The following is a 115,343-nucleotide window of genomic DNA, read 5'->3' as shown; positions in this document are numbered from 1 at the left end:
AAACCCGTAGCTCCTAAGGGCGAATCGCTACTTAAGCGGTATTCGCTGAATCCTGATTTAGGCACCAATGTTTCATAAATCGGGTGAATGGTTTCCAATAAGGTATCGGAAATATTACCCCAACGGTCCGTAATGTACACCCCGAAATTGTGCGCGGTTGTATCAAATCCGCGGACGCTGAAATTGACATACTCGAGCTGGGTATAATATTGCTCTACGGGCGTCATGATACCTTCTGTTGGGTTATCAGTAATCACGATCACACCGATGGCTTGCTTGTATTGGTTGTGCACGGTGATGTTTACACCACCGAAATCGCGCTCCATGGCCACGGTGGTATAAGCATCCAGGTAAGCCGGTTTCCCGGGGTTTACCGTAACGGTAACCGGTTCAGAACGGACTTCCGCCCTAGAAACCGCGTAGAGCGTCACTTCGTACGGTTGCTCCTTTTCGAAACCATCTACCCGGATAGTATCAGCATAATAAGACGCCTTCGTTTGACGGGTTACGCGATCATTGATCTTATATTCGGCTAATATGTATAGTAAATTCTCGGCGGCGGGTAAATCGTACGAAATTAAAGCGCCACCTGCATAATTATTGACTTCCACTTTCGTTACCGGGCCGGGTTGTGCCTTGTCGGATGAAACGATATCGTTGAATGAATCTTTCTCCCCGCAGGACATTTGCACAACGCTTAGCGCGGCAACAAGCAGGATGCCTAGTGGCGATAAAATATATTTGAATGATGATTTCATGATCAGATGCATTTACGGTTACCAATAAGGATTTTGAACAAGGTTCGGATTAATGATCAACGCGTCATTCTTAATTGGCCACAGGTAATCTTTCAAACCAAATACCGGGATTGCCAATGTCCTGGCGCGGTAATAACCGCTAGGATCCGTTTCCTGGATGCTCCAGCCCTGGATCGGGTTGCTCAATACCTGTTGCATCGATTTCCACCTTCTCAAATCCCAACCGATTCCGCCTTCAAAACATAACTCTAACCTTCTTTCCCTATGTATTACTTCGCGCATACCTTCCTTCGAGTTGATCTTCCCGGGGTTGCTGGCATACTGGTTATAAGCATTTGCTAAACCGGGTATCCCGGCTCTTTCGCGAACGAGATCTACATATTTCATCACTTCCGCCGTGGGGCCGCCGACTTCATTTAATGCTTCTGCATATAGTAAATACAAGCCAGCCAAGCGGATGATCGGCAACCTGAAATTTTCCCCTGTTACTTCCGTACCGAAAACGGATAAATAATTCACGAGCTTGGAAGGCCAATAACCGGTTACGTTAACACGGATGTTATCCTTTGGGCCGGCAATGGAATTACTGCCCCTAGCTTGTACGTATAACATAGCTTCCGGGTTGGTAACGCCGTTACCGAAGAAATTACTTCCATCGAATGAAAGGTCGGCATAAAAACGGGGTTCCCTTCCCAAGTGCATTTTTACAGTTTGATAACCCGCATGCAGCAAGTATTTTTCAGACTCCGGCACCTCTGTCAATTCATAACGGTTGCGGAAATCATAAGTCTTGTCCTCATTCATCGGTAAGCCGTGATCTGTATAAAATAGTTCAGCCATAGATAAAGGCACGGCAAAGTTTCCGGGCGCTCCCCCCATGTTTTGAACCATCTCGCTTGTTAACCGGGGCATCGACATATGTTGATAACCGAAAGTGGGGTTTAAGGCCCAGATGATTTCACTGTTCAACTCCCATTTTTCGGTAATGGTTGTTCTCAAATCCATCACTTGTTTCAATGCCGTAGGCAGGCTCGGCAAGTTTCCCGGTGCAATAAATTTATAGAGATGTAAGCCTAAAGCATCGCAAGCCCTGATGGCAGAATCACAAGCTGCCAAGGCATCATTCCATTTCGTTTCATCATAATTAGCCGGGAATAAAATTTTACCGTCTTTTCCAGTGATACCTGAATAATCCGGGTTGCCGTTGAACAATGGACTTGCCCTCGTTACCAGTACTTCGGCTTTTACAGCCAAGGCAATAGTCTTGGTAATGCGACCTAATTCCTGCGTAGGATTTTGAATCTTGGCAGGCAAGGCAGGGATCGCTTCATCCAGTAAGGAAACGATATAATCAAAGCTTTCGTCCATGCTGGAGCGGTGTACCCGCACTTCTTCCGTCGTGGCATTAATCGGCAAGTTTTCCTTAATCAAAGGAATAGGGCCATACATTCTCAATAAATAAAAATGATAATAAGCCTTGAGAAACTTCGTTTCTGCAATCCAACGATTTTTTTCTGCCGGTGTAAGATCTGCGGGCTTATCAATATTTTCCAACAAGATATTACACCTGCGGATCGCTTTAAATAAGGGCTGCCCCAGGTTCTCCCCATCCCAATAATTCAATGCCGGCTGATCCGTAGTTTGTGTTCCGCGGATAAGATGGAAGCCGACTTCATTACCACGACCACCTAGTGTTGCCTCGGTAAGTGTATTAGGAAAGTAAATCTCTCCCGATGTCGTGAATGCCGGGTTGGCAACCACATCCGCCATATTCTGCAAGGTAGAGTAGCAAGTGAACAGGTAGTTTTCCGTTTCATTCCTGTTCCTGAACGCATAATCCAGTGTTGCGACGTTATCCGGCGTTACATCCAGGTAATCCTTACATGCTGCTGCTTGGCAGACCAAGTAAAGAGCGACTATATATTTTAATAATTTCATGCGTAGTGTTTTACAAGTTCACGTTTAGCCCGATGTTGAATACTTTCTGCAATGGATAATTGAATCCATTGGATGCTAACTCGGGATCCCAGTCCTTGAACTTGCTGAATGTTAGCAAGTTCAAACCGTTGAAATAAATCCTACAGTTCGTTAAATGCATCGTCGTTAACCAACGTTTGGGCAAAGTATAGCCAAACTCCAGCGACTTCAACCGAACGAATGATCCATCGCGCATCCACCAGGAGCTCGTTTGCAAATTGTTCGTGATATCCGTTGTCGAAATACCCAGCCTTGGATACTTCGCGTATAAATCCTGGTTCTCTTCCGACCAATAACTATCTGCGAATGCTTGCAATACCTGCCTGTTGTTTAAGAAAGGACTCACTTGTGAAGGATCGATAAAGAAAGATGTACGGCCTACGCCCTGGAAGAAAACAGAGAGATCAAAGCCTTTATATCCCATCGAAACACCGGCGCCATATACGATTTCAGGCGTAGAAGGCAAGCCCAAGAAAACCTGGTCGGCTTCGGATATTTTCCCATCGCCATTCATGTCGCGATATTTAATATCACCACCTTTGGGCGGGTTCGTTCCGGCTGAAAATACTTGTGTGGGCGAAGATGCAGCTTCCTTATCATCCACAAATAAGCGCTCCGCGATATACCCCCACCTAACGCCGATTTTTTCACCGGATAATAAACGCCATGGCTCTTTGTATGCCGGTTGTTCATAAAAACCGTAACGGTTTTGAGAGAAAGTGAAGTTGGCCCTTCCAGACATCCAGAAACCTCCTTTGAAAGTTTTACTATAGTCGGCTGATAAATCGATCCCTTTCGAATCAGCGGTACCGAGATTTGCACTGATGGCGGACTCCAGACCCATCGTTGAAGGAATAGAAGAGCGGCCCATCAGGATATTGTAGCGATGTTGTTTGTATACTTCCGCGATGACGTTCAGACTCTTGAACAACTTCATTTCCACGCCGATATTGGTTTGACGGGATGTTTCCCAGGTAACATCCTCGTTGGGATAATTAGTAATGCTTACACCGGGGCGGTTTACCGCATTATTTTGGCCGAAATATGCAGGGTTGCCGCCATCTAAGTTCACATTTGATAAGTAGAAGAAACGCTGGGAACCGATAGCATCATTACCCACCAAACCATGACTGGCGCGTAGTTTCAAACGATTAATAACTTCGCTCGACCAGAACTTCTCACGCGAAACGATCCAGGAACCGCCGATAGTAGGGAAGAAACCGAACCTGTTTTTCGCGGCAAACCTTTCAGAGCCATTATAGCCGAAGTTAAATTCCAAGAAGTAGCGGCCGTCATAGGAGTAAGTGGCCCTGCCAGACAAACCGATATTCCGGTACGGTAAAGAATATTGCAAACTGGATTCTCCCGTGGCAGGATCAATGGCATTCGCATATAAAGTTTGCTGGCGTGTACCGATCAAGGCCCCGCTGACATTATGCTTTCCAAAGTTGTTATTATAATCTAATACGCCCTGGAAGTACACGTAAGTATTGATGTCTTTATAGCCATCTTCAAAACTCAGGTATTCCGAAGCTTGGCCCGGTTGATCATTGATCCATCTTAATGTATAAGTATTCGAAATACGATCGTAAGTGTCTACCGTATAATAAAACGGATCATACTTCCGGGTTAAATCGAAATAAGAATAGCGGTTGGTGCTGAATATCCCGCGGAAGTTCAAGCCCGGCAAAACGAAATCCAATTTTTGATTTAACTCCAATTGAGCCGACATCCTGGAGCGGGAAAACTCTTTATATCCGCGCATCATATCGGCATAAGGATTGGAAAAGCCTATATTATTGTTTTCCGTGCCCAATGTACTGTTCCCAAACATGATATGAGTATTATATGGCGAAGCTTCCGTGAACGGAAAATACGCCGGGAACAGTACCGGGCTCGTATGAAGGGCTTTCTGGTATAAGTCTGAAGAAAAAGAACCATCGTCCGTGATCGGGCCGTTGTATTCATCGAAAGTTCCTGACAATCTCAGGATCGCTTCTGTAGTCGGCGTAATGTTGATATTAACATTCGAACGTAACTGGTAATTCTGAAGTTTAACGTTGTTGTTGAAATTATTGACCGGGCTTACTTTCAATATTCCATTGTCCACATTGTAAGAACCACCTATATAATAACGCGCCACTTTACCACCGCCACTGACGCTGGTATTCATCCTTTGATTATTGGTATGTTTTTTAAACAAAGCATCCAACCAATCTACTGCCGGGTACACATAAGGATTGCTACCGGGCGCATTAGCTAATGTTTGTTCGCGGTTATATATATCATTCTGAGTAAATAAGGGAACGCCCAATGGATCGCGCGTGGTAATTGCTTCATTATACATTTTCATGTAAGTAACGGGATCGGCAATTGCCAGGTTCTGAGTGGGAGACGAGATAGAATTCTCCAGGCGAACATTGACCGCCGCCTTCCCTTCAACACCTTCTTTAGTGGTAATTAAAATTACCCCGTTAGCGCCGCGTGCACCGTATAAAGCCGTAGCGCTGGCATCTTTCAGGATTGAGAAAGTGGCGATATCATCAACTTGCAAGCGGGCCAAATCCGTGGCTGTCAATTCTACGTTGTCAACTAATATTAGCGGGTCTTGCTTATACCCGAATGTTGTTACGCCCCTGATAAAGAAAGAGGAGTTGTCTAAACCCGGTTGACCGCTTCTTTGATAAGCAACGATACCGGCCACCTGCCCGGCTAACGCATTTGTAAGGTTACTGGAAGGAATTTTCAATTGCCCGGGACTAACCGAGGTAACCGAGCCTACTACAGCCTCTTTCCTTTCCTTCTTCCCGAAAGCCGTGATAACAACTTCCGACAACTGGCCTTCGTTTGAATGCAGGATAATGACAGGCGCAAGATTGGAAGCCGTAGCAATAAACAACTGATCTTGGAAACCTATGGAGGTAACGATGATTTTAGCCCCTGCTGGAGCTGATAAAACGAACTTACCTTCGGGATCTGTTGCGGTACCTACGCTACGATTCTCCGCAAGGTAAACACTGGCTCCGGGAATACCGATGCCGGTAGAATCTTTCACTACACCCGTGATTTTCAGGTTGGCATTAGCTTCTTGTGCGAACGATTTTGGTAAATAGACGAGCATCATCAATAGCCATATACTCACACGCAGGCATACTTTACCCACACGACCACCCGTCCACTGATTAGTGGGATGTTCCATTGCAATTTTTTGGTTGTTTTTCAGAAATGATACCTAGACGCGCGAATGGTATAAACTATATGCTTTCAAAAATAGCTTGTAGGCCAAGCCCCTACAATGGCATATGCTTTGATTTTGATAGACAATGCTATGATCTTCCAAAACCCTTTACCATAAAGGTTTTCAATTTTTTTTAAGAACTTTTTATATAATAACTTAACCACAAATAATACTATTTTAACAAAACACAAAACATTTTGCTATATCGATTGTGCAACCCGTGTATCAATTTTAGCAAAAAAGTCTTAAAAGTCTTTCCGATAAAGTGATTGGAAGGACTAAATAAACGTAATCATAACATTTTTTCAGGTGTAAATTCTACAATAATTTGGGAATAAACGATAGTGAAAATTATGTAAGAAAGTTGGTCAAAATTCGGAGAATTATCCATTAGCGGGAGCAAATAGGTGTACCATCCCCGTATAATATCTTGACAATGATTTAGCGCACTGATACCCTATTTCAGCAGCCATTCATACTTTCGATAAAGTATTGGTTAACCTAATATCCAAAATCAAAACTTATGAAAAAACTAAAGATTGTATTCTTAGTATTAGCAATTGGCGGCAGCATCAGTGCTTCGCTAGCCACTTCATCCAAGGCGCCTTGCAGCAGTTTACCGCAATATTATTTAGCTAGTGATGGTAATTATTACCCTGCGGGTGTAGAAGGTTACGATTTCGTATGCGAATGGGATCATTTCTCTAACTGCACGTACTACTACGATGAAGCTAATCAAATCTTCAGACCTTGCAAAGCGGGCAAAATCCTCTGGTTGCGTTAATACGGGGAAGCCTAATGTACATGTAATCAAAATGGGTAGGAACTTATACCTACCCATTTAATTGCTATATCAATAAGATGCAACATATAATAACTTTAGGATGATGAGTGATTCGGTGGATGTGGATGCGTGAGGTTCTTCAATAATTTCTTAACCTCTTTTAACCTGAAGCCGATCAGGCAATAAGTGATACCGGTTAATAGGAAAGCGACTCCAGTGATCATAATTGCTGTAGCAGCGCCTGCCGCGGGATAAAATAGAATAATAATACCGAGCAAAAGTGTCAATACCCCGCCCGTGATCGTCCACCCGGCGCCACTGAGTTTTATTGCCTTGGCATCGGTACCTAAGCTAATTAACGAGCCCCCGGCAAAAACCATGTAAAACCCAATAACAAAAGGTAATACCACGGCAGATACAGCGGGATTCCAAGTAAGAACGCCGCCAATAATCGTATCGATAATACCGGATGCTAAAGTCCAGCCCCAACCGGTCATCTCGTTGCTATTACTTATGGCAAAAAATATTTTGAATAATCCTCCAAACAGGATCGCAATACCGAAGAAGATGGCTAAAGCAAGATAGCTGCTAACAGGATAAGCAAAAGTGAAAATACCGGTAAGAATGAACAGTATACCAGTTAACACCAACAACCACCAGTTTTTGACCTCCTGCTTGATGGTTTGAAGTAAAGTTCCCATAGATTGTATACTTTAAAATAAATTTTCAGTAAAAATACATCAAAGATTAACAACAGGGAAAACGACTGTAAATAAAGGTTTTACAATCGTTTTTTTATTTTTTGGTAATGAGGTAAAAAGCAGGAAAAAGCGAAGTTTGGCAAAAGTAAGGTTACTAAAACGTTACTTTTAAACATCGAAAACAATCGATTTAAAAATCTGTTTTTCAGTTATTTGCGTAGTTTTTCATATTATTCCGTAGCTCACATAAGTTTAATTTTATCATTAAGAATTGTGAGTATGGAAACGACAAAAAAATCAACATTTAAGGTATTGTTTTACCTTAAAAAGAACGCCCCAAAGAAAAACGGAAAATTTACGGTTATGTGCAGGATTACCGTAAACGGCAAACAGTCTGCATTCAGTACAAAACTGGATATTTCCGCAACAAATTGGGATCTGAAGTACGGCAGGGTTTTAGGTAAAAGCCGAGAAGCCCAAGAAACAAATAGCAAGCTTGATAAAATCCGTTCAGGTATTGAGGAATGCTATTCCAAAATTCTGAAAAATGAGGGAGCTGTAAACAGTTCTAAACTAAAAAATGCCTTTCTCGGTATGGAAAGTGGAGAGCTGACCTTTTTCAAGTTCTATGAACAGTTCCTTTCCGATTATGAGAAAAAAGTCAATAGCGGACTTCGGGTAAATGGAACACGAAGTAAGTATAAAACACTGTTAATGCACCTGCGAAATTTTGCACTAACAAAATACGGTTATTCTGACTTATCATTCAACGACCTCACTCCTGATTTTGTACAGGACTTTGATTACTACCTACGTGATGACCAAAGTTTGACACACAACACCATTTGGCTGTATATGATTGGATTTACTACGCTTTGCCGATTGGCAATGAGCAGAAAGCATCTTGCTTTTAATCCGTTCAGCGAGTACAAGAATACCAAAAAGGACAAAGACAGAGGTTATCTGTTGCGGAACGAATTGGAACAGCTTGTAACATTCAACTGTGAGAAGAAGAAAGACGAGTTGGTTAAAGACCTGTTTGTTTTCAGTTGCTTTACAGGGCTTTCCTATTCGGATATAAAAGGACTGAGAAACAGTAATCTTCAGGAGTTTTTCGATGGTAATCAATGGATTATTGTACGCAGGAAAAAAACAGCAACGTCGTCAAACGTGATGCTGTTGGATATTCCCAAGATGATTATCGAAAAATATGCAGGATTGTCAAAGGATGGCAGGGTTTTTACTGTACCCTCAAATACCGTCTGCAATGACAGCCTAAAAAGAATATCTGGACTTATTGACTGTCTTAAAGAAAAGAAAGTAACCTTTCATTTGGCACGTCATACTTTCGCTACATTGTTTTTGAGTGAAGGTGTTCCGCTAGAAAGTTTGAGCAAAATGTTAGGACATAAAAACATTGCTACTACGCAGATTTACGCCAAGATACTCAACGAGAAAGTTGGTAAGGATATGCAAAAGGTATCGCATAAATTTAAGGGATTAGAACACTCTTTTGTTTCACAACTTTGAAATTCATAAATCAATTAAGAAAAGCCAATGTTTACAGATTGGCTTTTTTTGTATTTTAGTGGTATAGAAAATAAACACTATAAAAAATGAATTATATAGACAGAATTTTTCCAACTAACAAAGGGCTGACAACTTATCTTGATGAATTGATTGCTAAGAATTATCAAATTCCAACATTCCAAAGAGATGTTGTATGGGAACAAGAGAATGTAAAGAAATTATGGGACAGTATTTATAAATTTTATCCGTTGGGTAGTATTTTGATTTGGAAGACGGACTTAAAATTACAAAATCATAGACAAATTGGTGGACACCACATCACAGATACCAATTTTAGCCGAACAGAGTATCAATATATTCTGGACGGGCAACAACGAACAACTTCCCTTCTGACTTCTCTATATGGTGGCAGTATAGAAGGACGATTAGGATTTAACCCTCTTCTGTATGTTGATCTTACTATTCCTATTGAGGGGGATACAGATGATGAAAGCTATCGAAATCGTTTCTTATTCTGGAGTGAAATTGATGACAGAAATGGCGAAATCAGACCTAATATTGGAAAGAAAAAAAGATTTGATGAAGGTTTAATCGTCAAATTAATTGACATAAAAAATAACTTTACAACAGTTCAAACAAATGTATTTAATAGTACAGCCGTAAATCAGGATTTTAACCATCATATTTTAGCCGAATTGTCAAAAATCAAAGGTGTTCTTGACAACTATAGAATTTCATTTATTGAAGTTAAAGGTATTCAAGTTTCTGAAGTCTGTCAAATTTTCGAGCGAATAAATCAAGCTGGCAAACCTCTCAACATATTTGATATTGTTGTTGCAAAGACTTTTAAACCTGCAACACAACAAACAGCAACCGCACTAGCAGATAATGGATTTTATCTTCGTGATTTAATTGACGATTTCAGAAACCATAACAATAGTGAGTTCTTAAAAATTAGTGATCTTGATTATTTACAAATTTTGTCGGTAATAATAAATCATAATGTTCCTAATAGTGGTGTAAGAAACATTACCGACAGATACCTAAATGAAATCAAAACCGAACATATTTTAGCAGTATGGAGCGAAACAAAAAAAGCAATGCTTAAAACTTTTGACTTTTTTGAAAACCACCTACATATTAAAACACCTTATTTAATACCATTTCGTTATTTCTACTTTACAGTTACAGCATATTTTTATAAAAACAGTTCACCAGACTATGGTTTACTCAAAAAATATTTTTGGTTTAACAGTTTCCATAATGATGATTTGTTGAGCAATACAACACAACTAGCTCAACATATTGATTTTCTGAACAAAAGTAAAAACAATGAGATAGTATTATTTGATAGGTTCTTGATAGATAAACACAGACTTCGTTCAGCTACTTATAGTTCAAAAGGTAGAATGAGTAGAGCTGTTTTAGCATTATATGCCAGTGTCCAGCCAAAAGATTGGAAACATTGCGATAGAGAAGTATTAGTTCAAAATTTTTTCTTTACATCGGACAAACCAAATCTTCATCATATTTTTCCGACAAATTCAGAATATGTACTGAATAACCAATATAGAAACAAAATTACAAGCGATAGTTTGATGAATATTGCTTACTTAACACAAATAACGAACCTTGATATTACAAATAGAAACCCACTTGAATATATGCAGGATTATGACAAGCCAGAGTTTGAAGCGATTATGCCTTCTCATTTGCTATCAAGTGAAATTTTAGATTGGGCAAGAAATGGAACTTTACCCGATAATGCAATTGATTTGTTTATAGAGAGTAGAGTAAATAATATATTGTCAGACTTAAAAAATAAACTCAATGGTGTGACATTTGATGAAATGGATACTATGGAAATAAAAGAAGAAGCTATGACAATTGGACAGTAATAAAATAGATCAATAATGCCGAGACAAAAATTATGGAATGGTATTGACATAACTTAGCCCACTATTTTAAATCAGTGGGCTATTTCTTTAGTTGAGTGATACGATTACAGTTTCAGGTAATCGCCTACCGCTGATAGTTATCTTCCAATACTTTTACAATATCACTTTCACGAAACAAGATTTTCCGTTCGAGCTTGATAAAAGGTATCAGTCCGTCATCTCTGTACTGTTGCAACGTCCGTTTGCTGATATGCAACATCTTGCAAACCTGTTCGCCTGACAGATAAATTTCCCCTTTTAAGAGTGGATGAAAATATTCCCTGATATACAGCAGTTCATTTTTGATGCCTACCACAGCTTCGAGCAAAGCAAGCATATCCTCGTTTGAATTTCCAATCTGTTTCATTTCTTTTGCTTTTTTAACGGTCGCTCTCCCTGCATAAATAATTCCACTTCGGATAATCTGAAATATGTTTTCCGATTGATTTGCGTTGCCCCAAGAATGCCCTTTGCCCTGTACGTCTGCAAAGTTCTTTTGCTAATGTTCAGTAGTTGACAGGCTTCCTGTTGGTCGAGCCATTTTGTTGCCTGTTGCAATGCTTTGTAGGGTGCGGTCATTTCCGCAATTAGATTGGAAACTTTCTTTACTTCCCTATGCAATGCTTTTAAAATCTTAATGTCTAAAACTGTTATTTCCATATCTGCATCATTTAAACCTCGAAAATAAACGCTATTTACATAGGTCATTCCAATGTTGCCGTCAGAGGTAGCATTTGGCGTTCAGATGTCAAATACTCGACTATAATCCCAACTTTGGATTGTTGTTTTTAAGCGTGTGCCTTTGCATTTTTTCCTACGCAAAAAAACTACGCAAAAAATACAAGTGGGTCGGGCTTTCTGTTTCAATCTTTTGTTCCGCTACGCTACAAAAAAAGGATTTCCACTGCAATCCCTCACGCAAAGCGTGACGGTATAAAAAACAATGTCTTTGAAATTATAACAGGAGGAGATTTGTGTAAATTTGTATGATTAATTGAGATAAACTGTTTAACCGAATAGCTAGAATGTCCAGACCGACAAATAAAGAAGAACTGATAAAATTAAGTCGAGACAACTTCAATAAGTTATTTGACTTGATTAATAATATGGCTGATGAAAACATAGAGTTTCCAAAAGGCACAATGAATAGGAACATCCGAGATATTTTGTCCCACATACACCATTGGCATTTAATGATGGTAAATTGGTATAATGTCGGAATGAAAGGCGAAAAACCAGAAATGCCTGCCAAAGGTTATACTTGGAAAGATACTCCTGAACTGAACAAAAAAATTTGGGAAGACTACCAAAGAGTTACTTTAAAAGAAGCTAAACACTTGCTTAACAAATCTTATATTGATGTTCAGAATATCATTGAAAAGCATACCAATGAAGAATTATTTGAGAAGAAAAGATACAAATGGACAGGCACAACTTCACTTGGATCATATCTTATTTCTGCAACATCAAGTCATTATGATTGGGCAATAAAAATTATTAAGAAATCTCTAAAACAATAATCCCTCAAAAAAAGAACAAAAAGGTAGCAAAGGTAAGGCGGACACCGACCGCACCGACCGACCAAAAGCTTACGGCATAATGACAGGGCAAATAAGGTGGCTTCGCCGAGTTGCTCAGTTGCCCTGCCACCCTTCGGGACTTATTCCGTTTCCTTTTGGTTTTCCGCTTGTCCGCCTTGATTAAATGGCTTTCTTTTTTTTCTGTTTTTTTGTTTTGAAAACAATTTTAAAAGGAGTTACGCATCCTGACCAAAGGATAGTTATCAAAACAACGGTTTATGCTTATCGTTATAGATTTCCTTAATTAATTCCCCGAACTCCTGAAAGTGGTATTCGATAATGTTGTCCAGATACGCATAAATCGTCAACTTATCGATCCCCATAATACTTGTAAGCCTGTTAAAAGTTTCGTGGTGTTCCTTCCGTACATACACTGATTTCCCTCTGCTTGCCGTTGTCGTAGGAATTTTGAAGAATTGTCCGCAGTAGTCATCTTTGTTGAGTTTTTTTGGTTTGGAACTGCCTTTTTTAGAATTGTTGACTGATGGCTTTGAATGTTCCATCTCAATTTGAACAGGTTCTTCTCCTGCCATTACACGCATAATAGCTTCCTCATCCACATTGGGTTTGGCGAAGTCTTTCTGATGTGTTACTCCTTGTTGTTCCATCAAAGGTTGTTTCTTTTCATCAGTTAGGAAATTTTCAATAGAAAAATCCTCTTTTTCGGGTTGCTGTTTTTTGTTTTCTTCGTATATCATATCTCTCAATTTTAATATTAAATCTATTTAGCTGTTTGACTAGCTAAGCATTCATCTGTATATACTGTTGTATCTATGTAACTACATATCTACCTACACACATGTATACCTTTAATTAGCTAGTTTATTAACTCAAAAATCTGTAATTGGTCTGCATTCAATCACGCAGATTTGCTGTCGGGATTTATGCTGATTGGCTACATAATTAAGGTTATAACCAATCAGCCAACTAACCAGTTACAAAGGAAATAAAGGCAATTCCAACCCCCATAAAGGTGGTAGTATTTGGCGTTTATTGGCTTTGTTTGGCGTGATTGTAAGTTGTTGTTATTCAAATAGTCTTATCGAACTTTGTAACGAAAGCGATTAGCTTTTTCAGCTAACTCCAATCCGTTTGCAAAACGGATTTTTCTGAACTCCTGTTCAGAGCAAGTTATCTCTTGAGGTCCTCGAAATAAATTTCCGTACCTCAAGAGCACTTGCCCTTGCAGGGGGGCTGGAAACGGCTCCAAAGTCGCTCGCTCGTTTGTTTAAAAACTAAAATGGATTATTATGGAAGAGAAAAACAGAAAACAGATTAGGAAAACAGGACGAAAACCAAAGATTGACCCTGCGGTTCATCGATATTCCATCAATTTGAATGCGGAGGATAATGCCAAATTTCTTGCCCTCTTTGACCAGTCAAGAATGAAAGCAATTGCTCATTTTATTACAGCCTGTATCTTTCAAAAGACGGTAAAGACCGTGAAAATGGATATGGATGCAATAGAATATCACGAAAAGTTGACGCGATTTTTTAGTCAGTTCCGAGCAATCGGAACGAATTACAATCAGATTGTGAAGATATTGTACCGCAATTTTTCGGAGAAAAAAGCAGGAACATACCTTTTTAGATTGGAAAAGGAAACCATAGAATTGGTACAAGTTACTAAAGAAGTTATCCGTTTGACACAAGAATTTGAAGAAAAACATCTGAAAAAAGAGTAAAGTTATGATTGCAAAAATTGGAAAGGGAAGCAATATGTATGGAGCGATTTTGTACAATCAACAGAAAGTAGATAAAGAAAACGGAGCGGTTCTGTTCTTGAACAAGATACCTGACACAGTTGACGGCAAGTATTCCGTAGCCTATTTTAACAAATGCTTTGAGCCGTATTTATCAGCAAATATCAAAACTGAAAAGACAGTACGGCATATATCGCTGAACCCCGATCCTGCGGATAAAGTCAGCGATGAACAGTTTATGGAAATAGCACTGGAGTATATGGAGCGTATGGGTTACGGCAGTCAACCTTATATTGTTTTCAAGCATACGGACATTGACCGAATGCATATTCATATCGTTTCGACCTGCGTAGGTATTGACGGAAAGAAAATCCCCGATGATTACGACCATCCACGCTCAATGGCAATCTGTAGGGATTTAGAACAGAAATATAATCTACAAAAGGCGACCAAGCAGGAGCAAAAGCAGGGCAATAAAGTTTTCAAACCTATGGATTACCACAAAGGCGATATCAAAAGTCAGATTGCTTCGGTAGTACGGCATCTGCCAAAGTATTACAGCCTTTCAACTATGGGAAGCTACAATGCTTTGCTATCACTTTTCAACATTACAGTAGAAGAAGTAAAAGGCGAACGGAACGGACAACCTGTAAACGGATTGGTCTATTTAGCTTTGGATGAAAACGGCAACAAGGCAAGCAATCCTTTCAAAGCATCACTTTTCGGAAAAGATGCAGGAATAACACAGCTTCAAAAACATTTTGAGCAGTCCAAAGAGAAATTGAAAACCAGTTCTGTGAGATCTGTTCTGAAAAACACGGTTGAACTTGGCATTCATACGACAAGTAACGAAACGGATTTTAAAAAGCAATTGACTGAACAAGGAATTAATACGATTATAAGACGTAATAACGAAGGACGAATTTACGGTATAACCTTTATCGACCATGAAAGCCGTAGCGTTTGGAACGGCTCACAATTAGACAGAAACTTGTCGGCAAACGTATTCAATGATTGGTGGAACAATGGAAACAAACCCAGATTGAAAATACAGGACAATCCTATTACCAAAACAAATGAATTGGATAATCTACCAACAAAAGACCTCTTTGAGTTTCTCTCACAGGAACATTCGTCTAATTTTGATTTAAGTGTGTTCAGCCTGCTACCCGATGCACAAGGAGACGATTACGAGGAAGAACAGTTTGCTAATCGGATAAAGAAACGTAAGGGATTTAGAAAATAAAACCTTTATGAATTTATAATCATAAAGGTTTTATTTGAATTTAAAATTTGTTTGTTTTATTTATCCCATTTCTGCATTTCCTTTATCTTGACGGTATCGACAATTTTCGCATAAACTTGCGTTGTTCTGATACTGGTATGTCCTAACAATTTACTAACTACCTCTATCGGAATTCCAAGCGAAATAGATACGGTAGCAAAAGTATGTCTAGCAACATGACAAGTAAGTTTTTTATTTAGTTTCAATTCTATGCCTATTTTTTTTAATACTCTATTAGTTACTTTATTACAATATATTCTAAATACACAATTGTTATTAAAAGGCGTAACGGGAATAAACATCTTTGCCTTCTTGCTAAGAGGAATATTTACTAAATATCCTGTTTTATGCATTCGGAGGTGTATAGAATTATCAACTATTGAGTCCGCTGAGAAGGTTTTTAAATCAGAATACCGAAGTCCTGTATAACAAGCAAATAAAAAATACCCAAGAATATCTCTTTCTATTGATTGGGTAAAATTATCTTTTGAATAATAATCAGTAAGTTTATTTAACTCTTCAATTGAGAGAAAATCTCTTTTTCCATCAACTTTTTTTATCGAAGTATATTGAAACGGGTTTGTCTTTATATAACCAAATCGCATAGAAATATTGACAAAAGTTCGAAGGACTCTCAAACTTTTACTTGCTGTATTTTCATTATTACTTAAAGTATTTAGCATATATTGTCTGTAATCATTTATAAATCTTTCGTTGATATCTGAAAAGAGGATTTCTTTCCTGAATTTAAGCATCTTGGAAATCTGAGATTTATATCCGAACCAAGTTTCTATCTTGAATTTTGTTTTATTTTCTTCTAAATAACCAAGAATATAATCTGTAAAACTTTGTTCTACTGAATAATGATTTAAGGCAAGTAAGCGGTCTTTGAACTGTACTAATGAAAGAGGGTATTCTTCGTTTAAAAAATTATCGACCAATAACTTGATGGATTTTTTATCTATTGCATCTAGTATCATGTTGTATCTTTCATGATGTTTATTTTGAGATTTTACTCGTTGATTTCTCAATGACCAATCACGCAAAGGAATGGCTACCGGTGTGGCGGTTTCAATTTTTTTTCCTTTTAAAAATGCTCTCAAATAAATTGGATATAATCCCTGTTTGTTCTTTTCTTTTTTTATTACAAAGCGATAGCTTATTTGTATGCTCATAGTTCCTGAAGTATTTGTGAAGTGAATTTATTCATAATCTGCAAAGTCACAGATTTAAAGCAGTAAAAACCAGCAACTATATTCTGAATTTGGAGAGATAGGAAAACCTATGCCTTTATTATCGAATAAAGGAAAGAGTTTTCAGGGGAGTATTGTATTGGGAAAGGGATTTATATTAACATCAGAAGAAGCTTTAGCTTTGATTAATAAAGATCCTCGAAACAAAGAGGTATTGTTTCCTTACTTGAATGGAGATGATCTTAATAACAACCCTACTCAAGAGCCGTCTCGATGGGTGATTAACTTTTTCGATTGGTCGGAAGAGAAGGCTCGGAGCTACCCAGACTGCTTTGATATAGTTGAACGTTTAGTTAGACCTGAACGTCTTATTCAGAAAGATAAAGGAGGTAAAGAAAAATGGTGGCAGTTTTTAAGACCTAGAAAAGAACTCTACGCTACTATATCTGAGTTAGACCAGGTAATGGTATTAAACCGTCATGCCAAATATTTACTAATTTCTATTTGCAAAAATAATATAGTCTTTTCTGAGGCAACTGTTGTATTTGCTCTTAGTACATTTTCAGAATTAGCAATATTAAACTCTTCTTTCCATGATGTCTGGGCTTGGAAAAATAGTTCAACAATGGGAGTTTCTACATTACGGTATTCTGGAACGAACGCTTTTGAGACATTCCCCTTTCCGACAGTTACGTCGGAAGAGTTAAATGGTCTGGGAAACGAACTTCATATAGCTCGTTTGAGAATAATGAAGCATTATCAATTAGGTTTAACAGATTTACAAAATATATTCCATGATATTCAACTTAACAATAAAGCTAAAATATATGATGATATAATTCAACTGAGAGAGCTATACAAGCTTATTGATTCCGAAATCATTAAATTATATAAATGGAATGATATAGATTTAAAGCATAGTTTTTATGAACTAGATCATCTTCCTGAAAAAGATCGCATAAGATTTACAATACAACCAACTGCCAAAAAAGAAATTCTAAAGCGGTTGTTATTATTAAATCTTGAGCAATCTAAATCTGATACTTTGGATAAAAATATTGTTAAAAAGAGATCTAAATCAGCTCCAAAAGTTTCAAATATTAATTTATTTCCCGAAGATTAAAATAACTTCGGGAAATTGTCTTCTTTCTTTTTATTACCTGTTTTTTTATGTTTAGCCTTAATGTTTTTTGAATCTTCAGATACTTCCTTTTTGTAACTTTGATGATTGAGTATCAATAAACGTTTTAATATTTCCTTACGTGCATCTGGATGAACAGAAAAACGTATTCTATCATTTTCTGGCAGATATTCAAGCTCATAAAAATTGTGATTTAAATCTATGTCGCTCCATTTATATGATTTTATAATTGTTTTATCCAGTTCTATAGCAATTCTCCTAAATTTACTAAAATCACTAACTATTTCTTTAGTTTCAATATGAATTTGCACTCTTATCAAATGTTTATTTAGTAGGATTAGATGTTTATCTCTTACATCTATTTCCTCTTGTATTCCGCTAGAGTGATATATATTATAAAATCGAGTCAAGCCAATTTTATATTTGGACATGAGTAATTTTCTAAGATTGTAATAATTCTTTCCTAAATCTTCAACTTCATTTCTAATATCTGGTGAAATTTCTTCTGGAAAAGGAAAAGTTTCAAAGACCTGTGTTGGTGCATAACTTAAATCAGATTTCATTGTACTGGAGTATTTCCACGCCCAATATATATGAAGATTTGATTGTAAAAATGCAAACATCATGAAAGAATTACTAGCGAATACATTTAATTTGGCGTCCAGAACTTTATTTGGTTTGGTAAAAGCAAATGCAGTTGTTTTAGATACTTGTGCAATCACAATTACCTGGTCTAACTCAGATATGGCATTATATAGAGCAGGTCTTTTCTCACCGTATATCCACCACTTTTGAGGTAATGGTTTTCTTAATGCATATGTACCAACAAGCTCATTGCCTTCATTGTCTTTTTTCCATCGCTGTCTTTCGGGTTTAACCAACTTTTCAATAATCTCGTAACAGTCAGGATAAGTTTTCGCTTTTTCTTCATCCCAGTCAAAGAAATTAATAACCCATCTTGATGGTTTTTGTTCAGGGTCATTGTTTAGGTCATCACCGTTTAAATATGGGAAAATTACATCTTTATTTCGCGGATCTTTTTTTATTAGTTTTTCGGCTTGTTCAGTAGATAAAACAAACCCTTTCCCTAACACAATACTTCCCTGAAAACTCTTTCCTTTATTCGATAATAAAGGCATAGGTTTTCCTATCACTTCGGAATCATCCAAATAAGATGTAATTCTATCTACCGATTTATTGTCTAAAATAAACCTATTTTTCCATTCACCTTTATGGATCGTAATCAAAGAAACCTCAACGGCAGCTTGCCCTGGCCACTTCATCGAACGAATGGCATGATTAATAACTCCATTACTTGAACAGATAACATCTAAACCTCCTTCACGAGCAGATCCTTGAGCAATGGTGTTGGTAGAAATCAACGACTGAAATCCTTTTATTTTAATTACATCAAAAATCCTTCTGAAAAAATAAGTTACTAAATCTACTGCTCCTATCGGTCTATAAGTATATTTTAGATATTCAAGAAAATTTGTTCCGTAATTTCCGCTTAACTTTTGCCCCCCTAAAAATGGAGGATTACCTAAAATACAATCAAAGCCTCCTTTCTGGAAAACTTCCGGAAACTCCAGAAACCAATGGAAGAATTTTTTGTTTTCCGCAATTGCCATACTTGCACCACGGTCTAAGATCTGAGTGCCAGAATTCAGATAAGTCTTGTATTTGCTATGTGTAGTTAGCTTTTCTTTGTTTTCTGTTGTTTTGGGAATGAAGAACTGTGCTACTTGTAAGTCTGCTAGTTGTTTGAGTCTGAACCATTTTTTTCCATTAGTTAAATCGTAATAAACTTTAGCTTTCTTTTCAATCTGCTCAGAAGTTTTCTCTGGCATTTGGTTAAACTGATCTATTGACTTTTGAACATCTACAAAATCTCCATCTACTGCATTCAGATCAAAAAGCTCACTCATTTGCAGTTTACGCTCATCATCATTACGTTTCTTAAAAGCAGAAGCTATTGTTTTTTCATCGCCAGACAAGAACTTAAAAGCTTCACTGGCAATACCATTTTGTAGTTCTTCATAATTTGCTAATCCTACAATGGCATTACCGTTTTTAATATGGTGATCTAAAAAATTTAAAGGTTCACCCGGATCATGCGCTTCCAACCACAAAGCTACTTTACATAGTTCTACAGCTAAGGGATTTAAATCGACTCCGTAAATGCAGTTTTTAATTACATCTCGAATTGCTATACGTAAAACAGATGGTGTAGGCTGATCTTCATTACTTCTTATTCTTGCGAGTTCAAATCCAATTCTTCGGGCAGCGGAAAGTAAAATATGCCCACTTCCACAAGCCACATCACATACCGTAATACTCAACAATGCTTTTTCGGGATCGGTTTCTTTTAATTTGTCAGTAATCACATGATCCAAAGAATGGATAATCAACGGCTTAACCAACTCTTCAGGAGTATAGTGTGAACCTGATGAAGCCCGGTCATCTCCCTGTTTAAATCTAAATTCGGCATTTTCTACTACTGGCTCAAATTCTAATAATCCTTCATACACCGAACCAAATTCTTCTACATCTAAATCGGCATAATTGACCCGAATGGTTTGTTTATTTTCATTTTCAAATGTGACTAAAGACTTAAATACATTCAATACATCTTTATTATTCAATGCCGTGGATTCGATGCTTTCAATAGCATTTCTATTAAAAATACCAGAGCTTAGTGCATCAATTCCCAATTCTTTACCATAATGTCTATCTTCAAAAAGTCTGAATGTTGTCATTAATGATTGCCAGAGATCTGTTTTTTTCGGATCAATATAAACGGCTTTATTGACTAGAAAAGTGAGGCGCTGAATGCTATAATACTGGTAGTAGATATCTTTGAGTTTCTTTTCCTCTTCGGTCAAATTATCTCTGTATATCAGATTACGCTCTTCAATGACTAATAGAAATAATATGCGATAAACAGATCTTAGGATATGTAAATAGTAATCTTTTGCGGAAAGTGTTCCTTCTTCAAAAGCAGTTCTTAATTCAGCATTTTCCTGTTGAAAAAGTAAGCCATTTGCTAACGTTAGGATTGAATGCTCAACAGCCAAACTTAATCGCTCACGAATACGTGATCCCGAAGCTAAAGCCTCGTTGTGATAATATTCAAGAACAGCATCTTTTCCATCTTCCTTTTTATCGTTGATACGCGAAGCGTGTAATAAACGGTAGAAAATGGCAAATTCGGCATAGTGACCTTCTTCCATCATTTGCTCAAGATTGAACTCCAGATAGCTTAGTCTTGAAAGTCGTGTAGCATCACGCAATACACGAAAATGATTACCATTGGTAACAAAGCCATAAATGTATTCTGTAGAATTAATGTATTCCTGCACCAATGAATGAGGAGACAGTCTGGGTCCACTCTCTGCCTTTTTATCCATTGATTGCTCACTTCCCACAATGTGTATGGGAAAACCATCTTTATTGGAAGCTCTATGAGAGATTGCATAAGATTTTCCATTAACAATTTCAGCATTGGAAAGCGCAACCTGATAGCCCAAAAGATTGAGAAGCGGGACAATCCAATATTTACGGGTTTCAGAAATTCCTTTATCAATTTCTGAAAACGAGCTTCGTTTTTGTTTAAAGATTTGCCAATGTGTGTTGAATAAGCTCCAAGCGTTGCTTACCTCATCACGAACTTGTTCACTAGGCTTTAATCCAAAGTCTTGCGGTTTTTGGAAACTAATATCATCCTGACGAATTTTTTCAAGAATTTCGCTGGTAAAAATGTTTCCCTGTATATTAATTGTTGTTAATTTCATGGTTTAAAAAAGATCTTTAGGTTTTGGCAATAAAATGTAAACCCCCATTACATCTGGTGGAAGCACAGGAGTTGACTTTTCATAACTACGCCCCCCAATTAACGTTTTAAATCGTCCGTGAGCCTCTACCAATTTATCAGCACGCTCTGTTGCAATTTCTATAAAAGCATCTTTTTTATTGTCAAAAGAATTTAGTTCTATTTTCAGAAGTTGCTGTTGTTGCTCAATTGACATATTGCTCAAAGGGATAGCTTTGTTCAAGAGTTCCTGTGATTGTTCAAAATTAATAGGGTGTAAGCCAGTCTCACTTTCCGTATATCCCCACAGATACATTTCTTCTGCCACGGATTCATTTCGGGAACGTACTTCTTTTACTACATTTCTAACCCTGAACATTACTAATGTTGTTTTGCTTTGAACGCTTTCGGTCTGTATCACACTGGTTCTTGCCAAACCGTAGGAATTACCTTTTTCTTCAAACGCATTACTTACTATGTAGTGACAAAGCTGCTCCACAAAGCGATGATTTCTTCCAATATATTGATAGCTTTTAGGTGTAGGTGAAATGAAAGCAATTTTAGTTTCTGTTTTTCCTTTTAGTTGTTCTGTTTTTGAAAGCAACGCAACTTGTAAATGTTTAGGAAGATTCGTTGTCTGGATTTTATACCCTTCAAAATCAGGTGTGACTGAGGCTCCTAATGATTGTAAAGCAAATACAGTAAAACTCTCCACGACTTTCGGATCACCAATAGCTTCATCTACTTCTTGCAGATCTTTTTTAATTGTTTCTGCATCTACGGATTCCTGAGCGAAAATAGAACGTAAGTTTTCTCCTTTTTTACGCGCCATTTCCAACTCGTTATCAATTCTTATTTTATCTTCGGCAAAAAGTGTCAGTTGTTCGGTTTCTGATGCAGTTTTCAAAATCTTTTGCGTAAGTTCTGCCATCAACGATTTATTATTTTCACCTATAGGAATCGTAACTCCAATACTTTTTTGAATTTCACGTACCTTACGAATTAGCACCTCCAGAATAAACTTATCCATAGGATTATTTTCTCCATAAAGCATATATGTTTTAATATCCTTTGAAGCTTGCCCAAAACGGTCAACTCTACCTTCTCGTTGTTCTATTCTGTTTGGATTCCAAGGAAGATCATAATGCAACACTGCATTAAAGTGATCCTGTAAATTGATTCCTTCACTTAAACAATCTGTAGCTACAAGAACTCTTTTTTCCTGTTCTCCCATTCTTTCAATTTCTTCTTTACGCTGTTCATCCGCGAGTTCAGAAGTAATAGCCTGTACCAATACGTTTATAGGAAGAGCTTCTTTTAGTTTCTCTTCCACATATTTTGCTGTAGCAATATAATGACAGAAAATGATCGGCTGAAAGCCTTCTTTTATCCATTTCCGAATCAGATCAATGGTATGTTTTATCTTAAGATCCGTTTCTTCATGTTCATTTAGAAACTCTGCTCGTTTTAATAATTTGGTAAGTCCCTCCAATTCTGCTGTTTTATAATCAACAGCATTCAACAGATCAGATCTTGAAAAATCTACTCCAAAATCATTTTCTTCAAACAATGTATCTTCCACAGCATCTGGAGCAATTTCGGTCATTTCTTTTTCCACAGTCAATTTTGCCTGACGTTTTTCCAACATTTCTTTAGCCATAGCAGGACTTGACATAGCACCTTTAATTAAGGCAATTGCTGCCCAGGAACGCAAAAGTCTTGTATTTTCATTATCTGTCTCAACATCAGAAATTCCTCGTGCAAATGCCACTAATTCATTGTAAAAGGCTTTAGTTTCTTCTGACAATATAAAACCGACCTCTTTAGAATCTCTTTCCGGAAACAACGTGTCTTCATTTAACCATCTACGGATATTTTCACGCTTACGTTGGATAAAATACTGTGCAATTTTTCGTCTGTCAGCCTGTTCAAGTTTCTCAAAATTCAATCGTTCGAAAGCTGGGTTTAATAAGCCTAAAAGAGAAAGAAACTCTTCATCCTTACCACTATGCGGTGTTGCAGTAAGCAATATCAAATGTCGAGTTTTATTTAAAGCAATATCGTGAATGAGGTTATATCGTTGTTGTTGATTTTTTGAAGATGCTCCTTTAGGCAAAGTACAGGTATGTGCTTCATCAACCACAACTAATTCTGGGCAATCATTCAAAAAGATACCTCTACGTTTATCTGTTTTTATATAATCAACCGAAATTACCTGATATGGGATATGATAAAAAACAGAGCGATCATCAGGTACCATACGATCCAAACGAGATGCTGTACTAGAACGGATAATCTCCACATCAATATCTAATTTGTCTTTTAATTCCTGCTGCCATTGTTCGCACAAATGAGGTGGACAAATCACTGCAAATCTTTTGATCTCGCCTCTTTCAATCAGCTCTTTGATAATGAGTAAAGCTTCTATGGTTTTTCCAATACCAACATCGTCAGCGATCAACAGTCTCGTAATATCCTGCTTTAGTGCCATTACTAATGGAACAACCTGATACGATCTTGGTCTAAAGGATAGTTTTCCCATACTTCTAAATGGACCTGCGGCATTTCTTAAAGAAAGGCGGGAGGCATTATACAGAAGTTTCGCTGTTTCAAAGTTTCCGATCTGATTTGGTGTAGGTTCTTTGAAGGTGGCTTTTTCTACAGCTTCGACATCTTTTGCTAAAGGCATAAAAATACCGGTAGTTTCCTCATCGGAACCACCAAGTGGTTTTACCAAAATAACCTGATCTTCATTAGATGGGAGTACCATCCAATCTCGATTTCTATATCGTACTAAGTTTCCCGGAGTATATTTATTGTTCATTATTTATCCCTACTTTTTTATTGACCTGTGAATTACTGACAGGTTATCTTATTTTTCTAAAAATGTCTTTTCGTCTTGTCATTAATTCTTCCAAAGTTTCCTTGTAATGCCAACGTATTACATCATAAGCTCCTTCTTTTAATATCTGATCAATCATTTGATCGCGTTTTTTAACTTCTTCCAAGTCGTGTACGGAACCATCACAGAAGATTAATGTAAAGCCAGAACTGTTTTTATAAACAAAATCTGCATTAATGTAATAACTATCTAGATTTAATTGTGCCCGATCAGGAAGTGCATATCCATTTTCATACAGGTGTTTTATCAGCTTCAATTCTGTACCACTGTTTTTATCATACGCATCTAACAAATAACGATATTGTTCATCTCGATCATTTTCATTCCCTTGAACAATTTCAATATTACAGTCCATCAAATATTCTAAAACTTCTTTAATTATGTATCGATTTAGTTGTTTGTGATAAATCTGGTTATAATAACTTAGCAAGTCTTGATAAGTAGCGTGAGGCAATTCTTTACCCTGTTCCGTTTCTTCTCTGGTTTCTGAGTCAAAATGAAGAATCTCATAACTCATTTTAAACCATTCCTTCATTTTCACAGGATCAGAAATCAATTGTGAAAGAATACCAAGAGAGCCTTCGGATGCTTCATGAATAAGAATATTAGGTTTTTCTTTATCTCCCATAACGCTTACCGCCATTTCACTTTCTTCTACAAGAAATAATTTTTCTATGCCTCTTTTTAAAGCATAACTTAGTGAAATAACCTGCTCAGGTGATGTGCCGATATTGCCCAAAGGTTGAATATACAATACATCAGCTGTATCCTTGGTATAGAGCATTATTTCTCTACTATTCTGTTGTAACTCATCGTTATCTTTCAGGCTTCTTTCCTGCACCCAAACACCATTTCTTTGGTCAATCTTGAAACCATCATTTGGTGATCTTCTTGCTTTTTTATTGACTTTTACCAGATTAGCAGTTTTACTAAAATATAATTGGAGTAATTTTTCGCCTCCTTTTTTTAAAACAACTGATTCTGCGTTTTCAATTCCATGAGGAAAATTAAAATAAGATGAAACTTCATAACCAGATCGGCTTCTTTCCTCTTCAATACAGGAGATTTTTTGTAAAGGAATACCTTCGCATTCGGAAAATTCTACGACGTTCGAAAACAGCTCAATAGTATCTCCTTTCAATTGACTTTTACTAATAGGATCAATGTTCGCTATCTTGATTTCATCATTAAAATAGGCATATCCTGTTTTGTTAGATACAAGAATTTTTTCTGTAGCATTTTCGAGATCCGGAACCATCATTCGGTTGATCCTGAATTTACTTCCTGAATGATAAACCGTATTGGCCGGTCCAAATTCAGATAAAGCTAAAGCGCGAGGTCTTGAAAGAACTTCTACATCATCGCGATAACTTTTACCCAATACAGCCCGAACTGGAAGACGTGTAAAATTATAGCCCGGTAAAAATCCTTCAGCTGCAAGATACCGGAATGCATAAAACTCAGAATTGCTAGAACTCTGTTGTTCTTCATTTTTCAGCAAAGCTATTTGCTTTCTCGCAAATCGTTCTTGTTTAGCAGCCTCTTTTCTTTCCGTACTATCCGCTTTGTAAGTATGATTATCCAAAATTGCCTGAGCTTTATTTCTAAGCGTACAAGCATTTTGAAACATCCTGATCCAACGTTTAAATGATGAAGCAAAATGGTTTGGAAATTTCTCGATCTTGTCTAGTATCCATAATTGAGTAAACCAATTGGTTTTATTAAGCTCAGGTAATAAAGAATAAGCTATTTTTTCAAATTCGATTAATAAGTCATCTTTTGAGATAGAAACTAGATGTTCTATTCTTTTTAATATATCATTTTTTATAAAGACATTTTTTTCATCGGATAAATCTAAAACATCCGCCACCGAAGTTTTTAATTCACTAATCTCCAATTTCATCAATAAAAAGGCATTCAGATGAGTGATAATAAGTTCTTCATTTATTAAGTCAATCCTAGGTGGCTGTACAACTCCTGCAACCATCTCTGCGGAATTCTTAAAATAATTCACATCATGAGGAGACATCGTAGAGCAGTAAGTAAAAACTAAAGCTGTTTGTCCCCCTCTTCCTGCACGTCCACTTCTTTGGGCATAATTCGCTGCATTTGGAGGCACGTTTCGCATGTGTACAATATTTAAATTAGCGATGTCAATACCTAATTCCATTGTCGGCGAACAATACAAAGTAGAGATATCTCCTTTTCTAAATTGGTCCTCTCTTTCAATTCTTTGTGATGTGTTAATTTGTCCTGTGTGCTCTTTTGCTATCAGTTCTTTTTTGAATTTGTTAAAATCTGTCTTATACAAATTTTGGAAATAGAGATTGGGAGTTAATTCAGGTAATTCTGCTTGAAAATTCAAACGTGTATGATCCAATTTTAATGTTTCTCCATCTCCTTTTATCCATAATAATTGATCTGCTCTCAATTTATAATACTGTAGATCTGGATTTCTTTTATCTTGATCAACTGTAAGAAAATTGGTATTGACAAGAATGTTTAGTAATTCTTGCATAAATATCTGATATTCTTCTCTATTCAACTTCTCAGAACCAGAGCTGTTTTCAATAAAAAAACGATTGATATATTTACCCAAATTAGAACGAAGTCCCATCGAAACGATATACTTTCCTTTTGGTCTCGGTGAAGGTATTGTAATTACCATCTCGGTAGGCTTATCCAACTTTTCATTATAATCAAGAGACCACACAGAATCAGGATGCAATCTGTCTCTCATTAATTCTTCAATATTGGCTATATCTTTAAAGAATTTATGGTCAAGCGCAAAATTAGTTCTGAAATAATCCAAAATATTTTTTAAAAACTCCTTTCGATTTTCTTTTGATATATTTCTTAAAAGCTCAAGTTTATCAAAGCGATCATCTAATTCAGAAAGTTTGTTCAGGTTTTTATAATCTATATCTAAAAGTGCTACCTGCTCTAGGTTAGGCAATGTATATCGCCAGCCCCTTTTCAAATCTTGAAATATTCTATACTTCAGATAATCCTTAAGAGCTTCAATATTTCTTTCATCAGGAAAATCTTCATCTCGCGATGGATATAACGCGTAGTCTTTTTCTTTTAATTTCAGGCTTTGATATAAAGATTCTGCTATTTCGTGTATTTCAAGTGGCTTCTCACTTTCTTTTAAAGCTTTATAGAGGGCTGACCTCAAGCGAACGGTGGTATAAAAATCATTAAAGTGTCCTGACTGTAAAGATGCGTCTTGTCTATTATCAGTAAAACTTAATAGTTTTTGATCCTGTAGTTTTTCTCCCTGTACAGCTAAACTGTTAATCACAGCATAAGAAATTACAGAAGTTGCAGTACTTCTACCTTCTGAACCTAATCTAGAAAGCTTGGTAAAATCATTCGTCTTACTGTCTTCATAAATAATTTGTGCTGTTGGGTCAATTCTCAATTTCGAAGGAATGAAATAACCTTTAATAGGGAACTTTGGGTCAAAAGAAAACTGCCCGTCACTATTAAAATATATTTCATGTGGCATTAACATTTGATAATAGGGAAGCAATGCATTTCCTTGCTTGTTCAACCATTCGGCTGGCACTAAATCACGAAAATCTGTATTCCAGAAATCTTCTCCTTCGTCTAATATGATATATCCAAACTTAAAATCCTCTATGTCTGGGTTTTTCTGATTGACTTCTGCTTTCTTCTTATTTACAAATTCTTTATTCGGGATAACCGGTAAAAGTTGGCTTTCGTAGGTGTCTAATTCAACACAAAGAAATTCATAACCGGAATATCGAGAAAAAAGCAACGGGTAAAGTTTTCTTTCTTTTCCTTCAATTTTAATGAAAGGCTCGTCAGATGAAGTTATATATCGTGTATTTCTTGGTTCTAGTGTTACTGATATCGATCCTGTTTGGGAGATAAACTGATGAAAACGAAAAGGAAGAAAGGATTTACGAGTTCCTTTCAATCTGTTGTTTTCATTGATACTTTCTGCCCACTTTAAAAGATCAGAAAGTGTACTTCGTATTTCATCTTTCGACAAAAAAGTTTCATCATGTATTTTCTCAGCAATCTGGTCGATACTTAAAGGCTTTCCTCTTTCTAATATATCGTGATTAGACTTTAACGCAATATTCATCTCCAGCCAATTAGCCAGATCATTACTAATAAAATCTTCTTCTGTTCCTTTAGAATTAATACCTACTCGTATAGCATTCGCTAATTGAAAAGGATTTACCTGTTTGGCGACAGTACAAGGCTCAAGGTATTCGTTAACAACATATTCAGACGGAAATTCTTTGCCAAATATCTGTGTTGCAACCTCTGCTACTTTTTTCTTTTTTTCTTCGGGAGAACCTTGAGAAGTCATAGTTGCTGAAGTACCAATAAAAATTAGATCATTTTCCGAAAGAGCCTGAATTCTTCGATTTAATAAACTTACATCAGCTCCTTGCCTTCCTCTATAGGTGTGGAGCTCGTCATAAATTATATATTTGAGATTTTTAAGCATTGAATCCCTTAACCATTTTTCAGACTGTCTGGTCATTATTAGCTCCAGCATCATATAATTGGTTAAAAGAATATCTGGTTGGTCATTCTTTATTTCTTCTCTGATGTTTCCAGACTCTTGTCCAGTATATTGGGCGAATGTGATAGGGAAACCATCACCATAGGTATCAGCATATTTTTTAATCTCTTCGTATTGAGAGTTGATTAAGGCATTCATCGGATAAACCAATATGGCTTTAACTCCCTTTTTCTTTTCCGTTCCTCTCTTAAAAAGATCATTAAAAACAGTAGCCAAAAAAGTTAGAGATTTACCCGACCCTGTACCTGAAGTTACCACGAATCCTTTATCTTGAACACCTATCTGAATTGCCTCAACCTGATGTTTATATAGCCGATATGAACCTAAAGCTTTCGAAAGACTTGGATGTATTGTGTTTTCCTGAATTAGTTCATCTAAAGATTTTCCTTTTTCAAAAGAAGGATTAAACTGTATAAGTGGTTCAGGTAGAATATCATTAACTAGCGTTGAATTATTAACGTACTCTGATATTTTTTGATCTTTGATATTAATAAAAGATTGTAAATATGATTTGTAATCAGATATTACATTTTCGTGAGTTTTAAAGGCATCCATTATTTATAGTGTTGTAGTAAATATAATAAATTGTATTACACGTAGAGGGTTATATATCCGTAATTTTATCTTCTTTAATAGGATATAAAACTGTCTTCAATTTATCCAGAGCTTTTGTATGCTTTACAATATCCATATTTTTTAGATTCATTAGTTTCCATTGAACTGAAGGTAAATTAGAAACTTCATCTATGTTTTCTAATCCCAATAAATCCCAATTGGGATTTCTGTCTTTAAAGGATAGTAGAAATTTTCTTTCTTTATCTGTTATATTTTGATGGATAATATCGATAAGATGCTCTCTTGTTTGCTCTAATTCTTCAATTGGTATATTTACTTCTGCCATATCTGCAAATTCAGAAACATAGATATCCCTTATATCCTTTCTGTGTGGGGCTAATAGTTCTGACATAGGTCGTTGGTGACTTATGAGAAATATTAAAAATGTTTTACGAAGATCCTCAGTAAAACCTTCATTCTCTAAAAGAAACTTCACATCAAACAAATCTCTAGGATGCTGTCTATCCAAAGCTGCACAAATTTTTCCAGCATATAAATCAGGTAACGAAGCAACTTGGATTTCAGCATAACCAAATTCTTTTTCTACTACTTCACATACCTCCATGCGCTCTTCTGGAAATACAGTCCCTCTGATTACAGGAGATAATTCCACTTTTATACGAATATCTCCTAACTGAAGAATCAGACGTAGTGCATCGCTTTGTTCGTGAGTATTTTGAATACGTATCTCTGGAATTGTTTTCTTTATTAAGGTACTCAAACGCGTTAATGCTGCACGAATATTAATCAAGGCCTCTTCACGTCCTTCAGAAGGAAGATATAGCAAGTCAATATCCACCGACAACCGTGGTAATTCTCTAAAAAATAAATTGATGGCTGTTCCTCCTTTTAGAGCGAAACACTTTTCACTATCTAGTAGTGGTAATACTCGTACTAAAAGTTGTACCTGTTTATAGTAAATACTGTCTTTCTTCATTTTTTAATTTTCGAAATTTTTAGGAACGGTTATCAAATAATCTTTGTCTAGTTCACCTCCTTTTTCAATTACTCTTTTACCAGAACCTATATCTATTTTTTCTAGATTAAGTTTAGTAAACCATACATAATTATGACGCTTAGCAAACCATAGAAATAAACGTTTAACCTTGATATTCGAGCACATTTCCAACAATGGTTGTAGCGCTCTTGGGGACAATGTAGTCATACCTTGTATAAGTTGATCTGCGTGTTCAAAAGATATGGCATGGGGAACCATATCCAACATTTCTAAACAGGCTCTTTCAGGCGTGGACATTTTTAATACACCTATATTATCTTTCCATGGAATAGAGGTGGTATATTTTTCAGATAATGATTTATCCATTTTAGCAAATAAACTTGTTCGGGTATGTTTTACAAAAAGATCGTTTTTTACAATTTCTTTTGTCCAAAGAGGAAGTCTATCATTACCATATAAATGTACCGTAACTTTTTTTGAATTAGGAAGATAGTGTGAAAAACCTCTCAATTCTAACGCAAACAGACCGCCTATAATGAAATCAGTTTGTAAAATGTGCTGTAAAGCGTATACAATACTTTGCCAATTTGGTGTAATTATACCACGAGTATATAAGCCTTTCCACAATAGCTTTAGTTGTTCGCTTTTTACTAAATTATCGATAGCATGATTACTAAGACCTGTCTCTTGTTTTAACCATTTTCTGGAAACAATTATTCCTTCTGGCACAAGCTCTTCTAGTAATTTTCTTCTATTCGGATTAGACGCCATGTTTACATATCTTAATTATAACGGCATTTATCACCGTCATAGCAAATATATATAAACTTTTAGGTTTATGCAAAGTAAAAAAGACGGCATTTAACGCCGTCTTTTTTAAAATAAGCAAACATCATTTGGTTTTATAAAAGCTGAATGAATTTCTCACTCATTTTTATTATATTTGCTATGAGCTAACGGAAACACGTTGAAAAGCAAAGCAATAAGCACCGTTACCAAATCGTTACCTGACTTTTTTGATAATCTTTATAAAAGCTTAGTATTCAACCGATACAGCTTTTTCCTGAAAACTTTAAAATAAAATATTGAAGGATAACGACAACCCCGCTAATTCGCGTTTTGCACAGCGTTCAGCATATTTTTAACATACGTGTCGAGCAGCATTTTATCTGCCGGATCTAATTTTTCCTTAGCAACTTTTTTATCATAATCTTCCTTCAGTTCCTTCAATTTGTCCACGTATTCCCCTGCTTTTTTACCGCTATTGGCATTTACCAATTTGGATAAAAGACCATGAAACTCTTCCGCTAAATTTTTAGCAGTTTTCGTTTTAAAATCCGGCATCGGGATAGCAGCCATCGCGTTATTAATATTCATTTGAATGGTTGCAACAGCAGCCGCGGCAGCATTTTCAGTACTAGCCTTGGCATGTTCGGCAGCAGACTCCGCAGCCTGGGCGGCCTCGTTCGCCTTTTTCTCTGCTTGCTTTTCATCATGCTTCTGTGGATTTTCGCATGCCAAAAACATAACAGCTCCAAACATCACTGAAATAACGGCCCTTTTCATAATTACTAGCCTCATATCATACAATATTTTAGTAAACAAGTAGATAAAATAATTATCACAATCGATAAACAAATCTGTATTTGCTTATTTAATTGTCAGAATAACCGTATGATATAACACTTTCTAAATGAATTTGTTTACCCTCCTCCCAATTAAGCCTTGTAAGCCAAAATGAAATCATGTAAAAAAAAATCCGTGAAATCCTGAAATCCTGAAAAAATCCGTGAACAATATTAGTGAACCTTTGCTCCCTTCCTGAACTGTAATGGCGTTTGCCCCACAGATTTATTAAATAACCGGGTAAAATATGCGGGATCTTCATAACCAAGCTCGGCGGCAATTTCCTTAACATCCAAGTCCGTGAAATAGAGCATCCTCCTGGCCTCCAGCATCGTTTCATATTGAATCCAGTAACTCACCGTAAAGCCGGTTACTTGTTTCACTGACTCATTGAGATGTGGCAAAGAATAATGTAAGCGTTGCGCATAAGCTGAAGGCGATTTCTCCGTCCTGAAATACCTGGTTACCAGGGCTCTAAACTGCCGCGTAATCCATGAAGCCCGGGATAAATTTTCCGGCCCGGCAGATGCCACCGCCGCATAAGAAGACGTAAATAATGAAACGAAGGCGGCCGCTAATGAATGGATAACCGTTGCTTGGAAAAGGTAGGATTCCTGTTGACTATGATGATATAAAATGCGGGCAATTTCAATCAATTCTTGCAAAACAGCGCCGCTCACTTGCCGGGGTTGCGGCTCGATGATATTTTCCTCCAAGGACTTTTTCACCATCTCTCCCATCATCAAAGCATCCATGGCAACGAACCAACCCCGCAGCGGCACCCCGCACTTATAAGCGTGTACTTGTCCCGGCTGGATAACCATAATAGAAGATGGTCTTAAAGGAAATACTTGGAAATCGATCATAAGTTCCACATCCCCCTCTTCCAGTATCATGAAGATATAATGATCATCACGGTGTATGCCGAGCTTCCTCGTATCTTCCGAAGTCATCAAAGCATCGATATACCTAATTTCGATGCCTTCCGGCGCCCTGTCCTGTAATTTATGAATGGGGATATAAGGCTGCTGACTCATGATATTCCGATTGCAATTTGATCTTGTAAAATTAGAACATTCTGCACGGACAAAATGGTATAAATAAGATTAATATGGTACGAGCCTATTCCTGTATTAATTGTAATAAATGATCTTCATCCAAGATGGTAAATTGTTTCCCCTTTAATTCAATCGCTTGCTCGATCACGAGTTCATTCATCATCCTGAATACCGTTTCATAGGTAGCGCCGATATAGGCTGCAATATCTTGCTTGCTCAATGGAAGCGACATAAACCCGGTTGCATCGATACCGAATTTTTCTTTCAAGTTCAACAGCGCGTAAGCCAGGCGCCCTTTAACGGGCATATGGGCGATATTGCGCATATGCTTTTCCGACTCTTGCAGCTCCCTGGCGTAAAACATCATTAATTCGAATAAAAAAGCCTGGTTTACCTTCAGGCTTGCTAAAAAGAATTCGATATCAAAATAGCAAACCGTGACTGGCTCTAGCGCTGTTGCAGATATAGGGTATACCATCGTTTTTCCTACACCGCGGTGCCCCACGATATCCCCTTCCCGCGCAAAACGCACGATCAATTCCTTGTCGCCCCATTTTTTATGGACTTTCATTTTCCCTTTATAGATAAAATAGATCCCGTTTACGGGTTCATTTTCTTGGAAAAGCAATTCGCCTTTCTTAAGGGAGAAGTTTTGCTTGCTTGCCCGGAGCGCCGGTTGCCATTCCCTTAAACATAACCTGCAAAGAGTGCATGTTGCTTGATCGCAGGTCTTTTTTTCCTTCTTCATTCCAGATGATTAGATTGAGTAACCGCCAAAAAGTTTGCTAAACCCCGGTATTGCAGCCGGACAACTTCACCGATAATGATAACAGCGGGATTAGTAAGCCTTTCTATACAAGACTTTTTAACGATGTTTGACACTTTCCCCATCACTTTCTTAGCCGCGGGAGTTGTACCTTGTTGTATAATTGCAACCGGGCATTCACTTTTGCCGAGTTGTATAAATATCTCCATGATCTTTTCAAGGTGAGCCATCCCCATCAATATAATAACCGTGGCACTGGATTGTGCCGCCAGCTTGATATCCGCGGAAATGTCCTTGCTTAGCGTCGTCCCCGTGGTAATCCAAAGACTTTCAGCCGTACCCCTGCACGTCAGCGGGATCGATTCAGTAGCAGGTACTGCGAGGGCGCTTGAAATACCTGGAATTAACTGCCAGGGAATACCGGCGTCCTGGGCCGTTAATATTTCCTCGTTCGCCCTTCCGAATATAAAGGGGTCACCACCCTTTAACCTAACAACATGGCCGCGTGTAAATGCCATTTGCACGATCATCCCGTTGATCTCTTGCTGTGTATAAGAATGCCCGCCGGGTCTCTTACCCACCGGGATCCGTTCTACGCCCGCCGGCACATATTCCAAAATCTCCTCCCCCACCAGGGCATCATATAGAACTACGTCTGCCTCCCGCAATACACACACCGCTTTCATGGTGATCAATCCCGGATCACCGGGGCCTGCTCCCACTAAAGATAAATAGGGCTTCGACATATTCAAATGTATTATTTAAAATTTTATATGATATATTTCAATAGAATTATTATAAAAATATAATTTTTATGGTTAATTTCATGATACAAATCATACACAAATCAATTTTTATAGTAAAAACGCAGGGATTATATTATATATAATATTTTATAATGTTTATATAAATTCATGTTACTATGAAGATTGTCATCGTAGGTAACGGCATGGTTGGCTTCAAGTGTTGCGAGAAGCTCCGATCCAAATTGCCAAATCCAAATACCCAAATCACCGTTTTCGGGGAAGAACCCCGCCCCGCATATGACAGGGTTCACCTAACCGATTATTTTACCCACCATGCGCCGGAAGAATTGGAATTAGCTCCCTCTTCCTGGTATGCGGATCATCATATCGAGTTAAAAACAGCCGACCCTATCGTTAAAATCGACCGGGAAAACAAGAGGGTCTATTCATCCAAAGGCTTCGAAGAAGAATATGATGCCTTGATTTTGGCCACGGGCTCCTCCCCCCTGGTACCTAACATGCCCGGAACAAACCTGCCCGGTGTATTCGTTTACCGCACTATCGAGGACCTGGAGGCAATCAAGGCTTATGCACCCAAAGCGCGTAACGCGGCTGTTTTAGGCGGTGGACTCCTAGGGCTTGAGGCCGCCAAAGCCCTGGTGGATCTCGGGATCGGGGAAACCCATATCGTGGAATATGCCAGCAGGTTAATGCCGAAGCAGATTGACCATGCAGGTCATGAAGTATTGCAAAGGCAGTTGGAAAACATGGGTCTCAAGGTACATACCAATAGGAACACATTTAATATTTACGGCCATTCCAAGATTGAAGGAATGCAGTTTTCGGATGGGGCAAGACTAGAAATTGACATGCTAATTATCTCTGCCGGGATTCGCCCCAGGGATCAGCTGGCTAAAGATGCCGGCTTGGAGACAGGAAGCAGGGGCGGCATCACCGTAAACGATTTACTGCAAACTTCGGATCCTTCAATATACGCCATCGGTGAATGTGCTATTCACCGCGGCATGGTATACGGCCTGGTGGCGCCCGGATACGAAATGGCCGAAGTTGCGGCAGCCACGATAGCGGGAGAGCCGAACCACTTCCCCGGTTATGATCTTAGCACAAAGCTTAAATTGATCGGTATTGACGTGGCGAGCTTCGGGGATCCTTTCCCCCCATCTACCGAATATCGCGCCATTGTTTTTGAAGACAGGCTCAAAGGGATTTACAAGAAAATCAATATCAGCAACGATGGACAATTCCTCATCGGTGGTATATTGGTTGGCGATGCAAAAGAGTACAACATGCTTTTGCAAACCACCAAAAACAAGCTTAAACTGCCCGCTAACCCCGAAGACATACTCCTGGGAAACCGCGGAAACGGCCCACAACACGGCCTTGAACAACTACCTCCCGATGCGGTTATCTGTAGTTGCGAAAATGTGAGTAAAGGGGATATTGTCGCGGCAGTTTCCAACGGTCACGAGAATTTTAATGCCGTTAAAAAATGTACAAAGGCTGGTTCTTGTTGCGGTGGTTGCAGCCCCATGGTTAAAGATATTATCACCCATACCATGCAGCAACAGGGCAAATATACCAGGAAGATGATCTGCGAACATTTTGAATATTCCAGGCAGGAACTGTACGACCTAATAAAAATCAAGGAATTAAAGTCATTCGAAGACGTATTAGATCAAGTTGGCAAAGGCGATGGCTGCGAGGTATGTAAACCTACCGTAGCCTCGATCATGGCAAGCCTATGGAATGAAATGATCCTGGAAAAAGGAAATGATACCGCGCAGGACTCAAACGATCGTTTTCTTGCCAACATTCAAAAAGGCGGTACTTATTCCGTTGTACCAAGAATACCTGGTGGTGAGATTACCCCTAAAAAATTAATGGTCATCGCCAGGGTAGCTGACAAGTACGGGTTATATACTAAGATCACCGGCGGGCAAAGGATCGATATGTTCGGCGCACATTTAAATGATCTGCCAAACATATGGGAAGAATTAATAGCCGCAGGTTTTGAAAGCGGCCATGCTTACGGGAAAGCCTTGCGTACCGTGAAAAGTTGCGTAGGTAGCACATGGTGCCGTTTCGGTTTACACGATAGCGTTTCCTTCGCGATCCGGGTAGAAGAACGTTACCGCGGCCTTCGCGCACCTCATAAAATTAAATCTGCCGTTTCAGGTTGTACCCGTGAATGCGCCGAGGCGCAATCGAAGGATTTCGGCATCATTGCCACCGATAAAGGATGGAACCTTTACGTTTGCGGGAATGGCGGCGCCAAACCGCAACATGCACAACTGCTTGCCGCTGACCTGGATAGCGAAACCTGTATCCGCTTTATCGACCGCTTCCTCATGTTCTATATCAAAACCGCCGATCCGCTCACCCGCACCGCTACCTGGCTGAACAAATTGGATGGAGGCATCAGTTACTTGAGAAACGTTGTTGTAAATGACAGCTTAGGTATTGCGGGGGAGTTAGAAGCTGCCATGCAGCAACTCGTAGATCAATATAAATGTGAATGGAAAGAAGTGGTCAATACTCCCGCTTTACGGAAACGTTTCTCACATTTCGTAAATGCCCCTACTGAAAAAGACCCAACAGTACAATTCAGCGGACTAAGAGATCAGAAGAGAGCCGCGGAATGGACTGCCGCTAAACCTTAAATTAATTGACATGAATACAATCACCTCAACAACTATCAACTGGCTTTATGCCTGCAATACGGAAGATGTTCCTTTAAACGGCGGCGTTTGTGTAAAGTTTGATCATCTACAAATAGCCCTCTTCCATTTTTCCAGGAGAAATGAATGGTATGCCACGCAAAACCTTTGCCCGCATAAACAACAAATGGCATTAAGCCGGGGAATGATCGGTTCGCATAGCGGGGAACCTAAAGTGGCCTGCCCTTTTCACAAAAAAACATTTTCCTTGAAGGATGGCCGCTGTTTATCTGATGAAGATGAGTGTCAAATCGGCGTCTACCCGGTAAAAGTAGCATCGGGACGCGTGTATATCGGCTTCGAAATCACAGCAAGTTCAAAATGACGCAACCCGGTAGCGGGGAGGCTTACCGGGCTGCTTGACTTTAACATGTTTTCACAATTAAAATCGACCAAAATTACATGAAAAAATTCATCTTGGCGTGCCTATTACCCTGTATATTGGGTACCAGCGCTTACGGCCAGCTCAGCTTGGGCGCACAGCTCCGGCCGAGGGCCGAATTCCGCAACGGGCAAGGAAGCCCGCAAAGCAAAGATGCAGATCCTGCTTTCTTTATTTCCCAGAGAACCCGTCTTTGGGCTATGTACGCTAATAAAACATTGCAATTCAAGATCAACCTCCAGGATGCCCGGGTTTGGGGACAGGATGTTTCCAGCATCAATAGAACAACTACCGCTAATAATAACGGCTTGCTCTTGCATGAAGCCTGGGCGGCGGTCAATTTGCTAGATACCGCCTCCATCCAACATTTAAGTTTGAAAATAGGCCGGCAGGAATTGCAATATGATGATAGCCGTTTGCTGGGAAATCTTGACTGGCTTCAACAATCCAGGAGGCATGATGCGATAGTGTTGAAATACTCCGGCTTAAAATGGCAAATTGATCTCGGTGCAGCATATAATCAAAATAAGGAAAATTCGAGCGGGACTATTTACAATGCCCAACCGCCGGGAAATTACGGGGGCAATACTAATGGCGGCACACAATATAAATCAATGGAGTACCTGCATATACAGCGTTCATTGCAAGCCGGCCGCCTTTCCTTCTTACTCTTGGCTGACCAATTTTCTCCATTCGATATCGACTCGGTAAATAAAGAACCTGTTAAAGTGTGGAAAACAGGCAGCTATGCAAGGTATACCGGCGGCATATATTACCAACAAACTTCCGGATCTTGGCATTGGCAAACCGCGGCCTATTACCAGTTCGGGAAAAGTCCCGCCGGGCAAAACCTGGATGCTTTCCTATGGAACATTGCAGCGGGGTACCAACTTGATAAAAATTTAGACCTCGGTACCGGGGCGGATTATTCATCTGCCGACTTTGACCCACTGTACGGCACCACGCATAAATTCTATGGGGCGATGGATTATTATTACGCAGCTAGTAGCGAGGGTAACCATGGTGTCCAAGATTACCATATAGACGTACATTGGCAACCCCTGAAGGGATGGAAACTGAACAGTCAACTACATCAATTCTTTGCAGCGGAAAATATCGACGGCTATCAAAAGAATTATGGCACCGAGCTGGATATCAACGCTGCAAAGTCATTGTATAAATTTATCACCTTGGAACTAGGATATAGCCATTATTGGAGTACGCGCAACCTCGTTTCTCCGGCGGTTAAAAACATACCGAATGCTTCGCTTAACAGCAATTGGGCATATCTATCCATTAATATCAACCCCTCATTCATCATCAAATCAATCTAAAATAAATATCATGGATTATAAAAAACCCTTCGAAATTGTTTCAGGCATGGTACAAGCCAGCTTGGATAAAGCGGCGCTCAACACCAAGGATTTATTGGTAAGAGGTATGCTATCCGGAGCTTTATTGGGCTTCGGAACAACATTGGCCATAGCGGCCACCGTTCAGACCAAATTACCGATCATCGGCGCCATTATATTTCCGGCAGGATTCATTATCATTGTACTATTAGGCTTGGAGCTGGTTACTGGAAATTTTGCGAGCATGCCCATGGGAAATTTCGCCGGGGTGATTTCCTGGCAACAAACATTCCGCAACTGGATACTTGTATTTACCGGGAATTTATTGGGCAGCTTATTGTATGCTGCACTATTCTGGATTTCCATTACCAAGATGGGAACAGAAGATGGCGGCGCGATTGCAGCAGCCATCCGCAAAATTGCCGTTGCGAAGACCACCGGTTACGCGGCTATTGGATCCGCAGGCATGGTAACCGTTTTCACGAAAGCCATTTTATGCAACTGGATGGTCACCTTAGGCGTAGTTATGGGCATGTGCTCCAACAGTACGCAGGGTAAAATATTGGCGGCATGGTTGCCGATCTTTATTTTCTTCGCACAAGGCTTCGAACACGCCGTGGTCAATATGTTCGTGATACCTGAAGGTATTTTTCTAGGGGCGGAAGTAACATATAAAGATTGGTGGGTATACAATCAAATTCCAGTTACTTTTGGAAATATCGCGGGAGGTCTTATCTTTACAGGATTAGCTTTGTATATTACATACGGTTCAAAACCGTCCAAAAAAGTTAAAGAAATCATTCCTCATCATACCCGCGAAGCGGAAGAAGTGAATTAAAGAAATTAAATTTCACAACTGGTTATGAAAACGAGGGATTGATCGTTTCAACGATATTTCCTACCACGATACAAAAACGAAGGCTGTCTTAGCATATGTTGAGATAGCCTTCTTTATTTTTATTTTCACCGTACTGAAGTACCGCGGCAGTGAATTGATGTAACTTGGCCGCGCACCAGGTAAGAATAATACTACTTTCGGGAGTTGTTTGTAATGTACCCATATAAAAAATTATCCCGGCAGCTATAGCGAATAGCTGCCATTTTTATGCCCTGTATTTCACTGAAAGCCAATTGCAGTTATGGGCCTTATATTTATCCAAACGTACAACAAGCGATCTAAATCACGTGAAAGCAAATTATTTCATCATCCTTAAAATTCCCATTTATGAAGCAATCTCTCTATTTGAGCCTAATTGCCGTCATTTGTATCGGCATTTTCAGCTTTGCTAACCCTACAAAGTCTAAACACGCCCCACTACAGAAAGAAGGTAATACCGTTAGGGTTGATGTTACCCAAGACGGGATTCAACAACTCGTACAAAACGGGTACGCATTAATCAAAGAAACCGGTCCTGCCATGTATATGACTATTCCCATTGGCGATACCGGCCCGGTTGATCCTGATCCCGGGGAGCCCATTATTTGCGATGGCATGACTTTATCACAATTGTGGGCGGATATTGATGCCCAATGGAATGCTTGGAGAACTTCCCCGGCAGGAATAGCGGCACAACAGCATGCTAACAAAACTTGTCAACCCGTTGGAATTTGCATTTCCAACTGCGGGCTGGCCGTGGCTTTTGTACTGGAACCAAGTCCCAGGTGGTGTGCAACATTCGAACTAGCGGAATACCTTGAGCGGAATCGTTTTTTTGAAGGGACCCTGTTGCCGTAGATCAGATTTCCAAAATCTCTTAATACAAAAAGGTGTGGCCTATATTGATTGCCACACCTTTTTTATTTCGCAACGAATATTTGCTTTAATTGGGAAACCATATCTCCCCCGTTATTCAATGTTATAGAATTGATTTTGTCGGCAATTTTCTCCACGTATTCCATCTCCTTTAACTTGAGCAACATGGCATTTTCTTCCATCAATTTAGCTGTATTCAGCAAACTGCGGGTACTGGCAGTTTCTTCGCGCCGCATAATGATATTGGCTTGCGCTTTTTTCTCAGCTACCAGCACTTGGTTCATAATATCCTTTACATCCCCGGGTAATATGATATCGCGGATCCCCCCGTTGATGACAGCAATGCCCATTTCCGCACATCTCCCGTTGATTTGGGACAGGATTTCTATCGTGATTTGCTCCCGCTTATCCAATAACTCGTCCAGGCTTAATACTGCTATTGCTTCCCGAACTGCCAATTGAAGGATCGAGTATAATTGTTTATCATACTCTTTACTACTTGCTGCTTTTACGATGTCAAATATTTTGTATGTAAATACCAGGTTCAAGCGGATATTAGCCTTATCCTTAGTCAATATCTCTTGACCATTCATATCCATTTGTATTGCGCGGGTATCGCATTTATATACAACCAGGTTTTTATCATTTTTCCAATAAGTATAAGTCCCTGGTTCTAATATAGCCTCAAATTGACCATCTACATAGAGTATGCCTTTCTCGTAAACATTCACGGCATATACCCGAACGAACGGAGTTAATACAGGGTTATCGACTATCAAGCGCAACATTTCAACGGATGGAATCAATTGCTCAACCTTTACCAATTGCTTCTTGTATGAAAAATTATTTTTCCAGTAAGCGTATACCCCCACCGGGAAAGCTGCTTTTAATAAGGCGTTTTCATAAATCAACAACAATTCATCTTTGCCAACTTCTATAACTTCCAACACTTGCCTGATATTTGCATCTCTCAATAACACATCCATGGATAAGGGACCGTTAATTGCTGTTTTTTCATCAAGGATAGTTGCTATGTTATATTTATAAAACTGAACATTGCTGGAATTTCTCCAGAAATAATACAAACCGGCATCCAATAAACGGTCAAATTGACCATCTACAAACATCAGCACTTTCTCATCAACGCGGACATTGTAAGAAAGCAAATATGGCTTCATCAATTCGCTATCCAATATCACCCTTTCCCCTACTTCCGTCACATCCATTTTACTTACATCGACAGTGATGAACGAATAATCTAAAAGCACGTTCCAGAAAGCATACTTACCGGGGCTCAATACCCGTCTCAATAAGCCATCAATAAATAACAATACTAGTTGATTCAATTTTACATCTATCACATATAATTCTTGTTTCAATTCATCAAACTCCAATAATTTATTCAACGGTATAGTTGGTTTAAATTCTTCCACCAGTGAAAATTTCTGGATATCATCATTTCCAGACCATAAACTATAAGATCCCGGGCGAACCATACATTTCACAGAACCTTTTTTTAACCAAATTCCTCTTTCTAATTCATTAATAATTACTTTTTTCATGACATTTATTTATAAGGGTTAATTCAACTTATAAAACAAGCACTGTCGCACATTTAATTTCACGGGACAAATACGTATTCGAACTTTCTCTTACACTTTCACAACTTGCTATATCCCGACACGTTCTTCTCACTTCCCATAGGAAGAATGCTAGTATGCACGAGTCCATCCGGATGTGTATATATCTCTAAGCAATCTTAAATATTGCCATTGTACCTAGGTACGGCAACCCGTTTGAGAGTGCTTGCTTTAGCACCGCCCGTTTTCATGTTCCGGCAGCATGGAACAGTAACTGTATTTACAAAGCCAATACAGGGGCTGAATTAAACGAACCATAATCGTTTGTCATAATCCAAATGACGATACACAAACAAGTTGTGCCGGGATTCGAACCCTAGAGATTATTGTTCTACCATTGAAGCTTCAAGCCTTGCGGCTTGGATGGAATCGAACCATCAACACATAATCGGTTTTTGCCACCTGCTCTACCAAGAGACTTTTCAGCCTTGCAGGAATCGAACCATGCCGCCGGGTAACAGGATAAAAAGCCTGGATCTATAAAGACAGTATATTGAAAACCAATGGTTCACAATACTGTGCGGCATCTGAAACCGGAACACCAAAGTCTTTACACTCCATATTCTCTTTATTTCTTATACATCATTTGCAAAGTATCATTATCTTACCGTTGCATTTGATAACACAAAATTGAAAACCCAGTACGCAGTTTTTTTGCGCAGCTCAAAAATTTTTACTTTTTTTGTTGAAATAATATTCAAATCTCTAGGATGCCTGTAAATAAAAATGCCCTTATACGCTATAAAACCATAGATGCCTGCCTACGAAACCGCATGAGGAGATGGACTTTAGAAGATCTAATCAATGCCGTATCCGATGCCTTATATGAATATGAAGGTATCGACAAGGGAATCAGCAAACGATCCATACAAGCGGATATCCAGTTCATGAGAAGTGATAAACTGGGATATAATGCGCCGATCGTTATCGTTAATAAAAAATATTATACTTACGATGATCCTGAATATAGCATCGTTAACATACCTTTAAACGACCAGGATTTAAAGAAGATGAGTGAAGCGGTGGAACTGCTGAAGCAATTCAGGGGCTTCAATCACTTTTATGAACTACACGAGATCGTTCAGAAGCTGGAAGATCATGTTTATACTGCTAAAACGCAGGCCAACCCGATCATCGATTTTGAAAAGAACGAGCGCTTGCGGGGATTGGAATACCTGGAAACTTTATATCAAGCCGTCGCGCAAAAGAAAGTATTGTCATTAACCTACCAGTCTTTCAGGGCCAGGGAAGCGGAAACGTTCGACTTTCATGCCTGGTGGTTGAAAGAATTTAAAAACCGCTGGTTCGTTGTAGGGGTAAGGAAAGCAGGTGGTATGATCCTTAACCTGGCATTAGACCGCTTGCAAAATGTGAGCTTTTCAGAAAATATGCCATACCTGGAGCCGACTACCAATTTCAACGATTATTATAAAAACGTGGTGGGGGTAACGGTATCTCCAACAATCCGCCCCAGCAAAGTACAATTATGGATCAGCGCCCAACATGCGCCTTATATAGAAACAAAACCGTTACATCCTTCGCAGGTAATCCTGGAACAGGATGAAAACGGCATGGTGATACAATTGGAAGTGCAGATCAATTACGAATTGGAAAAAGAGATACTCGGTTTTGGAGAAGGTATGAGGGTATTGCAACCAGGCATGTTACAAAGGAAGATCAGCGAGCGGTTGAAACTTGGATACTCGAATTACGAAAGGGAAATAAACAACGTTTAAACGTTATAAAACCCGGCAAGAAGTGCTATCCTGCCGGGTTTAAGTATTTTCATTTTATATGCCTGCCGGTCGTTGACCCAACTCCTTGATAAACCTAAAATGGGAACGCACAGCTTCGAACATAGTTGGCATACTGTTATATTTTACTCCAAATTCTTCACATTTCATCCGCACGATCTTACTCAACTCCGGATAATGTACATGGCTAATACGGGGGAACAAGTGATGTTCTACCTGGTAATTTAAGCCGCCTGCCCACCATGAAATAATGGCGTTACCCGGTGCAAAGTTAGAAGTTGTATTCACTTGGTGAATAGCCCATTCATTTTCTATTACTTTATCATCTTCGTGTACGAACTCAAAAGAGGTTTCTTCAACAACATGCGCCAACTGGAAAACTATAGCCAAGGTAAAGCCCATCACCAGGTGCATTGCTACGAAACCGATCAACCAAGGTTTCCATCCCAATAACAATACCGGGAGCCCGACATAAAATACCAGGTACATTACCTTGCTAAACCAGAAAACCAGGTGATCCGAAAATTGCATTTTCTGCAACTGGGTGGTATGAACACGTTTCTTTAAATATTTCTCAAAATCAAAAAAGAAGACCCAGGCAAAAGAAGAAATCGCGTATAAAAATATAATATATAAGTGCTGATACCTATGCATCGGGTTCCATTTTTGCGTACTGCAATGACGGATAAAAGGCGATTTGGCAATGTCGTCATCTACCCCGTCTACATTAGTATAGGTATGGTGAACTATATTATGTTTCTGTTTCCAAATAAATGAATTTCCGCCCAAGGTATTTAAAGTCAAACCCAAGGTTTGATTGACCCAATTCTTGGAAGAGTAACTTCCATGGCATGCATCATGCATTACATTGAAGCCGATAGCCGCCAGGGTGAACCCCAGTATGCCGCACATCGAAATCCCTAATATTACCGGTATATCCTGCCAAAATAATAATGAAATGTATATTCCCAGCGCAGTTAAAATAAGGATGATCGTTTTACTATGCAAACGCCGATCACCGGATTGACGAATATTTTTATTGCTAAAATATAGGTCTACTTCCTTCTTTAACGATTTAAAAAACGTGGCATTCTTATTATTAAATGAAACTTTTGGCATTCGTTGTAGTTATGATTTGTTTGGTGAATACTAGCCTAAAAAGGAAATGCTATTCTGTTTGCTGGAGGGAATAATACTTCTCGGAAATTGGCAATCCGTTAAAGATACAACCTATCCCACAACTCCTGGCAATAATATGCTAAATCTTCTAAAAAATTTAACAATTCCTCCCGGGCACCGGAATGTAAAAAATCCCACCCTTTTATTTTTATATATAAAACAGGCGGGATTTCATTATAAATTGCTTGCCGATTTAATATTTAGCGGCCTGGCCTGCCTTCGGGACCGCATTTAAAATAAACTCACGAATATCTTGGTTGCCCTGTGCAAGATCCGGTTTACGTAAATACATCATATGTCCGCTTCTATATCCTTTCCAAGACATCCGGTCTTTCAATTTCCCCGCGGGATCCATCTGCCAAAGATTGTATTTAGCATTAAAATAATCGCAAGCGCCATCAAAATAACCGGATTGAACCAGCAAGTGCAGGTACGGGTTTGATGACATCGCCTGGCGGAGGTTTTCCCCTGTTCTATCCCCACTCCTATCCCAAGGATAAACGCTTCCGAACATATTATACTTTAAATCCGTGATATATTTCAACTCGTTACGTAAATACATATTTATGGCCGGGGTAAAGGAATGCAACCAGGAAGTAAGCTCTGCGTTATAGTCCGGTCGAACACCGCCATCTTGCTTATCAATACCGAGGTAGCGGGAATCTAACCTGCCTATTGTATAGCCCTTGTCCCTTAACAACTCCTTCCAAAATAAATTTGTTGATATATCCATATTATATTGCTCAATTACCTCCGGTTTCAAACCTGAAAAGTGGGCAAATTTCTGGATAATGGCCGTTTTTTCCGTTGCGGTTAATGAGCTTCCCTTAGCGATGGCAGGCAACAGCTGGTTCATCGTAAATTGCTCTACTTCGGGAAGCATCTGTTCCAGTTGTTTTTGCTGCAAGTCGTTGGCCAGGGCTTTATGATACCATGCCGTTGCAGAGAAATAAGGCAGTCTCAACGCGGCTTCCACCGGGCCACTTCTCTCGATACCCAAATCCGTAGGGGATACTAAGATCACGCCGTTGAAATACATCCACTGGGAATTTTGCAATTCCAAGGCTAAGCCCGAAACCCTCGTGGTGCCGTAGCTTTCCCCGATTAAAAACTTCGGTGAGGCCCAGCGATCGTTACGTGTTACGAAAGTATTGATCCACTCCGCCAGGTAACGGATATCGGCCTGGACACCGAAGAAAGTACTTCCCTTAGTATCTTTATCAAGTATGCGGGAATAGCCTGTATTTACGGGATCCACGTACACGATATCCGCTACGTCCAGAATAGAATTGGGATTTTCTTCGTAACCGTATGGCATGATGGGATAACCTTCATCATCGATCCTTAAAACCCTCGGGCCCGTGTAAGCCAAGTGCATCCAAACCGAGGCAGAGCCGGGGCCACCGTTAAAAGAAATTACCAGCGGCCTGTTAGAGCGATCTTTAATATCGGAACGTTCATAATACGTATAAAATAATCCCGCTATCACTTTCCCTTCGTCATTCCATACCGGTAAAGTTCCGGCAGTGGCCTTGTAAGGAATTTTTTGTCCCTTGATGGTAACCGTATTTTCCGTAACTACTGAAGATTCGGCATCGAGTGTTCTGCCATGGGTATTTTCTTTGTTGTCGTTCCCCGGTTTAGCTTTTGGTTGTGCGAGCATAGGCATGCTTACCAAGCAAAATAAGGCAAGCGATAAACAATATTTCTTCATGTCAATTTGCTTATTTTTAAATGTTGCTCAATTATGTGAATAAAGATTTGGTTGATACTTTCGCTAATTTGTATGAAATTAAGCTTTGATCCAAGAAAAATGGGTTAATCGGTAAAATTTCCATACCTAATTTGGCTAATTCACTCTCCAAAAGCTATCGTACCCCCTTTTTATATCAATCCCCCATCCTTCGATCCAGGTTTCCCTGCTCCCCAAGCAAAATTAATTTGTAAAGAATCCTTATTTTTATAATTACATCAAGATAAAAGTATTGCTTTTGCAAGATGATAAAGTTGATAGGCTAAAACTTGAACGCTGAATTTTCATCAAGGGACACTAAAATATATATTTTCCTTATTATTAATGCTGCTTCTAAATTCCACGCGGCTTTTAGGAATTTATTATCCCATCAATTTTCATTCGATTATAATACAAGTTGACATTTATGCTGGAAGCATACCGGGACAGATTTAGATGGTTTGGGTTCATTATCCTTAGCTTGATTAGCATGATGAGCTTTGCACAGGTGAAAGTACCCACCCAGCAATACGCATTTCCTTTCAAGCATATCGATGTTAGCAATGGTTTGGCTAACAACCACGTTTCCGCGATCATGCAGGATCGTAAAGGTTTTATTTGGATCGCGAGTACTGCTTTACAGCGCTATGACGGTACTAATTTCTTAACCGTGGCCGATTTTAATAGGTTACCCGGTTCGCTATTCTACGAGGATATTTATTTATTCGAAGATCGAGACGGCAAAATCTTTATCGGGACGCCGATCAATATTCAAGTATATGATCCGCTGAAAGGCCGTACGAAGGTCATCCCGCTGAAGATGGACGCCAGCAATATCCCCGTAGCCCTCGGTTGCAGAACTTTTATCCAGGACCATACCGGGACTATTTTCGCGGTGAGCGATTACGGCTTGCTTGAATATGACTCCAGTTCGAATGCCTTCTTTAAATCGAAAATATTACCTACCGAGCTCCAGCCTTCGATTCAGGCCGCGCTTATGGAAGATAATTTGGGACAGGTATGGATGAGCTCCAAGGATGAGATGCTGATTTTATCAAGAGATCGGAAGCAAATCTTCAATGCCGAGCATAACCCGCATCATAACCCGGTGCTGGATATTAAAACGAGTTTCAAACAATGTTACCAGGATGCTAAAGGCTTCATTTGGCTAGCAGGAAGAGATAATCATTTATATAAATACGACCCGGTAAAAAATCAACTCGAATCCTTTAGGTTCGATAATCCCGACTTGCATCCATTACCTGGAGGTTACCGTGGCGAACGGACATTTGATATTACCTCGGATACTAAGAGCAATGTTTGGATAGCCACGAAACAAGCCGGCATATGGAGATATAATTCCCAAACGGGCATCTTCGACGTGAATATCATGGCTCATAATCATGATGATCTCGGTTTACATTACAATTATGAAAGCAATTGTTTCTTAAGCGATCGGGATGGGCATTTGTGGGTCGGAACAGATGCAGGCGTTAATATTGTTAGCCTCCATAACCAGTCCTTGTACCGCCTCGATCACCGTACCCGTTTCAAAAACACCGGGGCCAGGTTGCCAAGGTCCGAAGTAACGGGATTATTCCAATCCAGCACCGGCGATATATTCATCGGTTATTGGGGCCAAGGTTTCAGCCGGCTGGATTCACAACTTCAATTACAACAGAATTATATATACGATCGTCAAAACAAACCTGGGAGTATCCCCGAGGAGCACGGTCTCGTTTGGAGCTTTGCAGAATTACCCAATAAAACGGTACTTATTGGTCAAGAGAATGGCTGGATCAGTCAATTTGATCCCGTAACAAGAAAAATGCGGCACAGTCAACCACCGCAATTCGCGGAACAAACGGTATTGAAACTTTACCCGGAGAACGATAGCTGTGTGTGGGTAGGTCTGTATAAAATCGGCCTTGCCAAGTGGAACCCGCAAAGCGGTGAAGTGCAAAATTATCCAAGCATCCTTAAAAATTTTGGAAAAAGCGTAACCGTGATGGACATTACCCGGGAAAATGATAGTATGCTTTGGATTAGTACCAATACGTCAGGGGTGATATTATTTGATATCAATAAAGGGCTCGTCAAACAGAACATTACTTTTTGGCAACCGAATCATCACTTTATCAATAATGTCAGCGCCCTGCATCGGTTCAACGACACCAGCTTACTCGTCGGTACCGATCACGGCTTATTTCTCTATAATGCGCCCAAGCAATCATATAAACCGGTTAATATCCAGGAAACACCCTTCGATGAATGGGTTTTAAGCATGGAAGGCTGCAAGGAGGGTAACCATGTATGGCTCACTACCCCGAACGGTTTTTATAAATACGGCCTGCAAGAAGATAAGCTGACTACCTTCGTTCAGAATGATGATATCATCGACAATAGAAGAAAGATACGCAGATCAATTGCGCGGATGCAAAACGATAATTTGTTGGTTGGCGCTTCCGATCACATCATCGTACTAAATCCCGGTAAACTTGATGTAGCCCCATCCCCCCCTGACGTGACGATTGTTTCGCTCAGTTCCTCGGGTGAACAGATCGATATAGATGCGGCCATCGCTTCTAATACTGCCGTTCACCTTGAGCCTAAGCAAAACTTTATAGATATCACCTTCAAAAGTTTACAATATCACCATGAGCCGGTAAGATATTATTACATGCTAGAAGGTATCGATAAAAATTGGGTCAATGCTGGCGGGATATTGGTGGCCAAATATACCAACCTGCCGCCGGGAAGCTACGCATTTAAAGTGCGTAGTGTAAACACGGGAGGTACGGTATCGGCACACACTACCACCTTGTTATTGAACGTGGAACCTAATTATTGGCAAACCTGGTGGTTCAAATTGATGGGCATCCTATTACTGGTAATTTTGGTATATGCTTATTTCAGATTAAGGTTATACCTGGTAAAAAGGAGGGAAAGGGAAAGAGCAGCATTCCAAAAACAAATCGATCAACTGGAGATGAAAGCGCTACGCTCGCAAATGAGCCCGCACTTTATTTTCAACTCCCTCAATTCTATCCAGAAATTCATGCTTCAAAATGAGTCCGAGCAGGCAGTAGATTACCTGGGGCGATTTGCCAGGCTGATCAGGAGTGTATTGGATCATACGCAAAGCAATACTATCACGATTGCCAAGGAAGCATCCATGCTGGAAAATTACCTGGCTTTAGAACAATTGAGGTTGGCCAATCAATTCGAATATGACATTTACATAGATCCTGTTATTGATAAAGACTTCACCGAAATTCCAACCATGATCTTGCAACCCTTTGTTGAAAATGCCGTATGGCATGGTTTATATCATAAGCCCGGGGGACAATTAAAAGTACACTTCTTAAGGGAAGGAAACGCGATACATTGCATCGTGGAAGATAATGGCATCGGGAGGATGGCCGCCAGGTCGATGAAGCGAAATAATGGTCATTCGCACCTATCGAAGGGCTTACAAATTACCAGGGATCGTTTATCAATTTATAACAGCCGTTATAACCTGAATGCATCTTTCGACATTGAAGATTTGGTAGATGCGGATGGAAATGCAACGGGAACGCGGGTAAACATTTGGTTCCCGTTGATAACAGATTAGTTTATTCCAAGCCGATTTCATAATGGCGGCTTGGGATTTCGATATCTTTAAAGCCTTTCTTTAACAACCAGGAACGGAACCCAATCTGCACTTCATATTCGCCATGAACCAAGAACAGGCGTTTCACAAGTTGCGGATCTTGGCACGCTAACCATTGGCTCAAATCTTCGTAATCGCCATGTGCACTCATGGAACGTATTACCCCAACATCTGCCTTTACCGGGAACTTGGTACCAAATATTGACACTTCCTCTGCTCCGCGCATCAACCTACCGCCTAAAGATTCCGGCTCGCAATAACCTACGATCAAGATCGTGTTCCTACTATTTTCAATATTATTCGCGATGTGGTGCTTCACCCTTCCCGCTTCTGCCATCCCGCTGGCCGAAATGATTACACAAGGTTCTTTCCTAAAATTAAGTTGTTTCGATTCGTCCACAGAACGGATATAATGCAATCCGGGGAAGCCAAAAGGGTCGCTATCCGTTTCTAAAATCTTGGAAACAGTCCTATTAAAACATTCGGGATGCGCCTTCGTGACCATCGTGGCTTCCATCGATAAAGGGCTATCAACAAAAATGTCAATCTTGGGCAAGGTACCTTTCCCTTGGGCCACATTCAGGGCGTATAATATCTCCTGCGTACGGCCTACGCTAAATGCAGGGATAATAAGTTTACCTTTTTTCTCGATGCAGGTTTTATGTATGTAATCCAGGATCTGGTTATCTATGGGCATGATATCTTCATGCAAAGTGGTGCCGTATGTGGATTCCATCAAGATATAATCAGCTTGTGGAAATACGTCGGGCGATTTTAGTATCTGATCACGGTAGCGCCCAACATCGCCGCTGAAAGAAACCTGGGTCGTTTTTCCATTCTCTGTAACCCTCACATGTACGCATGCCGCACCGATAATATGACCTGCTTCAGTAAACATCACTTCGATATCCTCATCGATTTTCACCCAGGTATTCATCTCGGTGGGTGTTAGTTGATCGATACAGGCTTTTGCATCTTCAATTTTGTAGAGGGGTTCAACCAGGGGTTTGCCTTCCCGCGAATGCCGCTTATTCACATATTTCACATCATCTTCCTGTATCTCGGCGGAGTCTAGCAGTAATATTTCTGCAAGGTCCCTAGTCGCGGCGGTACAGAAAATCTTTCCTTTATAACCTAACTTGCTCAACCTTGGGATTAAGCCGGTATGATCGATATGTGCATGGGACAAACACATATAAGTAACTTCCGAAGGTTCGAAACCGAAGTCGAGGTTAAGACTATCCGTTTCCCTTCCCATACCTTGATACATGCCGCAATCCAATAGAACCTTTTTCCCGTTCTTCAAGGTGATCAAGTGTTTGGAACCCGTAACGGTGCGTGCAGCGCCGTGAAATGCAATCTTCATAACAATCGTTTTTGTATCAGTTCATAATTAGCTAGTCTAGCTCTTCATTTTAGCTTTAAAAGACCAGGTGATGCGGCATTGCGCCACCAATTCGGCATTTTCACTTTGTCCTATCGTCATTACTTCAACTTGCTGGGCTTCACCGGTGGCAATTGCCTTTGCTATCGCTGTGCGGATCGAGTCACCTTCATTGCAAGTAAACGTAGTGAGGCTAGTGGCTTTCTTTAAAAAATCAACTTCGAGCCGTGTCACCAGCATCGAAACGGGATTTATTGCAGCCCTTGAGTACATCATAGCTAGAGCGCCGGTGCTCAACTCGGCCGCCATCGATAAGCAAGCAAAATAGGTAGATCGGAAGGGGTTTTGCGTTAACCATTTGTAAGGTACCGCCGCGGCGCAGGCATGGTTATCCAGATAAATGAGCCTTAAACCAGCCCACCAAGCTGCCGGTAGTTTCATGAATAAGAAGAGTTTGAATTGGAAACGCTTCTTATTCAAGCGTTGAAATTGCAGCAATTTCAAGCTATCAAAATAATTATTACCGGCAGGTTGGGGTGCAGCACTCATGTAATATTATTTTTCATAATTCGCCGGATGCAAGGCACCCGGGGACCAGTTACGGTAAAAATTAGCCAGTTTTTTAATATCGTACCAATCTACATCGTTCCCCGATTCCAGTAGGCCCGAATCTTGCGTGTGCAAGCGGTTTCCTTTACTATCCAGCACCACCAATACCGGGAACCCGAAACGTTGCGGGTACCCTAATTTAGCCAAAATCGGTAAGTTCTCATTTTCTTTGCTATAATTCAGATGGTAAACAACATAATTATTATCTACTAATTGCTTCAATTCCGGTCGATCTTCTACATATTTGTATAGCCTGCGGCACCAGATACACCAATTACCGCCTACTTGGATTAAAACATGCTTTTTTTCTACAGCCGCCTTTTTAATGGCTGCTTTCAAATCGGCTTCCGCGTTGGCATTAGGATTATAAATGCTATCAATTGAACTTGGATGCTTCTGCGCTTGTACCTTGCATAAAGGAATCGCTAAAAGCGCTACCAACAGCATAACATATGGTTTCATGTGAATGTTTAATTTATTGTTATATTGATTAATATAATTGCTTTACAAAGTCGTACATAGCTGACTGTGCATTGACAAGTTCCGTGCCATCGCTTTTCGGTACCGGGATATTCTCCAGGTTGTTGCCGAGTAGAACGGCATTGGTATTATCAGACAACTGTAGGTCGAGCATATGCTTAATTTGCCGTTTATATTCTTTCCCGTAAATTGGGAAGCATACTTCGATCCTGTTATACAAATTACGGTTCATCCAATCTGCAGAGCCTAGATACAACTCTTCATCACCGTTGTTGTACCACCAGAAAACGCGGCCATGTTCTAAATAGCGGTCCACGATCCTGTGTATTGTTATATTTTCATGGTACCCCGGCAGTATACAGCAGATACTTCTCACGATCAACGAAACGCTTACCCCGGCTTCAGCAGCTTCATACAACTTGTCTATCATCCCCTGTTCTTGCAGGTTATTCAGTTTAATGATCATCTTGCCGGGTTTCCCGCTTTTAACATGTTGTATTTCCCGGTCAATCAATGCTTCGAAGCTGCTTACCAAGTTAAATTGCGCTACCAGCAACTCCCGGAAAGGAATAAACTGGTAGATCCCCGGTTGCTCACCTGTTAGAAGGTAAATAAATAGCAACTCCAGTTCGCTCGTTAAACCTCTATTCGTTGTTAGCAGTACATGGTCCGTATAAAATCTCGCGGTCGATTCATTCAAATTACCTGTTGCCAACAAGGCGTAATAATCATTATGAAAAAGATGCTTCCTTTTTATCAACGCGATCTTTGCATGAACTTTCAGCCCGGGAATGCTGTATATGATTTTTACTCCCGCCGCTTTCATTTTCTTGGCCCAGCGGATGTTATTCGCTTCATCAAACCGGGCTTTCAACTCTACCAATACCGTAACCTGCTTACCATTCTTTGCAGCGCTGATTAAGGATTGCACGATCTGGGAACCATGCGCCACCCTATATAATGTTACATAAATTTCATTGACAGAAGGATCCGTCGCAGCTTCATTGAAGAACCTTAATACGGGATCGTAACTGTGGTACGGCGGGTGGATCAGGATATCTTGTTCCAAAAGTGTATCTAGTAACCGTGGTGATGCTTGCACCGCTGGAACTTGAACAGCAGGCCATTTTTCATAAACCGCCTGCGGTCGATCCGGGGGAAAGGGTAAGTCCGCCAAATCTTTTAAGTTGTGGTAGTGCCCTCCCTTTACCATTTCCAAAGGAACTACCTGGCAATAATTGGCTAGTACCTTCAGCAAATGTCCCGGCATTTCTGCATCGTATAAAAAGCGGGTTGGCAAACCTATTTCACGCTCCACGATCAAAGATTCCACCTGCATGATCAAATCACCGGGAAACTCCTCGATATCGATTTCTGCGTTCCTGGTTAGCTTAATGCTATAGCAAGCTGCCACTTCGAAACCCGGGAATAGATGACCGATATGGTGACGAACAATATCATCTAACCAAATTATATGCGTGACACCACTGCTGTACAAACATTGAAACCTTGGCAATTCCAAGGTTGGGATATTCACGATCGCGTACTTGGCGATATCTTGCCCGTCATTGTTAATGAGTTTAACAGCAAAATAAATTTGGTTGTTTTCCAGGAATATGTTGGCAGAATTTGCGGCCTCTAGCCACATGGGTTTTAAAAAACCCAGCACATGATTATAGAAATATGCAGATACATATTCATAATGTTCCGGCAATACCGGCTCATCATAATACAGGTGAATATTATTCTCTAATAGCGCCGGAAGTAAGTCCTGCCTCAAGGTATTACCGAATAGTTGCTGTTGCTGTGCAATGGTATCCTGGATTTTCCCAAGCAAAGTTTTGGCTGCCGTTTCAGCCTGGTCTTCTATCGTAACGACTGCTAACAATGCCGAAATTCGAACCCTGTAAAATTCGTCCAGGTTAGATGAAAAGATCGATAAAAAACGAATCCTATCAAACAAGGGAACATCCTTTCTCGTGGCCATCTTCAGCACGAGGGCATTAAATGATAGCCAACTGAGATCCCTATCATAATATCGATCCGGTGACGGTGGCATCCTGAAATCACCACCTTCCTGGTAAAAATGATTCATACTAACTACTTAACAGGGAAAAATAAGATAGCAATCACGAAAGCGATTACTGCCACGATAATTCCAAACATAAATATGTTATAGGAGATACGGAGCAATTTATATTTTTTCCCCAGCACAACTCCCAAGTTATAAACATCCATCGTGAGATTACTATATAGATAATCGGAATTATTCATAATCATTTCCATCCCTTCTTCATATTCTTCATAATTCATCTGGTGGAAATTCCCGAAGAATAAAAGGTTAGCGCTTTTGTTTTGAATATCCTGCTTGGTAAAACGGCCAGAGGTAATGTTGGGCCGTGTTGCCAATACGGCAAAGATGATCGTCGTTACACATGAAGATAAGAATAGGATAGTCGGGATGATGAGGTTCGGGTTATCTTCCAATCGCCTGAACAATACCGAAAGCAACAATGACACGATCAGGGAGTTTACAGTAATCATGATATTGGCTTTACTATCGGCCATGGCGCTTAACCGCAGGTGATTGGTGCTGGTGGTTCTAAACATCGTTTCGACACCACGTTCCGGTTTTCTCGCTTTTTTACTTCTTTCAACGTCTTTATCGGTGATGTTGAGCAAATATTCATCTTTTGCTTTCTTATCTTTCTTTTTATCCTTATGTAATACTTGTTTCGCAACTTTTTCTTCTGCTTCTTTCTTGCCCAGTTTATTTTTCAATTTCTGTAAATTTTCTTCCTTTTGCTGGCGGAATAATGTTTGAGCGTATGCCGTATGGTAATGTTGTTGTTCTAGGAAAGATATCGAGCTTTGCATCCAATCCAGCCCGCTGATCTTCTTATCTTTCAACAGTTCCATTTCTTGCCTAAGTAGGCGGTTACGCTCTTTAAATTCCTTGGAACCGAAATGGGAAAGATCCGCATCGCAAACAATTTGTTCCAATAAATTGTTGGGAGATTGTGGGATTTTAGTTGCCAGGATACAGCCTGCTACCTGCCCTGCAATAGCTTCGGGATAATGGTGCGACAGCATGAACTCCTTGGCAGCCCTGGCCCCGGTGTCTTCATGTCCATGAGCTTCGCCTAAAGCGTAACCGATGTCATGAAACCAGGCAGCAACCAGTACGATGGTCAGCTCATCTCCGCCCAACCGGTAATAGGCTGCAATCTTGGTGGCAGCATCAACGACTTGTTGAGTATGAACCAGGTTATGATATACGAGTGCATCATTCTCGTGTTGTTGAAAAGTTTGCGTTACATAAGCTTGCGCAGCCGCGATGATGGAGGTCATTTCCATAAAATCCAGTTAAATGTGCATCAACTAAAACAGCAATTTACCCAATTTTTACTGTAATTTTATTGAATAAATACGCTTACAAGATGGGAAGATTTGTTTATTGCTTCATTCTGTTGCTTTTTTCGTGCCAGGCGTATAGCGATCGAAATAATCGTCAATATTCCTCGCCCTTAGGGTACAACCTTAATAAACCAACGAAATATACCATCCGGGAAAATATGCAAGAAATCTCCGGGTTAGTATATTACAATGGTAAGTTTATAGCGCAGAATGATGAAGAAGGAAGGTTATATGAAATTAGTTTACATACCGACAAGCCCTACCCTTCATGGAAATTCGCTAAAAGCGGGGATTATGAAGAAGTTGTACATACCGACATGGACTGGTATGTATTGAAAAGTAACGGTACGCTTTACCGCGTTTTCGATATGTTTACAGATTCCACCTCTTCGCAGCAATTTAAGCTGAAGCTAAAAGGTGGTAAAGAGTTTGAAGCTGCTTTCTTTGACAAAAGAAAACAGTCGATCGTCATTATCTGTAAAGATTGTGCTTACGATGATGATAAAGGCGTTACTTCCGCTTTTTCCTTTGATCTGAATACTCTGGAGTTTAACGAGAAGCCTGTTTTCCAAGTTTCATTAGACGAGATATCCAAGATCGGGAAAGAATCGACGAAGCGCTTCAGGCCATCTGCCGCGGCAGTTCACCCAACGGAGAATAGGATTTACGTGCTTTCCTCGATTAACCGGATGCTTGTAATTATAGACTTTGACGGCAAGGTAAAAGAAGTACATCACCTGGACCACAAAATCTTCAGGCAACCGGAAGGTATCACTTTTGCTCCTAACGGTGATATGTACATCTCCAATGAAGCGAATGATCAAAGCATGGCAAACATTTTAAAATTCACTTATCATCCTGCCCGATAAGCCCTTGATATGAAAAGATGCTTACAAATCCTATTGCTATTACCAGCATTCCTGGTAATGGGCAAGTTCGTCAATGCACAGGAAAGACCGAAAGTATTACAACGCATCATCCTGGTTGGAGATGCCGGGGAGGTACATAATGGCGTCAACCCGGTAATCGATGCTGTAAAAAGAACATTTGACATGAATGATACCGCTAACACGGTATTGTTTTTAGGCGACAATGTATACCCAAGGGGCATTCCCAGTACCCTTGATAAATCGTATCCAAAAGCCAAGGAAATCATCGATTACCAAGTATCGCTTTTGAAAGATGCCAAGGCTAAAGGAATATTTATTCCCGGTAACCATGATTGGCAGAAATCCAAACCGGACGGTTGGAAACAAATTCGTCGCCAACAGCAATATATTGATTCATTACACTTACCGAATGTGGATTTCCAACCGAAAGACGGCTGTCCCGGCCCGGTGCCTTACATGATCGGCAACGATATCTTGTTAATTATAGTAGATACTGAATGGTGGCTATTCCCATATGAAAAGCCCAGCGGGATCAACTCTTCTTGCGATTGCAAAACCGGTGAAGATTTATTAACCGAGATCGGTGATATCAAGGCACGTTATCCGCATAAATTATTAATATTTGCCGCGCATCACCCCTTCAGGAGCTACGGCATTCATGGCGGCTATTATACGGTTAAGCAACATATTTTCCCGTTTACCGACCTGGCGCCCTATCTCTATATTCCCTTACCTGTCCTGGGTTCAGTATACCCGATTACACGGGGCGTATTCGGCACGAAAGAGGATCTACCCAATCCTTTATATCAAAAAATGGTAAAAGGAGTTGAAAAAGAGTTGCGAAGTGATTTGCCGACCTTGTATGTTTCAGGGCATGACCATTCATTACAATTGATTCATGATGATGGTAACTATTACGTGGTAAGTGGCAGCGGCTCCAAACTGGATCGCGTTAAGAAGGGCAAAAAATCTGAATTTGCAACAACACAGCTCGGCTTCACCGCCTTGGAGCAATTGGAAGATGGGACGTTCCGGGTAAGATACTTCGCTGCCAACGGCGATAGCTTACTGTTCGCCAAAGATCTTTACCAGCTGCCGGACGAGATTCCAGTTCATTCCTCCTTGGAAAATTATACTGTTGTAAAAGGGAATGTAAACTTAGCTGCTGATACGCAATATTATCCTGTTAAGAATTTCTATAGATTCTTGTTGGGAGAAAATTACCGCGAAACCTGGGCAACGCCCATCAGCGTGCCGGTGTTCAACCTCAATGAAACATTAGGCGGCATGCAGGTATTGAAAAGAGGTGGCGGTAAGCAAACAAGATCATTGCGCTTAGCAGATAAAAACGGGGTAGAATACGTGCTAAGATCGATGAAAAAATATCCATCCGCAGCGATCCCTGAAGAATTAAGGGAAACGATCGCCAAAGATGTTGTCCAAGACCAAATATCTGCCGCCCAGCCTTATGCGCCAACGGTTGTTGCTTCCCTTGCCGAAGCGGCCGGGGTACCGCATACCAACCCGAAGTTTGTTTACTTACCCAGGGATACGGCGCTCGGCATATACCGCGATGATTTCGGGGATGGCATGTACCTTTTTGAAGAAAGGGAACCAATGGGTGACGGCAAAACTTATAACACGCTAAAAACGGTTGAAGCGATCCAAGGCGATAATGACAACCTGGTTAATCAAGTAGCCGTATTGAAAGCCCGCCTTTTTGATATGTATATCGGCGACTGGGATCGCCATGATGATCAATGGCGTTGGTATAAAGAAAAAGAGAAAATTAAGAAGAAAGAAAAAGTTGATATTTATTACCCCGTACCCCGCGACCGCGACCAAGCTTTCTTCGTCAATGAAGGTATGTTACCTAGGCTCGCTTCCAGGAAATGGTTAATGCCAAAGTTCCAGGGATTCCGGCGATATTTTAAAGACATCAACGGTTTTAATTTCAATGCCCGCTATTTTGATAGAACATTCCTGAATGGCTTAAGTAAAAAACAATGGGAGGAGCAATCCAAAATATTGGTTAATAACATGACGGATGAAGTTATCCACCAGGCCATGTTACAATTCCCCGCGCCTATACAAGCGATCGATACACCCAACATTGCGGAGAAATTACGGAGCCGCAGACCTTTGCTTGAAGAAGCCGCGATGAAGTATTACCGTTTTCTTGCCAAAAGCGTCGATGTTGTGGGAACTAACAAGGACGAAAATTTTGATATCGAACGTTTGCCGGGTGGTAAATTATCCGTGATTGTCCGGAAGATCAGTAAGAAGGATAATGTGCAGCAAAAAATCTATTCCCGCGTTTTTGATCCAAAGGATACAAAGGAAGTGATCGTATACGGTTTGGGGGGGGAAGATGTTTTCAATATTCATGGAGAGAACCATTGCCCAATAAAAGTGAGAATCATCGGCGGTAAAGAAAAAGATACTTATATCGATAATAGCCAAAATGCTTACAGCAAACGTGTACTCGTCTACGATCTAAAACCCAGCATCGACAGTTTTGCATTGCGAAACAAAGCAAAACTCAGGCTGTCTAAAAGTGAAGATAATATCGATTATAACCGGATGGCTTTCCAATACGATAAGCTTATGCCGCTTGTAACCGCGGGATACAACCTCGATGATGGCGTTTCCCTTGGCCTGGGTTTGCAATATACCAACCACGGGTTCAGGAAAGACCCCTTTAAATCGAAACATACTTTCATTGCTTCGCATGCCCTGGCAACGAAAGCTTATAACTTTAAATATGATGGTATATTTATCCATTTGCTAGGCAAAAACGATTTGTTGATCAATGCAAATGCCAGGGCGCCGCATAATACAATTAACTTCTTCGGCTTCGGCAACGAAACTGTATATGACCAACATATCTCGGATCCAGCAATCAGATATTACCGCGCAAGATACAATTACTATTCCTTCCATGCCTTGATGCGGCGCAATATTGGGAAACATCTAAGTCTTTCCCTTGGTCCTATCTTTGAAAATTATGCCTTAGACAAGGATGAGAATGATGATCGTTACATCTCCCATTTTTCAGAAAATGGACTGGATAGCATGAGCATTTATAAGAATAAATTTTATACCGGCGGTCGCCTAGTCGCTGAAATTGATACGCGTGATAATGATTTATATGCCACCAGGGGGTTTCATTGGGTCACATCTCTACAAGGCAATATAGGGTTAAATGATTTCAGTAAAAACTTAACCCAGTTACGCTCTGATATGAGTATTTACATGAGTGTAAGCGATCCGGCTAAGCTCGTGTTTATAGCAAGGTTTGGCGCAGGAAAAAACTGGGGCACTACGGAATATTTTCAAGCGATGTCTTTGGGCGGCAATACTTATCTGAGAGGCTATAGGAATTATAGGTTCGCGGGTGAAAGTATGCTATACAATAACCTGGAATTGAGATTTAAATTATTCGATTTTACAACATATGTTTTGCCGGGATCGGTTGGCCTGATCGCGTTCAACGATGTTGGCCGTGTTTGGTATGATGATGATAATTCGAAGAAATGGCATAACGGCTTCGGTGGCGGCGTTTACGTAACACCGATTAATTTATTAGTGATATCAGCCGTGGTTGGACATTCCAGTGAGTCAACATTGCCATATGTGAAGGTGGGATTCCGCTTCTAATCGATCACGGATGGCGTGGATTTCACGGAGGAATGGATTGGAATGGATTTAGACGGATTAGGTTGTGGTTTGATGTGGTTTGTTGTGCTCTATGGGAGTGATTGTTTAGTTGATAGTTGATAGTTTATCATTGTTGTCCGACTAAAATTGCATTAAATTTACTTGAATTCCTTAACCGGTCAAGGACATAAGCGAATGATGAGCTATTCAGCCCCGCCAACAAAACCGCAGAACTTCGCACTGTTGATATCGAACTATAGCTGGGCGATACAGTAGTAAAAAAGCTGGATCAAGCGATCAAATTGGCGGCCGTGATGGTCAATTTGTGCCCTTTTTTGGTACTTTTTTTTGACAAGCAAAAAAGTACAAGAAACGAGCAGATAAACATTGAATCGAACTATTGAGGGATCAAATTGCTCCCCAGTTAATATTTAGTCGGACAATAATGATACTTTATTATAAAAAAATGTTGTTACCACAAGTAACAACATTTTTCTTTAGTAGCATTATCGCATCAATTATTTAATTATTTCAATTATCTAAATTTACTTTTACTCTTAATGCACGTAAGCCGCTGATGCCTTGAAGTTCTTCAAGGTCAAGGAATTCGATCCCATGTTCTAATACTCCCTTGTCTTGTAAGAAGGTGATGTATTTTATATATTCATCCGCTTCTTTGGCAAAAGAATATACCAATGCTATTGTACCGGGCTGTGTTAAACGTTCTTCAGAATCCTTGATATGTACTTTATCAATCCGTTTTTTCATGATTTCATAACGGATGTTATACGCCCCTTCAACATCAAAGCGCCGCTCATCTTTCCGGAAACTGATATCGATCGGTGTACTGTGGACAAGTATCAACTGTGTCGTATATAATGGAACTGATAATCTAGGTATCAGATCGTTAGTCATTTTCGCGATCTTAGCCATCGAGGTAAGTTGCCATAAACCCAGGTTTCTCAGGTAAATTGCATCGTATTTTTTATCCGGCGCGATCGATTGACCGATATAAATATTATATTCTACACCATCGGTACGGTATTTTTCAAAATAGCACGGATAGGATTTTTGGATGATATCCCGCTCCTTTTCCAAATATTGATTTATGACATGGTTAATTTGTTGCAGGCTCTCTTCATACGATTTTCGGTGCTTGAAGATATGGCTTGTATTGGGATCAATCGCTTTAAAATAATCTTCCAATATGGGTCTTAATGATTCATAACCATCATTAAGATGCCTGAAAGTAGGCGCAATTTCATTATCAAGAAAATCATTAATCTTCGCTTCATCTTCCGCCACTATAGAATCAGCCAAGTTAGACATTAGCATTTCATTCTTATAAGCTAATTCTTCTAACAAAGGCAGGTAAGCTCCCTTGTCATCAAGAATTTTCTTCAAAGTTTTTTCCACCAGGGTTAACTGTTCCTTCAAGTCCTCCTTCAAAGCCAAACCCCTTTCTACCGAGGAATTCCTTACATCAACAGCTCCATATAAAGGGAAAACATCCGCGAATTGAATCTGTTCAATATCAACTTCTTCCTTGTTATTCTCATGCAAGTATCTCCAGGCAGCTTCCACGAATTTCCATTCCACGGCAGGTTGCAGGGCTGTAAATTTGTTCTTGATAACTTCCGAAATTCTCCCGGAACCAATTTCCATGCTCCTTCTCAACAATATCGCGCAAAGTGAATATACAGGTTGAATCTTGGAAAGAATGCTATAATCTAATGAGCCTTCGTATATATTAGCAAACTCCAGCATGCCCAGCAGCTCATTTTCGTGCATCACGGGCACCAGCATATAACTTTTCACGCCCTTGAACGGTAAATACTTCAGGAAACTATACATCATGATCGATTCCGCATTCACGTTTGAAATCACGAGCGGCTCCTGGTGCTGCAATAAATAATTGAGCGTTTGCTGGTACAATTGCATGTCCGCCTTCGTATTATTGAGCATAATACTGTTGTCGGCAAAATTATTTTCCAGTACATATTTCCCGTTCACTTTCAGGAAAGGCATCAGGTTGATGCTGATACCCGGAACTTCGGTCAAAATCTTCAGATCTTCCCTTAACTTGGTATAACTCTCGCTTTCATTCTCGCTATTCGTATTCAACACCAAGTTTTTCACATGGGCAACCACTTCATCCTTGGTCACATCCTGGATCGTCCAGATAACGAAGCCTTCCAATGAGAACATGCTCAATGGCAGCACTTCCTGTAGGAATTCCAGGTTTCGCTTGGTCAATGGTTTCGCGCAGATAGACTTACAATCCAGCTTCGGTAAAGTACCGTTCTTTAGCTTGACATCCACGAACCTGCCATCAATGTTTATCTTGATATATTTTTTCAGCCCCGTTTCGGGATTGGTGATGTTGTGGATTAGTTCATTGCTATAATTGACCGGGAAGTTGTACATACGATCCATGATCAGGGAATAAATCCATACCAGCTTGTCCTTCTTAACCTTCTCCATGGAAATTCCTTCGGGGATGGCATTCAATTCTCCATCTTTAGCAAACAGGCGTTTAAACATGTCTGAATAATAGAAAATAGAAAACTGGTACGGGATACCGATCCCGTAAATGCTTGACTTCTCGTCTATGGTAACCGGGAAAAGAGTGGCTATTAATAGGTCTAAATATTCCTGGTAGTCTTGCAATTCATTGATATCTGTTACATCCCCTATTAGCTTAGGGCTATTCTCAAATTTGCGAATGATATATTGATATAATGAAGCACGGCTATCATGCGTATTAGCAGCTTTTTCTTTCAGGTACCGGATAAATGGTGTGAAGGAGACTTGACTATCTATCAATTTCTCCTCTTCAAATACATTCGGATGTGCTGTTAACATTTTCATATAAATAATCGAATCATCATTTCATTACCCAACATATTAGTTGAATAATGGTTTACTGGTTACTAGGTGTAGCACATTGCAGGATTAAAAGAATATAGAGTACGTGAGGATATTATGCAAAGGTATGGGAATTTACAATATCATAAATTCAATTTGTTAAATTAATGTTATACTTCATGTATAAATATTTGTCATAAAATAAAATAGCCCTTCAGCTTTGACTGAAGGGCTATTGCGGTATGTAAAAATTAAATTATAATGACAGTTCTACCTGGTTTTTCAGTAGATCATCGAGGGTATCACGTTTACGGATCAGGGTTGCCTTGCCGTCTTTCACCAATACTTCTGCCGGTTTAAGGCGGGAATTAAAATTCGATGACATCTCGAAGCCGTACGCCCCCGCGTTGTAAAACACTAGGTAATCGCCTTCACGTACTTCGTTGATTTTGCGGTCCCAACCGAAAGTATCCGTTTCGCAAATATTACCCACTACGGTGTAAATACGTTCGGTACCTTTCGTGTTCGATATGTTTTTGATCAGGTGGAAAGCATCGTAGAACATCGGGCGGATCAGGTGGTTAAACCCTGAATTTACACCGACGAATACTGTGGCAGTAGTTTGCTTGATCACATTCGCCTTCACGATAAAATAACCGGATTGACTTACCAGGAATTTTCCCGGTTCGAACCATAGTTGCAAAGGTTTCTTGAGCTTTTTATTAAAGTTGTTAAAAGCATCCGTCAACTTTTTCCCTAATAATTCAATATCTGTCTCGGGATCACCGGGTTGATAAGCTACCTTAAAGCCACTCCCAAGGTCAATAGATTCCAAGTCGGGGAAATGTTCCGTCAGTTCCAACATGATTTCCACGCCTCTCAGGAACACATCCACGTCCTTGATTTCGGAACCAGTGTGCATATGCAGACCGGTTACTTTAAGCTTCGTAGATTTTACGATCCGCTCGATATGGCGTAGTTGATGGATCGATATACCGAATTTACTATCGATATGCCCGGTAGAAATTTTATAGTTTCCCCCCGCCATGATGTGCGGGTTGATACGGATATTAATCGGGTAAGAACTGCCGAACCTGTTGCCGAATTGCTCTAGGATAGAGATATTATCAATATTGATATTCACCCCCAATTCCTTGGCAGCAATGATTTCCTGGAGATCTACGCAATTAGGCGTGAAGATGATCTTCTTCGGTTCAAAGCCAGCCTTAAGGCCCAATTGCACTTCCTGGATGGAAACCGTATCCAAGCCACATCCCAACGAACGCATATACTTCAGGATATTGATATTCGTAAGGGCCTTACATGCGTAAAAAAAGTGAGTATCCGCCTTACTGAAAGCCTGTTTCAGCTTCTCGTACTGCGTTTTAATCTTTTCGGCATGGTACACGTACACCGGTGTTCCAAATTCTTCTGCCACTTTCACTAGGAAATCGGCAGGTAAAACGTCACTTTGTTTCGTAGGCATGTAATGAAAATTGAGATGGCAAAAATAATTAAATAGATATAAAGATTATAGCATCATTTTCAGCAACGATTTTAGAAGTTGATATCATCCTCATCGTGCATAAAATTATCCAGGTCGCGGCGCTCCTTCTTGGTGGGCCTACCGATTTTACTTTGCCGTTTGCCGGTATGGAAAACGGAGGCTACCCTTTGGTTGAATAACTTATCTTCTTCCGGGGTAATGTCAAGGTAATACTTGATCGCTTCACTGTATTGCACCCTGTTGGCCAATAAGCCGGTTACTTCTATCAACCATTTACGGGCTTCGGCCCTGATTTCATAACGGTCGCCTAATACAACGGTTCGAGCGGCTTTCACGGCATTTCCATTCCATCTAACTTTACCTTGATCACAAGCTGTAGCAGCTTGGCTCCGGGTTTTAAAAACCCTGATAGCCCATAAATATTTATCGATTCTAATTTTTTCGTTTGCCATATAAAGGGATTTGCCTTTGTCGGAAATAGTAAAAACGCCTGCCCCGTTTATCGGAGCAGGCGTTTAGCAGTTTCTTTATAAGAACCGTTATTTACCTTGAATTACTTTGTTACGGGTTTCTTGGTTTTGCTAACGGTATTTTTAGCTGTTGTTTTTGCTCCAGTTTTTTTGGCCGGTGTGGCGGTAGTCTTCTTGACAGGTGCGGGAAACTTAGACTTATCGGCGGTGATCGCCTTATCATCTAAAGTCATTTGCAAGGATTCCTTCAAGATTTCTTCCTTCTCGGCTTGGAACATCTTCATTTTATCTTTCGGGATGCGCAGTTCATAATTATTCTCCGCGCTGGCCATCACCTTATCAAAACCCGGATTCATGCGATCGAGGTCTGTTAAAGGCATTTCCAATTTCTTGGCGATAGCTTCCAAACGATATTTACCGCTCACGCTAAACAGCACGGTATTGTAAAGATCTTCATCGGTCATTTCAGATCTAACAATGTTAGGCGCCGCGTTGGTAGGTAAGACATTTTGATCATCATCGCTGGCATCAAGTCCGAAGAAAGAGTTGAAACGATCCAAGATGTAGCCTGTTGCGATGAATTTATACACGTGATTTTTTGATTCCTGCGGCAAGAAGTATTGAATACCCCAGAAATCGGAGCGGCCGCTCCTGCGTTGTGCACGTTGCACACCACCTGGACCGCAGTTATAAGCAGCAACCACGAGTAACCAATCGTTGAATTGATCATACAATTCGTTGAGGTACTTGGCAGCGGCTATGGTAGATTTATAGAAATCTTTCCTTTCGTCTACCCTTCTTCCCACGTTCAGGCCGAAGATCCTGGCCGTGCTGGACATAAATTGCCAAGCGCCGACAGCACCTACCCTGGAGATAGCGTTGGTATTAAAACCGGATTCTATCACCGCGAGGTATTTCATCTCTTCGGGAATTCCGTGTTCTTTAAATATTTTTTCCACCGTTTGGAAATACGGTTCACTTTTGGCGATCATTACCTGTAAATGGCGGCTGTTCTTCGTTGCGAAGTCATTTATGTAGCCATTAATATAATGATTATTAAGTTGTTCGTAAACCTTTGGTGTAGCCATTTTGGAAGGCAGGCTTTGCGCACCTCTTCTAACGGCCATTGCTGTAGGAGAAGTACGAACTGAAGTATCTTCCGGAAGTTTCCCCTTTTTGAGTAAGATGGTTGTATCCCTCGGGTCAACCTTCACGGTAGAGACCTTCTCTTTATAGAACCCTGTGTGGCCGTTCGCCACCGCACGTTCCATACCCATCACTGTCGGTACAAGGAGCAGTAAAAAGAATTTCGTCATACACATTTTTATTTTAACCTATGCTTACTTGTTGCAATTGCAACAAGTTATGAGCTATCTGTAGCAAATTCGCTTCATCAAACTTTTTAGATATTACTTGTAATCCATAAGGCATTCCGTTTGAATGCCGTTGCAAAGGTACGGAAATTGCCGGAACCCCGGTCAAGTTAGCCAATACGGTGTAAATATCGGCCAGGTACATCGCGATCGGATCGTCCAACTTCTCCCCAATTTTAAAGGCAGGTGTAGGTGATGTTGGAATTAAAATCGCATCGTATTCTTCGAGGATTTCGTCCAATTTTTCAGCTACCAAGCGCCTAACTTTTTGGGCTTTCGAATAATAAGCATCGTAATAACCGGAGCTCAATACGAAAGTTCCTAACAAGATACGCTTTTTTACTTCCTTCCCGAATGCTTCCGATCTGTTTTTCTTATAAAATTCGTTTAAATCTAGGCCTTTTAATGGTGTTTGATAACCATATTTGATTCCGTCGTACCTGGAGAGATTAGAGGATGCTTCCGCCGTTGTTAAAACATAATAGGCGGGTACAATATAATCTAAGTATTCAAAAGGCACACCGCTTACGGTATGTCCTGATGTTTCAAGTTTGTCAAAGAAAGCTTCGAAACCGGCTTTCATCTCGGTATCCAACCCATCATGATGCAAAGCTTCTGATAAAAACGCGAATTTTCGCGCTTTATTGTTGTCGAACACCTGGTCAACGTATTTCGGCACCGGCTTCTGCGAAGCGGTGCTGTCGAATTCATCGGGACCGGCGATTACTTGCAATACGGTCGCTACATCAGCAATAACCTTGCCAAAGATACCAATTTGGTCAAATGAAGATGCGTACGCGATTAAACCGTGGCGGGAAATGCGGCCATAAGTAGGCTTCAGTCCCACGATCCCGCAAAAATCTGCCGGTTGCCTAACGGAGCCGCCGGTATCGCTACCGAGGCTAATATGGCAAAGCCCTGCTTGAACAGCCACGGCCGACCCGCCGGAAGAACCACCGGGAACACGTGTATTATCCAAAGCATTGAGAACTTTTCCGAAAGCAGAATTTTCGTTGGTCGAGCCCATGGCGAACTCGTCGCAGTTGAGATTGCCGATGATAATGGCATCGGCTTGCAGTAGTCGATCTACCGCGGTAGCGGAGAAAAGAGAGGTAAAACCTTCAAGAATGCGAGATGCAGCGCTAACCTTGTGATCTTTATAACAGATTACATCCTTGATACCTACCACAACACCTGCCAGCGGGCCTAGACGCTCTCCATGTTGGATTTTTCGATCCAACTCCTTGGCACGGTCTAAAGCTTCATTGGCATATACTTCTAAGAATGCATTCAAATGCCGGGTACGCTCAATTTTGTCTAGAAATTGGCGGACAGTACTTTCACAGGATACTTCACCGGCATATAACGCTTCATGAAATTGCGTTATAGTGCTGTATTCAGTCAAACCCAAACCAGTTTAAAAATCTTACAATGAGAGATTTCTCACATCACCTCGCATCCTCGTAGTAATTTGTAGAGGATACGTAAAAACTAGGTAATTAGTTGCTTACGCTTTTTTCTCAGGGGCCGGATTTTCTTTCATGCCCTCTTCGATTTCTTGGCGAACGTTGTTCTTGGCATCGTTAAATTCGCGGATACCTTTACCAAGGCCACGCATTAACTCGGGAATTTTCCTACCACCAAACAACAACAGCACAACCAAAGCAATCAAAAGCAATTCTGTCATACCTAATTCTTGGAACAATAAAAAAGGTGATTTTACAATAATAGCAGTCATTTTCTCAGTATTTAAATGTTCAGCAAACAAAGATAGCCATTAATTCGGGTATTTATCTTCCGCTTGTAATTCTTCTGATACTTTTAATCCCAATTTAATCCCTAGCTTTTTGGCAAGATAATCTCCGAAACTGATATTTCAAAGCGGCGCTATATATAATCTATTGGAAACGTGTGAATACAAGAAAAACGGGAACCTACAACGGCTCCCGTTCTCACTAATTTTCCCTGTATATATACTAAACCCTTTTTTCTTTAATACGAGCGGCTTTACCTTGACGTTGACGCAGGTAATACAATTTAGCCCTTCTCACTTTACCTACTTTATTCAGCGTAACAGAGTCGATGTTTGGTGAAAAGAAAGGGAAAGTCCTTTCAACACCAATACCGTCAGAAATTTTCCTTACAGTGAAGGTAGCAGTAAAACCAACTCCCTGAATCTTAACTACATCGCCTTTGAAAGACTGGATACGTTCCTTGTTTCCTTCTACGATTTTATAGTTAACGGTAACGTTGTCACCTGCTTTAAATTTAGGATACTCTTTTGTAGCTGTCAATTGCTCGTGAACAAATGAAATTGCGTTCATCTTTCTATTATTTAAGGACGGCAAAGGTAGGAAAGAAAATCCTAAATCCAAGCATATTTTTCATCTAATTTGATAAAAATAATTGCCCCCCGGTTAAAAATCTGGTTTATAATATGTCCGGACGACGTTCCTTCGTCCGTTTTAATGCCTGCTCGTACCGCCATTCTTCAATCTTACGGTGATCCCCGCTCAATAGCACGCCTGGCACTTTCCAGCCCCTGAATTCCTCGGGGCGTGTATATACCGGTGGCGCCAGTAAATTATCCTGGAAAGAGTCGAACAAGGCAGAAGTTTCATCATTTAAAACGCCGGGTATCAATCTTCCGATAGCATCTACCAAAACCGCCGCTGCCAATTCTCCCCCGGAAAGCACGTAATCACCGATCGAGATCTCCATGGTCACGAATTGCTCCCGGATACGCTCGTCGATTCCCTTGTAATGCCCGCAAATCATCAATAAATTCCCTTTCAAAGACAAGTTATTGGCAATTTTTTGATCCAAGGTATGGCCATCGGGTGTTAAGTAGATAATTTCATCATAAGTAACCTCTTTTTGCAGGCTTTCGATGGCGTTTACCAAGGGTTCTACCATCATCACCATACCGGCGCCGCCACCAAACTGGTAATCGTCCACCTGCCCGTGTTTATAGGTAGAATAATCCCTAAGATGGTGCACCTTTACTTCGAGCAGGCCCTTATCTTGCGCCCGCTTCAGGATAGAATGCGAAAAGGGACTTTCCAACAAACCCGGCATCACGCTTATGATATCTATTCTCATCTCCTTCTTAAATTATAGGTAAAGATCGATCAGGCCTTCGGGCAGCTTCAGCTGAACCAACTTCTGCTTTTTCTTGACTTCCACCAAGGTTTGTTCATTGATAGGAATCAGCACCTCTTTGCCCCCTATTACCACCTTTGCTAATACTTGGTGCGGTAATTCGATCACCTCTTCTACCGTTCCCAGTTCGCCCTTGGCCTCATCTACCGCGAGGAATCCGAGCAAGGAAAGCGGTGCATCCCCGGCAGCATGCTGTTTAAAATCTTCTTCCGACAGGAAAACCCCTTTTTGCAGGAACTTCATGGCATGTTCGCGGGAATCGATCCCTTCAAGCTTCACGTAAGTTTGGCTATGATCTTTGGCCTTGGCTTTTGTTAAGAAATAAGGGATAAAGCTATCCCTGCGATCTTCAATGAAAAGCGCTTCAACACCTTTCAAGGAAGTTCTTTTCCCGAGGCTGTGCTGGAGGATAAGTTCCCCTTGCACGCCGTAGGCAGCCACTAATTTTCCGATACTAAAGTAATTGTTCATGTCGATGGAAGAGATTGGCAGGCAGTTGCCAAAAAGCAAAAAGGGAAGTTTGCGAGCAAATTTCCCTTTTTGAAGTATGTTTCAGCATGCTACTACGCTTCTTCACCTTCAGAAGGAGCTGGAGCAGCAGGAGCATCTTCTACTTTCTTAACAACTGGCGCTGGTGCAGCAGTAGCTAACCTAGCTTTCCTGCTAGCTTCACGGCGAGAAGAAACTTTCTGCTCGTGATCAGCTTGCCATTGTTCAAATTTCTTGTAAGCAGTAGGCTCGTCAAACAAACCTAATTGCACACCTCTCAACAAGTGTTTGAGGTATAATACACCTTTGAAAGAAAGGATTCTCCTAACGGTATCAGTAGGTTGTGCACCTTTCTGCAACCAACGCAAAGCTTTTTCTGTATCTATATTGATAGAAGCAGGAACTGTTAACGGGTTGTAAGTACCGATTTTTTGGATGAATTTACCATCTCTCGGTGCGCGCGCATCAGCTACCACGATAAAATAAAATGGCCTTTTCTTTGCGCCATGTCTTTGTAAACGGATTTTTACTGGCATAAATAAGTCGAATTATTTGTTGCGAGTTAAAAAATAATTTTTAATTGGGGCAGCAAATGTAAGCCACAATTTCTAATTTTCAAAATCTTTCTCGCAAAAGTTTTAAAATATATAAAAAATTTCCCCTAGCGACCGAAACCTTTCAGTCCTTTTGCACCGCCCGGGAGTTTATTCATTGTTTTCATCATCTGGCGCATCTGTTCAAATTGTTTCATGAACTGGTTCACCTCCTGAATATCTTTACCGCTTCCTTTCGCGATACGTTTGCGCCTGCTGCCATCGATCAGGTCGGGATTCCCCCTTTCTTCCGGTGTCATCGAGTTGATGATGGCCTCGATTCCTTTAAAAGCATCATCGCTAATATCTAAATCTTTGACCGCTTTGCCAACTCCCGGGATCATTCCTAACAAATCTTTAAGACTTCCCATCTTCTTGATCTGCTGCAATTGCTCTTTGAAATCATCGAAATCGAACTGGTTTTGGCGGATCTTCTTCTCCAGCTTCTTGGCCTGCGCTTCGTTGAACTGTTCTTGGGCTTTTTCCACGAGGGTGGTGATATCACCCATCCCCAAGATTCTTTGGGCCATCCTTTCCGGGTAAAACACATCGAGGGTATCGAGTTTTTCTCCCATGCTCACGAACTTGATCGGCTTATTCACCGTGTACTTGATCGTGAGGGCAGCACCACCGCGGGTATCACCATCCAACTTGGTCAGTACCACACCGGAAAAGTCAAGGCGATCATTAAAGGTTTTCGCCGTATTTACCGCATCCTGTCCGGTCATAGAATCTACGACGAACAAGATTTCTTGCGGGTTAATCGCTGCCTTAATATTAGCGACTTCAGTCATCATCGTCTCATCTACGGCCAAGCGGCCGGCAGTATCCACGATGATCACGTTATTCCCGTTCTGCTTTGCATGCTTCAGCGCATTTTGAGCAATTTCCACGGCGTTCTTGTTCTCCGGCTCACTATATACTTCCACACCGATTTGTTCACCCAGCACTTTCAACTGGTCAATCGCCGCGGGGCGGTATATATCCCCTGCTACTAACAACGGTTTTCTGGCCTTTTTTGTTTTCAGGAAATTGGCCAGCTTACCGGAGAAAGTTGTTTTACCGGAACCTTGCAGCCCCGCAACGAGGATGATGGTAGGATTCGCTTTGAGATCCACTTCCACCTCGGTATTACCCATTAACTCGGCAAGTTCATCCTTCACGATTTTGACCATTAACTGGCCGGGGGAAATGGCAGTAATAACCTTTTCACCCAAAGCTTTATCTTTTACCCTATCGGTAAATTCCTTGGCAATTTTATAGTTTACATCCGCATCCACGAGAGCCCGGCGGATCTCCTTCACGGTAGTGGCCACGTTAATTTCCGAGATGCGTCCTTCCCCCTTGAGCTGTTTAAACGCACCTTCGAGCCGTTCCGATAAAGATTCAAACATGGCGAATTCTAATTTTTTTGATCTGTTGAATATGTATTAATCCAAATAAAAATGGTGAATATTGGTAATATTCACCATTTAAGGTTGGCAAAAATAGGTTTTATTTTAAAATTTCTTTCATGCAATATTACGGAACGCCGATATTAACTGCCCAGGTAGTTCCTGAGGAGCTTGCTACGGGAGGTCGTGCGCAATTTCGTGATGGCTTTATCCTTGATCTGGCGCACCCTTTCACGGGTTAAGCCAAATTTTTCACCGATATCTTCCAGGGACATCGGGTGTTCCACGGCGATACCAAAATAGAGGATGATTACATCTTTTTGGCGATCGGTGAGGGTGGATAAAGATCTTTCGATCTCGCGGCGGAGGGAATCATGGTGATCCAACTCTTCATCGGCACTGGAAGCATTGGGATTTTCCAAAACATCCAGCAGGGAATTATCTTCACCATCGATAAAAGGGGCGTCCATGGAAACGTGCCTAGCGGCGACACCGAGGGTAGCTTCTACTTCGTCGGTATTGATTTCCAGGATGGTAGCCAACTCATCGGGGGAAGGTTCCCTTTCATATTCCTGTTCCAGTTGGGAGTAAGCCTTGCTAATCTTGTTAGATAAGCCCACCTTGTTGAGAGGCAGCCTCACGATACGGGATTGCTCGGCTAAAGCTTGTAATATAGATTGGCGAATCCACCACACGGCGTAAGAAATAAATTTAAACCCGCGGGTTTCATCGAAACGTTGTGCAGCTTTGATCAAGCCAAGGTTTCCTTCGTTGATCAGGTCACTTAGAGACAAGCCTTGGTTTTGGTATTGTTTGGCAACAGATACGACAAAACGAAGATTTGCTTTGGTCAATTTCTCCAGGGCCCGCTGATCGCCTTGCTTGATGCGGATGGCCAGGTTAACTTCCTCCTCGGGGGTAATCAAATCTACTTTACCTATTTCCTGGAGGTATTTTTCCAACGACTGAGATTCCCTGTTGGTTATAGATTTGGTGATTTTAAGTTGGCGCATTGACATAGCATCAGAACAGTTACAGGTAATAAAATGTTAATTAGAAGAATGCGTAACAAAAATAACTTTTTTTAGAAACCACCCAAAAAAAAATAATTTATTTTAAAACCTTTTCAAACAAAATCGATTGAGGGATTAAATATTGATTTTCAATCCTTACTAAAATGAAGCCTGTGGCCAATCTAAAAATCTCCTAAAAAAATATTTTTATTTGAATGCCCAGCATAAGCCTCTCTGCAACGCATGAAATGTAAATATAACGCTTATTTCAACGCGAAAATAAATAAACAATATTTATTATATGTTAACAAGAAGCGTAATATTTCAACATATTACCGGAATCATCAAAAAAAATCTAAAATTTATTTTGCTAGAATAAATATTTTTCTATAATTGCACCTTGATGGTTTTGATTTTTTAATAATTTGAGCGATGTCAAAGAAAGTGCAATATGAGATAGAATATCCAGTAAGATGCTCTCCAGGTATTTTATATGAATTTCTGAGTACCCCAGCAGGCCTCCAAGAGTGGTTTGCCGATAAAGTTGATTTAAAGGATAATGTATTCTCCTTTTCCTGGAATGGATCTGTGGAAGAAGCTGAAGTGTTAGAACAAGAAGAAGACGAGTTTATCCGTTTGCATTGGCTACATGCCCCGAAAGAGGAATATTTCGAATTTCGAATCCAAATCTCGGAAGTAACCAATGAAACGATTCTCGTGGTAAAAGACTTCGCAGATAAAAGGGAAGTCAAAGACCAGAGTCAATTGTGGGACTATCAAATCAAAGATTTATTCCACCGGATCGGGAACTGATTCAATTATCCTTTGAGAATCATCTAACCTAGTTAATAATGCCGCGTAAGCATGAACAGTAAAGTCTAACATCTTTCCCCAATCCCCTAATCCGTAAGGTTGGGCTAATTTGATAAACCTTGATGCCATGATCAACTCTCCCCAAGCTTCCGCGGGCACCTCGCTTATCTTTCGATAGTTAGATGATTCAAAATGATGATGCCAGGGGCTTTCATGAATACATATATAAAATCCCTCATCGGCCAAGAATTGCTGCATATTTAACAATCCAGGGGTAAACCTATCTTTTATCTCACCTGCCAGGAGCAGCGTGATGGAAAAATATTGCCCCCACCAGAACATGGTGCGGAAGGCAAAGATTGCTTCGCCCTTGAACAGGCGCGGGTAGTCAAGTATTACATACGGCAGGGCCAGGTACCGCTCCCCCCTGGAAATTTTCGCACCGTATTGTAGGCATTTTCCCGGGAACGGGAAATCTTTCGTGATTGCTTGCCCTTCCATGGCCCGTTGTATCTCCCCCATCAGGCCGATAGCTTTTTCCACGATACTGTTTTTCCTGTAAATAATAGATGCGTCCGTCACCAATTCCCATTCGTTGCTATTTAACTCGAAAGCCCTTGCCATATTTTAAATTTTAATGCAAAATAATTGATATATTTTAGCCCTTTGCCCGGGGCATCCATATACTTATTGATAATTTTTAACGCTATTTTCAATGTTTGTTGGTATAAGCATTGCTTTATTCGTTATAAATTTGCTTCTCCTGGATCTTCCGCGAAGTGGGTTCAGCCTTTTAACATTTTATCGCGAACAATTGTGAAGAAACTCGACAAACTTATTATAAAAACCTTTCTAGGCCCATTCGTAGCCACATTTTTTGTGACTTTATTCGTGTTGATCATGCAGTTCCTCTGGAAATATATTGATGACCTGGTGGGGAAAGGGTTGGAAACTTCCGTGATTATTCAGCTGCTGGTTTACACGAGCGCGAGCCTGGTGCCCTTGGCCTTGCCTTTGGCCGTATTGCTTTCCTCGATCATGACCTTCGGTAACCTAGGCGAAAGTTTTGAATTGGTAGCGATCAAATCTGCCGGGATTTCATTGTTACGCTTCATCGCCCCGCTGCTGGTTTCTTGTAGCATCTTGGCCGTTCTCGCTTTCGGGTTTAGTAACTACATCATACCCATTGCGAACCTCAAAGCCAAATCATTACTATATAACATTACCAAATCCAAACCGGCCTTTAATATTAAACAAGGCGAGTTCTACAACGATATTCCCGGTTATACGATCAAGGTAGGGAAAAAAGATGCGGATAACAAAACGATCCACGATGTAATGATTTATGATCGCCAAGATAAAACCAGCCGCAACGGTGATAAAATGATCTTGGCCCAAAAAGGTGAAATGACCTTGTCGCCCAATAAAAAATACCTGTACTTCACCCTGGAAAACGGTTGGCGGTTCGAAGAACGGCAAACTTACGGGGAGAAAACAGGTGAACTAATCCGCTTGAAGTTTAAAAAATATGTCAAAGTATTTGACCTGAGCGCCCTATTGTTTAATCCTATCGACGAGGAACGTTTTTCTACTAATTCTTCAATGCTGAATATCAAGCAATTGGATGTAGTCATTGACTCCGTAGATAGGGATAAGAGCAAGCTCAAGAAGAATGTAAACGCGTATGTTACTTCCCGTTACGGCTTCCAGCGGTGGAAGGATACCGGTTGGTTGCAATCTGCGCCACCCTTGAAAACAGCAACTTATTTCGAGAGTATTCCCGCGGACAAACAGCTGGTAGTCTTAGATCGAACCCAACAACAATTAGCCGACGTGCTGATGAACCTTAAATATACCGCTGAAGATTATAACCTGAAGAAAAAGACGATCATTCTATCCAAGGTGGAATGGCAACGTAAGTTCACGTTATCCTTTGCATGTATCGTGATGTTCCTGGTAGGGGCACCCTTGGGTTCCATCATCCGGAAAGGTGGCCTGGGGATGCCATTGGTATTGGCCGTGATTTTTTTCGTGATCTTCAACGTATTCTTCATGGTGGGCGAAAAGATGGCCCGGGGGGAAGTGTTACAAACCTGGTCGGGTATGTGGCTGTCCAATGCCATATTGATCCCGATAGCGATATTCTTGGTATATAAGGCATTAAACGATTCCCAGTTGTTCAACAAGGAATTTTATTTCAGGTTTTTCCAGAAGGTCAAGAAACTGGTGTTGCGGCAATGATTCGCCAACGCCAGCCATGGATCGGTCACGAACGCCAGCCGTAGATCGGTCACGAACGCCAGATGTAGGTCGGTCACGAACGCCAGCCATGGACCGGTCACGAACGCCAGCCGTAGATCGGTCACGAACGCCAGCCATGGACCGGTCACGAACGCCAGATGTAGGTCGGTCACGAACGCCAGCCGTAGATCGGTCGCGATCGCCATCCGTAGGTCGGTCACGAACGCCAGCCATGGGTCGCGACCCATGGCTGCCAGACGCGACAATCGAACGTTGTTTCAATTATTTTGCTGCGGCAAACCGTTTTCCAACCTCGTCCCAATTAATCACGTTCCAGAACGCATTAATATAATCGGGGCGTTTGTTTTGGTATTTCAGATAATAAGCATGTTCCCAAACATCTAATCCCATAATGGGTGTAGCGGTTTTATCCACTAATTTCGCCATCAGCGTATTATCTTGGTTGGCCGACTTGGTCACCTCCAGTTTTCCTTGCTTATTTTTCACCAGCCAAGCCCAGCCCGAACCGAACACAGTTTTGGCTGCCGTGTTAAACTCATTTTTGAAAGCATCAAAAGAACCGAAAGAAGCGTTGATAGCAGCTTTCAAATCAGGGGAAGGGTCGGATTTTTTAGGGCTGAGAATTGTCCAAAACAAGCTATGATTAAAGTGGCCGCCCGCATTATTGCGTATAGCCGCATCTTTATCTGTCACTTTGGCCAATATCTCTTCTAAACTTAATTTTTCGAATGCCGTGCCTTTAACAGCTTTGTTAAGATTATTAACATAACCAGCATGGTGCTTGTCATGGTGGATTTCCATGGTCATCTTATCGATGTTAGGTTCTAATGCATCGTAGGCAAAAGGCAATGCCGGCAACGTGAAAGGGGCTTTCTGGGCAGCAAATGGTGCGCGATCATTGGCAAATATCCCACCGGGGATCGCCATGGCGGCTATGCCTGCCATTCCGGCAACTTTCAAGAACTCTCTTTTATGCATAATATTTAATATTGAAAGGTGAAATGAATCTAGGGAAGTGCCACAAATATTACACCAAGATAGTGCAGGGGATTATTTCATATGATAATTACACTAAATATAATTTAATTTTGAGCAAAATTTAGTGATTTCATACGAAAGTAATAGAATTAATAGATTAATTTGAAATTAATTGCTATTTTACTTTGGTAATTAAGCATTATTAAAATAGTACTTAATCAGTTGAAAAGATGGAACTATTTATCCCGCGTTGCATACCTAAGCAATTGCATTTCTATCCATGTAATTTGAATAAATGCAACTATCTTTGTCATATACCCCAACCTACATATGGGAGGGACTTCGACAACTTTGCAATAAAAAACATCATCCACCGCCCACAGTGATGGTTTGCGAACATTTTAAAGATTAGTGCCAACAACAAAAAATTGAACCTATCTCGATGATTTCGAAAAGCCCTAGCCAAGTAAGTTCTTAGCAGTTCACCATTGCATTTTGTACCGCCCCGGCATTCAAGATTATTACCGGTTCAAAGATTTTATGAGCAGGAATGATTTGTCTATCATAAAATATATCAGTTAATTTATTGCATCATAACCAAGCCGAACAGCACATGATTTTTAAAGAACGAGTTCAACAAGAGAAACAACAGCCACAGGAATTTAAACCCGTATTTTTTAGGATACAGGATCCAGAGCAAAAAGCGGCGTTATTGCAATTGGTTAATGACCATCCTCATATAAAAATATATGACGAAATAGATTCCCAGCTAAGGGAGTTGATGAAAATCACCCATCCTACGCGCCCCTTATCAGATCAAGAAACAAGGGAGGCCATCCAAAAACACCTTGGCAGTACCTCCCGGGAAGAATACGGGGTTTGGGTTTATTTCCCCTGGTTGCATAAAGTAGTTCATATAGTAGATGAGGATGAATATATCCACCTCCGGACTTCCCGTAATATGCATAAGATTACCGCCGAAGAACGGGATATTCTAAAAACAAAAAAAATTGGCGTCATCGGCCTCTCCGTCGGACAAAGCATTGCCCTTACACTCGTTATGGAAAGGTTATGCGGTGAAATTCGATTATCCGATTTCGATGCATTAGAGTTAACCAACATGAACCGCATCCGCGCAGGGGTGCACAACCTAGGTTTACCAAAGGTTATCATCGCCGCGAGGGAAATAGCGGAAATTGACCCTTTCATAAAAGTTACTTGCTACCCCGGTGGAGCTACCGAAGAAAATTTAGATGATTTTTTCAGCAAAGACGGCCAAATTGATATATTAGTAGAAGAATGTGATGGAATTGATATTAAAATAATCAGCAGAATTAAGGCAAAAGCACTCGGGATTCCGGTCGTGATGGAAATGAATGACAGGGGTATGCTGGATATCGAAAGGTATGATTTAACCCCCGACTACCCGATGATGCATGGGCTTATACCCGATATTGAACCCGAGAAATTACGCCACTTATCGAATGAAGAGAAGGTACCAATCTTGGGGCCTATGGTTGACATGCATAATATGAGCCCGCGCATGAAATATTCCCTGGGCGAGATTGGCAAAACTATTACAACCTGGCCGCAACTAGCTTCGTCGGTGGTGTTGGGAGGAGCCATGGTAGCGGATACATGCAGACGCATATTACTTGGTCAATTACAATCTTCCGGTAGGTACTATGTAGATTTCGAAAAACTAATCAATTAACTCGGCCTTACACCACAAAATTCAAGAGCAACCATGAGTGTCACAATAAATGTAAGGGCTTTTGTTGCGCCGGATGATCCAGAAGCATGCATGCGGTTTTATGAAGGACACAGCAAACTGCTCGAAATTTATTACGGTATTGCTAAAATAACCTCGGGAAATGTGGATTGGATTCAACACCGCAATACCATTGTTGTGATCGTTGAAGATGAAACTGGAACCAAAACTTACGGTGGAGCCAGGGTGCAAATGGCAGACGGTGTGTTGCCTTTACCTATCGAAACAGCCATAGGGAAATACGATCCCAAAATTTATGAGTACGTTAGGAAAGGTAGTGCTGAAATTTGCGGCATGTGGAACTCCAAAGAGGTAGCAGGTATGGGCATCGGGAGCCTTATCCTTTGCAGGGTAAGCGTTGCGCTGATGTCACAATTGCCGATCGACAGGGTGCATGTATTATGCGCTCCTATTACTACCCGGATGGGGCGCAGGGTTGGTGCGGTGATCGATACTTCGCTGGGAAACGACGGTACCTTCTATTATCCAAAAGATGATTTCATAGCGACCGCGATGGTAATTCCAGATGTAGATACCGTGAATAATGCCGACCCCAACGAAAGAAACCTGATCCAAGAACTCCGTAAGGATCCTGTTCAAACCAGGACAGAAAGTGGCCCAAAAGGTTCTTATGATGTGAATTATAATTTAAAAATCGATAATTTTAACTATTACGGTTACGATGTTCAACCATAAATCTTGAGAAATTTCGCATAAGTATCATGTTTATACGCTCACTGATCCTTTCCGGCTTTATATTATTGATGACCCTGGGAGCTTCTGCATCTGGCCCAATCATATACCGTGACGGATCAAACCTGATGAAGATTGGAGAGTTTTTACAATTATACGTGGATAAAGAAGGTAAAATGACCATCCACGATATTGAAAATGCTAAATTCTCCCCCTCCACCCAACAAGTGCCTAACCTGGGCATATCACCTTATACCTCCTGGGCAAAATTTACGATCAATAACTTATCAAATAATACCAAGCTTCTCATCGAGGTAGAATATCCTACCATCGATGAAATCACCTTATATCAAAAAGATAGCCTAGGCAGGTATATCACGACCCGTTTAGGTGAATATAAATCCTTTTACCATAGGCCTTATAATCACCAAAACTATATCTTCCCGGTAATGATCGCTCCGGGAAGTTCGCAAGATTTTTTCCTGAAGATTAAAGCCGGCGAGCAGGCGCAATTACCCATCTTCCTCGGTACGGAAACGCAGGTAAATGCCAAGAATGACCAAAGAAATTTCATTTTCGGTATCTATGCAGGGATCATTATCGTGATGGTCTTGTATAATTTCTTTATTGCCATCACGACCAGGGACAGGACATACCTAATTTATGTTTCCTATATTATTTTCGTTGGCCTTACGCAAGCTTCCCAAAATGGGTACACGTTCCGCTTCCTATATCCCAACAATACTTGGTTGGCATTACATGATACGGTCATTATCCCCATTATGAACGGGATTACAGCTGCCCTATTTATACAATCCTTTTTACATACGAAGGAGAGGTACAGAACGGGGCACCGTATTCTCAATATCGTTATCATTGCATATGCATTATGCTTTATACCGACCTTGTTGGATAATTATTTCGTTGCACAAATTTGGGTGCAGCTAGTTGCCATGAGCGGTTCACTGTTAGCCATCTTCGTAAGTTACAAGATCAGTCGCACGGGTTATACCCCCGCATTGTACTTCCTGGTTGCCTGGGGAATATTCCTTTCGAGCGTTTGTATCTTCGTATTAAGGAATTTCAACGTCTTGCCTTATAACGATTTTACTTATTACGCGCTACAAATAGGTTCTGCAGCCGAGGTTACCTTGCTATCATTTGCCCTGGCTAATAAAATTAATATTTACCGTAAAGAAAAAGAGGAATCGCAAGCCACTGCGCTGATGGTATCACAAGAAAATGAACGCCTCGTTCGCGAACAAAATGCCGTGTTGGAAGCCAAGGTGCAAGAACGTACAGAGGAATTACAAAATAGTAACAAGGAATTAAATAAAACCTTGGTAAGCCTTAAAGAAGCACAAACACAACTCGTAGAATCCGAAAAGATGGCTTCACTCGGTCAATTGACTGCCGGCATAGCCCACGAAATCAACAACCCGATTAACTTCGTAACCTCCAATATCAAACCGCTCAAGCTGGACTTTGCCGATTTAAAATCACTGCTGCATAAATACGATAACCTCAATCCGAGTCAAGGTTTGCAGGAACAGTTAACCGAAATCAATGCCTTCAAGAAGGAAATTGATATCGATTACGTTCATGAAGAAATCGATACGCTCATCAGGGGAATCGAAGACGGCGCCTCCCGTACGGCAGAAATCGTCAAAGGGCTCCGCACTTTTAGCCGCTTGGATGAAAGCGACCTGAAGTCTGTCGATCTCCATGAAGGGATCAACTCAACCTTGGTACTCTTAAGGAATAATATCCCCGGGAATGTTGAAATCATCCGGAACTACGGCGATTTACCGAAAGTGGAATGTTATGCCGGTAAGATGAACCAAGTATTCCTCAATATTATCAACAACGCGGTAAATGCCATCAAGAGCAAACCCGAACAAGGCAACCACGAATCGGTAACGATCACGACGCAACAGGTGGATGATCAGACCGTAAGGATTGGTATCAAGGATACCGGGACCGGTATGACGGAAAAAGTGAAGGAAAAGATATTCGAACCGTTTTTTACAACCAAGGATGTGGGTGAAGGAACCGGGTTGGGGTTGTCCATAGTATTCAGTATTATTGAAAAACACCATGGTAGGATACTCGTAGAATCTGCCCCGGGGGAAGGAGCCGAATTTATTATATATTTACCGATAAATATCACGAATCATACGTCCCAATAATTAACCATTCATGAAAAATACTCGAATCCGGATACTGTATATCGATGATGAAATTCATAATTTAAACGCCTTCAAGGCCAGCTTCCGTAGAAATTATGAGATCTACACGGCCCTTTCTGCCCAGGAAGCCAAGCAAGTTTTGAAAGGCGTAGATGTGCATATTATTATAGCGGATCAGAAGATGCCGGTTACAACCGGGGTCGAATTTTTTTATGATATCAAGGATATTCTACCGGATCCTATCCGTATCCTTTTAACAGGTTATACGGATGTGGAAGATATAATCGATGCAATTAATAAAGGCCACATATATTCGTATATCAAGAAACCTTGGGATGAACATGAACTGCACCGTTCCATCAATAATGCGTACGAGATTTACTCGGCCAGGAAGCAATTGAAAGAAAAGGTACTGGAACTTGAAAAGACCAATGACGAGTTAAACCGCTTTATTTATTCGACATCTCACGATTTAAGATCGCCGTTGATGTCGGTTCTTGGCATCATCAACCTCTCCCGTTTGGATCAAACAGTAACTGATCCCATGGGTTACATGGACATGATTGAAAGTTGTGTTGTCAAATTGGATGGATTTATCCAGAAAATTATCGAATATTACAGGAATTCCCGTTTAGACCTAGAATATGAAAAAATCGACTTCAACAACCTGTTCAATGATTGTGTAGATACGTTTAAACATCAAAATACAGCGATAGAATTCAAAGTAAATGTTGAACAACCTTTCGATTTTAAGGGTGACACATTCAGAATTTCCGTAATTTTGAACAACTTGATATCCAACGCCGTAAAGTATCAAAAACCGGGAGCTACTAACCCGCAGGTAAATTTAAGTGCGAAAGTAGAGCCCCACAAGGCCACGATAAAGATCGTGGATAATGGCATTGGAATATTAAGCGAGCATTTAAATAATATATTTAAGATGTTTTTCCGATCGAAAAACAATAATAAACCGGGCAGCGGTATCGGCTTGTATATCGTGAAAGAGGCCCTGACTAAAATTAATGGAACGATAAGTGTAGACTCACAATACGGGGAAGGCACACAATTTGAAATCACCATCCCGAATAGAAATGAATTCGATACCTGATTTACGAGTTGTACTCATTGATGACAACGAGATTGATTTATTATTGCATGAGCGACTGATTGCTTTGCAGCAGATCAGCAGAACCGTTTTGTCATTCAATAGCGCCAACAAGGCATTAGAATATCTTTCGAGCAATGTTACACTGCCGCAAATCCCCCCTACGGTAATACTTTTAGATATACAGATGCCGGAAATGGATGGGTTCGACTTTTTAAAATCATTCGATTCTTATCCCACCAAAATCAAATCGCAATGTTATATCATCATGGTTTCCTCGTCATTAGATTTTGGAGATATTAACAAAACGAACGCGAACCCATTAGTCATACGACTACTAAAAAAACCGTTACAACCCAAGGAGTTAAAGGAGGTTATCGAAGGAATTTTCAAAGAATAGGATTTTTTTTAGAAAATATTTAAAAATGGGGTACATAGGGTGCCCCATTTTTTTGTTATGCCATTGTTAACCGCAAGAAAATCCATGGTTGTAAGTCGCGGAATTACTACATTGCATAAGTAGACTTTTGACTTTGCACTGTTGACTATTGAATGCATGAGTAAAGGTTTTATCCAGATTTTGGACATTTGTTACCCACCCCTTTGAAGGCCCGCCGAATTAAATTGAAAAGCCACGGGAAGCGATACGACTTAAGGTGCGCCTATCAAGAGCATGGTAACCTAATTTTATTTTTAAAATGCAAAACATCTATTCATTAGATCAACAGAATAATTTATTATCCCGATCTTATCCCAATATAAGGGTGATTGTAATTGATGATAGTGTGCTGGATGTATTATTGCATAAGAAGATCGTGGCGCATCACCTCCCGGGTTCTAAGGTTTTAGGCTTCCATGAGGCCTCTAAGGCATTGGAGTTTATCATGCAAAATCATGATGACAACTATCAAAACTTGATATTATTGGATATACAAATGCCGGTTATGGATGGGTACGAGTTCCTTGCCAGGTTGCATACTTGTGAACCGAAAGTCAAAGATGCCTGCAAAATCGTGATGATCTCTTCAGCGCATTCAGAATATTCCCATATCAAGCATCCGAGCACAGCGCTAATCCAGCATAAATTGCCGAAGCCATTATTACCGGCAAACTTCAAAGATGCGGTAAAGAGCATTTACAGCTTCAGCATTTAGTAACCTGGCTGTCAAATTTTTCAATTTATCTTACCTTGACCCAAAATACCAACAAATAGGTATTTTATATACCCATTTCTCATTATACTTTTGCGGGAGCTATAATGGCTTCATGTTCATAAACTAGCCTCATAGCGGAATAACTAGATTCTTATCATCACATAGATATCTAGCCCCAGAGCAAATTAGCGCCATCCTTCAAAGGGAAGGCGCTTTTTGTTTGTACAATTTTTATCTTGCAGCTAAGATCGAGAATTAATTATGACCATTTTCTTAGTTTGCATACTCCTAGCTATTACATTAATATATGCTGTATCAAGGAACGCTTCTTTTGGCCAAAAGCCAACAGGTGCGCGCTTAAAACGCATTACTTCATCTATAAACTTCAAAAACGGAAGTTTCCAAAACCCGGTACCAACGCAGGTCATGATGCCGGGCAATACGTTCAAGATATTGGCGAAACTTTTCAACAGCGATCCGAAAAGAAAGCCGCCCGGCCCCATTCCAGTGCATAAAAATACCGATTGGGGCATCCAGCCCGGCCTTACTTACATCACCTGGCTGGGGCATTCCTCTTACCTTTTACAAGTTGATGGGTTGAATATCCTCGTTGACCCCGTGTTTTCTACGCGGGTTTCCCCTTTTAACTGGATCGGCTCAAAACGTTTCCCAGCCACAGAAAACTGGGCCCTGGACGATTTTCCCCGGATTGACATCGTCTTAATCAGCCACGATCATTATGATCACCTGGACCACCAATTCATTAAGCAACTTCAATATCAGCATACCCAATTCTATACTTTCCTCGGCGTAGGAGCCCATTTGGAAAGCTGGGGCATTCCAGCGACGCAAATACATGAACTGGATCTATGGGAAAGTGTGGATATAGCACATGGCTTCCGTTTAGACACCTGCCCTTCCCGGCACTTTTCAGGGCGCTCCTTCTCCAGGAATAATACTCTTTGGGGCTCTTTTATCCTTCAAACGCAACACAAAAAACTCTTTATAGGCGGCGATTCCGGTTACAGTCCTATTTTTAAAGAAATGGGTGATAAATACGGTTCCTTCGATATCGCAATTTTAGAATGTGGACAGTACAGTCCATATTGGCCCGATATCCACATGCTGCCGCATGAAACCGTACAAGCATGTAAAGATCTACATGCCAATTTGCTACTACCTGTACATTGGGGAAAATATGCCTTAGGTCTACATACCTGGGATGAACCGGCAGAGCTAGTGTTAGCAGCAGCAGCCGAAAAAGATATACACCTGGTTATGCCGATGCAAGGCCAACGGTTTACCGTTGAAAATCCGCCCTTGGTCCATACCTGGTGGCGCGAGATATAAGCCTAAAATATCCATGAACGAACTTTTTAGGTTTGCAATTGTTTGATTTATAATACTCAACTCGTTTTTACAAGCATTTCTAAAATGCAGGGTTAATCGATTTCCATCCATTAACCCAATTTTTATTCTAAAAATATTATCTTTATATCTAATCTGAATAAACCTGCATTATTATTATCATTTACACCTATGCGTTATTTATTATTATTCCTAACCCGTCCATTTGTATTTAAGGGGAGAAGTACTAGAACCGAGTTTAACCTGGGTATCGTGAGCATCTTTTTAATCTATACATTAGAATTGCTGATCCTGTTTAACTTTCCTATTCCCCATGCAATGAATATCATATATATCAGTAGCTTCTATTACATGGTAACATTGTTATCAGCAGCTGTAAGAAGATCTCATGATGTAGGACAAACCGGATGGATGGTATTAATTCCTTACTACGGGTTTTACTTGATGTTCGCGGAAAGCAAACCCGGTACCAACAAATGGGGGCCTAATCCATTCAACGAAGAAGCTGTCCCTCTAGATTTTGACCTTTGGAATACTCCAAAAACTTGATATGCTCACTATATAAATTAGAATTAACACCGGATCCCTATGAAATACTTCTTTGAAATGTTTCAAAGATTTGCGCAATTTACCGGCAGATCAACAAGGAAACAATTCTGGATCGCCAATTTTTATTATACGGTGATCCTAATTTTACTTTTAGCTATCAGCCATATCATCGGTGATACAAGTTTAAGCCTATGTTATCTATTTTCAATCATTGGCTTAATACCTACTACCGCGCTGGCCGTTAGGAGAATGCACGATGCAGGGTATAGCGGCTGGTATGTACTGACGTTTTTCGTCTTGATCGGGCTTATATTTGCCGCGATGCCTAGTAAAACGGAGACAAACAGCTGGGGCCCCATGCCCGGAGAAAGTATCCACTTCGACTTTGAAAAAAGTAACTTCGCGTGATTTTGTGCTAATATCAATAAGCGAATACTCCCGTTATCAATCCAGGCATGAATCAATAACGGGAGCGTTCCATATGAATTAATTTATCCTATTCCCTTAATATCTTGGCTGGATTCATCCACGCGGCTCTTAAAGTATGATATCCCACGGTGATGCTCGCAATAACAACGATGAAAAATATTGAATAGAAATAAGTAGCAGCATTGATATCAACATGGTATTCAAAACCTGCCAGCCAATTACTCATCATATACCAGGCAATTGGCGCTGCAACGAGGAAAGCAATCAATATTAAACGGCTAAATTCCTTTCCGAAAATCCAAATTACCTGGGGAATACTGCTTCCCAATACTTTACGAATCCCGATTTCCTTTCTCTTCTGTGAAACCATGAATGCAACCAATCCGTACAGACCTAGACACCCGATGAAGATGGCTATGATCGTGAAAATACGGACCAGGTTTAACATCATCTGTTCCGATTCGTAAAACTGGGCAATTTGCGCATCCAAAAAATCGTACTTATACATTTGCTCGGGATACAATTTTATCCATGCTTCTTCAATAGCTGCCATAGTAGGTACCATGCTTTTGGCTTCCAATTTAATTGCTACCCGGCGGTAATTCCCGGAATACGTTGTTAATACCAATGGTTGTATCTCGGAATGGAAGCTCCGGTCATGAAAGTCTTTCAATACACCGACGATCGTGGCCGGGTATTCAAAATCTGCCACATTTAACAGGTGACCGATAGCATCCGCCGGTGAAGACAGTTGCAGCTTCTTTACTACTTGTTCATTAACGAGAACTTCCCTTACCGTATCGCTGGCAAACAAGTTCCTACCCGCTAATAATTCTAGCCCGAAAGTCTTTAAATATTGTTCATCCCCTGCTTTGAAATCAACGCTGAAGGGTTCTTCCTCTGCTTTTTTATCAAACCTGATCGATGTGTTCCAAGCCGTTTGCGAGGCAGGTGCCGTGTAACACAAACTGTAACTCTTCACACCCGGCATCTGGCTTAATTGTTGTTTGAAAGTTGTAACGCGGTCGTTTTGCGCACCAGCACCCATAGGCACTATTACAATGGCATCCTTATGAAAACCAAGGTCGCCATTCCGGCTATAGTTCATTTGCCTCGTTACGATGATCATACCGATGATGAGAACAATGGATATACTATATTGAACGATAATTAATAAACGCCGCAAACTAAAACTCCCGGCCTGCGCGAATAGCCTACCCTTCAAAGCCCTAACAGGATTGAACCCGGATAATATCAAGGCAGGGTAACTACCTGCAATAAACGTGATCAAAATTCCCATTACAGGAATAAACACCCATAATTGCCAATAATTCAATGCAGCGTACGGTATATCGATATCTAACCATCTATTTACAGAAGGTAAAACGGCATATGCTACCAGGATAGATAAAAAAATCGCGATAAATGTTATTAAAGCCGTTTCCATGATAAACTGCCAAAACAGTTGCGATCTGAAGCTTCCTAAAGCCTTCCGTATGCCAACTTCCTTAGAACGACTAACGGCTTGTGCCGTAGCCAGGTTAATAAAGTTTACACAAGCTGCAATTACGAGGAAAAGTGCCACGAAAGAAATGATCCAAATATTTTTCATATCCATCGTACCGCCGTACCTGGTATCGGAATGAACCGTTGAAAGCGGTTGCAATTTGTAATAGTGTTGGTTATGGGAATCCTTCCTATATTTCCTAGCGTAAGCAGTCAACAAATCCTCAACCCTCTTAGTATCAACACCTGGTTTCAATAACATGTAAGCTTGTAATGCGCTCGAAATACCTCCCCATGCATCATCTTGATTGAACCACTCATTATACTTATCCAGGGTCGCATAAGAAAAATATATATCGCAATTAAAATCTGAATTCTTCGGAAGATCCTTCAATACGCCGGTAACTTTACAATCAATAGAATTATCCAGGTTGATAATTTTCCCTAAAGGGTCGGCTGACCCGAAATATTTCCGCGCCAAACGCTGCGTAATGATAACGGTATTGGGCTGCGATAGCGCCGTCCCGGGGTTTCCCATGAGCATGGGGAAGTTGAATATCTTGAAAAAGCCTTCTTCTACGAACGCTATACCATTTGATTCCACGAACTTCTTCTTAGCATCCCCTTCCGTTACATTGACCAATACATCGTTAAAAGTTGCGATCCTGCTACAATAATCGGCCAAGTCGTAATCTGTTCTAAAACTTTTTGCCAAGGCAGGCGGTACACTGTATACGCGGGAAATATCATCTCGATGTTGCTCGGTAACTAACCTATAGATCCGGTCCTTATCATGATGAAAATCGTCGAAGCTCAAGTTAAATTTTACGATAGCAAATATTAATATACCACATGTTAGCCCCAGGGCCAAGCCCGCAATATTCAATACGCCGTAAAGCTTGTTATTAACAAGATTCCGATAGGCAATGAGGAAATAGTTCCGGAACATAGAATAGTATTTGAATTTAAGCGAAATATATTTCAAATATCATCCGCCCCAATTGCAATGCCAATTTAACCAGGCTTATTTACCAGTGATTATTAAATTAACATAATAAATAATATGTTCAATATTGTACACTTGTAAGTCGTTTATGAACATGATAATTATGCTGGGAAATTTCCCTTTATTTAAAATTTATGATTCGAAAGCAGGCAAGTTAATTGATGTGCTAATTAAATTTTTGACACCCAATAAATTTAAACCAATTCTTTTACAGCTTCTAGGTAATTCTTTTTCAAAGATTTTTCAATTCGACCAGCATAAAATTCAACTTGGTTACCGATTGAGAACAACAAATTAATCTCATCAGCCATCACATTGTTCCCATCAAAATATTGAAAGGTTCCCCGCAAGAATTTTTCGAACTCCCCGGCAAAACCCGCTGAATAAAAATATGCAGTCCAATTATTTTTTTCAAAATCTAATAGGATTGATTTCAATTTATTCTCTTTCACCTTTAGCTCGTTAAATAAAATTTTGAGCCGGATCAAGGTATGTTCTTCACCATAAATAGTATTGATCGTATTGAACAAGCTATCTAATACCTCCTTTAACTGCTCTAAATGAGCTTCCAACCTTATAATTTCCTGGTAACGTACAACCAACTCCGCCTCCATATCTTCGGAACGCACCCTGGCTAGCTGGAGATGTAATGCATATCCTTTAAGATCTAATTCTTCTAACCACTTGGTATCCTCTTGCACTGCCACTTCCAGTACCTTGATAATTTTCTCGACATCCTTCGAACGGTAACGAACCCCATCGAAAGTAAAATGCTTTACTTTGACCTGCTCGCCTTGGATCATCTTTAATAAATACAATTCTCTTTCATTTTGAAAATGCCGCCTGATTCTTGCAATTACTTTTTCGTTATAAATATCTTCAAATCGCTGTTCACCCTGCGGCAATTCTCCCGGTTCAATCTTAACAAAGCTCCTGCCTTCATAATAATCCCTGAAAATCCCGGGGAATCGAATTGCTCCCATAAAGGTCTTTACCTCGTCCATTAAAATCCCCGTATCCCTCCATTCCTGTACCTTCAGATTGGGAAACGATACCTCGACCAGATGCCGGGTAGCCCTTTCCTGCATACTTTCTTTATCATCAAACAAAGACCAGGCGCTACGGGTGTCTATCACATTTTCAATATTCGCAACTTTAAACCGCTTGATCCTTTCTTCGGTTGGCGGATGGCTTGCCCATTGATCCTGTACGACTAACCTGGGCGGGGTTATATAATCAAAATGCCTTTCTTCAACATATAATAAACCCTCTTTTACCGGGATATCATTCCATTCACTATGTAATAAATTAGCTTGATACTGGGCGTCAAACATGTTCCGGGGGGCTGCCTCCTGTTTAATCCATTCATTTAACTTGGACATGCTAATGTCGTATCCAAATTGCAAAGTTTCAATCTTCATCATACTGGAGGTTGCCGCCTCGGTACCGACAACCGAAAGCGCAACAGCATCTGCATGAAATTCCATTTCACGGGAAAGTTTATAATAAGGTTTGTTGATCAACGAGAACATTCCTTTAAGAATAGCCTGTATGCCGCGGGCTATCGTTGCTGCCAGCATTGTAATTATTGAGAAGATTGCATGTACACTCCCCGCTTTAGACAGGATATTATTGTAGCCGTCATTTTCATACAGGATGTTATAAATAATCCGGTTGACAGAATAAGTATAACTTCCCAACTTCATACTTTTTTGCGAGAAATGCCCGAATTCGTGGGCAATGACCATTTTAAATTCCGATAAGTTCAGGATATTCACTAGGCCCAGCCCGATTTCAAGATTCTTGCGTACTGGCAAAAACATGCTCCAGAAGTTGGAATTATAAAATACCGCGGCGTTGATATCGGGTACTACGTATATTTTCTTCGGCATGGGAACATTAGTATCCTTAGCCAATTGCCGAACAAACTCGAATAATTTTGGATGTTCAACTTCGAATATCCGTATACGTTGCGGATTATGTGTATTAGCTTTCGCAAAAATAAATTTCAATAAGAAATAACAGACCAGTAAACCGAAAAAGATGATGGCGGCGCCTAATAAGATCGCCATTATGCCCCTGGCAAAGGTCATCACCTTAATTCCCAGGTAGATGCAACCAATAGCTAATGCGACGGATAATGCGACCATTAACAAGTAGACCAATACAAATAATACGATCGCCAAGATCACTTTCATTACCTGCATTTTGAAGGCCTTGCCGGGAATCGTTAAATTAGGATCTACATCGACGGGGTTAGACGGATAAAAATTTGTTGACATAAATGATAGTTAGGTACAGTTTTAATGGAAATAAAGATAAGCAAAACGGGAAAATTTCACCTACGGGTTCCGTGGAAAGTTGCGGGGCATCCATGGTCAAATCGATGTAAATATATTTTAAAACCATTGTTGTCCGGCAAAAATGCTTTAAAGGTACTTGAATTCCTTACCTGGTCAAGGAAATAAGCGAAGGATGATACATTCAAATCCGGTGTCCCCCCGCCAAGAGAACCGTGGAACTTCGCACCGTTGATAGCGAAGGGTAGCTGGGCCATACAGTAGTAGAAAGGCCGGATCGAGCGATCAAATAGGTGGCCGTGATGGCCAATTTGTGCCCTTTTTTGGGTAAACAAAAAAGTACAAGAAAGGAGCAGATGAACATTGAATCGAACTATTGAGGGATCAAATTGCTCCCCGGTTAAAATTTAATCGGACAACAATGTTTTAAAATAGGTGTGCATATTTTATTAACTTGATCATAAACTTCTTTGTATGAAAAGTCCTTCCATATTAACCTTCACTATAAGCCTTATTTTAACGGTTTTCTTGGCATGTGCAGAAAATGCCAGCCAACCGATATCCATCCGGGATGCGGAACCATTAATACCCGCATCATCTATATTAAAGAACTGGAAAACCTTCGCCTATTATCAATCGGATTACATGCCTTTAAAAGGAAAGTTCCATGCTTACGATTCGAATTATAACGAGATCAGCAAAGATCAATGCTTACGGCTGTACAGTACCGGCGCGTACTTGCCCTTAAGGTTAAATCTGCGAAACGACAGCATCTATTATAAAATGATACGAATGGACGATTCTGTTCCTGGTAACCTGCGTTATCAAATAGGTTTATTGGGGCAGCGCTATTATCAAAATTTTAAGCGGGAAGGAACACGTTTCCCCCGTTTTAATTTCGAGGATATGGAAGGAACCGTTTATAACAATGAAAACATGAAAGGTAAAACCCTCGTTGTCAAATGCTGGTTCATCCACTGCCAGGCATGTATTGCAGAATTTCCGGAATTAAACAAGATGGTAAATAAATACAAGGGCAGGGACGACATCATTTTTCTAAGCATGGCTTTTGACAGCAAAGCACAGTTGCGAAATTTTTTACAAAAGCGCGGATTCTCCTATAAAGTACTACCGGTACCGGAAACTTATATAAGCGATACGCTGGGGGTTTCCATTTATCCTACGCATTTTATCGTGGATGGAAAGGGGATCATCAGGATGGTGAGTAGCAACGCACATGAGATTGAAGTTGCTTTGGAAGAGGGCTTGAACGATGAACTAAGCCACCAATGAACAGGATTTAATTTGTTTACCAGGCTTGGATCCTGATGATACGTATAAAGCAAAAAGCCCTGGATACTCGCGTATCCAAGGCTTTAAAGCTTGTGGAGAATACCGGATTCGAACCGGTGGCCTCTTGCATGCCATGCAAGCGCTCTAGCCAACTGAGCTAATCCCCCATCCTTTCAACAGGTGTGCAAATTTAAGCGCATTTTTCAAATTATGAAAAAATTGATTCGCTTTTTTTATTTTTTTTCGCTGCTTTCCCGCTTCCTTTTAAACTGAAAGGCCATTTCCTTGTTATAGTCTATTATAAAAACAACCTATATGAAAATTTTTGCTTTCATTTTCTGCTGCTCCTATTTCCTCGCCATAGCCTGCAATCAAACATCTAAAAAACCTTCCGAAGCAGACTCTACCATGGTCAAGGACTCCACTAGCGCAGTTCCTGCCGATGCCAACCTGATAGATGATTATATCCAAACGGCTGATGATCTCGGAGAATCACGTTTCGCCTACCTAACAGCTAATAATTACCGGCTGGGCAACAAGGAATATAATGCCGTGGTGATGATTACCCGCTCCTTAAAGCCCATGCGTATCTTCCTTTCGGTGGAGAAAAAGAGCGATAATAATCTAAAAAAGGGGAATACTTACGCGGATCGATGGTTTTATATTGATACCGTTTCCAACAAAGTCTTGTTTTTAAGGGAAGTATTAACGAGCGACACTTCCAAGGATGTAATAGAAAACCGTTTCTATTACGACTCCAATGAACATCTTTTAAAGAATGTCAGTTTCTTGTCTACCGAAAAACCGCGTTCAATTGATAACGAAATTTCTTATCAACCATTATCCACTGCAACGGATTATAGCAAAAATATCGACCAGGTTAATAACCTTGCTCATGACATCGTGGACAAAATGAATGCGGACAGGCCGGGCTTGAGTCCTGCTGCTAATGAAGCCCGCAGGCATGGCGCAACCATCTGGGCAACGGGGAATGAGCCGGGTTGGAACTTAACGGTCTACCCCCATTACAAGATCGTATTTGTTAACAACTATGGCAAAGACACTTTAGAATTTCCATATACGAAGGAAATCCGGACGGAAAATGGCGGTGAAGCCACTTCTAAAAATGGGCAACATGAAATCCATATACAAGTTATCAACCAAGTTTGTAATGACGATGCGGATGGGAAAAATCCGTTCAGCGTAAACATCACACTTGACAATAAGAAGTATTTCGGCTGCGGCAAGCTATTGAACTAAAAGTCATGATACACCTATAAACAAGCAGGGCCGGGAAAATTTCCCGGCCCTGCTTGTCTTAATTACTTCTTATTATTTAGCGGAAGTTTGATGAAAGGCTTCCTTGGCTTTTTCTAAATAAGCGATAAACTCCTCGATATTTTCCCTGGGGTCATAACCATAACCGGTATTCACGAGCGCTTTGCCTTCGTGGTCAACGGGGATATAGTAAGGCTGGGAATTACGGTTAAAATGCGTCGCCTGGAAGTCCAGGTTCTTATTTCCGACCGTCTTCACTTTCCTTCCATCCAAGGTAGAAACATATTGTTGTTCATCCGGCAATTCTGTCTTTTCATCTGTATACAAACTAACCACGATGAAGTCATTCCTCATGATTTTCATTACACGGGGATCAGCTAGCACGGACTTCTCGAATTTACGGCAGTTAGTGCAACTATGCCCGGTAAAGTCGATCATCAAAGGTTTATTGCTGGCCTTTGATGCTTCCATTGCCTCATCGTAATCAAAATAAAGATCTTCCACACCCGGGATTTCAGAGTGGAGGATATCCGTGTATTTCATCGGCTTTTTCACTGCTCCATTCGCTCCTGCGGCACTTACGCCGTTGCTGGATAAATCGTCCAGTTTAGATTCGATTGAAATGATCTTTCGGTGTAAGTTAAAGTCTTGGGAGCCTTCGTGCGGCAAGAATCCACTAATTCCTTTCAATGGAGCGCCCCACATACCCGGGATCATATAAATCACGAACGAGAATACGGCCAACGCGATGAATAAACGCGTAATACCTACTTTCTCCAAGGGAGAATCATGCGGCAAGCGGATTTTCCCCAACAGGTAGAAGCCCATGATCGCGAAGATCGCAATCCAGATCGCCAAGAACACTTCACGATCCAGGAGGTTCCAGTGGTAGGCCATATCTACGTTAGATAAGAACTTCAACGCTAAGGCTATTTCCAGTAAGCCCAGTACAACCTTTACAGAGTTCATCCAACCACCCGGTTTGGCTTTTGCCAACAAGCTCGGGAACATGGCAAACAAAGAGAACGGGATGGCCAAGGCCAAGGAGAAGGCAAACATACCTACCAAGGGGCCTGTATTACCGCCTTTGGCGGCTAATACCAACAAGTTACCGATAATAGGTCCCGTACAAGAGAATGACACGATGGTCAAGGTCAATGCCATGAAAAATATACCACCGAAGGTACCTAAACCGGCTTTGGTATCGGCCTTATTAGCCCAGGAGCTTGGTAATTGAATATCGAATGCACCGAGGAAGGAAATACCGAATACTACGAAGATTACGAAGAACAACATGTTCGCGTAAATATTACTCGATAATTCATTTAACGCGTTCGCGCCGAATGTTTTTGTAATGATAAATCCTAATACGGTATAAATGATAATAATTGACAGGGAATAAGTCAAGGCATTGCGAATACCCGCGCTCCTAGTAGTGCTTCTCTTGGTAAAGAAGCTCACCGTAACGGGAATTACGGAGAATACGCAGGGGGTCATTACCGCTAACAAACCACCTAGGAAACAGGTGATAAAGATCCAGGCCAAAGATTTGTTGGATGCATCATCTTCTGCAATATCTCCGGCTGCGGAAGCAGTATTACCTGCTTTAGCAACTTCAGCTGTTTTTGCTTTCGCGGAAGTTGTCGCAGCCGTTACTGCCATGTTCGGATCAGCTTCCAGGGAGAATTTGGCATCTTTTGTTGCCACGTCCTCACCTTTTTGAGCCATTGAACTTAAGGTTCCCGTAATCGTAGTAGCGGCATCGCTATTTACTTTTACAGTTTGAACAAATTCGTAGCTTTTCTCAAAATATTTTAATTCCGTTTCGTAATAGGTGTCTTTTTGCTTGATCGCTTCGCCTAGTTCGATGACAGCGCCTTCTTTCGCGGCATTATCACCATCTAAAACGATGCCTGTTACGATGGGAATGGTTTCACTTTCCGTTACACTATAAATGCGGTAACCGTTTTCAATGCTTGCTTTGGCATGGATTTCAAAGGTCTTGTCGGCAACTTTAGTGATAGAGAATTCCCAGTTGAGGGGAGATTTATCTTGGCCATTTGCTACGGCAAACGATGAAAATATCGCTAGCAGCAAAAGTTTTAAGTGTTTCATATTGTATAGTCGTAGACATTAATGTAGAGCTAAGACAAAAAGAGACGAACCCCGCTAATTTCCAGGGTTCGTCTCTTTTTATATTTTTATAGCTTATTCAATATTATTTACCAATGTTAACAGAAAATGGCACTTCGGTTGGTGGCAAACATTGTTGATCGTCACAAACCTGGTATTCCAAGGTTCCTTTCACTGCGAATGGTTTGCTGGATTTAGTTTTCACTACCTGTACGAAGTCCACCTTGTTGGCAAAATATTTAACGTCTACGCCAAAGTTCTCATCATGGTATTTTTCTAATTTACCCACTTCTTTCACGTTACCTTCGAAGGAAGCGAATGGATTTTTAGCGAATTTGATGACCGTTGCATTCGGACCACCGTCAGGTGTTGTCATTGAATACAGGTGCCAAGAATTTTCGATTGTCGCAGTAAGATGAATTTCGTAAGTATTTGCAGCAATCTTTTTAGCTGAGTAATTCCATTTTACAGGATCCTGTAACTGTGCACTTGCCAAAAACGGCATCGCTAACATGATGAGCGCAACTAATAACTTTTTCATACTGAATTTTTTTAAACGGTTGGTTGATTGATTGAATTGGTTTTAATTATTGTTTATCAGGCTTTGGAATATCAACTGCCCATCGGTATTTCCCAGCATAAAACTGGTGGCACGCTCAGGGTGCGGCATCATTCCAAAAACATTTCTTTCTTTATTACAGATACCCGCGATATTTTCTAAGGCTCCGTTCGGGTTAGCATCTTCAATAATGTTGCCAAACTCGTCGCAATAACGGAAGATCACCTGGTTATTAGCGAAAAGTTCATCGATGGTAGCTTTATCTGCATAATACCTTCCTTCTCCATGAGCTACCGGGATCATCAACGGGCGACCGGTTACATCCTTGGAAATAGACGCCGTTGGATTTTCGCTTTTGATGAACACATTTTTACAAACGAATTGTTGGTTTTGGTTTTGTAACAGTACTCCTGGCAATAAGCCCGCTTCGCACAGAATTTGGAAACCATTACAAACACCGATCACCTTACCTCCTTTGTTAGCAAATTCGATGACACTTTGCATCATCGGGCTAAACTTAGCAATCGCACCGCAACGGAGATAATCGCCATAAGAAAAACCTCCTGGCAACAGGATACAATCATCCGTGGTAAACATGCTCAAATCCTTGTCTTTATGCCAAAGATGAATCACTTCCTGGTTCAGATCATTTCTTAAAGCATCAATCATGTCCTGGTCGCAATTGGAGCCCGGGAATGTAACTACACCGAATTTCATATATTATTGATAATTAATCTATGTGAATTATTGAAGGAACAAATTTACAGATGCTTCGGCAATTTTCCATCACCGTTCATCCTGTTTTAACAAATCGTAGACATGGATACGCCGAAATGTGCTTGCAGACTGCCTTTTATTAGCTTTGAGAGAAATACTGCATAACAATCACATATAACAACAGTAAGATATGTATTGCATTGGCAAAGGTGTTATTCTGAATCGACCAAAACACATTCCCGGCAAACATACTGATCGGCAATACGGCCAATATCCAGTAATTCGCGGAAAAAGTTGCCGTGAAGAAAGGTATTAACATGGCTATAAATGCATAAAAAGCCCAAACATTCCAGATTTTCCTAGTTTGAATCAACATCTTGTTAAAACTTCTTTGGATAATGATCCAACCGGTAATGAAGAACAACACATTTGCTATCAAAGCGCCCCATACCTTGTAATCATGAATCATCGGAATGTTGATCCCTATCCGCGTAAGCTGCCCCGTTAATGCCCATTGGTCTGTTAAGAACAGGTAAGTGCCTAAAATATACAGGGGACAAGCCAAGCCCAATAGCGCCAAGATCCACTCTGCTAATCGGAATGAACGCATTGCCACGAGCCCCATGAACAATAACAGCACAAATATTACCGAAGGGAAGTAAATCAAGCTGCAAACACCTACCGCGAAACCTAAATTGAAAGCCACGTCCCTCGCTGAAGAACGGTTGTACAGGTTGGGTACATTCGAAAATACCCACAACATGACCAGGTTGATCAAAATTGCCGGGGAAAACTGGTTCCACCCCTGGTACATCGAGCTAAACAGGATATAACACATCCCGGGCAAATAGGTAGACCTGGAAAACAGGCGGTGTTGGTTGATCAGCTTGGTAAACAGCAATGCTTGCAAAAACAATAATACAACTGTCAAGAATGTATAAAAAAGGGCATTCTTATATGCAAAACTATCTATCCAACCTACCACCAGGTTGTACAGCAAGCCTTCCCCTCCGTCCTTTAAATAAGTTACAGGATGCAGGAAGTAATAAAATTTTACAAAGATGGTGTATATCAACAATAGCAATACCGTCAAAGGATTGCCTGAGCGGAAAAATCGTATCACGTTGCAAAGGTGCGGTTAAAAGTCAATTTTAGCAAAGCAAATATAATTCCTATACACCACGGGAATTACCACCGTACGCGCACCGATCTGTTTGCCATACCGGGGCATCCAGGTAAAACCCTTATCCTGGTTACGTAATAACGGTAACCTGTTCAGCTTTCCATCCGGGGAAATGCTGTTATCGGTCACGATGAAATTCCTGCGCTGGATATCATTAAACAGGAACCTCAACTCGCTACCCACGTTAACGATCATAAAGGATAAATATAAATCTGCATTATCGTCAAACTGCGATTTACGGATAATATTACTCCAAACAGGTTTCCCTTCCCCATCGATCGAAAGGATGGCAATATTGTCGTAATGGTACCTGTTTCCCTGGCTATCATTCCAATAATAAGGGTTGTAATACATGGAATTATACGGGGAATAGTAATACGGATAAAAACCTCCGTAACCGCCGTACATATAATCCCAACGATTCCAAGGTTGGTACCTGTTGGTAGTATAATAGGATTCTGCCGTTACGAGGAAGCCTCCATCTTGTGTATTGATAATTTTACGGATAAAGAAATCATTAAAAGCCGTTTTTGTAGATGCATCACCCTTGGCATTGGCTTTCAGATCATCGGAGAACACCATGAAACGCTCATATTGCTGGGTCAGCTTGGAATAATCGATTTTCGTGATATATAAACCTTCTACGTTCCCCCTCTTCTGCTTATAAAAGAATCCTAATATGGTTGCCTGGCGGGTCGCATTATTTAATTTTATACGGATATCGTCTAGTAAGCGGTTGTGGAATTCGAGCGGCACCAGACTGAATGTATCTACTGCCGGACGTTTCAAATAAAGAGCCCCCTGCGTGATATAATCCTTATTCGAGCTGCGTTCTAACTTGGTAAATACAAGATCCCCGTCGTTACTTAGGTTGAAATTATTCAGGAAATGCCGTTTCGATTCCATCTGGAGCGATATACGGCTGTTATTGATTAACCAGAAATCACTATTGTACAAAAACGTATAGAAGATATTATTCCTCTCATCGTCCTGGTTGATCTTGTAAATCAAGATCTTACTTTTGTCTTCCGAAACTTCTACGGAATAAACATTATTATACTTGGTTGAATACCCGATCCGCGTTGAATCGATCATCACCGGTTTATTTTCAAAGGCCCCGTTTCCGTTAAATGTAGCATAATAACTATACACGACATCTTTGAATTGGAACTGGTAGACCATATAAGCCTTATCGTGGTAAGCAATAAAATCTACGGAAACCAGCTTTTTGGGCAACTCCAGGGGAACGCGATCAACCAACCGCATATCATTGTCATAAACAGACATGTAATATTCACCTTTATTAGCTTTATACACCAATAAATTTCCCCCGACCTTCCCTATAATTTCAAATTCGGTGGTTTTATAATCATCCCTTTCAGGATCTGTATAGGTAACTTTTTGTGCAAAGGCATTCGATGCCATCAGGAATAATAGCAGCCACAACTGTACCTGGAATAATCTGCGCATTAGTTTTAAGTTTTACTTTATCCTGTTCTCCGTTTATCCTGGGTTCCTTTTCCAAACCTACAGGAAAATTTACGGATTGCAAAGCATATTTATACAAAGTTCTTCTCACATTTAAAGGTTTAACCCTAGCAAATTATTGTGTACATTTAGAAGAATTTTTAAGAAAAAAGGATTTAATTATTAATACTATGGCAAGGGTGCTAATTACCGGGGGAACAGGCCTGGTGGGCAGGGCATTAACCAAATTATTTTCTGGCAGGGGATACCAAGTCATTATCCTAAGCAGGCAGGCTATGCATTCCGATGACCCGCAGGTTAGTTACGCCACTTGGGACATTTCCCGGCAGTATATCGATGCCGATGCCATTGAATCCGCCGATTATATCGTTCACCTTGCCGGCGCCGGCGTAGCGGATAAACGTTGGACTTCCGCCAGGAAGCAGGAAATCAGGGATAGCCGGGTTTTAAGTAGCCAATTACTAGAAAAATATTTATTACAACAACCTCATAAGGTTAAGAAATTTATCAGCGCTTCAGCTACCGGTTTTTACGGTGAGGATAATGGTAAAGAGCCATTTACGGAGAACATGCAAGCCCATGATGATTTCCTCGGAAATACCTGTTCCCAATGGGAAGAAAGCGTGCATGCTATCCGGCGAAACACCGGTATACCTACCGTGATCTTCAGAACCGGAATTGTATTGAGCCGCGAGGGAGGCGCCATCCGCGAGTTTTATAAGCCTTTAAAATTGGGATTTGCCACGATTTTGGGTAACGGGGAACAAATGGTGAGCTGGATTCACATACAGGACTTAGTACGGCTATATTTTAACGCGATCGTGAACGATGCACTCGAAGGTACCTTTAATGCTGTAGCGCCCCAGCCCGTTTCAAATCGTGAATTAATCAGCGCGATGGCGAAAGCAGCGAAAGGCAGGAGCTTCATTACAGTGCACGCCCCCAAATTTATGCTGAAACTTGCTTTGGGAGAAATGTCAATAGAAGTGCTTAAAAGTTGCACCGTTTCTTCTAAAAAAATTCAATCTACAGGTTTCCAATTTTCCTACCCTGCAATAGAGGATGCAATGGCGCAGCTATTTCTGAAGAGAGGCGCCCAAGATTAAGGAGTTGCCCCTTTCTGCCTAGGGGATGATCCCATTTCAATTATACGGGTATTGGGCTTGAAAACTCGATCCAACAACATTGCTTACCTAAGCCATAGTAAATGAAGCAGCGTTATGATGATATCCACCGGAAATAGCCCTTTTAATTCAAACCTAGTACGTGCCGCATACCCTTAGCCTTCAATAAGCATTCTTCCCATTCCTTTGCCGGGTTGCTATAAAAGGTGATGGCGGACCCTGTTTGGAACGAGAGATATTTATTTTGCCGGTTGTATAAAATACTGCGTATTACCACGTTAAAATCAAAATTCCCTTCCGGATCACAATAACCAACCGCACCGGAGAACACTCCCCTGCGCGACTTTTCATGTTGCTCTATCAATTGCATTACCCTAAGTTTGGGCGCCCCGGTCATTGAACCCATCGGAAAACTCTGCCTGATACTTTCCGTCCAGTGCCATTTTGACGACAGGGTAGCTTCCACTGTTGAAATCATATGGTGGACCTGGGGAAACGCATATAACCCGAACAATTCCGAAGCATGCACACTACCCTCTACCGCTACCCGCGATAGATCGTTACGCACGAGATCCACTACCATGACATTCTCCGAACGTTCTTTGCTGCTGTTAAACAATTGAGCCCGGTTATCTTCATCTTCCTTGGGGGTCGCCCCCCTTTTTATAGTTCCTTTTATCGGTTGGGATATTAGTTTATCTCCATTCTTCTGGATATACCTTTCGGGGCTGGAGCACATCAGGCTATGTTGATTTACCTTGTAAAATGCAGCCATCGGGCTTGGCGAGATACTGTTCAACCTTATAAAGACGGAAAGTGGTTCCAACACAACATTGTCACGATAATTTTCACGGCAAAAATTCACCTCGTAGCAATCACCCATATGAATATGACGCTGCAAAGATTTCACGGCGTCCAAGTAAGCATTTTCATCCAGCGGCGATTGTAAATTATTTATTTTGGGTAAGCTTACGATCGGCTGTACTTTTTCTTCACGGATGCTGGAAAATATTTTACGGGCAGATACTTCATCGGCGTTCGACAAACCGATGAAAATAGCATTATCCTTCAGCAAGCATACAATTTCGGGTATAAAGAAATGCAGGTCATCGAAGTCAATTCCATCAGGGTGATTGGAATCCAAATGTTCCAGTTCATTTTTAAGATCGTAGGCAAAATGACCGAAGATCCAATCCTTATGGGTTTCATGAAAGGCTTTCAAGCTATCGAAAGCAGTTCCCGCCCTGCAAGAAATGCTATGGTTGGCGCCCACAGCCAATAAGGCTTCATACCTATGAAAAGGTAAAGCGTACTGATTGTTATCCAAAAAACAACAAATGTTGAACCGGTTGGCCCAGTTCAACATTTGCAATTTGAGTTCAGTAAGATTAGTTACGGGAAAAGAATAGAACGTCCTAATAACTATACCTATTAATAATTAAAAATCATCATCATCATCATCAAACCTGTCGTTAAACAGACCTAAATCTTTGAAATCATCATCAAAGCCAAAGTCATCGTCGTCATCACTTTTCTTTTTAGAACTGCTGCCGCGTTTGCTTTTAGATTTAGGCATATCGAATTCTTCGAAGTCTGGATCATAGTCTTCATCCTCTTTACTTCCTTTTTCCCAGTCATCCAGTTCGTCCATATCATCTTCATCTAATTCATCATCCTCTTCGTCGTCATCGTTCTTACGGGATTTGGAAGCCTTGCTATCTGATTTTTTTGAAGCAGCAGACTTTCCTTTGGGAGTTACCTCCTCATCATCCTCTTCTTCATCCTCATCTACTTCTTTTTTAGGTTTACTATCGGCTTTTTTAGTGCTGGATTTAGTAGTCTTTGCAGAAGTAGTTTTTTGGGTCTCTTTTTCTTTATCAGATTTTGATTTCATAATGGTGTCACTTAATTTTCTAGCGTAAAGTTTTAATACTTTTTTTTATTCGCCAAATTTTTTTTGCCTAATTTTTTCCGTAAATTCTCACTACTTTTTTTCAAGTATTTGATCCCTTCCCGGACCATTAGAAACAAACTGAACCGGCGCCTCTAAATATTGTTCGACAAAAGATAAGAAATTTTTCATTTCGTTAGGTAGCTGACTGTATGAATCACATGCAGCTGTTTTTTCAGTCCAACCAGGGAAGCTTTCATAAACCGGCTCAACTTTAGCTTGGCAGATGTTGAAAGGCAATTCTTCCGTAGTTTTTCCTTCAATTTCATACGCTTTACAAGCCTTCACTTCATCGAATGAATCGAGCACATCACTTTTGGTCATAACCAATTGAGTTACACCGCTCAACATACAAGTGTATTTGAGTGCCACCAAGTCGATCCAACCGCAACGGCGGGGTCTCCCGGTAGTTGCGCCAAATTCGTGACCTACTTGCCGCAATTCTTCCCCGGTTTCGTCGAATAGTTCGGTTGGGAAAGGGCCACTACCTACACGGGTGCAGTAAGCTTTCGTTACACCGATCACTTCTTTAATCAATTGCGGGGCAATGCCTAAACCGGTACATACGCCGGCAGAGATTGTATTTGAAGAAGTTACGAAAGGATAAGTACCGAAGTCAACATCCAGCATGCTACCTTGTGCGCCTTCGGCCAGCACTTTTTTACCTTCTTTAATTAGTTTATTGATAAAATATTCCCCGTTCACGATGTTCATGCTGCGCAAGAACTCTACGGCCTCGAAAAACTCTTGTTCCCACCCGGTGATGTCTTCATCGAAACCATAATTGGATAATAATTGCTCGTGTTTGGTCTTTAATTTCTGGTAGATATTGGGGAAATCGGCTGATAATAAATCACCTACACGGATACCATTTCTACCGGTTTTATCCATGTAAGCGGGACCAATACCTTTCAGGGTAGAACCGATCTTCTCCTGTCCTTTAGCCAATTCGGAGGCTTTATCCAGGGCACGGTGTGTTGGGACGATCACATGCGTTTTTTCCGCAATAAACAAATTGGATTTCAGGTCGATACCCAGTGCCGTGATTTTCTCACATTCCTTTTTAAAAGTTACCGGGTCGAGCACTACACCATTACCTACTAGGTTAATGGTATTAGCATGAAACACACCAGAAGGGATGGTATGCAGTACTACTTTTTGGCCATTTACATACAAAGTATGTCCCGCATTGGGCCCGCCTTGGAAACGGGCAATAACGTCGTACTTACCGGCAAAATAATCTACTATTTTGCCTTTTCCTTCGTCACCCCATTGTAGCCCTAACAATACATCTACCATGATATTTTGAGATTTTTTATGAATTCCTGGAAAAGAAGCGCAAAAATAAGGTGAATCAAGAATTATTGCACAAAAAAAACCGGGATTGTTTCTATTAATCCCGATTTTTTCAAGAATTTCCACTTTATCCGTGATAATATTAGATTAATCCTCCAAGCGACTTACCGATTGTATCCCGTCCAAACTGTTCAATTTTATCACCAATTCGTCCAGCTCCTCCTTATCATGAACGTATACTTTTATATGTCCCTCGAATAAACCTTCCTTGGATTCAATAGTGAGGGCCGCGATATTCACTTTCTGTTCCCCTGAAATAATGTTCGTGATCTTATGGATAACACCTACATCATCCATACCGATGATCCGCAAACCTGTCAAGAACGAGATTTCACGGTTTTTCACCCACTTGGTTTTTACCACCCTATGGCCATAATTTGCCAATAATTGGGCCGCATTGGGGCAGTTTGTCCGGTGAATTTTAAGACCTTCACTAGCCGTAATAAAACCAAATACGTCATCGCCGGGGATCGGGCGGCAGCAATTAGCCAATTTATAAGCGATCTTATCGGAACTTTCCCCGAAGATGATCAGTTCGGCGTCTTTTTTCTGTAATTCCTTATGGCGGTGTTCTTCGTGAACTACCGGGGCCGGGATATCATGATTTTTTACAGGTTTCGGGGCGTCCAGTTTATCCGCGATCACGTTAAACTGCTTCAAATCTTTCAGGTCAATGTTTTTGACCGCGATTTGATAATACAGGTCCAACGGTGAAGGTTGCTTATAATATTGAACTAACTCGTTGATATTATGGTTGCTCATGGAGACCTTCAAATGGTCTAACTTCCTTTCAAGGGCAGCTTTTCCATCCATGGCTACTTTGCGCTTTTCTTCCTTCAGCGCGTCTTTAATCTTTGATTTGGCCTTGGCCGTCAGTACAATATTCAGCCAATCTTCGGAGGGTCTTTGCTTACTGGAAGTGATGATCTCCACCTGGTCCCCGCTTCTTAATTTATGGCTAAGCGGCACTAATTTGTAATTCACCTTGGCGCCAATGCAACGGTTACCTACGGCGCTATGGATCGAATATGCGAAATCAAGAGCGGTAGAGTTCACCGGCAATATTTTCAGATCCCCTTTAGGGGTGTACACATAAATCTCCTCGGTAAAGAGATTACTTTTAAAATCGGCCAAAAAGTCCAGCGTGTTTGAATCCGGGTTGCTCAAGATCTCCCTGATCTGGGTAAACCATTGATCAAATTTCGATTCCTGTACGCTTTGGTTACCTTCTTTATATCTCCAGTGGGCAGCTAAACCCTTCTCTGCATAGTCGTTCATACGCTTGGAGCGTATCTGAACCTCCACCCATTTACCATTGGGGCCCATCACGGTGACGTGCAGGGCTTCATAGCCATTGGACTTAGGGTTACTGAGCCAATCACGGGTTCTTTCGGGCGAAGGGTGGTAGAAATCGGTAATAATGGAATATACTTTCCAACATTCCGCCTTCTCTTTTTCAGGTGTCGAATCCATAATAATACGGATCGCGAAGAGGTCGTAAACTTCTTCAAAAAGAACTCCCTTAGTTTTGATCTTATTCCAGATGGAATGGATCGACTTCGGGCGACCATATATTTCGAAATGAAAACCTTCCTCTTGTAAAACTTCTTTGATAGGCTTGATAAACTCGTTGATATAGCGGGTCCGTTCGCGCTTGGTTTCCTTTAAGCGGCGGGCAATCTCGCGGTAAGTATCCTGTTCGGTGTACTTCATGGCGAGGTCTTCGAGTTCGCTTTTAATATTATATAACCCCAGGCGGTGCGCCAATGGGGCGTAAATGAATACGGTTTCTGAAGCGATCTTCAATTGCTTCTCCCGGCTCATGCTGTCGAGCGTCCGCATGTTATGCAGGCGATCTGCCAACTTGATCAGGATTACCCTCGGATCATCGGCCAGGGTAAGTAAGATTTTCTTGAAATTCTCGGCTTGCGCGGTGGTATTACCGGTATTATTGGCGTCGATGACATTAGATATTTTGGTGAGGCCGTCCACGATGTGGGCAATCTCGTTGCCAAATTCCCTTTCCACATCTTCGAGGGTGATCTCCGTGTCTTCCACGGTATCGTGCAACAAGGCGCAGATGGCGGAACGCACACCTAAACCGATTTCTTCGACGCAAATCTGTGCCACGGCCAAGGGATGGAGAATGTACGGTTCGCCGGATTTACGACGCATATCCTTGTGGGCATCGGCGGCCATTTCGAAGGCAGTACGCACCAGTTCCCTGTCGCCCTTCTTCAACCTGGGCTTTAAAGCCCTTAATAATGCCCTGTATTGCCTGACGATCTCCTTTTTTTCTTGTTCCTCGTCGAGATTATATTTTTGAACAGTCACGGTATCCATATCTTGCTTCAAAATTACGATTTATTGAGATGATTTTTCCTGGGGGATCGTAGACGAAGCTGATCACTCACGGCATCTTTCCAAATATAATTATTATAGCGCATATTATGCGTCATACATATCAGGATAAATTTTAAAGAATTTGGGGAAATATTTTGTGATTTGATAAAAAACGATACCTTTGCATTCCTTTCTGATAATTGAGGGGATTTTTTAGTTCTTATTCGCGGGTGTGGTGAAATTGGTAGACACGCTAGACTTAGGATCTAGTGCTTCACGGCATGGGGGTTCGAGTCCCTCCACCCGCACTAATGTTCACGGATTTTTTGGGATTTACAGATTTCACGGATTCGTTTCCGTTATGTGAACGGCTTCACTTATTGACTACAATTTTTTTTATTCTTTTATTATCTCTCCTTGATTTTATTGGTATCGAATTTTACAGGTAAAATTCAATACCAATTTTTGTGTTTAACTATTGTAGCATATTTCAGCTAATAGCAAGCACTTATAATAAATCATTTTATTCGCTACCTACATACGGAGTTATATAGATACGTATTTAAAGCGTATTCATCAATGTTCACTTACTTACAATGAGTAAATGATTGGCTAATGATCAGGATTGGCTCTTGATGATTTCATAAATTAAAGATACCTGGCTTATGGATTTCACGGATTTGTGGAATCCCAATCCGTGAAATCTGTAAATCCCAAAAAATCCGTGAACTTAGAGGACCAGCCGTTTAAACTTCAAACTATTCTCTCCAAAATTCACCAGTAATCCAACCTCTAATTTGAATACTTTCAAATAATTCAGCGTTTGTGCAATATGCCCATCATCTATTTCCGCAACAGCTTTAATTTCTACAAGTACTTTTTCTTCAACAATAAAGTCTGCCACTTGCGAACCTATAGGCCCAGCTAAATCCTTATAATAAATACTACATAATTTTTCCTTGTCGAAGATTAATCCCGCAGCCTGAAATTCATAGGTCAAAGCCCGATGATAAATAACCTCACGAAATCCGCGTCCTAAAACTTTGTGCACTTCAAAAGAGGCACCGATAATCTTTTGGGTAACATCTTTATACTTTAACTCTAAACCCGTGTAATCAATATCAAGGTTAACAAACATTAACAAACAAAAATTCAAAAGAACCATCCGTGTAAACTGTAAATTCTAAAACAATCCTTGATCAAACAGTTCAATTTCATCCAATGCCGATGATGCATTTTCATTTTTCCGGTATACTAATTTAAAACTTCCGGGCTTTGATTCGATGTGTACCTTCGTTCCATTACGTAATATGTAATCTTTATCAACTTCTTTCTTCTCTCCAAATATCACATCAGGACTAAAGAAGCTATCGGCATAAAACCTTACACGATCCATCTTATCCCTATCAAAGGAGGCTTCATACTTATAACTTGAACTGGTCTTAGTAACTTTAACATTTAGATTACTATGATTAAACGAGCAAGAATAAATTATGAGCAACAACGATATTGTAATAATATAAACGGGTATTTTTTCGGTACAATTGCAATGTTTCATAAAACCAGGATTAGAATGGCGGAATATTTAATTTCTTTATATTATTTTATACCTGTTTTCATTTTATACTTATTTGCATTGGTAGCTCAACCCTATTCCCCGGGTAAATTTTTCACCCAGAAAGCATAACCTATAAACCCAACCGATAAACATAGAATCATTATTGCCGCAGAATAAATGCCCATGCTATTAAAAACTCCAACCAACAACAAACCCAAACCAATTGACACTAAAATAATTCCTATTTTAACTGCATTTTGATATTTCCCTTTTCTTGAAAAAAGACTTTCAATAATTTCTACCGGGGCATCCCTTTGAACCAAATCCCTTTTTAACCTGGCATCTAATACCAACTTGATAACCGTAATCAAAAACACAGCTATCAATACCAATATGAAAATAATAGAAGAGGTTCTGAAAATTTCAATAAAGCTGCCTTTATCTTTAAATGGATGAAATTCAGCCGGGATCGCATTTTCCTGTGCAAATGCAGACACGGATGCAAGGAGGATCAGCATTGTCGCTAATAATTTCTTCATATACTAAGTTCGATTAGATGAATATTTTATTGTTTTCTTTATAGTTAGACAAACATGCTTTTATTTGGTTGCAGATTTTTTTACATTTTTTGATGTTTACCGAATGATATTTTTGGCTGATCTATCAATAATGTACACAGGTAAAATACCGCGGCTCCTAAAATTGTGATGATACACATTTGAAAAGAAATGCCCCTCGCAACTGACAAATACTCTTTTATCGAATTGTTAAAATATAATATGGGTATTAATACCATTATTATCATCAACCCGATTATGACAAGATCATTGCGGTGAAGCCTTACTTTCACAGGTTCTCCCGAAGGTAATTGCCGGATGATTTTTTGAAGCAAAGCCCCGGGTATAACGGGCTGTTCCATCCTTTTCAACGAACTATACATGTTTTTATATATAGCGAGTTGTTGTTGACAATATTCACAATTAGATAAATGCTCTTTTTGATCAGCATCCAAGCCTGTTTGCCCATTGGCCCATTCTTGTAACTGCTGATCCGGTATATGCATTTCTTCTATCATAACTCATCTTTTTTAAGTTTTTTGACCAGGAATGATTTCATCGATTTCCTAGCTCTAAAGAGGTGACTTTTAACCGTCCCTTCCGGCATTTCCACGATTCCCGCAATTTCTTGTATCCCCATTTCTTGCTGGTGATGTAGCACGATTAATAGCTGCTGTAACGGTTGCAATTGCTCCAATGAATCATTTATATAAAATTCGATTTCTTTTCCTAACAAGCGTTTTTCAGGATTTTCACTATTGCCCATTCCCTCGAAATAATTCTTCGCCAGCCAACTCGCGCCATCGTCCCCCGCCCCATCGCCGTTGCCATCTTCATAAGTTCCGGCGCCGATCAACAGCAACTTCTTCTTCTTTAAATAATTCAAACAAGTTGTATAGGCAATCCGGCCAATCCAAGTATTTAAACGGGAGCGAAATTCAAATCGCGGTAATTGGCGGTATACCTTTAAATATATATCCTGTGTAAGATCTTCCCGGTCCTCTACTTTGCTAATAAGTCTATAAACAACATGCGCCACCAATCCTGCGGATGCCCGCATGATGATCTCGAAGGCCTGCTGTTCGCCCTGTAACACCCTGGCTACTAATTCATGATCCGGTGGTAAATGTTCCTGGAGCCTGCTCATTATTTGTATTAGACAAGTAAAGTCAATTCCCGTTGCAATGAAATTAAAGTTTCAAAACTGGATTTTTATCGAAACCCTTCGGCGGACATATTTCATGAACCAAAATATATATTATAAATAAACAAGTTACAAATAGCAACAAAATATAATTTCAAAATCGTTATTATTAAATAATAAATAATATTTACATATATAAATTTACAATTCAAATGATTAAATAAAAACATCCGAAGTAAATGCCCATATACAGCTGATATTTTATAAAAAAAGAAAAATAACCATACCTTTGCGGACTAATTAAATTCGCAAGGATATTAAGTTGCAAAAGTTAATATACAAGGTTTATTAGCTTAGAGAAGACAATTGAAGATGTGATTAAGGAACGCTCTTTTGAAGTTCGAGCCAATTTCACCAGCACATTTACAGTTTATTAATGCCAAAATTGGCCGGTATCAAACCGGTCGAGATCATTTTCCTGCTAAAAAGGCAGTCCATTTGCTCTGGCATAATCTTCGTACTTAATTGATCCGCACGTATTAAAAATTTCGTGTTTTATAATTATAACATCATACTAAAATGGCAACCGTAACCAGAGAAAACATTGGTTTATTGAATGATAAGATCACTGTGAAAGTGAGCCAGGAAGATTATCTTCCTAATTTTGAAAAAGCCCTGAAGCAATTCAGCAAATCTGCCAACATTCCAGGTTTCCGTAAAGGAATGGTGCCTGTTGGCATGGTGAAAAAAATGAGCGGCCAGGCTATCATGACCGACGAAGTGTTGAAATCCGTTGAAAAAGGTTTGATGGAATTTATCCAAACTGAAAAATTGGACATCTTCGGTCAACCCATCAGCCTGGATCAAACTTCTCAAAAAATCGATGTTAATCAGCCTGCGGAATACACTTTCGATTTCGAAATCGGCCTGAAACCCGTTATTGACATCACCCCTCTCGACGGCAATACCACGTTGACTAAGTACAAAATCACGGTAACCGATGCCATGGTGGATGATGAGCTCAACCGCTTGCAATTAAAAGGTGGTAAAGCTGAAGAAGTAGAATCGATCACTTCTGAAGATGATGTACTGAACGTATCTTTCGAAGCTGCCAACGACAAAGGCGAAGTAGCTGAAGGTACCGAGAAAAAAGAAACCTCCGTATTATTAAAATATTTTACCCCTGCCATTCAAGAGCAATTGAAAGGTAAAAAAGTAGGGGACTCCATCTCTTTCAAGCTGTCTGATGCTTTCGATGCTGAAAGGCAAGCTTTTATCTTAAAAGATCTCAAGCTGGATGAGGCTGCCGTGAATGATCATTTCAAAGTGACCATCACCAAAATCAACCATATCCAGAAAAGAGAATTGAACGAAGAATTTTTTGCCGAGGTATATCCAAATCAAGAAATCACTACGGAAGAGGCTTTCCGCGCCAAATTAAAAGAGGAAATCGCCAAATACTGGGAAGTAGAAGCCAGGAATAATCTCCATAATGAGCTTTTCGAAACCCTCGTACATGAAACCCCGATCGAATTACCTGCCGACTTCTTGAAGCGTTGGTTGCAAATCGGTGGCGAAAAACCTAAAACTGCCGAGGAAGCAGAGCAAGAATACCCTGGTTTCGACCATCAATTACGTTGGACTTTGATCAGCGATAAATTGATTCGTGATAATGGCATTGAAGTTTCCTTCGAAGAAGTGAAAGAAAATGCTAAACAACGCATCATGGCTTACTTCGGCGGTGCGGCTGAAGGAGCTGAGTGGATGGATTCTTATATCGATAACATGTTGAAAGACGAGAAATTCGTAGATCAAACTTATCGTGAAATGATCACAACCAAGTTATTTGATTTCGCAGAAACTAAGGTGAGCGTGAAAGAAGAGGAGATAACAGCCGAAGAATTTGTTAAATTACCTCATAAACATCACCATCATGAACATTAATAACGAATTTAGAAAATATGCGATCCAACACCGCGGCATCAGTAGCTTGGTGGTTGATAGTTACGCAAGTCATCAATTGAACTCCCTGACTCCATATATTATCGAGGAGCGCCCGATGAACGTAGCTACTATGGACGTATTTTCAAGGTTAATGATGGATCGTATCATCTTCTTGGGCGATCCCGTTAACGATTACGTGGCCAACGTGATCACGGCACAGCTTTTATTCTTGGAATCAACTGATCGTAACCGCGATATTCAAATGTATATCAATAGCCCTGGTGGTAGTGTATATGCAGGTTTGGGTATCTACGATACCATGCAAATCATCGCCCCGGATGTTGCCACTATCTGTACAGGTATGGCTGCTTCTTTCGGCGCAGTATTGCTGGTGGCCGGTACCAAGGGTAAACGTACGGCTTTGAAACATGCCCGCGTAATGATTCACCAACCGCACGGTGGCGCAGAAGGTCAAACTTCCGATATTGAAATCACTGCCCGCGAGTTCGTGAAACTGAAAAAGGAATTGAACGAAATTATCGCCACACACTCCGGCCAACCTTTCAAAAAGGTGGAAAAAGATGGTGATCGCGATTACTGGATGACAGCCGATGAGGCGAAGGAATACGGGATCATCGATGATGTTCTCGATAGGAACCCGCGTAAAGCTGAACAGAACAACGCTCAATAAAATCTATCGAAACATCCCGCTTCACGCGGGATGTTTTATTTATAGCATTTCCGTAAATTTGTTGTCCTGGGTATAAATCCCCTAGTTCCTTAAAATTATTATATATAAAAGATAGATAATTGGATGAAAGATTCTAAAATTCGATGCTCATTTTGTAACCGTTCCAAAGACGAGGTACAGATCCTGATTGCCGGCGCAGAAGGTCATATTTGTGAGAATTGTGTTGCCAACGCGCAGGAAATTATTGAGCAAGAACTCTTTAACCACGAGAAACACCCGGCAAAAGGTGCTTCCCATTTCGAACCCAAGATCGTGAAACCGTTGGAAATCAAACAGTTTCTTGATCAATATGTAATCGGGCAAGATGATGCGAAAAAGATTTTGGCCGTAGCGGTTTACAATCACTACAAACGCCTTAATCAAGTCGTGGATGCCGATGATGTGGAAATTGAAAAATCCAATATCGTCATGGTGGGCGAAACAGGGACAGGGAAAACCTTGCTAGCGAAATCCATCGCCAAGTTGTTGAATGTTCCGTTCACGATCGTAGATGCAACCGTGTTTACGGAAGCAGGTTATGTAGGTGAAGACGTGGAATCTATCCTGAGCCGCCTTTTACAAGTTTGTAACTACGATGTAGAAGCGGCTGAAAGAGGTATCGTATATATTGATGAAATCGATAAAATTGCCCGCAAGAGCGATAATCCTTCCATCACCCGCGATGTGAGCGGGGAAGGTGTGCAACAAGGTTTGTTGAAACTGCTGGAAGGTACCGAGGTACTAGTGCCGCCGCAAGGTGGCCGCAAGCACCCCGAGCAAAAGCTGATCAAGGTTAACACCCAAAATATCCTGTTCATTTGCGGGGGAGCTTTCGATGGTGTTGATAAGATTATCAGTCGCCGCATCCAAACACAATCGATCGGTTTTACGGTTAATAAAGATCACGAAGAAGATGCCAGGAAACACATCCTGCGCTATATTAATTCCCAGGATCTGAAATCTTTCGGCTTGATTCCCGAGCTATTGGGTCGCTTGCCGGTGGTAACTTACCTGAACTCGCTAGATGCGGAGGCATTGAAAGCCATCCTGACACAGCCGAAGAATGCCTTGGTAAAACAATACCAGAAATTATTCAAAGTGGAAGGCATCGAGTTAGAAATCGAGGAAAACGCTGTTGACTATATCGTGGAGAAAGCGATGGAGTTTAAATTGGGCGCCCGCGGTTTACGTTCAATCTGCGAAGTGTTATTGAGCGATGCCATGTTTGAATTGCCGTCTACAAAAGAAAAGAAATTTATCTTGACCCGTGCCTTTGCAGAAAGTAAGATGGAGCAATCCAACATGGGCAAGTTAAAAGTGGCATAATCATCATTTCCAAACACCCTAAAATTTATTAGCCATGCAAGAGCTGATTCAAAAGTTGCAGGAAAAAGCAGGCATCACTGCTGAACAAGCCGAAAAATCCATCGATACCATGAAGGATTTTATTAAAAGTAAACTTCCGGCTGCCATTGCTGGGAATGTAGACACT

The 115,343-nt window shown here is 40.6% G+C and carries 91 protein-coding genes and 2 tRNA genes (2 of these 93 cut by a window edge); 35 read left to right on the top strand and 58 right to left on the bottom strand.

The features are described 5' to 3' along the window. The 3 genes in view from COR50_RS08440 to COR50_RS08430 are tightly spaced (at most 18 nt apart) and all read right to left on the bottom strand, a layout consistent with a single transcriptional unit that may run on beyond the window. Positions 1–758, bottom strand: the 5' portion of a protein-coding gene (locus tag COR50_RS08440; RefSeq protein ID WP_198405810.1) for a DUF5000 domain-containing lipoprotein. Its footprint begins 502 nt before the window's first position; 758 of the gene's 1,260 nt are visible here — the first part of the coding sequence; its start codon is at positions 756–758; the stop codon falls past the left edge of the window. Positions 759–776: 18 nt separating this feature from the next. Then, complete coding sequence (locus COR50_RS08435; protein WP_098193590.1) at positions 777–2,696, bottom strand: RagB/SusD family nutrient uptake outer membrane protein; 1,920 nt, start codon at positions 2,694–2,696, stop codon at positions 777–779. 10 nt (positions 2,697–2,706) lie between these two features. Next, positions 2,707–5,934, bottom strand: a complete 3,228-nt coding sequence (locus tag COR50_RS08430; protein ID WP_232516315.1) for a SusC/RagA family TonB-linked outer membrane protein — start codon at positions 5,932–5,934, stop codon at positions 2,707–2,709. Between the two features lie 562 nt (positions 5,935–6,496). Here COR50_RS08430 and COR50_RS08425 point away from each other — a divergent pair. Beyond that, positions 6,497–6,757, top strand: coding sequence for a hypothetical protein (locus COR50_RS08425; protein WP_098193589.1), 261 nt, complete (start codon positions 6,497–6,499; stop codon positions 6,755–6,757). A gap of 95 nt (positions 6,758–6,852) precedes the next feature. On the opposite strand, the gene COR50_RS08420 is transcribed toward COR50_RS08425, so the two are convergent. Further along, positions 6,853–7,458 carry an HdeD family acid-resistance protein gene (locus COR50_RS08420; RefSeq protein ID WP_098193588.1) on the bottom strand — a complete coding sequence of 202 codons (606 nt, stop codon included), beginning with the start codon at positions 7,456–7,458 and terminating at the stop codon, positions 6,853–6,855. A gap of 279 nt (positions 7,459–7,737) precedes the next feature. Between COR50_RS08420 and COR50_RS08415 the strand changes: the two genes are divergently transcribed. After that, positions 7,738–8,988: a site-specific integrase gene (locus COR50_RS08415; RefSeq protein ID WP_098193587.1), complete on the top strand. Its 1,251-nt coding sequence runs from the start codon at positions 7,738–7,740 to the stop codon at positions 8,986–8,988. Positions 8,989–9,074: 86 nt separating this feature from the next. Next, positions 9,075–10,886, top strand: a complete 1,812-nt coding sequence (locus COR50_RS08410; protein WP_098193586.1) for a DUF262 domain-containing protein — start codon at positions 9,075–9,077, stop codon at positions 10,884–10,886. Positions 10,887–11,010: 124 nt separating this feature from the next. Here COR50_RS08410 and COR50_RS08405 read toward each other — a convergent pair whose 3' ends face one another. Both COR50_RS08405 and COR50_RS08400 read right to left on the bottom strand, forming a co-directional pair. After that, on the bottom strand, positions 11,011–11,292 hold the full coding sequence (locus COR50_RS08405; RefSeq protein ID WP_098193585.1) for a helix-turn-helix domain-containing protein: 282 nt from the start codon (positions 11,290–11,292) through the stop codon (positions 11,011–11,013). After that, positions 11,289–11,585, bottom strand: a complete 297-nt coding sequence (locus tag COR50_RS08400) for a helix-turn-helix domain-containing protein (RefSeq protein WP_098193584.1) — start codon at positions 11,583–11,585, stop codon at positions 11,289–11,291. Before COR50_RS08400 ends, COR50_RS08405 begins: the two co-directional genes overlap by 4 nt. Positions 11,586–11,950: 365 nt before the next feature. On the opposite strand from COR50_RS08400, the gene COR50_RS08395 reads away from it, so the two are divergent. Next, positions 11,951–12,445, top strand: a complete 495-nt coding sequence (locus COR50_RS08395) for a ClbS/DfsB family four-helix bundle protein (RefSeq protein WP_098193583.1) — start codon at positions 11,951–11,953, stop codon at positions 12,443–12,445. Between the two features lie 263 nt (positions 12,446–12,708). On the opposite strand, the gene COR50_RS08390 is transcribed toward COR50_RS08395, so the two are convergent. Next, positions 12,709–13,203, bottom strand: a complete 495-nt coding sequence (locus COR50_RS08390) for a DUF3408 domain-containing protein (RefSeq protein ID WP_098193582.1) — start codon at positions 13,201–13,203, stop codon at positions 12,709–12,711. A 552-nt stretch (positions 13,204–13,755) separates the two neighbouring features. Between COR50_RS08390 and mobA the strand changes: the two genes are divergently transcribed. Together mobA and mobB are read left to right on the top strand one after the other, a co-directional pair. Next, positions 13,756–14,190 carry a conjugal transfer protein MobA gene (gene mobA, locus COR50_RS08385; protein WP_098193581.1) on the top strand — a complete coding sequence of 145 codons (435 nt, stop codon included), beginning with the start codon at positions 13,756–13,758 and terminating at the stop codon, positions 14,188–14,190. A gap of 4 nt (positions 14,191–14,194) precedes the next feature. Then, a complete protein-coding gene (gene mobB, locus COR50_RS08380; RefSeq protein WP_098193580.1) occupies positions 14,195–15,454 on the top strand; it encodes a conjugal transfer protein MobB in 1,260 nt (419 codons plus the stop codon). A gap of 56 nt (positions 15,455–15,510) precedes the next feature. On the opposite strand, the gene COR50_RS08375 is transcribed toward mobB, so the two are convergent. Further along, positions 15,511–16,668, bottom strand: a complete 1,158-nt coding sequence (locus COR50_RS08375; protein ID WP_098193579.1) for a site-specific integrase — start codon at positions 16,666–16,668, stop codon at positions 15,511–15,513. A 109-nt stretch (positions 16,669–16,777) separates the two neighbouring features. Here COR50_RS08375 and COR50_RS08370 point away from each other — a divergent pair, with 109 nt between their 5' ends. Next, positions 16,778–17,809, top strand: coding sequence for a type IIL restriction-modification enzyme MmeI (locus COR50_RS08370; RefSeq protein WP_198405809.1), 1,032 nt, complete (start codon positions 16,778–16,780; stop codon positions 17,807–17,809). Here the strand turns inward: COR50_RS08370 and COR50_RS08365 are convergent. From COR50_RS08365 to cobA, 9 genes are all read right to left on the bottom strand, one after another. Continuing rightward, the gene (locus COR50_RS08365) at positions 17,806–21,621 is read right to left on the bottom strand and encodes an Eco57I restriction-modification methylase domain-containing protein (RefSeq protein WP_198405808.1); all 3,816 of its coding nucleotides are present in this window, start codon (positions 21,619–21,621) and stop codon (positions 17,806–17,808) included. The genes COR50_RS08370 and COR50_RS08365 overlap by 4 nt on opposite strands. A gap of 3 nt (positions 21,622–21,624) precedes the next feature. Next, positions 21,625–24,408, bottom strand: coding sequence for a helicase-related protein (locus tag COR50_RS08360; RefSeq protein ID WP_232516314.1), 2,784 nt, complete (start codon positions 24,406–24,408; stop codon positions 21,625–21,627). Positions 24,409–24,505: 97 nt separating this feature from the next. Continuing rightward, positions 24,506–29,662, bottom strand: coding sequence for a DEAD/DEAH box helicase (locus COR50_RS08355; protein ID WP_098193577.1), 5,157 nt, complete (start codon positions 29,660–29,662; stop codon positions 24,506–24,508). A 49-nt stretch (positions 29,663–29,711) separates the two neighbouring features. Beyond that, positions 29,712–30,659 carry a nucleotidyl transferase AbiEii/AbiGii toxin family protein gene (locus COR50_RS08350; RefSeq protein ID WP_098193576.1) on the bottom strand — a complete coding sequence of 316 codons (948 nt, stop codon included), beginning with the start codon at positions 30,657–30,659 and terminating at the stop codon, positions 29,712–29,714. A 3-nt stretch (positions 30,660–30,662) separates the two neighbouring features. Further along, positions 30,663–31,451, bottom strand: coding sequence for a type IV toxin-antitoxin system AbiEi family antitoxin (locus COR50_RS08345; protein ID WP_098193575.1), 789 nt, complete (start codon positions 31,449–31,451; stop codon positions 30,663–30,665). Positions 31,452–31,787: 336 nt separating this feature from the next. Beyond that, positions 31,788–32,261, bottom strand: coding sequence for a hypothetical protein (locus tag COR50_RS08340; protein ID WP_157760693.1), 474 nt, complete (start codon positions 32,259–32,261; stop codon positions 31,788–31,790). Positions 32,262–32,479: 218 nt separating this feature from the next. After that, positions 32,480–33,343: an AraC family transcriptional regulator gene (locus tag COR50_RS08335; RefSeq protein ID WP_098193573.1), complete on the bottom strand. Its 864-nt coding sequence runs from the start codon at positions 33,341–33,343 to the stop codon at positions 32,480–32,482. A gap of 85 nt (positions 33,344–33,428) precedes the next feature. Continuing rightward, the gene (locus COR50_RS08330; RefSeq protein WP_098193572.1) at positions 33,429–34,112 is read right to left on the bottom strand and encodes a Crp/Fnr family transcriptional regulator; all 684 of its coding nucleotides are present in this window, start codon (positions 34,110–34,112) and stop codon (positions 33,429–33,431) included. Beyond that, positions 34,109–34,876, bottom strand: coding sequence for a uroporphyrinogen-III C-methyltransferase (gene cobA / locus COR50_RS08325; RefSeq protein WP_098193571.1), 768 nt, complete (start codon positions 34,874–34,876; stop codon positions 34,109–34,111). The genes COR50_RS08330 and cobA overlap by 4 nt, the downstream gene beginning before the upstream one ends. Before the next feature lie 176 nt (positions 34,877–35,052). On the opposite strand from cobA, the gene nirB reads away from it, so the two are divergent. The 4 genes from nirB (at position 35,053) to COR50_RS08305 (ending at position 40,186) form a co-directional block, all read left to right on the top strand. Then, positions 35,053–37,557 (top strand): nitrite reductase large subunit NirB, encoded by a 2,505-nt coding sequence (gene nirB, locus COR50_RS08320; protein ID WP_098193570.1) that lies wholly within the window; start codon positions 35,053–35,055, stop codon positions 37,555–37,557. Between the two features lie 10 nt (positions 37,558–37,567). Beyond that, positions 37,568–37,939 (top strand): nitrite reductase small subunit NirD, encoded by a 372-nt coding sequence (gene nirD, locus COR50_RS08315; protein WP_098193569.1) that lies wholly within the window; start codon positions 37,568–37,570, stop codon positions 37,937–37,939. A 77-nt stretch (positions 37,940–38,016) separates the two neighbouring features. Next, positions 38,017–39,330, top strand: a complete 1,314-nt coding sequence (locus tag COR50_RS08310; RefSeq protein WP_098193568.1) for an alginate export family protein — start codon at positions 38,017–38,019, stop codon at positions 39,328–39,330. Positions 39,331–39,340: 10 nt separating this feature from the next. Beyond that, positions 39,341–40,186 (top strand): formate/nitrite transporter family protein, encoded by an 846-nt coding sequence (locus COR50_RS08305; RefSeq protein ID WP_098193567.1) that lies wholly within the window; start codon positions 39,341–39,343, stop codon positions 40,184–40,186. A gap of 88 nt (positions 40,187–40,274) precedes the next feature. Here the strand turns inward: COR50_RS08305 and COR50_RS22655 are convergent, their stop codons facing one another. After that, positions 40,275–40,409, bottom strand: coding sequence for a hypothetical protein (locus tag COR50_RS22655; protein ID WP_262496292.1), 135 nt, complete (start codon positions 40,407–40,409; stop codon positions 40,275–40,277). A gap of 164 nt (positions 40,410–40,573) precedes the next feature. Here COR50_RS22655 and COR50_RS08300 point away from each other — a divergent pair, with 164 nt between their 5' ends. Continuing rightward, positions 40,574–41,083 carry a hypothetical protein gene (locus COR50_RS08300; RefSeq protein WP_098193566.1) on the top strand — a complete coding sequence of 170 codons (510 nt, stop codon included), beginning with the start codon at positions 40,574–40,576 and terminating at the stop codon, positions 41,081–41,083. A gap of 62 nt (positions 41,084–41,145) precedes the next feature. Here COR50_RS08300 and COR50_RS08295 read toward each other — a convergent pair whose 3' ends face one another. Continuing rightward, positions 41,146–42,663, bottom strand: a complete 1,518-nt coding sequence (locus COR50_RS08295; RefSeq protein WP_198405807.1) for a slipin family protein — start codon at positions 42,661–42,663, stop codon at positions 41,146–41,148. Between the two features lie 788 nt (positions 42,664–43,451). Between COR50_RS08295 and COR50_RS08290 the strand changes: the two genes are divergently transcribed. Further along, complete coding sequence (locus COR50_RS08290; protein WP_098193565.1) at positions 43,452–44,477, top strand: helix-turn-helix transcriptional regulator; 1,026 nt, start codon at positions 43,452–43,454, stop codon at positions 44,475–44,477. A gap of 54 nt (positions 44,478–44,531) precedes the next feature. Here COR50_RS08290 and COR50_RS08285 read toward each other — a convergent pair whose 3' ends face one another. Together COR50_RS08285 and COR50_RS08280 are read right to left on the bottom strand one after the other, a co-directional pair. Continuing rightward, a complete protein-coding gene (locus tag COR50_RS08285; protein ID WP_098193564.1) occupies positions 44,532–45,614 on the bottom strand; it encodes a fatty acid desaturase family protein in 1,083 nt (360 codons plus the stop codon). A 253-nt stretch (positions 45,615–45,867) separates the two neighbouring features. Continuing rightward, the gene (locus tag COR50_RS08280) at positions 45,868–47,388 is read right to left on the bottom strand and encodes a S10 family peptidase (protein WP_098193563.1); all 1,521 of its coding nucleotides are present in this window, start codon (positions 47,386–47,388) and stop codon (positions 45,868–45,870) included. Positions 47,389–47,833: 445 nt separating this feature from the next. Here COR50_RS08280 and COR50_RS08275 point away from each other — a divergent pair, with 445 nt between their 5' ends. Next, positions 47,834–51,022: a histidine kinase gene (locus COR50_RS08275; protein ID WP_098193562.1), complete on the top strand. Its 3,189-nt coding sequence runs from the start codon at positions 47,834–47,836 to the stop codon at positions 51,020–51,022. A gap of 1 nt (position 51,023) precedes the next feature. On the opposite strand, the gene COR50_RS08270 is transcribed toward COR50_RS08275, so the two are convergent. From COR50_RS08270 to COR50_RS08250, 5 genes are read right to left on the bottom strand one after another with little or no spacing between them, the layout of a single operon-like run. After that, a complete protein-coding gene (locus COR50_RS08270; protein WP_098193561.1) occupies positions 51,024–52,427 on the bottom strand; it encodes an MBL fold metallo-hydrolase in 1,404 nt (467 codons plus the stop codon). A gap of 36 nt (positions 52,428–52,463) precedes the next feature. Then, positions 52,464–52,994: a DUF4442 domain-containing protein gene (locus COR50_RS08265; RefSeq protein ID WP_098193560.1), complete on the bottom strand. Its 531-nt coding sequence runs from the start codon at positions 52,992–52,994 to the stop codon at positions 52,464–52,466. A gap of 6 nt (positions 52,995–53,000) precedes the next feature. Next, positions 53,001–53,516, bottom strand: coding sequence for a thioredoxin family protein (locus tag COR50_RS08260; RefSeq protein ID WP_098193559.1), 516 nt, complete (start codon positions 53,514–53,516; stop codon positions 53,001–53,003). A 28-nt stretch (positions 53,517–53,544) separates the two neighbouring features. Beyond that, positions 53,545–55,629, bottom strand: coding sequence for a polyphosphate kinase 1 (ppk1, locus tag COR50_RS08255; RefSeq protein ID WP_232516313.1), 2,085 nt, complete (start codon positions 55,627–55,629; stop codon positions 53,545–53,547). 5 nt (positions 55,630–55,634) lie between these two features. Beyond that, positions 55,635–56,891, bottom strand: a complete 1,257-nt coding sequence (locus COR50_RS08250; RefSeq protein WP_098193558.1) for a Pycsar system effector family protein — start codon at positions 56,889–56,891, stop codon at positions 55,635–55,637. 218 nt (positions 56,892–57,109) lie between these two features. Between COR50_RS08250 and COR50_RS08245 the strand changes: the two genes are divergently transcribed. Together COR50_RS08245 and COR50_RS08240 are read left to right on the top strand one after the other, a co-directional pair. After that, a complete protein-coding gene (locus COR50_RS08245; protein WP_098193557.1) occupies positions 57,110–57,820 on the top strand; it encodes an SdiA-regulated domain-containing protein in 711 nt (236 codons plus the stop codon). A gap of 9 nt (positions 57,821–57,829) precedes the next feature. Further along, entirely contained in the window at positions 57,830–61,501 is a 3,672-nt protein-coding gene (locus COR50_RS08240; RefSeq protein ID WP_098193556.1) for a BamA/TamA family outer membrane protein, read from the top strand. A gap of 531 nt (positions 61,502–62,032) precedes the next feature. Here the strand turns inward: COR50_RS08240 and COR50_RS08235 are convergent. The 12 genes from COR50_RS08235 to COR50_RS08180 all read right to left on the bottom strand — a co-directional run bounded on the left by COR50_RS08235 (position 62,033) and on the right by COR50_RS08180 (position 74,370). Beyond that, positions 62,033–64,372 (bottom strand): GAF domain-containing protein, encoded by a 2,340-nt coding sequence (locus COR50_RS08235; RefSeq protein WP_098193555.1) that lies wholly within the window; start codon positions 64,370–64,372, stop codon positions 62,033–62,035. A 253-nt stretch (positions 64,373–64,625) separates the two neighbouring features. Then, entirely contained in the window at positions 64,626–65,855 is a 1,230-nt protein-coding gene (lysA, locus tag COR50_RS08230; RefSeq protein ID WP_098193554.1) for a diaminopimelate decarboxylase, read from the bottom strand. A 71-nt stretch (positions 65,856–65,926) separates the two neighbouring features. Then, complete coding sequence (locus COR50_RS08225; RefSeq protein WP_098193553.1) at positions 65,927–66,328, bottom strand: RNA-binding S4 domain-containing protein; 402 nt, start codon at positions 66,326–66,328, stop codon at positions 65,927–65,929. A 101-nt stretch (positions 66,329–66,429) separates the two neighbouring features. Then, positions 66,430–67,662, bottom strand: coding sequence for a lytic transglycosylase domain-containing protein (locus tag COR50_RS08220; RefSeq protein ID WP_157760691.1), 1,233 nt, complete (start codon positions 67,660–67,662; stop codon positions 66,430–66,432). Between the two features lie 13 nt (positions 67,663–67,675). After that, positions 67,676–69,124 (bottom strand): Asp-tRNA(Asn)/Glu-tRNA(Gln) amidotransferase subunit GatA, encoded by a 1,449-nt coding sequence (gatA, locus tag COR50_RS08215; protein ID WP_098193551.1) that lies wholly within the window; start codon positions 69,122–69,124, stop codon positions 67,676–67,678. A gap of 102 nt (positions 69,125–69,226) precedes the next feature. Next, positions 69,227–69,457, bottom strand: coding sequence for a Sec-independent protein translocase subunit TatA/TatB (locus tag COR50_RS08210; protein WP_098193550.1), 231 nt, complete (start codon positions 69,455–69,457; stop codon positions 69,227–69,229). A gap of 238 nt (positions 69,458–69,695) precedes the next feature. Then, complete coding sequence (gene rplS, locus COR50_RS08205; RefSeq protein WP_098193549.1) at positions 69,696–70,043, bottom strand: 50S ribosomal protein L19; 348 nt, start codon at positions 70,041–70,043, stop codon at positions 69,696–69,698. 106 nt (positions 70,044–70,149) lie between these two features. Then, complete coding sequence (trmD, locus tag COR50_RS08200) at positions 70,150–70,821, bottom strand: tRNA (guanosine(37)-N1)-methyltransferase TrmD (RefSeq protein WP_098193548.1); 672 nt, start codon at positions 70,819–70,821, stop codon at positions 70,150–70,152. A 12-nt stretch (positions 70,822–70,833) separates the two neighbouring features. Continuing rightward, positions 70,834–71,352, bottom strand: coding sequence for a ribosome maturation factor RimM (gene rimM, locus COR50_RS08195; protein WP_098193547.1), 519 nt, complete (start codon positions 71,350–71,352; stop codon positions 70,834–70,836). Between the two features lie 92 nt (positions 71,353–71,444). Further along, positions 71,445–71,906, bottom strand: coding sequence for a 30S ribosomal protein S16 (gene rpsP, locus COR50_RS22730; protein ID WP_098193546.1), 462 nt, complete (start codon positions 71,904–71,906; stop codon positions 71,445–71,447). A 125-nt stretch (positions 71,907–72,031) separates the two neighbouring features. Beyond that, entirely contained in the window at positions 72,032–73,357 is a 1,326-nt protein-coding gene (ffh, locus tag COR50_RS08185; RefSeq protein ID WP_098193545.1) for a signal recognition particle protein, read from the bottom strand. A 143-nt stretch (positions 73,358–73,500) separates the two neighbouring features. After that, positions 73,501–74,370: a sigma-70 family RNA polymerase sigma factor gene (locus tag COR50_RS08180; RefSeq protein WP_098193544.1), complete on the bottom strand. Its 870-nt coding sequence runs from the start codon at positions 74,368–74,370 to the stop codon at positions 73,501–73,503. 432 nt (positions 74,371–74,802) lie between these two features. Between COR50_RS08180 and COR50_RS08175 the strand changes: the two genes are divergently transcribed. Next, on the top strand, positions 74,803–75,183 hold the full coding sequence (locus tag COR50_RS08175; RefSeq protein WP_098193543.1) for an START-like domain-containing protein: 381 nt from the start codon (positions 74,803–74,805) through the stop codon (positions 75,181–75,183). On the opposite strand, the gene COR50_RS08170 is transcribed toward COR50_RS08175, so the two are convergent. Beyond that, positions 75,160–75,807, bottom strand: coding sequence for a hypothetical protein (locus COR50_RS08170; protein WP_098193542.1), 648 nt, complete (start codon positions 75,805–75,807; stop codon positions 75,160–75,162). The two genes, COR50_RS08175 and COR50_RS08170, sit on opposite strands and share 24 nt — an antisense overlap. Positions 75,808–75,999: 192 nt before the next feature. Here COR50_RS08170 and COR50_RS08165 point away from each other — a divergent pair, with 192 nt between their 5' ends. After that, positions 76,000–77,424, top strand: coding sequence for an LptF/LptG family permease (locus tag COR50_RS08165; RefSeq protein WP_098196143.1), 1,425 nt, complete (start codon positions 76,000–76,002; stop codon positions 77,422–77,424). Here the strand turns inward: COR50_RS08165 and COR50_RS22425 are convergent. Together COR50_RS22425 and COR50_RS08155 are read right to left on the bottom strand one after the other, a co-directional pair. Beyond that, positions 77,376–77,690, bottom strand: coding sequence for a hypothetical protein (locus COR50_RS22425; protein ID WP_198405806.1), 315 nt, complete (start codon positions 77,688–77,690; stop codon positions 77,376–77,378). The two genes, COR50_RS08165 and COR50_RS22425, sit on opposite strands and share 49 nt — an antisense overlap. A gap of 16 nt (positions 77,691–77,706) precedes the next feature. After that, the gene (locus COR50_RS08155; protein ID WP_098193540.1) at positions 77,707–78,423 is read right to left on the bottom strand and encodes a superoxide dismutase; all 717 of its coding nucleotides are present in this window, start codon (positions 78,421–78,423) and stop codon (positions 77,707–77,709) included. 613 nt (positions 78,424–79,036) lie between these two features. On the opposite strand from COR50_RS08155, the gene COR50_RS08150 reads away from it, so the two are divergent. The 9 genes from COR50_RS08150 to COR50_RS08110 all read left to right on the top strand — a co-directional run bounded on the left by COR50_RS08150 (position 79,037) and on the right by COR50_RS08110 (position 87,660). Further along, the gene (locus COR50_RS08150; RefSeq protein WP_098196142.1) at positions 79,037–80,137 is read left to right on the top strand and encodes a ThiF family adenylyltransferase; all 1,101 of its coding nucleotides are present in this window, start codon (positions 79,037–79,039) and stop codon (positions 80,135–80,137) included. A gap of 33 nt (positions 80,138–80,170) precedes the next feature. Beyond that, entirely contained in the window at positions 80,171–80,890 is a 720-nt protein-coding gene (locus COR50_RS08145; protein WP_098193539.1) for a hypothetical protein, read from the top strand. A gap of 26 nt (positions 80,891–80,916) precedes the next feature. Beyond that, complete coding sequence (locus COR50_RS08140) at positions 80,917–83,076, top strand: sensor histidine kinase (RefSeq protein WP_098193538.1); 2,160 nt, start codon at positions 80,917–80,919, stop codon at positions 83,074–83,076. Positions 83,077–83,086: 10 nt separating this feature from the next. Next, positions 83,087–84,184, top strand: coding sequence for a sensor histidine kinase (locus COR50_RS08135; RefSeq protein WP_098193537.1), 1,098 nt, complete (start codon positions 83,087–83,089; stop codon positions 84,182–84,184). Beyond that, entirely contained in the window at positions 84,168–84,581 is a 414-nt protein-coding gene (locus COR50_RS08130; RefSeq protein ID WP_098193536.1) for a response regulator, read from the top strand. Before COR50_RS08135 ends, COR50_RS08130 begins: the two co-directional genes overlap by 17 nt. Before the next feature lie 298 nt (positions 84,582–84,879). Then, entirely contained in the window at positions 84,880–85,335 is a 456-nt protein-coding gene (locus COR50_RS08125) for a response regulator (protein ID WP_098193535.1), read from the top strand. 261 nt (positions 85,336–85,596) lie between these two features. Further along, complete coding sequence (locus tag COR50_RS08120; RefSeq protein WP_098193534.1) at positions 85,597–86,685, top strand: MBL fold metallo-hydrolase; 1,089 nt, start codon at positions 85,597–85,599, stop codon at positions 86,683–86,685. Positions 86,686–86,874: 189 nt separating this feature from the next. Beyond that, a complete protein-coding gene (locus COR50_RS08115; RefSeq protein ID WP_098193533.1) occupies positions 86,875–87,252 on the top strand; it encodes a DUF805 domain-containing protein in 378 nt (125 codons plus the stop codon). 39 nt (positions 87,253–87,291) lie between these two features. Beyond that, positions 87,292–87,660: a DUF805 domain-containing protein gene (locus COR50_RS08110; protein WP_098193532.1), complete on the top strand. Its 369-nt coding sequence runs from the start codon at positions 87,292–87,294 to the stop codon at positions 87,658–87,660. An 88-nt stretch (positions 87,661–87,748) separates the two neighbouring features. On the opposite strand, the gene COR50_RS08105 is transcribed toward COR50_RS08110, so the two are convergent. Continuing rightward, positions 87,749–90,136: an ABC transporter permease gene (locus COR50_RS08105; RefSeq protein WP_098193531.1), complete on the bottom strand. Its 2,388-nt coding sequence runs from the start codon at positions 90,134–90,136 to the stop codon at positions 87,749–87,751. A 251-nt stretch (positions 90,137–90,387) separates the two neighbouring features. Then, positions 90,388–92,475 (bottom strand): M48 family metalloprotease, encoded by a 2,088-nt coding sequence (locus COR50_RS08100; RefSeq protein WP_098193530.1) that lies wholly within the window; start codon positions 92,473–92,475, stop codon positions 90,388–90,390. Between the two features lie 492 nt (positions 92,476–92,967). Here COR50_RS08100 and COR50_RS08095 point away from each other — a divergent pair, with 492 nt between their 5' ends. Continuing rightward, on the top strand, positions 92,968–93,786 hold the full coding sequence (locus COR50_RS08095) for a TlpA family protein disulfide reductase (protein ID WP_098193529.1): 819 nt from the start codon (positions 92,968–92,970) through the stop codon (positions 93,784–93,786). 93 nt (positions 93,787–93,879) lie between these two features. Here the strand turns inward: COR50_RS08095 and COR50_RS08090 are convergent. After that, positions 93,880–93,953, bottom strand: a tRNA-Ala gene (locus COR50_RS08090). Positions 93,954–94,101: 148 nt separating this feature from the next. Here COR50_RS08090 and COR50_RS08085 point away from each other — a divergent pair. Then, positions 94,102–95,046 (top strand): hypothetical protein, encoded by a 945-nt coding sequence (locus tag COR50_RS08085; protein WP_098193528.1) that lies wholly within the window; start codon positions 94,102–94,104, stop codon positions 95,044–95,046. A 72-nt stretch (positions 95,047–95,118) separates the two neighbouring features. Here COR50_RS08085 and COR50_RS08080 read toward each other — a convergent pair whose 3' ends face one another. The 5 genes from COR50_RS08080 to COR50_RS08060 all read right to left on the bottom strand — a co-directional run bounded on the left by COR50_RS08080 (position 95,119) and on the right by COR50_RS08060 (position 101,126). Beyond that, positions 95,119–97,179 (bottom strand): protein-disulfide reductase DsbD family protein, encoded by a 2,061-nt coding sequence (locus COR50_RS08080; RefSeq protein WP_098193527.1) that lies wholly within the window; start codon positions 97,177–97,179, stop codon positions 95,119–95,121. A gap of 103 nt (positions 97,180–97,282) precedes the next feature. Next, complete coding sequence (locus COR50_RS08075; RefSeq protein ID WP_098193526.1) at positions 97,283–97,738, bottom strand: protein-disulfide reductase DsbD domain-containing protein; 456 nt, start codon at positions 97,736–97,738, stop codon at positions 97,283–97,285. A gap of 42 nt (positions 97,739–97,780) precedes the next feature. Then, complete coding sequence (gene purQ, locus COR50_RS08070; RefSeq protein ID WP_098193525.1) at positions 97,781–98,473, bottom strand: phosphoribosylformylglycinamidine synthase subunit PurQ; 693 nt, start codon at positions 98,471–98,473, stop codon at positions 97,781–97,783. Between the two features lie 139 nt (positions 98,474–98,612). Further along, the gene (locus COR50_RS08065) at positions 98,613–99,596 is read right to left on the bottom strand and encodes a DUF6427 family protein (protein WP_098193524.1); all 984 of its coding nucleotides are present in this window, start codon (positions 99,594–99,596) and stop codon (positions 98,613–98,615) included. 15 nt (positions 99,597–99,611) lie between these two features. Continuing rightward, the gene (locus tag COR50_RS08060; RefSeq protein WP_098193523.1) at positions 99,612–101,126 is read right to left on the bottom strand and encodes a hypothetical protein; all 1,515 of its coding nucleotides are present in this window, start codon (positions 101,124–101,126) and stop codon (positions 99,612–99,614) included. Between the two features lie 188 nt (positions 101,127–101,314). On the opposite strand from COR50_RS08060, the gene COR50_RS08055 reads away from it, so the two are divergent. Beyond that, the gene (locus COR50_RS08055; RefSeq protein ID WP_098193522.1) at positions 101,315–102,250 is read left to right on the top strand and encodes a TIGR01777 family oxidoreductase; all 936 of its coding nucleotides are present in this window, start codon (positions 101,315–101,317) and stop codon (positions 102,248–102,250) included. Between the two features lie 142 nt (positions 102,251–102,392). Here COR50_RS08055 and COR50_RS08050 read toward each other — a convergent pair whose 3' ends face one another. The 4 genes from COR50_RS08050 to COR50_RS08035 all read right to left on the bottom strand — a co-directional run bounded on the left by COR50_RS08050 (position 102,393) and on the right by COR50_RS08035 (position 107,930). Beyond that, the gene (locus tag COR50_RS08050) at positions 102,393–103,595 is read right to left on the bottom strand and encodes an anthranilate synthase component I family protein (RefSeq protein ID WP_232516312.1); all 1,203 of its coding nucleotides are present in this window, start codon (positions 103,593–103,595) and stop codon (positions 102,393–102,395) included. Between the two features lie 111 nt (positions 103,596–103,706). Next, the gene (locus COR50_RS22275; protein WP_157760689.1) at positions 103,707–104,162 is read right to left on the bottom strand and encodes a hypothetical protein; all 456 of its coding nucleotides are present in this window, start codon (positions 104,160–104,162) and stop codon (positions 103,707–103,709) included. Between the two features lie 90 nt (positions 104,163–104,252). Next, positions 104,253–105,518 carry an adenylosuccinate synthase gene (locus COR50_RS08040; RefSeq protein ID WP_098193520.1) on the bottom strand — a complete coding sequence of 422 codons (1,266 nt, stop codon included), beginning with the start codon at positions 105,516–105,518 and terminating at the stop codon, positions 104,253–104,255. Between the two features lie 144 nt (positions 105,519–105,662). Next, on the bottom strand, positions 105,663–107,930 hold the full coding sequence (locus COR50_RS08035) for a RelA/SpoT family protein (protein ID WP_232516311.1): 2,268 nt from the start codon (positions 107,928–107,930) through the stop codon (positions 105,663–105,665). Between the two features lie 214 nt (positions 107,931–108,144). On the opposite strand from COR50_RS08035, the gene COR50_RS08030 reads away from it, so the two are divergent. Next, positions 108,145–108,226: transfer RNA gene (locus COR50_RS08030), tRNA-Leu, on the top strand. A gap of 422 nt (positions 108,227–108,648) precedes the next feature. On the opposite strand, the gene COR50_RS08025 is transcribed toward COR50_RS08030, so the two are convergent. The 5 genes from COR50_RS08025 to COR50_RS08005 all read right to left on the bottom strand — a co-directional run bounded on the left by COR50_RS08025 (position 108,649) and on the right by COR50_RS08005 (position 111,180). Next, positions 108,649–109,056: a GxxExxY protein gene (locus COR50_RS08025; protein ID WP_098193519.1), complete on the bottom strand. Its 408-nt coding sequence runs from the start codon at positions 109,054–109,056 to the stop codon at positions 108,649–108,651. A 45-nt stretch (positions 109,057–109,101) separates the two neighbouring features. Next, complete coding sequence (locus tag COR50_RS08020; protein WP_098193518.1) at positions 109,102–109,476, bottom strand: hypothetical protein; 375 nt, start codon at positions 109,474–109,476, stop codon at positions 109,102–109,104. Between the two features lie 92 nt (positions 109,477–109,568). After that, complete coding sequence (locus COR50_RS08015) at positions 109,569–110,015, bottom strand: hypothetical protein (RefSeq protein WP_098193517.1); 447 nt, start codon at positions 110,013–110,015, stop codon at positions 109,569–109,571. A gap of 80 nt (positions 110,016–110,095) precedes the next feature. Continuing rightward, positions 110,096–110,551: an anti-sigma factor family protein gene (locus COR50_RS08010; protein WP_098193516.1), complete on the bottom strand. Its 456-nt coding sequence runs from the start codon at positions 110,549–110,551 to the stop codon at positions 110,096–110,098. Continuing rightward, the gene (locus COR50_RS08005) at positions 110,548–111,180 is read right to left on the bottom strand and encodes an RNA polymerase sigma factor (RefSeq protein ID WP_098193515.1); all 633 of its coding nucleotides are present in this window, start codon (positions 111,178–111,180) and stop codon (positions 110,548–110,550) included. The genes COR50_RS08010 and COR50_RS08005 overlap by 4 nt, the downstream gene beginning before the upstream one ends. Positions 111,181–111,756: 576 nt before the next feature. Between COR50_RS08005 and tig the strand changes: the two genes are divergently transcribed. The 4 genes from tig to COR50_RS07985 form a co-directional block, all read left to right on the top strand. Further along, entirely contained in the window at positions 111,757–113,121 is a 1,365-nt protein-coding gene (tig, locus tag COR50_RS08000; RefSeq protein ID WP_098193514.1) for a trigger factor, read from the top strand. Further along, positions 113,111–113,812, top strand: a complete 702-nt coding sequence (gene clpP / locus COR50_RS07995) for an ATP-dependent Clp endopeptidase proteolytic subunit ClpP (RefSeq protein ID WP_098193513.1) — start codon at positions 113,111–113,113, stop codon at positions 113,810–113,812. Before tig ends, clpP begins: the two co-directional genes overlap by 11 nt. A 123-nt stretch (positions 113,813–113,935) precedes the next feature. Then, positions 113,936–115,177 (top strand): ATP-dependent Clp protease ATP-binding subunit ClpX, encoded by a 1,242-nt coding sequence (clpX, locus tag COR50_RS07990; protein ID WP_098193512.1) that lies wholly within the window; start codon positions 113,936–113,938, stop codon positions 115,175–115,177. 34 nt (positions 115,178–115,211) lie between these two features. After that, on the top strand, positions 115,212–115,343 hold the 5' end (the start) of the coding sequence (locus tag COR50_RS07985) for a hypothetical protein (RefSeq protein ID WP_098193511.1). The gene runs 156 nt beyond the window's last position; 132 of the gene's 288 nt are visible here — the first part of the coding sequence; it begins with the start codon at positions 115,212–115,214; the stop codon falls past the right edge of the window.

The sequence above is a fragment of the Chitinophaga caeni genome (assembly GCF_002557795.1).
GTDB lineage: Bacteria > Bacteroidota > Bacteroidia > Chitinophagales > Chitinophagaceae > Chitinophaga > Chitinophaga caeni.
This window is presented reverse-complemented; position numbering and strand designations above follow the sequence as displayed.

What these genes read in the sequence shown, in the direction of transcription:
- COR50_RS08435 (WP_098193590.1), bottom strand. Translation starts at nt 2,696, where the DNA reads ATGAAATTATTAAAATATATAGTCGCTCTTTACTTGGTCTGCCAAGCA.
- COR50_RS08430 (WP_232516315.1), bottom strand. Translation starts at nt 5,934, where the DNA reads ATGGAACATCCCACTAATCAGTGGACGGGTGGTCGTGTGGGTAAAGTA.
- COR50_RS08425 (WP_098193589.1), top strand. Translation starts at nt 6,497, where the DNA reads ATGAAAAAACTAAAGATTGTATTCTTAGTATTAGCAATTGGCGGCAGC.
- COR50_RS08420 (WP_098193588.1), bottom strand. Translation starts at nt 7,458, where the DNA reads ATGGGAACTTTACTTCAAACCATCAAGCAGGAGGTCAAAAACTGGTGG.
- COR50_RS08415 (WP_098193587.1), top strand. Translation starts at nt 7,738, where the DNA reads ATGGAAACGACAAAAAAATCAACATTTAAGGTATTGTTTTACCTTAAA.
- COR50_RS08410 (WP_098193586.1), top strand. Translation starts at nt 9,075, where the DNA reads ATGAATTATATAGACAGAATTTTTCCAACTAACAAAGGGCTGACAACT.
- COR50_RS08405 (WP_098193585.1), bottom strand. Translation starts at nt 11,292, where the DNA reads ATGAAACAGATTGGAAATTCAAACGAGGATATGCTTGCTTTGCTCGAA.
- COR50_RS08400 (WP_098193584.1), bottom strand. Translation starts at nt 11,585, where the DNA reads ATGGAAATAACAGTTTTAGACATTAAGATTTTAAAAGCATTGCATAGG.
- COR50_RS08395 (WP_098193583.1), top strand. Translation starts at nt 11,951, where the DNA reads ATGTCCAGACCGACAAATAAAGAAGAACTGATAAAATTAAGTCGAGAC.
- COR50_RS08390 (WP_098193582.1), bottom strand. Translation starts at nt 13,203, where the DNA reads ATGATATACGAAGAAAACAAAAAACAGCAACCCGAAAAAGAGGATTTT.
- mobA (WP_098193581.1), top strand. Translation starts at nt 13,756, where the DNA reads ATGGAAGAGAAAAACAGAAAACAGATTAGGAAAACAGGACGAAAACCA.
- mobB (WP_098193580.1), top strand. Translation starts at nt 14,195, where the DNA reads ATGATTGCAAAAATTGGAAAGGGAAGCAATATGTATGGAGCGATTTTG.
- COR50_RS08375 (WP_098193579.1), bottom strand. Translation starts at nt 16,668, where the DNA reads ATGAGCATACAAATAAGCTATCGCTTTGTAATAAAAAAAGAAAAGAAC.
- COR50_RS08370 (WP_198405809.1), top strand. Translation starts at nt 16,778, where the DNA reads ATGCCTTTATTATCGAATAAAGGAAAGAGTTTTCAGGGGAGTATTGTA.
- COR50_RS08365 (WP_198405808.1), bottom strand. Translation starts at nt 21,621, where the DNA reads ATGAAATTAACAACAATTAATATACAGGGAAACATTTTTACCAGCGAA.
- COR50_RS08360 (WP_232516314.1), bottom strand. Translation starts at nt 24,408, where the DNA reads ATGGTACTCCCATCTAATGAAGATCAGGTTATTTTGGTAAAACCACTT.
- COR50_RS08355 (WP_098193577.1), bottom strand. Translation starts at nt 29,662, where the DNA reads ATGGATGCCTTTAAAACTCACGAAAATGTAATATCTGATTACAAATCA.
- COR50_RS08350 (WP_098193576.1), bottom strand. Translation starts at nt 30,659, where the DNA reads ATGAAGAAAGACAGTATTTACTATAAACAGGTACAACTTTTAGTACGA.
- COR50_RS08345 (WP_098193575.1), bottom strand. Translation starts at nt 31,451, where the DNA reads ATGGCGTCTAATCCGAATAGAAGAAAATTACTAGAAGAGCTTGTGCCA.
- COR50_RS08340 (WP_157760693.1), bottom strand. Translation starts at nt 32,261, where the DNA reads ATGAGGCTAGTAATTATGAAAAGGGCCGTTATTTCAGTGATGTTTGGA.
- COR50_RS08335 (WP_098193573.1), bottom strand. Translation starts at nt 33,343, where the DNA reads ATGAGTCAGCAGCCTTATATCCCCATTCATAAATTACAGGACAGGGCG.
- COR50_RS08330 (WP_098193572.1), bottom strand. Translation starts at nt 34,112, where the DNA reads ATGAAGAAGGAAAAAAAGACCTGCGATCAAGCAACATGCACTCTTTGC.
- cobA (WP_098193571.1), bottom strand. Translation starts at nt 34,876, where the DNA reads ATGTCGAAGCCCTATTTATCTTTAGTGGGAGCAGGCCCCGGTGATCCG.
- nirB (WP_098193570.1), top strand. Translation starts at nt 35,053, where the DNA reads ATGAAGATTGTCATCGTAGGTAACGGCATGGTTGGCTTCAAGTGTTGC.
- nirD (WP_098193569.1), top strand. Translation starts at nt 37,568, where the DNA reads ATGAATACAATCACCTCAACAACTATCAACTGGCTTTATGCCTGCAAT.
- COR50_RS08310 (WP_098193568.1), top strand. Translation starts at nt 38,017, where the DNA reads ATGAAAAAATTCATCTTGGCGTGCCTATTACCCTGTATATTGGGTACC.
- COR50_RS08305 (WP_098193567.1), top strand. Translation starts at nt 39,341, where the DNA reads ATGGATTATAAAAAACCCTTCGAAATTGTTTCAGGCATGGTACAAGCC.
- COR50_RS22655 (WP_262496292.1), bottom strand. Translation starts at nt 40,409, where the DNA reads ATGGGTACATTACAAACAACTCCCGAAAGTAGTATTATTCTTACCTGG.
- COR50_RS08300 (WP_098193566.1), top strand. Translation starts at nt 40,574, where the DNA reads ATGAAGCAATCTCTCTATTTGAGCCTAATTGCCGTCATTTGTATCGGC.
- COR50_RS08295 (WP_198405807.1), bottom strand. Translation starts at nt 42,663, where the DNA reads ATGAAAAAAGTAATTATTAATGAATTAGAAAGAGGAATTTGGTTAAAA.
- COR50_RS08290 (WP_098193565.1), top strand. Translation starts at nt 43,452, where the DNA reads ATGCCTGTAAATAAAAATGCCCTTATACGCTATAAAACCATAGATGCC.
- COR50_RS08285 (WP_098193564.1), bottom strand. Translation starts at nt 45,614, where the DNA reads ATGCCAAAAGTTTCATTTAATAATAAGAATGCCACGTTTTTTAAATCG.
- COR50_RS08280 (WP_098193563.1), bottom strand. Translation starts at nt 47,388, where the DNA reads ATGAAGAAATATTGTTTATCGCTTGCCTTATTTTGCTTGGTAAGCATG.
- COR50_RS08275 (WP_098193562.1), top strand. Translation starts at nt 47,834, where the DNA reads ATGCTGGAAGCATACCGGGACAGATTTAGATGGTTTGGGTTCATTATC.
- COR50_RS08270 (WP_098193561.1), bottom strand. Translation starts at nt 52,427, where the DNA reads ATGAAGATTGCATTTCACGGCGCTGCACGCACCGTTACGGGTTCCAAA.
- COR50_RS08265 (WP_098193560.1), bottom strand. Translation starts at nt 52,994, where the DNA reads ATGAGTGCTGCACCCCAACCTGCCGGTAATAATTATTTTGATAGCTTG.
- COR50_RS08260 (WP_098193559.1), bottom strand. Translation starts at nt 53,516, where the DNA reads ATGAAACCATATGTTATGCTGTTGGTAGCGCTTTTAGCGATTCCTTTA.
- ppk1 (WP_232516313.1), bottom strand. Translation starts at nt 55,629, where the DNA reads ATGAATCATTTTTACCAGGAAGGTGGTGATTTCAGGATGCCACCGTCA.
- COR50_RS08250 (WP_098193558.1), bottom strand. Translation starts at nt 56,891, where the DNA reads ATGGAAATGACCTCCATCATCGCGGCTGCGCAAGCTTATGTAACGCAA.
- COR50_RS08245 (WP_098193557.1), top strand. Translation starts at nt 57,110, where the DNA reads ATGCAAGAAATCTCCGGGTTAGTATATTACAATGGTAAGTTTATAGCG.
- COR50_RS08240 (WP_098193556.1), top strand. Translation starts at nt 57,830, where the DNA reads ATGAAAAGATGCTTACAAATCCTATTGCTATTACCAGCATTCCTGGTA.
- COR50_RS08235 (WP_098193555.1), bottom strand. Translation starts at nt 64,372, where the DNA reads ATGAAAATGTTAACAGCACATCCGAATGTATTTGAAGAGGAGAAATTG.
- lysA (WP_098193554.1), bottom strand. Translation starts at nt 65,855, where the DNA reads ATGCCTACGAAACAAAGTGACGTTTTACCTGCCGATTTCCTAGTGAAA.
- COR50_RS08225 (WP_098193553.1), bottom strand. Translation starts at nt 66,328, where the DNA reads ATGGCAAACGAAAAAATTAGAATCGATAAATATTTATGGGCTATCAGG.
- COR50_RS08220 (WP_157760691.1), bottom strand. Translation starts at nt 67,662, where the DNA reads ATGACGAAATTCTTTTTACTGCTCCTTGTACCGACAGTGATGGGTATG.
- COR50_RS08210 (WP_098193550.1), bottom strand. Translation starts at nt 69,457, where the DNA reads ATGACTGCTATTATTGTAAAATCACCTTTTTTATTGTTCCAAGAATTA.
- rplS (WP_098193549.1), bottom strand. Translation starts at nt 70,043, where the DNA reads ATGAACGCAATTTCATTTGTTCACGAGCAATTGACAGCTACAAAAGAG.
- trmD (WP_098193548.1), bottom strand. Translation starts at nt 70,821, where the DNA reads ATGAGAATAGATATCATAAGCGTGATGCCGGGTTTGTTGGAAAGTCCC.
- rimM (WP_098193547.1), bottom strand. Translation starts at nt 71,352, where the DNA reads ATGAACAATTACTTTAGTATCGGAAAATTAGTGGCTGCCTACGGCGTG.
- rpsP (WP_098193546.1), bottom strand. Translation starts at nt 71,906, where the DNA reads ATGCCAGTAAAAATCCGTTTACAAAGACATGGCGCAAAGAAAAGGCCA.
- ffh (WP_098193545.1), bottom strand. Translation starts at nt 73,357, where the DNA reads ATGTTTGAATCTTTATCGGAACGGCTCGAAGGTGCGTTTAAACAGCTC.
- COR50_RS08180 (WP_098193544.1), bottom strand. Translation starts at nt 74,370, where the DNA reads ATGCGCCAACTTAAAATCACCAAATCTATAACCAACAGGGAATCTCAG.
- COR50_RS08175 (WP_098193543.1), top strand. Translation starts at nt 74,803, where the DNA reads ATGTCAAAGAAAGTGCAATATGAGATAGAATATCCAGTAAGATGCTCT.
- COR50_RS08170 (WP_098193542.1), bottom strand. Translation starts at nt 75,807, where the DNA reads ATGGCAAGGGCTTTCGAGTTAAATAGCAACGAATGGGAATTGGTGACG.
- COR50_RS08155 (WP_098193540.1), bottom strand. Translation starts at nt 78,423, where the DNA reads ATGCATAAAAGAGAGTTCTTGAAAGTTGCCGGAATGGCAGGCATAGCC.
- COR50_RS08150 (WP_098196142.1), top strand. Translation starts at nt 79,037, where the DNA reads ATGATTTTTAAAGAACGAGTTCAACAAGAGAAACAACAGCCACAGGAA.
- COR50_RS08145 (WP_098193539.1), top strand. Translation starts at nt 80,171, where the DNA reads ATGAGTGTCACAATAAATGTAAGGGCTTTTGTTGCGCCGGATGATCCA.
- COR50_RS08140 (WP_098193538.1), top strand. Translation starts at nt 80,917, where the DNA reads ATGTTTATACGCTCACTGATCCTTTCCGGCTTTATATTATTGATGACC.
- COR50_RS08135 (WP_098193537.1), top strand. Translation starts at nt 83,087, where the DNA reads ATGAAAAATACTCGAATCCGGATACTGTATATCGATGATGAAATTCAT.
- COR50_RS08130 (WP_098193536.1), top strand. Translation starts at nt 84,168, where the DNA reads ATGAATTCGATACCTGATTTACGAGTTGTACTCATTGATGACAACGAG.
- COR50_RS08125 (WP_098193535.1), top strand. Translation starts at nt 84,880, where the DNA reads ATGCAAAACATCTATTCATTAGATCAACAGAATAATTTATTATCCCGA.
- COR50_RS08120 (WP_098193534.1), top strand. Translation starts at nt 85,597, where the DNA reads ATGACCATTTTCTTAGTTTGCATACTCCTAGCTATTACATTAATATAT.
- COR50_RS08115 (WP_098193533.1), top strand. Translation starts at nt 86,875, where the DNA reads ATGCGTTATTTATTATTATTCCTAACCCGTCCATTTGTATTTAAGGGG.
- COR50_RS08110 (WP_098193532.1), top strand. Translation starts at nt 87,292, where the DNA reads ATGAAATACTTCTTTGAAATGTTTCAAAGATTTGCGCAATTTACCGGC.
- COR50_RS08105 (WP_098193531.1), bottom strand. Translation starts at nt 90,136, where the DNA reads ATGTTCCGGAACTATTTCCTCATTGCCTATCGGAATCTTGTTAATAAC.
- COR50_RS08100 (WP_098193530.1), bottom strand. Translation starts at nt 92,475, where the DNA reads ATGTCAACAAATTTTTATCCGTCTAACCCCGTCGATGTAGATCCTAAT.
- COR50_RS08095 (WP_098193529.1), top strand. Translation starts at nt 92,968, where the DNA reads ATGAAAAGTCCTTCCATATTAACCTTCACTATAAGCCTTATTTTAACG.
- COR50_RS08085 (WP_098193528.1), top strand. Translation starts at nt 94,102, where the DNA reads ATGAAAATTTTTGCTTTCATTTTCTGCTGCTCCTATTTCCTCGCCATA.
- COR50_RS08080 (WP_098193527.1), bottom strand. Translation starts at nt 97,179, where the DNA reads ATGAAACACTTAAAACTTTTGCTGCTAGCGATATTTTCATCGTTTGCC.
- COR50_RS08075 (WP_098193526.1), bottom strand. Translation starts at nt 97,738, where the DNA reads ATGAAAAAGTTATTAGTTGCGCTCATCATGTTAGCGATGCCGTTTTTG.
- purQ (WP_098193525.1), bottom strand. Translation starts at nt 98,473, where the DNA reads ATGAAATTCGGTGTAGTTACATTCCCGGGCTCCAATTGCGACCAGGAC.
- COR50_RS08060 (WP_098193523.1), bottom strand. Translation starts at nt 101,126, where the DNA reads ATGCGCAGATTATTCCAGGTACAGTTGTGGCTGCTATTATTCCTGATG.
- COR50_RS08055 (WP_098193522.1), top strand. Translation starts at nt 101,315, where the DNA reads ATGGCAAGGGTGCTAATTACCGGGGGAACAGGCCTGGTGGGCAGGGCA.
- COR50_RS22275 (WP_157760689.1), bottom strand. Translation starts at nt 104,162, where the DNA reads ATGAAATCAAAATCTGATAAAGAAAAAGAGACCCAAAAAACTACTTCT.
- COR50_RS08040 (WP_098193520.1), bottom strand. Translation starts at nt 105,518, where the DNA reads ATGGTAGATGTATTGTTAGGGCTACAATGGGGTGACGAAGGAAAAGGC.
- COR50_RS08025 (WP_098193519.1), bottom strand. Translation starts at nt 109,056, where the DNA reads ATGTTTGTTAACCTTGATATTGATTACACGGGTTTAGAGTTAAAGTAT.
- COR50_RS08020 (WP_098193518.1), bottom strand. Translation starts at nt 109,476, where the DNA reads ATGAAACATTGCAATTGTACCGAAAAAATACCCGTTTATATTATTACA.
- COR50_RS08015 (WP_098193517.1), bottom strand. Translation starts at nt 110,015, where the DNA reads ATGAAGAAATTATTAGCGACAATGCTGATCCTCCTTGCATCCGTGTCT.
- COR50_RS08010 (WP_098193516.1), bottom strand. Translation starts at nt 110,551, where the DNA reads ATGATAGAAGAAATGCATATACCGGATCAGCAGTTACAAGAATGGGCC.
- COR50_RS08005 (WP_098193515.1), bottom strand. Translation starts at nt 111,180, where the DNA reads ATGAGCAGGCTCCAGGAACATTTACCACCGGATCATGAATTAGTAGCC.
- tig (WP_098193514.1), top strand. Translation starts at nt 111,757, where the DNA reads ATGGCAACCGTAACCAGAGAAAACATTGGTTTATTGAATGATAAGATC.
- clpP (WP_098193513.1), top strand. Translation starts at nt 113,111, where the DNA reads ATGAACATTAATAACGAATTTAGAAAATATGCGATCCAACACCGCGGC.
- clpX (WP_098193512.1), top strand. Translation starts at nt 113,936, where the DNA reads ATGAAAGATTCTAAAATTCGATGCTCATTTTGTAACCGTTCCAAAGAC.